Annotated in this window: 108 protein-coding genes and 2 tRNA genes (1 of these 110 cut by a window edge); 55 read left to right on the top strand and 55 right to left on the bottom strand. The window is 65.2% G+C overall.

Annotation, left to right across the window (positions count from 1 at the left end; genetic code table 11):
• The 7 genes from TSA1_RS40895 to TSA1_RS01980 all read left to right on the top strand — a co-directional run.
• Positions 1–238, top strand: a 238-nt coding sequence (locus TSA1_RS40895; RefSeq protein WP_210421879.1) for a hypothetical protein, incomplete at its 5' end; no start/stop codon positions are given.
• 43 nt (positions 239–281) lie between these two features.
• Positions 282–656 carry a preprotein translocase subunit YajC gene (gene yajC, locus TSA1_RS02005; RefSeq protein WP_100180922.1) on the top strand — a complete coding sequence of 125 codons (375 nt, stop codon included), beginning with the start codon at positions 282–284 and terminating at the stop codon, positions 654–656.
• 47 nt (positions 657–703) lie between these two features.
• The gene (secD, locus tag TSA1_RS02000) at positions 704–2,305 is read left to right on the top strand and encodes a protein translocase subunit SecD (protein ID WP_100174869.1); all 1,602 of its coding nucleotides are present in this window, start codon (positions 704–706) and stop codon (positions 2,303–2,305) included.
• Positions 2,306–2,315: 10 nt separating this feature from the next.
• Positions 2,316–3,335 (top strand): protein translocase subunit SecF, encoded by a 1,020-nt coding sequence (gene secF / locus TSA1_RS01995; protein WP_100174868.1) that lies wholly within the window; start codon positions 2,316–2,318, stop codon positions 3,333–3,335.
• A 60-nt stretch (positions 3,336–3,395) separates the two neighbouring features.
• The gene (locus TSA1_RS01990) at positions 3,396–3,779 is read left to right on the top strand and encodes an Mth938-like domain-containing protein (protein WP_100174867.1); all 384 of its coding nucleotides are present in this window, start codon (positions 3,396–3,398) and stop codon (positions 3,777–3,779) included.
• A 7-nt stretch (positions 3,780–3,786) separates the two neighbouring features.
• Entirely contained in the window at positions 3,787–4,650 is an 864-nt protein-coding gene (locus tag TSA1_RS01985; protein WP_100174866.1) for a phytoene/squalene synthase family protein, read from the top strand.
• Between the two features lie 45 nt (positions 4,651–4,695).
• Positions 4,696–5,940, top strand: coding sequence for a threonine ammonia-lyase (locus TSA1_RS01980; RefSeq protein WP_100174865.1), 1,245 nt, complete (start codon positions 4,696–4,698; stop codon positions 5,938–5,940).
• A gap of 12 nt (positions 5,941–5,952) precedes the next feature.
• Here the strand turns inward: TSA1_RS01980 and TSA1_RS01975 are convergent, their stop codons facing one another.
• The 5 genes from TSA1_RS01975 to TSA1_RS01955 all read right to left on the bottom strand — a co-directional run bounded on the left by TSA1_RS01975 (position 5,953) and on the right by TSA1_RS01955 (position 10,664).
• Positions 5,953–7,131 (bottom strand): aminotransferase class V-fold PLP-dependent enzyme, encoded by a 1,179-nt coding sequence (locus TSA1_RS01975; RefSeq protein ID WP_100174864.1) that lies wholly within the window; start codon positions 7,129–7,131, stop codon positions 5,953–5,955.
• A 76-nt stretch (positions 7,132–7,207) separates the two neighbouring features.
• Entirely contained in the window at positions 7,208–7,741 is a 534-nt protein-coding gene (locus TSA1_RS01970) for a CAP domain-containing protein (RefSeq protein ID WP_245448078.1), read from the bottom strand.
• A 113-nt stretch (positions 7,742–7,854) separates the two neighbouring features.
• Positions 7,855–8,949, bottom strand: a complete 1,095-nt coding sequence (locus TSA1_RS01965; protein WP_174718695.1) for a serine/threonine protein kinase — start codon at positions 8,947–8,949, stop codon at positions 7,855–7,857.
• A gap of 7 nt (positions 8,950–8,956) precedes the next feature.
• Entirely contained in the window at positions 8,957–10,384 is a 1,428-nt protein-coding gene (gene trmFO / locus TSA1_RS01960; RefSeq protein WP_100174861.1) for a methylenetetrahydrofolate--tRNA-(uracil(54)-C(5))-methyltransferase (FADH(2)-oxidizing) TrmFO, read from the bottom strand.
• A gap of 127 nt (positions 10,385–10,511) precedes the next feature.
• A complete protein-coding gene (locus TSA1_RS01955; RefSeq protein ID WP_007590701.1) occupies positions 10,512–10,664 on the bottom strand; it encodes a DUF1127 domain-containing protein in 153 nt (50 codons plus the stop codon).
• A gap of 688 nt (positions 10,665–11,352) precedes the next feature.
• Here TSA1_RS01955 and TSA1_RS01950 point away from each other — a divergent pair.
• Positions 11,353–11,616, top strand: coding sequence for a hypothetical protein (locus tag TSA1_RS01950; protein WP_100174860.1), 264 nt, complete (start codon positions 11,353–11,355; stop codon positions 11,614–11,616).
• 75 nt (positions 11,617–11,691) lie between these two features.
• Here TSA1_RS01950 and TSA1_RS01945 read toward each other — a convergent pair whose 3' ends face one another.
• The gene (locus TSA1_RS01945) at positions 11,692–12,516 is read right to left on the bottom strand and encodes a lytic murein transglycosylase (RefSeq protein WP_100174859.1); all 825 of its coding nucleotides are present in this window, start codon (positions 12,514–12,516) and stop codon (positions 11,692–11,694) included.
• A gap of 129 nt (positions 12,517–12,645) precedes the next feature.
• Entirely contained in the window at positions 12,646–13,554 is a 909-nt protein-coding gene (locus TSA1_RS01940) for a DUF2189 domain-containing protein (protein WP_100174858.1), read from the bottom strand.
• Between the two features lie 334 nt (positions 13,555–13,888).
• On the opposite strand from TSA1_RS01940, the gene TSA1_RS01935 reads away from it, so the two are divergent.
• Positions 13,889–14,287, top strand: coding sequence for a DUF3597 domain-containing protein (locus tag TSA1_RS01935; RefSeq protein ID WP_174718694.1), 399 nt, complete (start codon positions 13,889–13,891; stop codon positions 14,285–14,287).
• Positions 14,288–14,353: 66 nt separating this feature from the next.
• Here the strand turns inward: TSA1_RS01935 and TSA1_RS01930 are convergent, their stop codons facing one another.
• On the bottom strand, positions 14,354–14,623 hold the full coding sequence (locus tag TSA1_RS01930) for a GNAT family N-acetyltransferase (protein WP_100174856.1): 270 nt from the start codon (positions 14,621–14,623) through the stop codon (positions 14,354–14,356).
• Positions 14,624–14,727: 104 nt separating this feature from the next.
• Between TSA1_RS01930 and TSA1_RS01925 the strand changes: the two genes are divergently transcribed.
• Together TSA1_RS01925 and TSA1_RS01920 are read left to right on the top strand one after the other, a co-directional pair.
• Entirely contained in the window at positions 14,728–15,663 is a 936-nt protein-coding gene (locus TSA1_RS01925; protein ID WP_100174855.1) for a tetratricopeptide repeat protein, read from the top strand.
• A gap of 196 nt (positions 15,664–15,859) precedes the next feature.
• Positions 15,860–16,255: an SPW repeat protein gene (locus TSA1_RS01920; RefSeq protein ID WP_100174854.1), complete on the top strand. Its 396-nt coding sequence runs from the start codon at positions 15,860–15,862 to the stop codon at positions 16,253–16,255.
• 49 nt (positions 16,256–16,304) lie between these two features.
• Here the strand turns inward: TSA1_RS01920 and TSA1_RS01915 are convergent, their stop codons facing one another.
• The 3 genes from TSA1_RS01915 to TSA1_RS01905 all read right to left on the bottom strand — a co-directional run bounded on the left by TSA1_RS01915 (position 16,305) and on the right by TSA1_RS01905 (position 17,660).
• Entirely contained in the window at positions 16,305–16,580 is a 276-nt protein-coding gene (locus TSA1_RS01915) for a GNAT family N-acetyltransferase (RefSeq protein ID WP_100174853.1), read from the bottom strand.
• An 11-nt stretch (positions 16,581–16,591) separates the two neighbouring features.
• Entirely contained in the window at positions 16,592–17,107 is a 516-nt protein-coding gene (locus tag TSA1_RS01910) for a DUF3828 domain-containing protein (RefSeq protein ID WP_100174852.1), read from the bottom strand.
• A gap of 97 nt (positions 17,108–17,204) precedes the next feature.
• Positions 17,205–17,660 (bottom strand): hypothetical protein, encoded by a 456-nt coding sequence (locus tag TSA1_RS01905; protein ID WP_245448074.1) that lies wholly within the window; start codon positions 17,658–17,660, stop codon positions 17,205–17,207.
• Between TSA1_RS01905 and TSA1_RS01900 the strand changes: the two genes are divergently transcribed.
• The 3 genes from TSA1_RS01900 to TSA1_RS01890 all read left to right on the top strand — a co-directional run bounded on the left by TSA1_RS01900 (position 17,659) and on the right by TSA1_RS01890 (position 20,736).
• The gene (locus TSA1_RS01900) at positions 17,659–18,156 is read left to right on the top strand and encodes a hypothetical protein (RefSeq protein ID WP_100174850.1); all 498 of its coding nucleotides are present in this window, start codon (positions 17,659–17,661) and stop codon (positions 18,154–18,156) included. The two genes, TSA1_RS01905 and TSA1_RS01900, sit on opposite strands and share 2 nt — an antisense overlap.
• A 102-nt stretch (positions 18,157–18,258) precedes the next feature.
• The gene (locus TSA1_RS01895) at positions 18,259–19,866 is read left to right on the top strand and encodes an acyl-CoA synthetase (RefSeq protein WP_100174849.1); all 1,608 of its coding nucleotides are present in this window, start codon (positions 18,259–18,261) and stop codon (positions 19,864–19,866) included.
• Positions 19,867–19,875: 9 nt separating this feature from the next.
• Positions 19,876–20,736, top strand: a complete 861-nt coding sequence (locus TSA1_RS01890; RefSeq protein ID WP_100174848.1) for a PCC domain-containing protein — start codon at positions 19,876–19,878, stop codon at positions 20,734–20,736.
• Between the two features lie 47 nt (positions 20,737–20,783).
• Here TSA1_RS01890 and TSA1_RS01885 read toward each other — a convergent pair whose 3' ends face one another.
• On the bottom strand, positions 20,784–22,865 hold the full coding sequence (locus TSA1_RS01885) for a DUF1217 domain-containing protein (protein ID WP_100174847.1): 2,082 nt from the start codon (positions 22,863–22,865) through the stop codon (positions 20,784–20,786).
• Positions 22,866–23,142: 277 nt separating this feature from the next.
• Here TSA1_RS01885 and TSA1_RS01880 point away from each other — a divergent pair, with 277 nt between their 5' ends.
• From TSA1_RS01880 to TSA1_RS01860, 3 genes are all read left to right on the top strand, one after another.
• On the top strand, positions 23,143–23,910 hold the full coding sequence (locus tag TSA1_RS01880) for an AAA family ATPase (RefSeq protein WP_100174846.1): 768 nt from the start codon (positions 23,143–23,145) through the stop codon (positions 23,908–23,910).
• An 810-nt stretch (positions 23,911–24,720) separates the two neighbouring features.
• The gene (locus TSA1_RS01865) at positions 24,721–25,302 is read left to right on the top strand and encodes an SRPBCC family protein (RefSeq protein WP_100174844.1); all 582 of its coding nucleotides are present in this window, start codon (positions 24,721–24,723) and stop codon (positions 25,300–25,302) included.
• Between the two features lie 17 nt (positions 25,303–25,319).
• Entirely contained in the window at positions 25,320–26,273 is a 954-nt protein-coding gene (locus tag TSA1_RS01860) for a YVTN family beta-propeller repeat protein (protein WP_100180921.1), read from the top strand.
• A 49-nt stretch (positions 26,274–26,322) separates the two neighbouring features.
• On the opposite strand, the gene TSA1_RS01855 is transcribed toward TSA1_RS01860, so the two are convergent.
• Entirely contained in the window at positions 26,323–27,087 is a 765-nt protein-coding gene (locus TSA1_RS01855) for a hypothetical protein (RefSeq protein WP_100174843.1), read from the bottom strand.
• Positions 27,088–27,267: 180 nt separating this feature from the next.
• Positions 27,268–27,894 carry an HAD-IA family hydrolase gene (locus TSA1_RS01850; RefSeq protein WP_100174842.1) on the bottom strand — a complete coding sequence of 209 codons (627 nt, stop codon included), beginning with the start codon at positions 27,892–27,894 and terminating at the stop codon, positions 27,268–27,270.
• Positions 27,895–27,994: 100 nt separating this feature from the next.
• Between TSA1_RS01850 and TSA1_RS01845 the strand changes: the two genes are divergently transcribed.
• Both TSA1_RS01845 and TSA1_RS01840 read left to right on the top strand, forming a co-directional pair.
• The gene (locus TSA1_RS01845) at positions 27,995–28,222 is read left to right on the top strand and encodes a DUF433 domain-containing protein (RefSeq protein WP_100174841.1); all 228 of its coding nucleotides are present in this window, start codon (positions 27,995–27,997) and stop codon (positions 28,220–28,222) included.
• A gap of 11 nt (positions 28,223–28,233) precedes the next feature.
• A complete protein-coding gene (locus tag TSA1_RS01840) occupies positions 28,234–28,560 on the top strand; it encodes a DUF5615 family PIN-like protein (RefSeq protein ID WP_145984259.1) in 327 nt (108 codons plus the stop codon).
• Here TSA1_RS01840 and TSA1_RS01835 read toward each other — a convergent pair.
• From TSA1_RS01835 to TSA1_RS01825, 3 genes are all read right to left on the bottom strand, one after another.
• Complete coding sequence (locus TSA1_RS01835) at positions 28,557–28,886, bottom strand: hypothetical protein (protein WP_100174839.1); 330 nt, start codon at positions 28,884–28,886, stop codon at positions 28,557–28,559. The two genes, TSA1_RS01840 and TSA1_RS01835, sit on opposite strands and share 4 nt — an antisense overlap.
• A 48-nt stretch (positions 28,887–28,934) precedes the next feature.
• Entirely contained in the window at positions 28,935–31,910 is a 2,976-nt protein-coding gene (gene uvrA, locus TSA1_RS01830) for an excinuclease ABC subunit UvrA (protein WP_100174838.1), read from the bottom strand.
• A 274-nt stretch (positions 31,911–32,184) separates the two neighbouring features.
• Positions 32,185–32,877: an outer membrane protein gene (locus TSA1_RS01825; protein WP_100174837.1), complete on the bottom strand. Its 693-nt coding sequence runs from the start codon at positions 32,875–32,877 to the stop codon at positions 32,185–32,187.
• A 613-nt stretch (positions 32,878–33,490) separates the two neighbouring features.
• On the opposite strand from TSA1_RS01825, the gene TSA1_RS01820 reads away from it, so the two are divergent.
• Both TSA1_RS01820 and gyrA read left to right on the top strand, forming a co-directional pair.
• Entirely contained in the window at positions 33,491–33,988 is a 498-nt protein-coding gene (locus TSA1_RS01820; RefSeq protein ID WP_100174836.1) for a single-stranded DNA-binding protein, read from the top strand.
• Positions 33,989–34,345: 357 nt separating this feature from the next.
• On the top strand, positions 34,346–37,090 hold the full coding sequence (gene gyrA, locus TSA1_RS01815) for a DNA gyrase subunit A (protein WP_100174835.1): 2,745 nt from the start codon (positions 34,346–34,348) through the stop codon (positions 37,088–37,090).
• A 106-nt stretch (positions 37,091–37,196) separates the two neighbouring features.
• Here gyrA and TSA1_RS01810 read toward each other — a convergent pair whose 3' ends face one another.
• Together TSA1_RS01810 and TSA1_RS01805 are read right to left on the bottom strand one after the other, a co-directional pair.
• Positions 37,197–39,050 carry a potassium transporter Kup gene (locus tag TSA1_RS01810; RefSeq protein WP_100180920.1) on the bottom strand — a complete coding sequence of 618 codons (1,854 nt, stop codon included), beginning with the start codon at positions 39,048–39,050 and terminating at the stop codon, positions 37,197–37,199.
• Between the two features lie 203 nt (positions 39,051–39,253).
• Positions 39,254–39,511: a hypothetical protein gene (locus TSA1_RS01805; RefSeq protein ID WP_100174834.1), complete on the bottom strand. Its 258-nt coding sequence runs from the start codon at positions 39,509–39,511 to the stop codon at positions 39,254–39,256.
• Between the two features lie 257 nt (positions 39,512–39,768).
• Between TSA1_RS01805 and coaD the strand changes: the two genes are divergently transcribed.
• From coaD to queA, 5 genes are all read left to right on the top strand, one after another.
• Positions 39,769–40,266, top strand: a complete 498-nt coding sequence (gene coaD, locus TSA1_RS01800; protein ID WP_100174833.1) for a pantetheine-phosphate adenylyltransferase — start codon at positions 39,769–39,771, stop codon at positions 40,264–40,266.
• A gap of 36 nt (positions 40,267–40,302) precedes the next feature.
• Complete coding sequence (locus tag TSA1_RS01795; protein WP_100174832.1) at positions 40,303–40,866, top strand: peptidylprolyl isomerase; 564 nt, start codon at positions 40,303–40,305, stop codon at positions 40,864–40,866.
• 9 nt (positions 40,867–40,875) lie between these two features.
• Entirely contained in the window at positions 40,876–41,301 is a 426-nt protein-coding gene (locus TSA1_RS01790; protein WP_100174831.1) for a hypothetical protein, read from the top strand.
• Complete coding sequence (locus TSA1_RS01785) at positions 41,298–41,762, top strand: peptidylprolyl isomerase (RefSeq protein ID WP_100174830.1); 465 nt, start codon at positions 41,298–41,300, stop codon at positions 41,760–41,762. The genes TSA1_RS01790 and TSA1_RS01785 overlap by 4 nt, the downstream gene beginning before the upstream one ends.
• 120 nt (positions 41,763–41,882) lie before the next feature.
• The gene (queA, locus tag TSA1_RS01780) at positions 41,883–42,956 is read left to right on the top strand and encodes a tRNA preQ1(34) S-adenosylmethionine ribosyltransferase-isomerase QueA (RefSeq protein ID WP_100174829.1); all 1,074 of its coding nucleotides are present in this window, start codon (positions 41,883–41,885) and stop codon (positions 42,954–42,956) included.
• 97 nt (positions 42,957–43,053) lie between these two features.
• Here queA and TSA1_RS01775 read toward each other — a convergent pair whose 3' ends face one another.
• The 4 genes from TSA1_RS01775 to TSA1_RS01760 form a co-directional block, all read right to left on the bottom strand.
• A complete protein-coding gene (locus TSA1_RS01775; protein WP_100174828.1) occupies positions 43,054–44,091 on the bottom strand; it encodes an aspartate-semialdehyde dehydrogenase in 1,038 nt (345 codons plus the stop codon).
• A 238-nt stretch (positions 44,092–44,329) separates the two neighbouring features.
• Complete coding sequence (locus tag TSA1_RS01770) at positions 44,330–44,932, bottom strand: PepSY domain-containing protein (protein ID WP_174718693.1); 603 nt, start codon at positions 44,930–44,932, stop codon at positions 44,330–44,332.
• Positions 44,933–45,184: 252 nt separating this feature from the next.
• Positions 45,185–45,925, bottom strand: a complete 741-nt coding sequence (locus tag TSA1_RS01765; protein ID WP_100180917.1) for a TetR/AcrR family transcriptional regulator — start codon at positions 45,923–45,925, stop codon at positions 45,185–45,187.
• A 135-nt stretch (positions 45,926–46,060) separates the two neighbouring features.
• A complete protein-coding gene (locus tag TSA1_RS01760) occupies positions 46,061–47,194 on the bottom strand; it encodes a patatin-like phospholipase family protein (RefSeq protein WP_100180918.1) in 1,134 nt (377 codons plus the stop codon).
• Between the two features lie 261 nt (positions 47,195–47,455).
• Here TSA1_RS01760 and tgt point away from each other — a divergent pair, with 261 nt between their 5' ends.
• A complete protein-coding gene (gene tgt, locus TSA1_RS01755) occupies positions 47,456–48,601 on the top strand; it encodes a tRNA guanosine(34) transglycosylase Tgt (protein ID WP_100174827.1) in 1,146 nt (381 codons plus the stop codon).
• A 12-nt stretch (positions 48,602–48,613) separates the two neighbouring features.
• On the opposite strand, the gene TSA1_RS01750 is transcribed toward tgt, so the two are convergent.
• Positions 48,614–48,832 carry a hypothetical protein gene (locus TSA1_RS01750; RefSeq protein ID WP_100174826.1) on the bottom strand — a complete coding sequence of 73 codons (219 nt, stop codon included), beginning with the start codon at positions 48,830–48,832 and terminating at the stop codon, positions 48,614–48,616.
• 224 nt (positions 48,833–49,056) lie between these two features.
• On the opposite strand from TSA1_RS01750, the gene cysK reads away from it, so the two are divergent.
• A complete protein-coding gene (cysK, locus tag TSA1_RS01745; RefSeq protein WP_100174825.1) occupies positions 49,057–50,034 on the top strand; it encodes a cysteine synthase A in 978 nt (325 codons plus the stop codon).
• 3 nt (positions 50,035–50,037) lie between these two features.
• Positions 50,038–50,280 (top strand): BrnA antitoxin family protein, encoded by a 243-nt coding sequence (locus tag TSA1_RS01740; RefSeq protein ID WP_100174824.1) that lies wholly within the window; start codon positions 50,038–50,040, stop codon positions 50,278–50,280.
• A gap of 235 nt (positions 50,281–50,515) precedes the next feature.
• Here the strand turns inward: TSA1_RS01740 and TSA1_RS01735 are convergent, their stop codons facing one another.
• Together TSA1_RS01735 and TSA1_RS01730 are read right to left on the bottom strand one after the other, a co-directional pair.
• On the bottom strand, positions 50,516–51,946 hold the full coding sequence (locus tag TSA1_RS01735; protein WP_100174823.1) for a caspase family protein: 1,431 nt from the start codon (positions 51,944–51,946) through the stop codon (positions 50,516–50,518).
• A gap of 201 nt (positions 51,947–52,147) precedes the next feature.
• Positions 52,148–53,023: a DMT family transporter gene (locus tag TSA1_RS01730; RefSeq protein ID WP_100174822.1), complete on the bottom strand. Its 876-nt coding sequence runs from the start codon at positions 53,021–53,023 to the stop codon at positions 52,148–52,150.
• Positions 53,024–53,186: 163 nt separating this feature from the next.
• Here TSA1_RS01730 and TSA1_RS01725 point away from each other — a divergent pair, with 163 nt between their 5' ends.
• Complete coding sequence (locus TSA1_RS01725) at positions 53,187–53,585, top strand: RidA family protein (RefSeq protein WP_100174821.1); 399 nt, start codon at positions 53,187–53,189, stop codon at positions 53,583–53,585.
• 49 nt (positions 53,586–53,634) lie between these two features.
• Here the strand turns inward: TSA1_RS01725 and TSA1_RS01720 are convergent, their stop codons facing one another.
• The 3 genes from TSA1_RS01720 to TSA1_RS01710 all read right to left on the bottom strand — a co-directional run bounded on the left by TSA1_RS01720 (position 53,635) and on the right by TSA1_RS01710 (position 55,247).
• Complete coding sequence (locus tag TSA1_RS01720) at positions 53,635–54,180, bottom strand: hypothetical protein (protein WP_174718692.1); 546 nt, start codon at positions 54,178–54,180, stop codon at positions 53,635–53,637.
• Positions 54,125–54,475, bottom strand: coding sequence for a hypothetical protein (locus TSA1_RS01715; protein ID WP_100174819.1), 351 nt, complete (start codon positions 54,473–54,475; stop codon positions 54,125–54,127). The genes TSA1_RS01720 and TSA1_RS01715 overlap by 56 nt, the downstream gene beginning before the upstream one ends.
• A 184-nt stretch (positions 54,476–54,659) precedes the next feature.
• Complete coding sequence (locus TSA1_RS01710; RefSeq protein ID WP_100174818.1) at positions 54,660–55,247, bottom strand: formyltransferase family protein; 588 nt, start codon at positions 55,245–55,247, stop codon at positions 54,660–54,662.
• A 231-nt stretch (positions 55,248–55,478) separates the two neighbouring features.
• On the opposite strand from TSA1_RS01710, the gene TSA1_RS01705 reads away from it, so the two are divergent.
• From TSA1_RS01705 to TSA1_RS01695, 3 genes are all read left to right on the top strand, one after another.
• Complete coding sequence (locus tag TSA1_RS01705) at positions 55,479–55,724, top strand: hypothetical protein (protein WP_245448072.1); 246 nt, start codon at positions 55,479–55,481, stop codon at positions 55,722–55,724.
• A gap of 440 nt (positions 55,725–56,164) precedes the next feature.
• Complete coding sequence (locus TSA1_RS01700) at positions 56,165–56,383, top strand: hypothetical protein (RefSeq protein WP_100174817.1); 219 nt, start codon at positions 56,165–56,167, stop codon at positions 56,381–56,383.
• Positions 56,384–56,536: 153 nt separating this feature from the next.
• Entirely contained in the window at positions 56,537–56,962 is a 426-nt protein-coding gene (locus TSA1_RS01695; RefSeq protein ID WP_100174816.1) for a hypothetical protein, read from the top strand.
• A gap of 28 nt (positions 56,963–56,990) precedes the next feature.
• Here TSA1_RS01695 and TSA1_RS01690 read toward each other — a convergent pair whose 3' ends face one another.
• The 4 genes from TSA1_RS01690 to TSA1_RS39245 all read right to left on the bottom strand — a co-directional run bounded on the left by TSA1_RS01690 (position 56,991) and on the right by TSA1_RS39245 (position 60,004).
• Positions 56,991–57,293: a hypothetical protein gene (locus TSA1_RS01690; protein WP_100174815.1), complete on the bottom strand. Its 303-nt coding sequence runs from the start codon at positions 57,291–57,293 to the stop codon at positions 56,991–56,993.
• A gap of 94 nt (positions 57,294–57,387) precedes the next feature.
• Complete coding sequence (locus TSA1_RS01685) at positions 57,388–59,436, bottom strand: acetoacetate--CoA ligase (RefSeq protein ID WP_100174814.1); 2,049 nt, start codon at positions 59,434–59,436, stop codon at positions 57,388–57,390.
• A 108-nt stretch (positions 59,437–59,544) separates the two neighbouring features.
• Positions 59,545–59,772 carry a hypothetical protein gene (locus TSA1_RS01680; RefSeq protein WP_100174813.1) on the bottom strand — a complete coding sequence of 76 codons (228 nt, stop codon included), beginning with the start codon at positions 59,770–59,772 and terminating at the stop codon, positions 59,545–59,547.
• Positions 59,773–59,863: 91 nt separating this feature from the next.
• Complete coding sequence (locus TSA1_RS39245) at positions 59,864–60,004, bottom strand: hypothetical protein (protein ID WP_161497178.1); 141 nt, start codon at positions 60,002–60,004, stop codon at positions 59,864–59,866.
• A 145-nt stretch (positions 60,005–60,149) separates the two neighbouring features.
• On the opposite strand from TSA1_RS39245, the gene TSA1_RS01675 reads away from it, so the two are divergent.
• Both TSA1_RS01675 and TSA1_RS01670 read left to right on the top strand, forming a co-directional pair.
• Complete coding sequence (locus TSA1_RS01675; protein WP_100174812.1) at positions 60,150–61,235, top strand: AI-2E family transporter; 1,086 nt, start codon at positions 60,150–60,152, stop codon at positions 61,233–61,235.
• Between the two features lie 141 nt (positions 61,236–61,376).
• Positions 61,377–61,769, top strand: coding sequence for an NUDIX hydrolase (locus tag TSA1_RS01670; RefSeq protein WP_100174811.1), 393 nt, complete (start codon positions 61,377–61,379; stop codon positions 61,767–61,769).
• 1 nt (position 61,770) lies between these two features.
• Here TSA1_RS01670 and TSA1_RS41095 read toward each other — a convergent pair whose 3' ends face one another.
• The 3 genes from TSA1_RS41095 to TSA1_RS40890 form a co-directional block, all read right to left on the bottom strand.
• Complete coding sequence (locus tag TSA1_RS41095; RefSeq protein WP_430649756.1) at positions 61,771–61,953, bottom strand: hypothetical protein; 183 nt, start codon at positions 61,951–61,953, stop codon at positions 61,771–61,773.
• 225 nt (positions 61,954–62,178) lie between these two features.
• The gene (locus TSA1_RS01660) at positions 62,179–62,418 is read right to left on the bottom strand and encodes a hypothetical protein (RefSeq protein ID WP_100174809.1); all 240 of its coding nucleotides are present in this window, start codon (positions 62,416–62,418) and stop codon (positions 62,179–62,181) included.
• 552 nt (positions 62,419–62,970) lie between these two features.
• Positions 62,971–63,105 (bottom strand): hypothetical protein, encoded by a 135-nt coding sequence (locus TSA1_RS40890; RefSeq protein ID WP_283814333.1) that lies wholly within the window; start codon positions 63,103–63,105, stop codon positions 62,971–62,973.
• 25 nt (positions 63,106–63,130) lie between these two features.
• Between TSA1_RS40890 and TSA1_RS01655 the strand changes: the two genes are divergently transcribed.
• The 3 genes from TSA1_RS01655 (at position 63,131) to TSA1_RS01645 (ending at position 70,942) form a co-directional block, all read left to right on the top strand.
• Positions 63,131–66,235 (top strand): DEAD/DEAH box helicase, encoded by a 3,105-nt coding sequence (locus tag TSA1_RS01655; RefSeq protein WP_174719266.1) that lies wholly within the window; start codon positions 63,131–63,133, stop codon positions 66,233–66,235.
• A 388-nt stretch (positions 66,236–66,623) separates the two neighbouring features.
• Positions 66,624–67,289, top strand: coding sequence for a hypothetical protein (locus TSA1_RS01650; protein ID WP_100174807.1), 666 nt, complete (start codon positions 66,624–66,626; stop codon positions 67,287–67,289).
• 572 nt (positions 67,290–67,861) lie between these two features.
• Positions 67,862–70,942 (top strand): autotransporter serine protease, encoded by a 3,081-nt coding sequence (locus TSA1_RS01645; RefSeq protein ID WP_100174806.1) that lies wholly within the window; start codon positions 67,862–67,864, stop codon positions 70,940–70,942.
• Between the two features lie 124 nt (positions 70,943–71,066).
• Here TSA1_RS01645 and TSA1_RS01640 read toward each other — a convergent pair whose 3' ends face one another.
• Positions 71,067–71,309 carry a hypothetical protein gene (locus TSA1_RS01640; RefSeq protein ID WP_100174805.1) on the bottom strand — a complete coding sequence of 81 codons (243 nt, stop codon included), beginning with the start codon at positions 71,307–71,309 and terminating at the stop codon, positions 71,067–71,069.
• A gap of 449 nt (positions 71,310–71,758) precedes the next feature.
• Positions 71,759–71,929, bottom strand: coding sequence for a hypothetical protein (locus tag TSA1_RS39530; RefSeq protein ID WP_174718691.1), 171 nt, complete (start codon positions 71,927–71,929; stop codon positions 71,759–71,761).
• A 573-nt stretch (positions 71,930–72,502) separates the two neighbouring features.
• Between TSA1_RS39530 and TSA1_RS01630 the strand changes: the two genes are divergently transcribed.
• Positions 72,503–73,021, top strand: coding sequence for a protein phosphatase CheZ (locus TSA1_RS01630; RefSeq protein WP_100174803.1), 519 nt, complete (start codon positions 72,503–72,505; stop codon positions 73,019–73,021).
• A gap of 85 nt (positions 73,022–73,106) precedes the next feature.
• On the opposite strand, the gene TSA1_RS01625 is transcribed toward TSA1_RS01630, so the two are convergent.
• The 3 genes from TSA1_RS01625 to TSA1_RS01615 form a co-directional block, all read right to left on the bottom strand.
• Positions 73,107–73,182: transfer RNA gene (locus TSA1_RS01625), tRNA-Lys, on the bottom strand.
• A 324-nt stretch (positions 73,183–73,506) separates the two neighbouring features.
• The gene (locus TSA1_RS01620; protein WP_100174802.1) at positions 73,507–76,173 is read right to left on the bottom strand and encodes a glycosyltransferase; all 2,667 of its coding nucleotides are present in this window, start codon (positions 76,171–76,173) and stop codon (positions 73,507–73,509) included.
• 231 nt (positions 76,174–76,404) lie between these two features.
• Positions 76,405–76,998, bottom strand: coding sequence for a beta-1-3, beta-1-6-glucan biosynthesis protein (locus TSA1_RS01615; protein ID WP_100174801.1), 594 nt, complete (start codon positions 76,996–76,998; stop codon positions 76,405–76,407).
• A 358-nt stretch (positions 76,999–77,356) separates the two neighbouring features.
• Here TSA1_RS01615 and TSA1_RS01610 point away from each other — a divergent pair, with 358 nt between their 5' ends.
• The gene (locus tag TSA1_RS01610; protein ID WP_245448070.1) at positions 77,357–78,916 is read left to right on the top strand and encodes a glycoside hydrolase family 17 protein; all 1,560 of its coding nucleotides are present in this window, start codon (positions 77,357–77,359) and stop codon (positions 78,914–78,916) included.
• Here TSA1_RS01610 and TSA1_RS01605 read toward each other — a convergent pair.
• The 3 genes from TSA1_RS01605 to TSA1_RS01595 form a co-directional block, all read right to left on the bottom strand.
• Complete coding sequence (locus TSA1_RS01605) at positions 78,876–79,256, bottom strand: hypothetical protein (protein WP_100174799.1); 381 nt, start codon at positions 79,254–79,256, stop codon at positions 78,876–78,878. The two genes, TSA1_RS01610 and TSA1_RS01605, sit on opposite strands and share 41 nt — an antisense overlap.
• 201 nt (positions 79,257–79,457) lie before the next feature.
• Positions 79,458–79,898, bottom strand: coding sequence for an MgtC/SapB family protein (locus TSA1_RS01600; protein ID WP_100174798.1), 441 nt, complete (start codon positions 79,896–79,898; stop codon positions 79,458–79,460).
• 135 nt (positions 79,899–80,033) lie between these two features.
• On the bottom strand, positions 80,034–81,410 hold the full coding sequence (locus tag TSA1_RS01595) for a hypothetical protein (protein ID WP_100174797.1): 1,377 nt from the start codon (positions 81,408–81,410) through the stop codon (positions 80,034–80,036).
• A 172-nt stretch (positions 81,411–81,582) separates the two neighbouring features.
• Here TSA1_RS01595 and glmU point away from each other — a divergent pair, with 172 nt between their 5' ends.
• Positions 81,583–82,938, top strand: coding sequence for a bifunctional UDP-N-acetylglucosamine diphosphorylase/glucosamine-1-phosphate N-acetyltransferase GlmU (gene glmU, locus TSA1_RS01590; protein WP_100174796.1), 1,356 nt, complete (start codon positions 81,583–81,585; stop codon positions 82,936–82,938).
• A gap of 36 nt (positions 82,939–82,974) precedes the next feature.
• Positions 82,975–83,169: a hypothetical protein gene (locus tag TSA1_RS01585; protein WP_100174795.1), complete on the top strand. Its 195-nt coding sequence runs from the start codon at positions 82,975–82,977 to the stop codon at positions 83,167–83,169.
• 8 nt (positions 83,170–83,177) lie between these two features.
• On the opposite strand, the gene TSA1_RS01580 is transcribed toward TSA1_RS01585, so the two are convergent.
• Complete coding sequence (locus TSA1_RS01580; RefSeq protein ID WP_100174794.1) at positions 83,178–83,396, bottom strand: hypothetical protein; 219 nt, start codon at positions 83,394–83,396, stop codon at positions 83,178–83,180.
• Positions 83,397–83,616: 220 nt separating this feature from the next.
• Here TSA1_RS01580 and glmS point away from each other — a divergent pair, with 220 nt between their 5' ends.
• The 3 genes from glmS to TSA1_RS01565 all read left to right on the top strand — a co-directional run bounded on the left by glmS (position 83,617) and on the right by TSA1_RS01565 (position 87,264).
• The gene (gene glmS, locus TSA1_RS01575; protein WP_100174793.1) at positions 83,617–85,443 is read left to right on the top strand and encodes a glutamine--fructose-6-phosphate transaminase (isomerizing); all 1,827 of its coding nucleotides are present in this window, start codon (positions 83,617–83,619) and stop codon (positions 85,441–85,443) included.
• A gap of 89 nt (positions 85,444–85,532) precedes the next feature.
• Entirely contained in the window at positions 85,533–86,303 is a 771-nt protein-coding gene (locus TSA1_RS01570; RefSeq protein WP_100174792.1) for a DUF502 domain-containing protein, read from the top strand.
• A 103-nt stretch (positions 86,304–86,406) separates the two neighbouring features.
• Positions 86,407–87,264, top strand: a complete 858-nt coding sequence (locus tag TSA1_RS01565; protein WP_100174791.1) for an NAD(P)-dependent oxidoreductase — start codon at positions 86,407–86,409, stop codon at positions 87,262–87,264.
• Positions 87,265–87,274: 10 nt separating this feature from the next.
• Here TSA1_RS01565 and TSA1_RS01560 read toward each other — a convergent pair whose 3' ends face one another.
• Positions 87,275–87,796, bottom strand: coding sequence for a P-loop NTPase family protein (locus TSA1_RS01560; RefSeq protein WP_100174790.1), 522 nt, complete (start codon positions 87,794–87,796; stop codon positions 87,275–87,277).
• Between the two features lie 128 nt (positions 87,797–87,924).
• Between TSA1_RS01560 and panE the strand changes: the two genes are divergently transcribed.
• The gene (panE, locus tag TSA1_RS01555) at positions 87,925–88,854 is read left to right on the top strand and encodes a 2-dehydropantoate 2-reductase (RefSeq protein ID WP_100174789.1); all 930 of its coding nucleotides are present in this window, start codon (positions 87,925–87,927) and stop codon (positions 88,852–88,854) included.
• On the opposite strand, the gene recG is transcribed toward panE, so the two are convergent.
• On the bottom strand, positions 88,851–90,959 hold the full coding sequence (gene recG / locus TSA1_RS01550) for an ATP-dependent DNA helicase RecG (protein ID WP_100174788.1): 2,109 nt from the start codon (positions 90,957–90,959) through the stop codon (positions 88,851–88,853). The genes panE and recG overlap by 4 nt on opposite strands.
• Positions 90,960–91,114: 155 nt before the next feature.
• On the opposite strand from recG, the gene TSA1_RS01545 reads away from it, so the two are divergent.
• The 4 genes from TSA1_RS01545 (at position 91,115) to TSA1_RS01525 (ending at position 95,987) form a co-directional block, all read left to right on the top strand.
• Entirely contained in the window at positions 91,115–91,405 is a 291-nt protein-coding gene (locus TSA1_RS01545; protein ID WP_100174787.1) for an FAD assembly factor SdhE, read from the top strand.
• Complete coding sequence (gene mfd, locus TSA1_RS01540) at positions 91,402–94,920, top strand: transcription-repair coupling factor (RefSeq protein ID WP_100174786.1); 3,519 nt, start codon at positions 91,402–91,404, stop codon at positions 94,918–94,920. Before TSA1_RS01545 ends, mfd begins: the two co-directional genes overlap by 4 nt.
• A gap of 246 nt (positions 94,921–95,166) precedes the next feature.
• Positions 95,167–95,376, top strand: a complete 210-nt coding sequence (locus tag TSA1_RS01535) for a cold-shock protein (protein WP_028144554.1) — start codon at positions 95,167–95,169, stop codon at positions 95,374–95,376.
• 374 nt (positions 95,377–95,750) lie between these two features.
• Entirely contained in the window at positions 95,751–95,987 is a 237-nt protein-coding gene (locus TSA1_RS01525; RefSeq protein WP_097662272.1) for a hypothetical protein, read from the top strand.
• A 27-nt stretch (positions 95,988–96,014) separates the two neighbouring features.
• On the opposite strand, the gene TSA1_RS01520 is transcribed toward TSA1_RS01525, so the two are convergent.
• The 3 genes from TSA1_RS01520 to TSA1_RS01510 form a co-directional block, all read right to left on the bottom strand.
• Positions 96,015–97,238 carry a hypothetical protein gene (locus tag TSA1_RS01520; RefSeq protein ID WP_100174784.1) on the bottom strand — a complete coding sequence of 408 codons (1,224 nt, stop codon included), beginning with the start codon at positions 97,236–97,238 and terminating at the stop codon, positions 96,015–96,017.
• 86 nt (positions 97,239–97,324) lie between these two features.
• Positions 97,325–98,827, bottom strand: a complete 1,503-nt coding sequence (locus TSA1_RS01515; RefSeq protein ID WP_100174783.1) for a class I adenylate-forming enzyme family protein — start codon at positions 98,825–98,827, stop codon at positions 97,325–97,327.
• A 4-nt stretch (positions 98,828–98,831) separates the two neighbouring features.
• Positions 98,832–100,697: an extracellular solute-binding protein gene (locus TSA1_RS01510; RefSeq protein ID WP_174718690.1), complete on the bottom strand. Its 1,866-nt coding sequence runs from the start codon at positions 100,695–100,697 to the stop codon at positions 98,832–98,834.
• A 261-nt stretch (positions 100,698–100,958) separates the two neighbouring features.
• Between TSA1_RS01510 and TSA1_RS01505 the strand changes: the two genes are divergently transcribed.
• Complete coding sequence (locus tag TSA1_RS01505) at positions 100,959–101,777, top strand: invasion associated locus B family protein (RefSeq protein ID WP_097662269.1); 819 nt, start codon at positions 100,959–100,961, stop codon at positions 101,775–101,777.
• Between the two features lie 77 nt (positions 101,778–101,854).
• Here the strand turns inward: TSA1_RS01505 and hspQ are convergent, their stop codons facing one another.
• Positions 101,855–102,187, bottom strand: a complete 333-nt coding sequence (gene hspQ / locus TSA1_RS01500) for a heat shock protein HspQ (RefSeq protein ID WP_018317973.1) — start codon at positions 102,185–102,187, stop codon at positions 101,855–101,857.
• Between the two features lie 106 nt (positions 102,188–102,293).
• Between hspQ and TSA1_RS01495 the strand changes: the two genes are divergently transcribed.
• Positions 102,294–103,247, top strand: a complete 954-nt coding sequence (locus tag TSA1_RS01495) for an AEC family transporter (protein WP_100174782.1) — start codon at positions 102,294–102,296, stop codon at positions 103,245–103,247.
• A 6-nt stretch (positions 103,248–103,253) separates the two neighbouring features.
• On the opposite strand, the gene TSA1_RS01490 is transcribed toward TSA1_RS01495, so the two are convergent.
• Entirely contained in the window at positions 103,254–104,438 is a 1,185-nt protein-coding gene (locus tag TSA1_RS01490; RefSeq protein WP_100174781.1) for a UbiH/UbiF family hydroxylase, read from the bottom strand.
• 185 nt (positions 104,439–104,623) lie between these two features.
• On the opposite strand from TSA1_RS01490, the gene pcsA reads away from it, so the two are divergent.
• The 3 genes from pcsA (at position 104,624) to TSA1_RS01475 (ending at position 107,173) form a co-directional block, all read left to right on the top strand.
• Complete coding sequence (gene pcsA / locus TSA1_RS01485) at positions 104,624–105,391, top strand: phosphatidylcholine synthase (RefSeq protein ID WP_100174780.1); 768 nt, start codon at positions 104,624–104,626, stop codon at positions 105,389–105,391.
• Positions 105,388–106,122 (top strand): TerC family protein, encoded by a 735-nt coding sequence (locus TSA1_RS01480; RefSeq protein ID WP_100174779.1) that lies wholly within the window; start codon positions 105,388–105,390, stop codon positions 106,120–106,122. The genes pcsA and TSA1_RS01480 overlap by 4 nt, the downstream gene beginning before the upstream one ends.
• Positions 106,123–106,198: 76 nt before the next feature.
• Positions 106,199–107,173, top strand: a complete 975-nt coding sequence (locus TSA1_RS01475; protein WP_100174778.1) for a quinone oxidoreductase family protein — start codon at positions 106,199–106,201, stop codon at positions 107,171–107,173.
• Position 107,174: 1 nt separating this feature from the next.
• On the opposite strand, the gene TSA1_RS01470 is transcribed toward TSA1_RS01475, so the two are convergent.
• The 3 genes from TSA1_RS01470 to TSA1_RS01460 all read right to left on the bottom strand — a co-directional run.
• A tRNA-Arg gene (locus tag TSA1_RS01470) sits at positions 107,175–107,250 on the bottom strand.
• A 44-nt stretch (positions 107,251–107,294) separates the two neighbouring features.
• Positions 107,295–108,422 carry an RNA ligase gene (locus tag TSA1_RS01465; protein ID WP_100174777.1) on the bottom strand — a complete coding sequence of 376 codons (1,128 nt, stop codon included), beginning with the start codon at positions 108,420–108,422 and terminating at the stop codon, positions 107,295–107,297.
• A gap of 90 nt (positions 108,423–108,512) precedes the next feature.
• Positions 108,513–109,053, bottom strand: partial view of an acetylornithine transaminase gene (locus tag TSA1_RS01460; protein ID WP_100174776.1) — the 3' end only. The gene runs 650 nt beyond the window's last position; 541 of the gene's 1,191 nt are visible here — the last part of the coding sequence; the start codon falls outside the window, past its right edge — the gene reads right to left on this strand; its stop codon occupies positions 108,513–108,515.

Raw genomic sequence — 109,053 nt, 5'->3', positions numbered from 1 at the left:
GGAAGCCCCCTTGGGGCGTTTTGCCGCGACGGGGGCGGGCGGGCGGGCAGGGGTGCGGGGGCCTTTGCCGGCCGGGCTTTTGCTGAGGTTTTTGGGCATGTCCGAAGTTCCTGAGAATGCAGCCTTATCGGGCCTGACGGTGCGCCGCAAGGTGGCCAAATCGCCGGTCTGGCAGCGTTGCAATTGGGGCAATGGCCGCTATAGTCCGCGCGAATTTGACCGAGCCGGTCGCCTTTGAGGGCCTGACCGGCTTTTCCCCCGTTCTCACGAGGATCGTCCGAATGTTCATTACCCCTGCGTATGCCCAGGCCGCGGGCGCCGGTGACACCAACAGCATGTTGATGTCGCTGCTGCCGTTCGCCCTGATCTTCGTGATCATGTACTTCCTGATTCTGCGTCCGCAGCAGAAGAAGGTGAAGGATCACGCCGACCTCGTGAAGAACATCCGTCGCGGCGACACCGTCGTGACCTCGGGCGGCCTCGTCGGCAAGGTCACCAAGGTCGTCGACGACGACCAGATCGAGTTTGAGATTTCCGACGGTGTGCGGGTGCGGCAGATGCGCCAGATGATCTCGGGCGTGCGCGCCAAGGGCGAGCCGGCCAAGGAATCCAAGGATAGCAAGGAAGCCGCCAAGGACGACGCCGCCTCGAAGTGAGCGCGTCCGCGAGCATCTCAAGTCTCCCCATCTGACAGGTCCAGTCGATGTTGTATTTCACGCGGTGGAAGGCGCTCGGGATCATCCTGACGGCGCTGATCGTGTGCCTCTGCGCGGTCCCGAACTTCTTCCCCGAGGCGCAGGTCAAGACCTGGCCCGCCTGGGCGCAGCGGCGGCTCGTGCTCGGCCTCGACCTTCAGGGCGGCTCCTATCTGCTGCTCGAGGTCGATTCCAACTACGTGAAGAAGGAGCGGCTCGACCAGGTCCGCGACGACGTGCGCCGCGCCCTGCGCGATGCCAAGATCGGCTTCACCGGCGGCGTGGTCGTCCGCAATGACGCAGCCGAAGTTCGCATCACCAAGGAGACCGACGTTCAGGCTGCGCTCGCCAAGCTGCGCGAACTCTCCCAGCCGCTGGGCGGCCTGATGGGATCCAGCGGTCAGCGCGATCTCGAGGTGAGCGAGGCCGGCGGCGTGATCCGCCTGACCGTCCCGCAGGCCGCGATGCTCGACCGCATGCGCAAGACCATCGAGCAGTCGATCCAGATCGTCGAGCGCCGCGTCAACGAGCTCGGCACCGTCGAGCCCGTGATCCAGCGCCAGGGCAACGACCGCATCCTGGTGCAGGTCCCGGGTCTTCAGGATCCGACGCGCCTGAAGAAGCTGCTCGGCGAGACCGCGAAGATGGAATTCCGCATGGTCGACACGACCGTGTCGCCGGACCAGGCGCAAGCGGGCAGGTTGCCGCCGGACTCCGAGTTGCTGATGAGCGCGTCGCCGCCGCCGACGCCTTATGTGGTCAAGAAGCAGGTGCTGGTTGCCGGCGGCGATCTGATCGACGCCCAGGCGACCTTCGACCAGCGTACGAGTGAGCCGGTCGTCAGCTTCAAGTTCAATACGTCGGGCGCGCGCAAGTTCGCGCAGGCCACGCAAGAGAATGTCGGGCTGCCCTTCGCGATCGTGCTCGACAACAAGGTGATCTCCGCGCCCAGGATCAACGAGCCCATCACGGGCGGGCAGGGACAGATCTCCGGCAGCTTCACGGTCCAGTCCGCCAATGATCTCGCAATCCTGATGCGCGCCGGCGCACTGCCGGCGCCGCTGACCGTGGTCGAGGAGCGCACCGTCGGTCCGGGCCTCGGCCAGGACTCGATCGAGAAGGGCGAACTGGCCGCCTATGTCGGCTCGATCCTCGTCATCGTCTTCATGCTGCTGACCTACCGGCTGTTCGGCGTGTTCGCCAATATCGCTGTGGCCATCAACGTCGCCATGATCTTCGGCCTGTTGTCGCTGCTCAACGCCACGCTGACGCTGCCCGGCATCGCCGGCATCGTGCTCACCGTCGGCATCGCGGTGGACTCCAACGTGCTGATCTACGAGCGCATCCGCGAGGAGCTGCGCGGCGGCCGCAACGCGATCTCGGCGATCGACGCCGGATTCAAGCGGGCGCTGGCGACCATCCTCGATTCCAACATTACGACCTTCATTGCCGCCGCGGTGCTGTTCTACATCGGCACCGGCCCGGTGCGCGGCTTTGCCGTGACGCTCGGCATCGGCATCATCACCACGGTGTTCACCGCCTTCACCATGACCCGGCTGATCGTGGCCTGGTGGGTACGGTGGAAGCGGCCGCAGAGCGTGCCGATCTAGGAGCCTGATCGTGACTCACACCGTTCTCATCGGGCTCGGCGTCCTCATCGCCATTCTCACCGTGGTCGCGGCCCTTGGCCTGTTGCCGTCGTTGCGCATCGTTCCTGACGATACGCATTTCGACTTCACGCGCTTCCGCCGCATCAGCTTCCCGATCTCGGCAGCGCTGTCGATCGTCGCGATCACGCTGTTCTTCACCCACGGCCTGAACCTCGGTATCGACTTCAAGGGCGGCACGCTGCTGGAGGTGCGGGCCAAGTCCGGCGCCGCTGACATCGCGGCGATGCGCACGACGCTGGAGGGCTTGCGGCTCGGCGAAATCCAGCTACAGCAGTTCGGCGGTCCCGAGAACGTCCTGATCCGGGTTGCCGAGCAGCCCGGCGGCGACAAGGCGCAGCAGGACGCCGTACAGAAGGTCCGCACCGCGCTCGGTGATTCCATTGAGTACCGCCGCGTCGAGGTGCTCGGTCCGCGCGTCGCCGGCGAGCTCTTGGCCTACGGCATGCTCGGCCTGATGCTCGCGATCGTCTCGATCCTGATCTATCTCTGGTTCCGATTCGAATGGCAGTTCGCGCTGGGCGCCATGATCGCCAACGTGCACGACATCGTGCTGACGATCGGCTTCATGTCGATCAGCCAGGTCGATTTCGACCTGACCAGTATCGCGGCGCTTTTGACCATTCTGGGCTATTCGCTCAACGACACCGTCGTCATCTACGACCGTATCCGCGAAATGCTGCGTCGCTACAAGAAGATGCCGATGCCGCAGCTGCTCAACGAGTCCATCAACTCGACGCTGTCGCGCTCGATCATCACCCATTTCACGGTGACGCTGGCGCTGCTGGCGCTGCTCCTGTTCGGTGGTCACGCCATCCACAGCTTCACCGCGGTGATGATGTTCGGCGTGGTGCTGGTCGGCACCTATACCTCGATCTTCATCGCAGCGCCGATCCTGATCTATCTCGGCGTCGGCGAGCACCGCGAGGATGCGAAGGACGAGGCTGCGCCGGCGAAGAAAAGCAAGGCATGATCCGAACCGCATGCCCTCGCAGGCGTTTGCGAGGGCGGTAGGCTCATTCGGGCGAGGCATATGGCCGGCGATCCCAACGCACCGCATTTCCCGCGCTCGGCGCCGATCGAGGCCTATGGCAAGGGCGGCTTTGTCTTCGCCGGCATGTCGCACCGGGGCTCGCTGCTGTGCCTGCCCGAGGCGATCTGGGCCTGGGACGTGACGGATCCCGCGAAGATCGACCGCTATTCCCTGGACCGGGTGTTCGCAGCCGCGGGTGGCATCGACACGCTCCTGATCGGCACCGGGACCGGGCTCTGGCTGCCGCCGCCGGAGCTGCGCCAGGCGCTCAAAGCGGTGAGGGTGGTGCTGGACACGATGCAGACCGGCCCCGCGGTGCGCACCTACAACATCATGATCGGTGAACGGCGGCGGGTCGCGGCTGCGCTGATCGCGGTGCCCTGAACAGCACATGAGCAGTGCCGCGCCGCCGCCGGACAACGTTTCCTTCTGCGCCGATCTCGTGCGCAGCCACGACTTCCCGCGCTATGCCGCGACCCTGTTCGCGCCCGCCGCCGAGCGCCGTGCGCTGCTGGCGCTCTACGCCTTCAATGTCGAGATCGTCCGCGTCCGCGACCAGGTGAGCCAGCCCTTGCCCGGCGAGATCCGCTTTCAATGGTGGACCGATCTGTTCTCGGGCCTCGTCCACGGCAGTGCCGAGGGCAATCCGGTCGCGGCCGAGCTTTTGCGCGCGATCCGCGATTTCGACCTGCCCGTCGAGCCGCTCTCGCTGCTGGTCGACGAGCACCAGTTCGACCTTTACAACGACCCGATGCCGACCATGGCCGCGCTGGAGGGCTATCTGGCCGCGACCTCATCGGCGCTGTTCGGTCTCGCCGCGCAGGTTTTGGCGCCGTCATCGGAAGCGATCGAGCATCTCGCCCGCCATGCCGGGCTGGCGCAGGGCATCGTGCAGATCATCACGAACCTGCCGCGCGATGCATCGCACCGGCAGCTCTTCCTGCCGCAGCAGGTCCTGGCGAGCCATGGCTGTGAAATGGAGGATGTGTTTGCCGGCAGGGACACGGCAAACCTGCGTGCCGTGCTGGAGCAGCTCACGGGGGAGGCGCAGCAGCATTTGACCGCAGCCTTGTCGCTGCTGGCGGAGGTGCCGGCAGCGGTGCATCCGGCGTTCCTGCCGCTGAGCCAGGTCAGGGCCGATCTGAAGCGCCTGTCGCAGCCCGGCCGCAATCCGTTCGCGCCGCAGCCGACGTCGCGGCTGCGCACGCTCTGGACGCTGTGGCGGGCTTCACGTTCCCGAGAATTTACCAAATAGCGGCTGGCTTATCGCCTCGAACCGCCGGATGCTCTATGCTGTCCTATGACTGAGTTGTCCCAAACCACATCGCCGGACCTGAGCGGCTTTCCGGTCGCGCCAAGCGACATTCAGGCCGCGGCCGACACCATCCGCGGGGCCGTCGTCGAGACGCCCTGCAGCTACAGTCGCACGCTGAGCGGCATCTGCGGCTGCGAGATCTGGCTGAAATTCGAGAACCTCCAGTTCACCTCGTCCTTCAAGGAGCGCGGCGCACTCAACCGCCTGACCGCGCTGACGGCCGAGGAGCGCGCGCGCGGCGTCATCGCCATGTCCGCCGGCAACCACGCGCAGGGTGTTGCCTATCACGCCAAGCGGCTCGGCATTCCCGCCACCATCGTGATGCCGGTCGGCACGCCGATGGTGAAGGTCGAGAACACCAGGCATCACGGCGCGGAAGTGGTCGTCACCGGCGCGACGCTGGAGGAGGCGGCCGCGTTCGCGCGCAGCCACGGCGAAGCGAGGGGCATGATCTTCGTCCACCCCTACGACGATCCGCTCGTGATCGCAGGGCAGGGCACCGTCGGGCTGGAGATGATGAGAGCGGTGCCGGAACTCGATACGCTGGTCGTCCCGATCGGAGGCGGCGGCCTGATCAGCGGCATCGCCATCGCGGCGAAAGCGATCAAGCCGTCGCTGCGGATTTTGGGCGTCGAGGCCTGGCTCTATCCCTCGATGTACAACGCCATCCATGACGGCAATCTGCCGGCGCGCGGCGATACGCTCGCGGAAGGCATCGCGGTCAAATCGCCCGGCAAGATCACCACCGAGATCGTCCGCCGCCTCGTCGACGACATTGCGCTCGTCAACGAAGCCGAGCTCGAGCGCGCCGTCGCGACCCTGATCTCGATCGAGAAGACGGTGGTGGAGGGCGCCGGCGCCGCCGGCCTCGCTGCGCTGATGTCCGATCCGACCCGCTTCGCCGGGCATAAGGTCGGTCTCGTCCTGAGCGGCGGCAATATCGATACGCGGCTGATCGCATCCGTCCTCACGCGCGAGCTCGCGCGCGAAGGGCGCTTGACCCAGCTCTCGCTCGATATCCCCGACAGACCCGGACAACTGGCCGCGGTGGCCGCGCTGCTCGCCGAGGCCGGTGCCAACATCATCGAGGTCTCGCACCAGCGGACCTTTTCCGAGCTGCCGGCCAAGGCGACGCTGCTGCAGCTCGTCATCGAGACCCGCGATGCCGCTCATCTCGACGAGGTGATGGCCAGGCTCAGCGCATCCGGATTGAGCGCCCGCTGCACCTGAGCGGCGCGCAGTCTACCGCCGCGCCAAACCCGCCAGATGCGCGATCAGCCGGTCGATCTCGGCTTCCGTGTTGTAATAATGCGGTGATGCCCGCACGACATGCGGCAACGCGCGAAGCTCGGCATCGATGCGCGTGCTCGACGGATCGGATGCGCCGATCGTGATGCCGGCTGCAGCGGCGCTGGCGACAATGGTGTCCGCCTCGTGCCCGTCCATCGTGAAGCTGACGATGGCTCCGGGGGCGCGTCCGAGATCGCGCATGGTGACGCCGGAAACGGTCGCAAGGCCATTGCGAAGCCGGCCGGCAAGCATGCGGCAGCGCTGTTCGATCGGAGCGATGCCGATATCGAGCGCGTAGTCGACAGCCGCGCCGAGCCCGAGCCGGGCCGCGTAATTGTTCTCCCAGGTCTCGAAGCGGCGGGCATCGTCGCGTAGCCGATATTCATCGCGTGAGACCCATGGCGCGGCGAAGTGATCGATCATCGGCGGCTCGAGCCGTTGCAGCAGCGCCCGGCGGACGTAGAGAAAGCCGGTGCCGCGCGGGCCGCGCAGGAATTTGCGTCCCGTGGCCGACAGCATGTCGCAGCCGATGGCCTCGACGTCGACCGCCATCTGGCCGACCGCCTGGCAGGCGTCGAGCAGATAGGGAATACCGTGCGCCCGCGCGATCTTGCCGATCGCCGCGGCCGGATTGACCAGCCCGCCATTGGTCGGAACCCAGGTGATCGCGATCAGTTTCACCCGTTCGTCGATCATCCGCTCGAGCGCGTCGACGTCGAGCTCACCGCTGGCATCGCTCCGCACCACGTCGATGACGGCGCCCGTGCGCTTGGCGACCTGAAGAAAGGCGACATAGTTGGCGGCGTATTCGGCCTCGGCGGTCAGGATCCGGTCGCCCTTGCGAAACGCAAGCGAATAGAACGCCATCTGCCAGGCGACCGTCGCGTTCTCCACCAGCGCGATCTCGTCGGGTGCTGCATTGAGCAGGCGTGCCACCGAACCGTAGACCGCGTCGAGCCGATCGGACTCGCGGTCGGCGGCGGCATAGCCGCCGATTTCAGTCTCGAGGTCGATGTGTCCCTTCATCGCCGTGACGACAGGCGCAGGCATCAGGGCCGCGCCCGCGTTGTGGAGGTATACAAGCCGGGAGGCGGCTGGCGTGTCGGCGCGTATTCGGTCGAGGTCGATCACTCACGCCTCCGCTTGTTGCGATCTCGTGCATGGATTAGGCGCGTTGCCAAGCGCGAGCAAGATGGGCTGGCGCGGCTCAGATGCAGAGACCGAGCAGCTTGACGTGACAATTGCTGGGCTTCGGCTTGCTCGCGGGCGTCGCCTCGCGTTTCACGGCAACGAGGGGCTCCTTGTCCTTTTTCTTGCCTTTGCCCTTCGGCTCGTAATCGCCCGCGATCACCATGGCCCAATAGGTGCGCTTGCCGCTGGCGTTCTTGGCGCTGGCGATGCCGACGCGGGAGGCGTTGTGCAGTAACAGGTTCTTGCGGTGCCCGGACGAGTCGATCCACTGTCCCAGCGTCTTCTCGAAATTGTCGTAGCCGTAGGCGATGTTCTCGGCGGCGCGGCCGGCGCCGGCCGGCGCGACGCGGCGGTTGAAGGGGCCGAGCGCATCGTGACTGAGGTCGTCCTTCGCCGCCATCGCGCGGGCCTGGTCCATGGCGATGCGGTCGAGGGTTGAATCGCGCACGACGCGGACTTCGCCGTGCTTGAGGCGGAAGCTCGAGATCAGCTCGGCCGGTGAGTCCGCCATCGCGGCTGTGGCGTTGAGCAGCAGAAGGCCGGCGATCATTGCGCCAATCCCACCACGCGTCATTATCCACTGCCTGCGCATGACTCCACCGCCCCCAATTCTCCGACCGCTTCTCTATCGCCAATGTGGACGCTTCAAGGCGCGGCGGCCCGTCAGCTCGTCGGCAGGTCCGCCTCGAAATTGAAGCGGTCGCGCAGGTTCTTGCGCTGTTCCAGAATGTCCTTGAGGAACGCGCGGTCCTGGTCGTTCTTCATCATCGGCTCGATCAGGTCGAGCTGGTTCATGGCAACCAGCTGCAGGATCTCGGTGCGCGGCTTGCCGCTGGCGTCGCGTGGCAGCGCGTGCACCACCTGGATGTGTTCCGGCGGTTTCGGCCCCTTGGCGGCAGAAAGGTCGTTCCGCAACTGGCCTTCGAGCGTGGCCTGATCGGCTTCGACGAAGGCGTAGAGCCCGACGCCGGAGCGACGGTCGGCAAAAGCAACGATGGCGGTATCGCGTACGGCGGGATTCTTGCGGATCAACTCGGTCAGCACCGGCGCATCGTTGACCAGCCTGCGGCCGCCGCCCTCGCGGTCGGTGAAGTTGAACAGCCCGCGGGTGATGGCGCGGTAGACCTTCTTGCCGGTGGCGAGCCACAGGCTCGCGGCGAACGACTTCTTGGCGAGGATTTTTCGCTCGCGCGGGGTCAGTGCATCGGGCGCATAGGAGCGCTTGTGCTTGAGCAGATGCCGGAGGTCTTCGTAAGCGAGGATGCGATAAAGCCGGCCGCGTCTGTTGAAGCACGCGGCGAGCTGGAAGTCGGTGACATAGGCGCGGCCGTCGCGGCCGACCAGCCAGTTCTGTTCCTTGGCAAGATCGTTGTGGCAGATGCCGGCGCGGCGCAGCCGGCGCAAAGCCGCCTTGGCCGAGCGGAAATAGGCGAGGTCGCCGTGCGGCTTTGCCAGATGCAGCGCGACACCGTCGACGAAGCCGCGTACCAGCGCACGGCGTCCGGCCCATAGCAACTCGGGGCCGACGTTCAGGCCCTTGGCGAGCCGCAGTGCATGCTTCTCGCGGGCGAACAGATGGCGCGCCAGCAGGAATGACCACCACGGCACCTCGTCGAGCCGGCGCAGCACCGCATCGACCTCGCCGGTCTCGCCGCTGAAGCGGCCGCGCTCGACGGTCGAGAACACGTCGCGCTTGAGCAGCACGCCCTCGGTCCAGCGCGCCGACAGCGTCGCGGCGTCGTCTTTGGGGAGGCTCATCTTGAACTCACGCAGCGGCGGCGATGCGCAGGTGATCGGCGATCCAGCGATCGAGATCGGCGAGCGCCCGCGCGCTCATCGCCTGCTTCTTGGCCACCGTCTTTTCGTTGCCGCGCAGCCGCGTGCCGTCGGGCTTCTTGGTCGGCACGCTCGCGAGCGGCGGGAACAGGCCGAAATTGATGTTCATCGGCTGGAACGAGCGGGTGCCCGGCTCGATGGTCTCGATATGGCCGCCGGTGATGTGGCCAAGCAGAGATCCCAGCGCGGTCGTCGCCGGCGGGCTGACGAGCGTCTCGCCGCGCGCATCCGCTGCCGCATAGAGGCCGGTGATCAGCCCGACGCTGGCGGACTCGACATAGCCCTCGCAGCCCGTCATCTGGCCGGCAAAGCGCAGCCGCGGCTGCGCGCGCAGGCGCAACTGACTGTCGAGCAGCTTCGGCGAGTTGAGGAAGGTGTTGCGATGCAGGCCGCCGAGACGGGCGAACTCCGCTTTCTCGAGCCCGGGGATGGTGCGGAAGATGCGCTGCTGCTCGCCGTATTTCAATTTCGTCTGGAAGCCGACGATGTTGTAAAGCGTGCCAAGCTTGTTGTCCTGGCGCAGCTGGACGATCGCGTAGGCCTTGGTGGTGGGATCGTGCGGATTGGTGAGGCCGACCGGCTTCATCGGGCCGTGGCGCAGCGTCTCGGGGCCGCGCTCCGCCATCACCTCGATCGGCAGGCAGCCGTCGAAATAGGGCGTGTTGGTTTCCCACTCCTTGAATTCGGTCTTTTCTCCCGCGATCAGCGCGGCGACGAACCCGTCATACTGCTCCTTGGTCATCGGGCAGTTGATGTAGTCGGCGCCGTTGCCGCCGGGGCCGACCTTGTCGTAGCGCGACTGGAACCAGGCCACCGACATGTCGATGGATTCGCGATGAACGATCGGCGCGATCGCGTCGAAGAAGGCGAGCGCATTCTCGTCCGTGAGCTCGCGAATGGCATCGGCCAGTGGGGCGGAGGTGAGGGGGCCGGTGGCAACGATGACGTTGCTCCACTCGGCCGGCGGCAGACCTGAAACCTCGCCGCGGGCGATCTCGATCAGGGGATGTTCGTTGAGGGCCTTGGTCACCGCCGCCGAGAACCCGTCGCGGTCCACCGCCAGCGCGCCGCCGGCGGGCACCTGGTTGGCGTCGGCCGCCCGCATGATCAGCGAATCGAGCCGGCGCATCTCCGCATGCAAGAGGCCGACGGCGTTGTTGGCGGCGTCGTCCGAGCGGAACGAATTGGAACAGACGAGCTCGGCGAGCCCATCGGTGCGATGCGCCTCGGTCATGCGGGTCGGCCGCATCTCGTGCAGCACCACGGGCACGCCGGCCTTCGCGACCTGCCAGGCAGCTTCCGAGCCGGCAAGGCCGGCGCCGATCACGTGCACACTATTGGAATGGGGTCCTGTCATGGGGCGGACAGGTAGCGCTTTTCGGCGGGGAGTGGAATCGCCGAGATCGAGTTTTCTGCCTCCGGAAACGACAACGCCCGCACGAGGCGGGCGCTATCGGTCCGTTCCGGTGGAGGGCTGAACGATATCAGCCCTGGTACTGACCGGCGGCAACGCGCGGGATGTCCGAGCGATCGAGGCCGATATCGGCCAATTCGCGATCGCTGAGCTGGGACAGCTCGGCAACATTGCGCTGATAGTCCCGGAAGGCCTGGATCATGCGGATGAGCGAGAGCAGCATTGGTAGTCTCCTGTAGTTCGATTCAGCCCTTGCCCGAGCCTCATCGTTGAAATGAATATAGGGGAAGGTGGTGCAGTGCGAAAGTTCCGATGTTGCGATGCAGCTAAGCGAATGGCGCATAGCGGTGGTAACGAACGATTAACGCAAAGGCGCTCCTGCCCAAAGCTTGCCCAAGATCGCCGGAGAATTACGGTAAGTGTCCGTTAGTTCACGGGTTTATCGTGAGGCCTTTGATCTCGATCATCGCGGAAATAAGTTGCGGGCCGGTCGCCGGCAAGTCGCTCTTCCAGCTTCTAGACCCAAGTCCGACATGCGCGAATCGCATGCGCAGGGGTTCGTCAATATGAATCTATATTCACTATTTAGCCTGTAGTGTGAAAGCCGAGAAGGGCCTCTCAAGGCGGGAGCAAATTTCGCAGCAATGTGGGGGGAGGTCCATTCCAGGCCCTGCCCCGGCCGCTCCGCACCTCGGGACGGCGCAGCACCCACACGCTGGGCGTGTGGCTTGATGACAAGGATGTAATGAAAAACAGAATTTCCGCATGACGCTCTGCGCGGCGCGCAACATCACGCAATTCTCGCGAGGAATTTATTGCGGCAAGTTGCCGCGCCCGGAGGAAAGTCGTCTCGCAGAATCCGGCAATGTCGCTGGGGTCTGTCTCAAGAACAAGAGAAGGAAAGTAACGTCATGACGAAGTTACTCGGGGTTATCGCCATTGCCACCGTCGCGTTCGCCGTTGCGCCGGCCCAGGCCGCCAAGCACGCCATGGGCGGCTGCAGCTCGGCCAATCTGGAGAAGACGGAAACTGCGATCGAGGCCATGCCCGACGGCGACGGCAAGACGGTCGCCCAGAAGGAGATCGCCTCCGCGCAGGATTCGCTGCTCAACGGCAAGATGGGCGCCTGCGGCATGCACCTGAACAAGGCGATGCACGCCACCATGGGCAAATAGAACGTCGGGAAGCAAACGCGCGCAAGAGAGGGCCGGTCGCGCTGCGATCGGCCCTACGCGTCTTGTCGGGGGCAGTTACGGCGCGCGTGCCAGCTGGGTGGCGAAATAGGCGACGGTCTTGGAATAGACCTCGCTCTTGTTCCACTGCTGCAGCACCGCAAAATTGGGACTGCCCGGCTGCCAGTCCTTGCCCTTCTGCCAGCCGTAGCCGGCGAGGTAATTGGCGGTGGAGGCCAGCACGTCCGGCGCATTGTGCAGGAGATCGCGCTTGCCGTTGCCGTCGAAATCGACGGCGTATTTCAACCAGGACGACGGCATGAACTGGGTCTGGCCGAGTTCGCCGGCCCAGGCGCCCTTCATCTCGGCGGGCGCGAGATCGCCGCGCTGGACGATACGCAGCGCGTCCATCAGCTCGGCGCGGAACTGCTCGGCGCGCCGGCAGTCATAGGCCAGCGTTGCGAGTGAGCGGATCGTGGCGAACTTGCCGGTGTTGACGCCGAAATCGGTCTCCAGGCCCCAGATCGCGACCAGGACCTCACCGGGAACGCCATAGGCCTGCTCGATGCGCGATAGCACCGAGCCGTATTGCTTCATCATGTTGGAGCCGCGCTGCATGCGCGGCGGCACCATGCGGCCGGAAAACTCCTCGAAGGTCTGGGTGAAGACCTTTTGCGACTTGTCACGGTTCAGCACGCTCTGATCGAGCGTCACGCCGGCCAACCCGGCGGTGATGGCCTGCTGCGAGATTCCCTTCGCCGCGGCGTCGGTTTTGAAATCCGCAAGCCAGGCGTCGAAACTGCCCGAACCGCAGGCAACCGCGGCAAAGGCTGGCTGGGCGGACAGGATTGAGGCGGAGAGGGCGAAGGCTGCGAGAGCGAGACGAGAAATCGTCGAGGTCATTCGAGGTAATGAATTCCGTGAGCGATCTGGCCGGCGCACGCAATCTCGGTCGGAACCGCGGCCAAAGCAAGGCGTGCGCGCGGTCGCGATCCTGCCCGAGCCGGGGCAGGATCGCATGTCACGATATCGTCAGGCGTCCGTCTTGTTACGCCAGGGGAAGAGGTTGGCCGGGAAGTCTGCTGCGGGCTTGCGCGGACGCTGCGGCGGGGGCGGCACCGGACGTGCACCGGGCTCCGAGACGATCACCTTGCGGTAGAGATGCCAGGTGGCATGGCCGAGCAGGGGGATCACCACGGCAAGGCCGAGGAAGGCCGGAATCGTGCCGAGCGCGAGCAGCACCGCCACGATCAGGCCCCAGGCCGCCATCGGCACCGGGTTTCTGGCGACGACGCGCAGCGAGGTGCTCATGGCCTCGAACGCGCCGGCATGGCGGTCCAGCATCAGCGGGAACGACACGGCGCTGATACAGAGCGCGGCGAGCGCGAACAGGAAGCCAGTACCGCAGCCGACCACGATCAGCCACCAGCCTTGCTGCGTCGTCAGCACGCGCGTCATGAAGTCCGACATGCCGGTCACGCCCTCATACCCGAACGCCGCGACATAGATCGCCTGCGCGGTCGCAACCCAGGTCACGAACAGAGCGAGCAGCAATGTCCCGAGGCCGAGCATCGCCCCGAAGGAGGGCGAGCGCAGCACTTCCATGGCGTCCCAGGCGCTGGCTTCTTCATAGCGTTCGCGCCGGCTGGAGAGTTCATAGAGACCGAGTGCCGCGAAGGGACCGATCAGGGCGAAACCGGCGGCCAGCGGAAACAACAGCGGCAGCACCGAATAGCCCATGACCACGCGGGCGAGCACGAGGCCGAGCAGCGGGTAGATCACGCACAGGATGATGGCGTGGCTCGGCACCGCCTTGAAGTCTTCCCAGCCGCGCCTCAGCGCATCGTGCAGATCGGAGAGCTGGATGGTTCGGATCACCGGTCCAGCCGCGCCCGCGGGCTGGGCCATCGTTGGGACATTGCCCTGGTAGAGTGTGGCCATGGTCGCTAGCTCCCTTGCCGAGCGGCCGAATCCGGCGCCGGCAAACGGCGCGAGCGGCCGCCATTCTTGAGTTTAGCGAGTCCGACCAGACGCGAATTCCGGAAGGCATCGCGAGCTGAACGCGAAGCGTACGCCTATTTCCGAGTCCTGTCCCTCACGCTTGGGTGAGATTCGATGCCGCAGCGCAACCTCGACGACGTCATTCGGTCGTCATTTCGCCGCAGATAAGCTGATGCTGCGCAGTGGTTCGCGGAACTTCGCGGGCGCAACGCAGTAACTTGGTCTATAAGTGCCACTCAAGGCCCTTCCAACGGATCCTTTTCGGGGAGCAGACATGAGCATTTTCGGGAAAATCATGAGCGCGATCTTTGGCACCCAGCCGGCTTCCGCCGCGCCCGCCGGTGGCGCAGCGCCGGGTAGTGCGCCCGCAGGAGGTGCCGCGCCGGGAGCGCCGGCGTCCGCGCCGATGGCCGCCGTCGATGTGGCGGCGATCGTCGACAAGGCGGTGGCCGCGCACAAGGGCGAGAAGCTCGAATGGCGCACCTCGATCGTCGACCTGATGAAGGCGCTCGACATCGATTCCAGCCTCGCTGCGCGCAAGGATCTCGCCAAGGAGCTCGGCTACACCGGCGACATGAACGACTCCGCCAGCATGAACGTCTGGCTGCACAAGCAGGTGATGTCCAAGCTCGCCGCCAATGGCGGCAAGCTGCCGCCGGAGATCAAGCACTGAACGCAAGCACGGACCGAACGCCGGTCGTGCCGGAAGGGCCCGCGATTCTCGCGGGCCCTTTTGCCTTCAGGCGACCAGATCCGCATCCTCCGGATGCCTGTCGAGATAATCGACGACGAAGCCGCAGCCGGCGATCACCTTCCTGCCGTCGCGGCGGATCAGATCCAGCGCGCCCTTGACCAGCTCGGAGCCGATGCCGCGGCCGCGCAGCGCGCGCGGCGTCTCGGTGTGGGTGATGATGACCGCCGTCGGGCTCAGCCGGTAATTGGCGAAGGCGACCTCGCTGCCGACATCGAGCTCGAAGCGGCTCCTGTCCTTGTTGTCGCGTACCGCCATGCCGGGTCCCCTCGAAGCGCTGTGTCTTGAGTGATCTAGGCGCCTGAACCGGCCCTTGCCAAGGTGCGACCAAGGGAGGTTGCCGCAGAGGAGATATCTCGAAAATGCGTGTCCGGCTCAGCCTCGTCGCGCTGCTCGCTGTACTCGCTTCGAGCGCGCCGGTCCCTGCTGCGGCCGAAGGCGGTCCAGCCTGGGAGGCTTGCTTTGCGCTGGCCAGCACACCGGACGCGCGGGTCAAGGCCTGCTCCGCCGTGATCGACACCAAAAGCGAGACCGGCAAGCGGCTCGCCGGCGCCTATTGCAGCCGCGGCCACGGCCTCACCGAGAAGCGCGAGCTCGAGGCTGCGCTGTCCGATCTCGACGAGGCGGTCAGGCTCGATCCGGACTATGCCTGTGCCTACAACAATCGCGGCCGCGTCTACAGCTTCAAGCGCGACTATGATCGTGCCATTGCCGAGTACGACCAGGCCATCAAGCTCGATCCGTCGCTGGCGATGGCCTACAACAATCGCGGCGAGTCCCGCTTCAACAAGGGCGACCTCGACGGCGCCTTGGCCGATTTCGATACGGCGATCAAGCGCACCCCGAATTACGCCATGGCCCATAGCAACCGCGGTCTCGTCTATTACCGCAAGCGCGACATGGCCCGCGCGCTCGCCGATTATACGATGCGGATCAAGCTTGCGCCCGATCTGCTCGCTTATATCGATCGCGGCAACGTCTATCGTGACAGCGAACAGCTCGGTCGCGCTGCTGCAGACTATGGCGAGGCCATCCGCCTCGCGCCGACCGACGCGCGCGGCTGGCGCAATCGCGGGATGATCCGTCTCTTCCAGGGTGACTTCAAGGGTGGTCTGTCCGACTACGACAAGGCGCTGCAATACGATCCTTCCGACGTCTATTCCTGGAATAATCGAGGGCAGGCCCGCCTGCGGCTCGGTGACAAGCAGGGCGCGATCGCCGACCTCCGGAAGGCGCTGGAGCTGGAGCCCGGCCTTGCGTCCGCGCAGGACTCGTTGCGGAAGCTCGGCGCGCTGTAGCCGTGATGCGGTAGCTCATGACCGCCGAATACCGCTGGTCGTCGAAATAATCCTCAAGTCCGGTCTTGCGCCGCCGCCGGCGGTTCCCACGTCCTTTCCAGGACATACGTCCGAATGCGGCCGGCAGGGTCGCTGAGACATTCGGAGTGTCGTGATCGCCAGCCGCCGACGTGTGCCTCTGTCATAGGAGGGTACGATGTCGGACTTTGGTTTCTTGAATACTCATCGGACATGGGAAGACTGGTGCGGGATGCTGCTCGGCGCGATGATCGTGGCTTCGCCATGGTTTCCCGTCCAGGATGCGGCGATCACCGGCGACCAGACGGTGATCCTGAATGCGGTCGCAATCGGCCTGGTCGTCTTTGGCATCAGCCAGCTCGAATATGTCGCCTTGCAGCGCTGGCAGGAGGTGACGACGATCCTCGTCGGGCTGTGGCTGATCGGCTCGCCCTATGTGCTCGGCTATTCCGGCGAGGGCTTTCTGCGCATCTATCACACCGGCCTTGGCGCCGTGCTCGTGCTGCTCGGCATGCTGCAGCTGTGGCAGGACTGGGACATGACCGACCAGGACATGCTCAGGCATGGACAATAGGCCGTAGATATCGGCAGGCCCGTCGGCAGCAGGCGGCGGGCCTGTACGCTCAGCTCGTCACGAGATCCGCATAGTCCGGATGCTTCTCGATCCACGCCTTCACGAACGGGCATTGCGGGATCAGCTTCAATCCGGCGGCGCGGACCTGGTCGAGCGCGCCCTGCACCAGCTTCGAGCCGACGCCCTTGCCGCCGAGCTCCTTCGGCACGTCGGTGTGCTCGAACGTGATGATGTTGCCGTCGCGCTTGTAATGCTCGGTCGCGAGGTGACCGTCGACCTCGAGCTCGAAGCGGTGATGCTCCCGGTTGTCGATGATTTCGCTCATGTCGTCTCCGCTCAGCTCTTCAGCGAGTCCGTCAGCATCTTGCGGATCGACCAGGCCTCGCCGCCGGAGGAGCCCTTGATGTCGTCGATCTTCCAGCTGCTGGCCTCACGCACGAAGTCGTAACGCACGATCTGGTCGGCGGGTTTCCGGTCGCTGCGATGGCTGGTGATGGTGACCGCGATGGTTGCCTTGTCGGCTTCCATCTTCTCCGCGTCAATCTTGAAGGATTTCACGTCCGGTTCCTGCGAATTGGTGACCGGATCGAAATCGACCGGCCCGACATCGCCCTTCGGCGTATGGGCATCCGCCTTGGCCCACAGCGCGACGAGTCCCTTGGAGAGGTACTTGGCCTTCGCGGCCCTGTTCTCGATGACGAAGCCGCCGCCGCCATCGCCCTTGCCCTTGGCCGCACGGGTGTAGATCGCGGTCAGGACCGCGACGGGATCGCTCGCGGCCGGAGTCTCGGCGAAGGCGGGCGCGATGCCGGCGAACAGAGCGGCTGCGACAAGGGTGCGGCGGGTGAGCATGGGATGTCCTGGAAATGATGTCCTGGGAAGGTGCCGAGCACGACCGCCCGGAGCGGCCGGCGTCCATCCCTATGGACTGATGTGAACGCGGTTCGGTTCAATCGACGGCTTTGGCGAGCCTGGAGTCTTCGGGCGGCTGTTGCGGACGCAGGCATCCCTGGCAGATGACGAGGGAGCGGTTGAGCCGGGCATCCTGCTCGGCCTCGCTGGCGTCCTGCGCTTGCCACCATTCCTTCGATTGGGGCTGAAGACCGGCCTGCGATCGGGTGCCTTCGGATCGGGCCAGATTGCGCGTCGGCTGCGAAGCGACACGCGGCCGATTGGGATCCTCACCCGCGCCGTCCCAAGCCAAGCGGCCGGGCCTGAAGGCGGAATCGGACGCCAGATGCGCCTGAGGGCCAACGGCACATCCGGCGAGCGCCAGCGACAACAGGAGGAGGGCGGGCGCTTTGACCATGATGCGGGACTCTGTCGGCGAGAACTGAGCGAGGTTGCGCTGATCATGTTTAAAATTCCCTGAACGGTTGCAGCGGCAGCGGCGACCAACGCCCATGCGCCATCTCTTGCTTCTGCTCGCCCTGATCGCCTCCGCCGCGCGTGCCGAGGATGCAAAGCCCTTCAATCCGTCCGATTATCCGCCCGGCGTGCAGCAGGCGCTGCGCTACGCCAATGAGGAATGCGCCAGCCAGGACGGCGGCGAGGTGACCTTCGCGCCTGGTACGGTGCGCAGGATCGACCTCACCGGTGACGGACGCGACGACTACATCGTCGATTTCAGCGAGACCAAATGCGGAGATCGCGAGACCACCTATTGCGGAACCGGCGGCTGCGTCATGAACATCCTGGTCGCGCTGCCCGACGGCAGCGTGCGCAAGGTGTTCGATGGCTATGTCCGCAGCTACACGATCGTGGCCCCGCCGGTGAAGCGCGGAGCTGCGCGAACCGTTCGCTTTGATCTGCATGGCAGCTATTGCGGCGGCTTTGGTGCGCAGGCCTGCGTCAAGCAGAAGGCGATCTCGGCGACGCCGTTCGCGTTCAAGCAGCCGTAGAGCAGGTGTGCGGCCGGCGGCCTTGCAGGGGCGCGGGCGATGGCGATAAATGGGCAGCAATGAGTGGATGGTCGCGCCGTCCGCCCTTGAAGAGGAATCCCCATGCAGCCCCTGCGCATGTCCCGCCGCGTCATGAATCTCGCTTACATGCTGACCCAGAATGCGCGGCGGCATGGTGCGCGTCCCGGTTTCGTCTGGGGTGACAGATCCTGGAGCTGGCGGCAGATCGATGCGCAGGTCTCGGCGCTGGCGGCTGCGCTTGCCGCGCGCGGCATCGTCAAGGGCGATCGCATCCTGGTCCATTCCAAGAATGGCGACGAGATGTTCTTCTCGATGTTCGCCGCGTTCCGGCTCGGCGCGGTCTGGGTGCCCACCAATTTCCGCCTGATGCCGGATGAGGTGACCTATCTCGCACAGGCCTCGGGGGCGAAGGCGTTCCTGTGCCATGTCGATTTTCCCGAGCATGCCGCGGCCGTGAAGGGCGGCGCGCTGGAGTTCACCTGGAGCATCGACGGCAAGGGTGCGTTCGGCGAGACGTCGGTTGCTGAGGCCATCGCCTCGCGAGCCGGGGAGGTGGTCGAGAACGTCGCCGTCGAGCACGACGATCCCTGCTGGTTCTTCTTCACCTCGGGCACGACAGGCCGTTCCAAGGCCGCGGTGCTGACGCATGGCCAGATGGGCTTTGTCGTCACCAACCATCTCGCCGATCTCACGCCCGGCGTCACCGAGAACGACGCCTCGCTGGTGGTGGCGCCGCTGTCGCACGGCGCCGGCGTACATCAGCTGGTGCAGACCGCGCGCGGCGTCTGCACCGTTCTCTTGCCGACCGAGAAGTTCGACATCAACGAGGCGTTCCGCCTGATCGAGGCGCATCGGGTTGCCAATCTCTTCACCGTGCCGACCATCCTGAAGATGATGGTCGAGCACCCCGCCGTCGACAAATACGATCATTCCTCGCTGCGTCACGTCATCTATGCGGGCGCGCCGATGTACCGCGAGGATCAGAAGACCGCGTTGAGGAAGCTCGGCAAGGTCATCGTGCAGTATTTCGGCCTCGGCGAGGTCACGGGCAACATCACCGTGCTGCCGGCCGCGCTGCACGATCCCGAGGACGGCCCGCATGCGAAGATCGGCACTTGCGGCTTCGAGCGCACCGGCATGCAGGTCTCGATCCAGGACGACGAGGGGCGCGAGCTCGCGGCCAACCAGAGCGGCGAGATCTGCGTGATCGGGCCTGCGGTGCTCGCCGGTTACTACGACAATCCCGAAGCCAATGCGAAGGCGTTCCGCAACGGCTGGTTCCGCACCGGCGACCTCGGCCACATGGACGAGGAGGGCTTCGTCTACATCACGGGACGCGCCTCCGACATGTACATCTCCGGCGGCTCCAACATCTATCCGCGCGAGATCGAGGAGAAGATTCTGACGCATCCCGCGGTCGGCGAGGTCGCGGTGCTCGGCGTGCCCGATGCGACCTGGGGCGAGGTCGGCGTTGCCGTCTGCGTTGCGCGCGAGGGCGAGAAGGCGGTGAGCGAGGCCGAGATGGCGGCGTTCCTCTCGCCCAAAGTGCCGCGCTACAAGATGCCGAAGCGCTTCTTCTTCTGGGAGGCCTTGCCGAAATCCGGCTATGGCAAGGTGCCGAAGCGCATGGTGCGCGACGAGCTCGAGGCGCGCGGCCTGCTCGATCTCGACAAGACCAAGGCAGGCTGAGCATAGGTGATGCGGAGTATCAAGCAGCCGGGCACACCGCTCGCAGAACGCATCCAATGGGTGGAAGCGAGGGGGCGCGCCTTTTCCTTCACGCTTCAGCCGGGCCTGTCGCTGCTGGAGGCCGTGCGGCGCGGCTTTGCGGCCGAAGGATTTGCCGGCGGCGTGCTGAGCTTCGCCCGCGGCGCGCTCGGGCCGTTCGCCTATGTCATGCCGGCGCTGTCGAAGACGGGCGAGAACGCCGCGTTCTACAGCGACACCTATCGGCCGGCTGGCACGACGCGCACGAAGCCCGGCAGCATGACGCTCGGCATGCGTGACGGCGCGCCGTTCTTTCACTGTCACGGGCTGTGGACGGAGGCGGACGGCAAGGCCGGCGGCGGCCACATGATGCCGGATGAAACCATCGTCGCCGAGCCGTTCGAGGTCGAGGCCTTCGGCCTTGATGGCGCGATGTTCACCGCCGAGCCGGATCCCGAGACCAATTTCAAGCTGTTCGGGCCGGTGGCCGCCGCGCGCACCGGCGCGCGCACGACGAGCCGTGCTTTCGCGCTGCGGCTGCGGCCCAACCAGGATTTTGCCGGCTCGCTCGAAGAGTTCTGCCGCGCGCACGGCATTGCGCGCGCGAGGGTGCGCGGCGGCGTCGGCTCGACCATCGGTGCCCGCTTCGCCCATGGCGGCGTGACCGAACCGTTTGCCACCGAGCTCGCGATCACGGCCGGGGCGATCGCGCCCGGTCCTGCCGGCGCGCTGGAAGCAGCGCTCGACGTCGCGCTCATCGACTATACCGGCGGCATCGCGGAGGGCCGTCTGATCCGTGGCGACAATCCCGTGTTGATGACCATGGAGCTGGTGCTCGAGGTGCTGGACTAAAGCGCTGCGCACCTTTCGGATCATGCTTTGGTAACGGCGAGTGATCGTCAGTGAGCGCGCAGTTTGGCGATCGCCAGGTACGTGGATTCACTCATGCTCGATAGGCCCGAGCCCGACCCTTGAAACAGATTGAGCAAGGGAGATTGAGCCTGGCCGGTGCTCTGGTTGTTCTTGACGTCGTACATGGCCGAGAAGCGGCTCAGCAGCTTCGCGACTTTCGCGGGGTCGGACAGATCCTTGACCTTCATGAACTTGTCCACGTACTTGGCCTGCTGGTCGATCGGCATCGCCGCCATCTGATCAGGTAAGTTGAAGGTGGTCCTGAACACCTCCGAAAGAGCCTTGTCGGCGAGGATGTCGTATGCCGACGTGATGTCGCCCGCCTTGCGCTGGAAATAGAGCGCCAGGCGTACGCCGGGATTGGTTTCGCCTTGCTGCTGCTCGAGGCTTTGCTGGACATAATTTGCCTGTGTGTCCCGCAATTGATCCCGCTTCTGGGGACCCATCATCGGCAGGCGCACGACGTTGCCCTTGCTGTCGAAATTGAACGACGCCACGATGTCGGCAAAGCGAGGATCGCTCTGCGTGTTGGCGAAGCTCTTGGGATCGTTCAGATCGGAGGCGAAGATCTTCTCGAGGAAATCGGTGCTGACCTTGCTGGGGTTCAAGCCCTTGGCCAGGAGAACCAGATCGACCATCGGCCTGTTTGCCAGAAGATCGGAAACGCTGTCGATGCCGGCGATCGCCTCCTGATAGGCCGTCGCGTCCTTGGCCGCTTGCGCCCGAACCGCCGCCTGCTGCTTGGTGCTCAACGTGCTTGCGCTCTTCACCGCTTGAATGACGTAGTCCCTCGAGATCTGGAGGACCTCCGCCGCGTCCTGCGCCAACAGGGGGGTCGTCAGATTGCCTTTTGCATCGAAGTTGAACGCGCGTGCGAGCTGAACGTATCGATTGTCCTTGAGAGTATATACGTAGCTCTTGGGATCGCCGACGTCGCTTTCGAGGACGGCCTTGATGGTCGCCTGCGAGACCTTCTTCGGGTCGAGGCCGACGGCGCCGAGCGCAAAATCATACACGCTCGGCGTCGATACGAACGCGTCGACCGAATTCAGTTTGAGGATGGCCGTTCTGAATTGATTGATTGCAAAGGCCTCGCTCAGCGGGCTTGCCGCCGAATAGACCGCGGCCTTGCTGTCGTCGAACCGCTTCTTCGTGAGCGTGATATTCGCAGCTGTCTGCGCGGGCGTGCCTGCCGGGAGCGACCCGTCGGGCGAGAACTCGAACGCGCCGGCCATATCCACAAATCCGCCGATCGTTGCGATCTGGTCGTTGAGACTGGAGATGCTGTTCTTATACGTCTCCAGGTGATGCTTCTCGACCAGGATCTGGACTTGCAATTGGGGCACGTTTGCGCCCGGTTGCGAGAGCTGGGCCGTGTAGTTGGCGATGTTCGAGCTGGCCGTGCTGGCATCTGATTGCGCCTGGGCGCGCGCCGCGTTGAGGCCGCTCAGCTGGGACGCGAAGGTGGTGTTGACGTAGCTGCTTGGATCGGACGGGTCGCTGCGCAGGACCTGGCTGATCGTGGCCGGCGGCCACTTGCTTTCGTCGATCCCGAATGCCGAATAGACATAGTTGCGCAGGCGATCGTTGTTCAGGATGTCGTCTGCGCTGCTGACGTTGCCGATCTGGGCGCTGTAGTAATTCGAGTCGCTGGCGAGTGCATCGACCTGGCTCTTCTTGGTCGCCGTGTACAGACCGATCATCTCGTCGATCTGGTTGTCCGACTGGGCAACCGGCTTTGCAGCGTCGTTGAAGGAGAACGCCGCGGCAAACTCCCGGTAGCGTTTGTCGACCAGCTTGTTGACGAAGCTCTTGGAGTCGTTGAGGTCGCTCTCCAGCACCTTCTTCATGAAGGCGTTGGCGTATGCCATGTCTTCCAGCCCGTATGCCTTCAACGCATAATGATACAGGCGGTAGTCCTTCATCAAGTCGTCGACGGTCTTCACATTGCCGATGTGGGCTTTGTAATAGGCGGCCTCGCGCGAGACATCGGGTTGCTGTTCGACCCGGGTCAGGGACTGCTTGAGATTGCGCGTGATGTAGTTGTAACCGAAATACGTTGACACCATCGCGCATTCCTCGCGGCTTCTTGGCGTCCCGGACGTCCGTCAATCATTGCGGGGTCGCGAGCAGGGGAGCCGGCCTCATGCCGGCAGGCAGTCTCTCAGTTGCGTTTCCTTCGGGCCATCCCGGCTTACAATCTGACGTTTTAATTTATCTGCCGGTAACGTGAGACGAGTTTGTTTCGAGTTGTTTCCATATGTTTCCAAGATGCAGCTTACGCGGGGGTTGTGTTCCCTTTATGTTCTGATCGAGAGATCGGTCAGAATGAACTGGAGGCAGCGTATGAGCCGAAGAAGCGGTCGGACGATCAATTTGCCGGCGCCTTACCTGAAACGGGTCTGGCTCGACCCGTCGCGCGTCCACGATCGCGAGGTCTATCCGTTCTGCCTGCCCATCTTCCCGGATGAATTCGAGCTCAAATTCGACGCCGCCATCACCATCATCGTCGGTGAGAACGGCACCGGGAAGTCGACGATCCTGGAGGGGATCGCAGCGCTTGCCGGCTACGACGATGCCGGCGGCGGCAAGGGTTACATGGCGGTCGATCATTCCGAGGCGCGCGAGAAGATGGGCGGCCAGCTCGGCAAGGCCCTGCGCGCGAGCTGGCTGCCGAAGATCACCAATGGCTGGTTCTTTCGTGCCGAGAGCTTTTTCTCGGTCGCGCGGTATCTGGACAAGGCCGCGCGTGATGCCGGCCAGGTCGGTCCCGATTTCCTGTCGCATTCCCACGGCGAAGGCTTCCTGCGCTTCTTCGAGGAGCGCTGCCAACGCCAGGGTATCTTCATCTTCGACGAGCCGGAATCGGCGCTGTCGCCGGCACGCCAGATCGAATTCCTCAAGCTGCTGCGTCGCATGGAAGAATCCCGGATCTGTCAGGTGATCATGGCGACGCACGCGCCGATGTTGATGGCTTATCCGAATGCGCGGCTGCTGCGGCTGGCGAAATATGGGCTGGAGCCTGTGACGGTCGAGGAGACCGATCATTATCGGCTGATGCGGGAGTTTTGTGCTGACCCGCGCGGGTTCGTCGATGCGACGCTGGAGGAATAGGTGAAGGGGCGTAATCGACACGCGCTCTCTCCCCGTCATCGCGAGCGCAGCGAAGCATCCATCTCGCCTTCCGATCCGGATCGCACGCGCGGTTTCCCGTTCTCGCGGCACGTCGTGCCCGAGCTTTGCCTCAGTCTCCACCCTCGGAAGTGCCGAGGGCGCAGGGAAGGCCGGGTGCCGGCTGGCACCCGCGGTCCACTGTGCGAATCCTGCGTGACAAGAAGCTGCACAGCGGCATACAGGTGAAGCCGAACATCCGGCCTTCCCTGCGCAGTGGGTTGACGGCTTATGTCGTGCTCTCCCCGGGGAGCGTTGCGCTATTGCCCCCGTCGCCTTGCGGATGACTGATGCACGTGCCCGGTTGGGCTGCCTGCATCACCGCAAGACTTGGCGCACAGACCCCGGGCGCCAGGACCACACGATTTTGCCGTACGGAGGCTGCGCCGGTCGTGTGCGCGACACCCTCGCTCACGGTTGCCCGCCCTGCGAAGCCCTTCGCGCCGACGCCGCCTCACGTCCACCACGTCCCATCCCGCGTTCGTGACGATCGCGATGCGCCCCTCGGCCCGGGACGGGATGGGTCTCGTATACGATAATCCGAAGTTCTGATAAAGAGAAATCTTTTCGGGCGGCGGCGTTGACCCTCCCATGGGTGTTTTGCCCGCCGGGCCGCGCAATGGGTTGTGGGTGGGCGGACATCGCCGCCGCAACCACGCCACGAACCGGTCTCCCCTCGGCCCCAAAATACGCTAGGATGACCGCAGCGCGCTCCAAGTCGCGCACGATCAACGGGACGTATGAGGAAACGAGATGAGGGTGACGATTGGACGACGCACGGCCGTGGCTGCGGTGCTGACGACCGCGGGAGCGGCGGCTTTGACGCTGGCGTTTGCGCCGGTGTTTTCACCGGCCGCCTGGGCGCATGGGCCGACCCGGCAGAAGGTGCGTGAATCCATCGAGATCAACGCGCCGCAGGACAAGGTCTGGGCCGCGATCCGCAACTTCCAGGACATGAGCTGGCTTCCGCCCGTCACCAAGACCACGGGCGAGAAGGGCAACGAGGTCGGCGCGACGCGGACGCTGACCCTGCAGGGCGGCGCGACGGTCGAGGAGGAGCTCTACAAATACGAGCCCGACATGATGAGCTATTCGTACCGGATCACCAAGGTCGACGTGAAGGTGCTGCCGGTCACCAATTATTCCTCGACGCTGACGGTGTCGCCGGCGCCGGACGGCAAGGCCAAGCTGGAATGGGCCGGGGCGTTCTATCGCGGCTTTCCCAACAACGATCCGCCGCCGGAGCTGAACGACGAGGCCGCCAAGACCGCGGTGAGCGGGCTCTACAAGACCGGGCTCGAGGCGCTGAAGAAGAAGATCGAGAGCGGCAGCTGACCTTGCGGGCACTGGACTTGCGGGTGCTGGCTCTGGCGGCGCTCGCCGCCAGCCTTTGCCATGCCGGCCTCGGCAGCGCGGCTGCCGAGGAGGCGTTCGTCACCAACCAGCTCAGTGACGATCTGATGGTGGTGGACCTCGCAACCTCGCGCAGCGTCGCGACCATTCCCATCGGCGGCAAGCCGGCGGGGGTGGCCGTCAGCGCGGACGGGCGCTTTGCCTATGTCACGAGCCCCGACGCCAAGGCGGTGACGGTGGTGGATGCCGCGAGCCGCCAGGTCGCTGGCCGCATCGAGGTCGGCGGCGGGCCGCTCGGCATCGCCGTCGCGCCGGATGGCAAGACGGTCTACGTCGCCGACTGGTACGCCGCCGCGGTCCGGGTGATCGATACGGCCTCGCGCGGCGTCACCGCCAGCATCGCGGTCGGCGCCTCGCCGTCGGGCCTTGCGGTGACGCCCGACGGCAAGCTGCTGCTCTCGGCAGACCGCGACGACGACAGCGTCTCGGTCGTGGACACGACGACGCGTCAGCGCAAGGCGACCATCAAGGTCGGCACCCGTCCGTTCGGCGTCACCATCGATGCCGAGGGCAGGCGCGCCTACACCGCCAATGTCGGCTCCGACGACGTCTCCGTGATCGACATTGCAGAAGAGCGGGAGATCGGCCGCGTGCCGGTCGGCATGCGGCCCTATGCGGTGGCGCTGACTTTGGGGCGCGGCTTCGTCACCGACCAATATGGCGGCACCGTCAGCGTGTTCGATGTTGCGAGCTTGAAGCCGGTGAAGCGGATCAATGTCGGCGACTATCCCGAGGGCATCGCCGCGACAGCGGACGGCAAGCGTATCATCGTGGCGTGCTGGGAGAGCAACACGCTCAACATCATCGACGCGGCCGAGCTGAAGGTGATCGGCGAGATCAAAACCGGCGACGGCCCGAGGGCGTTCGGGGCGTTCTTGCGCAGGACAGAGTAGGGGCGCGGGAACGCCCCCGGATTTCGCTCACTTCATCCGAGCTATGGCGCTAGGCCGGTGTGGTGTTCAGAACCTCCCACAGGGCCATCGGCGCGCCAGCCCAATGCCAGAACGAATAGCTCTGATAATCCCGGTCCTTGCAGAGCTGAATGAAGATGGTCGCGCGTTCCGCGCAGGCCTGGGCCGACGCGCAGCCGCCGCCATCCCCGACATAGCCCGCGCCAACGGGGGCGAAAGGAATTGTCAGATGCGCATTGCCGTTGACCGCACGATCGATGCGCGATGCGACGCTGGGACTGGAGCCGTAGTAGGTTTGGGGAAAGTTGAAATCGGCGTGCTGAGCGATTTCGGTGAATCTCGGAAGCCAGCCAGTGATGTTCTGCGGGATGTCGTTGCTCGACATTCCCAGGGGTTTGCTCAGCGCGTTCGCCGCCTGCCGCATCGCAGTGCCGTAGGCTCTCGCCTCATTGATGCCGCCGTGAAAGAATTCCGCGCCGCCTTCGGCATCCATGATCATGCCGTCCAGATCGAATTGCTGCGCCAGATTCCTGAACGCCGTCGCTTCGGCCTGAGCGGCCTGCGTCGTCGGGCAATGCGGGACCTGCCAACCCCAGACCTGCAAATTGCTGTCATGAGCCTTGTTGACGAGATTGGTCATCGTGGCGGCCATCGCCCCGGTCACGTTGCGATACGGCGAAACGCCATCGGCGACCTTGACCCAGATCGCCGAGAGCTTGGCACGGCGCGCTTTCTCGACGAGCTTGTTGACGCCACCTTCGGCGGCGAGAACCGGTTCGAGCTTCCAAATATACATGCTTCGGCTTCGGGGCATGCCAAGGCTCCATGAATGACTGCGAGACAATGATTGCGAGGTGTAAAGCTTCAATCTGAGCATGTGTCAGACGAAAATCAATCTCTAATTTTTATCGTCGATCGGCGTCCGCACAGATTGTGCATCGTGTTTGCCCAAACGGCTCGAACCGAAACTGGCCGCCTATCGACTAATACTGTCCGTAATTTCATCCATCCGCTCGAACACGTGATCCGGCGCGTGCGCCCGCAGCGCTGCCGGCGCCGCGTAACCCCAGCACACCGCGCCGCAGGCGATGCCGACGGCGCGGGCCGCCTCGATGTCGCGCACCTCGTCGCCGATCGCGATGACCTGGCCCGGCGCGACACCGGCGCGGCGGATGACGCGGCGGAATTTCGCGGGCTTGCCGAACAGCGAAGCCGCGCAGTCGAAATGCGAAAACAGCGCGGCGGCATCCCCGAGTTTTTCGCGCGCATTGGCCTCGCTGTCGGACGTCACCAGCGCGAGCTGCACGCCGTTGTCGGTCAGCGCCTGCAGCGTGGTCTCGACGCCTGCGAACAGCGAGATCTCGCTTGCCGCTTCCGCCTTCAGTCGCCGCGCATGCCGCGCGATCGCCGGCAGCTTCCACAAGGGCACGTCGAGCCGGGAGAGGATCTCGCGCGTCGATGCATGCCGCAGGCTCTCGATGTCCTCATCAGCGACGCGGCGAAAACCGAAGCGGTCGGCGATGTCGTTGATGGTGCGCAGGAACCACGGGAAGCTGTCGGCGAGCGTGCCGTCGAGATCGAAGATGGCGAGGGCGTAGGGCATGGGGGCGGGTGCGTGCGGGCGGGCGGGCCGTGCATCGGGCTGGGAGCGCTGCGCTGACAGATGCCGTCGGAGATGCTATATTCACCGGCAGAGGTGACAGATGTCGGAGCTACTGGCAAGGATTACGGTCGATCCGCAGCGTATGCATGGACGTCCCTGCATTCGCGACCTTCGCATCACGGTTGCCGACGTCCTGGGACTGCTGTCCGCTGGACAGTCGCGTGAGAGCATTCTCGAAGATTATCCGTATCTGGAGGACGCTGACATCGACGCGGTGCTGGCTTATGCCGCCCGCCAGCTCGATCACCCGATCATAGCGGCCAAATAACCTTGCCATACTTGATCGATGCGCAGCTTCCTCCGGCGCTCGCGGAAGCCATGCGTCGCGCTGGATACGATGCGGCTCATGTGGCCGAGTTCGGGATGGCAAACGCGCTCGACCGAGTGATCTGGAACGAAGCCATTTCTCGAGCGGCGGTCCTCGTGACCAAGGATCGCGATTTCTCCCTTCTGCGCACTGCAAAGAGGCAGGGGCCGATCGTCCTGTGGGTGCGCGTGGGCAACATCGACAATCGCGCGCTGATCCGCCAGTTTCTGGCCGCCATGCCACAAATTGTCGAAGCCGTCGCGCGGGGGGAGGCTGTTATTGAATTCGTGGGTCGTTAGCGGGACGACAGTCTGCGAACGTCGACGTTGACGTCGAGATCAATGTTGCTGACGCAGGTCTGAGTGGTTCGGTGCGAGCCGCCTTCATGCCAGCGGCCATTCCGCGCCCGGGCGCCGCTGACATTTGCCAGCTTCAGGCAGCGCCACTGCGGCAGCGGTCTACTGCTCTCGCCTGCAAACTGCCAGGCCAGCACCGCCTCTTCGCCGGATTTGTTGATGCCGATGATATGCGGGCAGAGTTCGCGGTGGCGACCCTCGTAGACGCAGGTCACCTGTTGCTCGGCAAGGATGGCGTTCCGAAATAATCTATAGGTTCGGCTCGACATCGAGATTACCCCACCGCGGCTCGATTCCTGCTGCCCGGGCGACAGCTGCTACTCAGCCGCCTCGCTCGTGCTCCGCCGCTTCGGCTTACCCGCCTTCTTCAGCACCGGGGCCAGAAACTTCCCCGTATAGCTCCGCGGCGCTTTCGCGATGTCTTCCGGCGGGCCCCAGGCCACGATCTCGCCGCCGCCGTCGCCGCCTTCGGGGCCGAGGTCGATGACCCAGTCTGCGGTCTTGATGACTTCGAGATTGTGCTCGATCACGACGACCGTGTTGCCCTGCGCGACCAGCTCGTGAAGCACTTCCAGCAGCTTCTTGACGTCGTGAAAGTGCAGGCCGGTGGTGGGCTCGTCCAGGATGTAGAGCGTGCGGCCGGTGGCGCGCTTCGACAATTCCTTGGCGAGCTTGACGCGCTGGGCCTCACCGCCCGACAGCGTCGTCGCCTGCTGGCCGACATGGATGTAGTCGAGCCCGACGCGGTGCAGGGTCTGGAAGGTTTCGCGCACGCGCGGCACCGCCTTGAAGAACTCGGCGGCTTCCTCGACGGTCATGTCGAGCACGTCGGCGATGGACTTGCCCTTGAACAGGACCTCCAGCGTCTCGCGGTTGTAGCGCTTGCCCTTGCAGACGTCGCAGGTGACGTAGACGTCGGGCAGGAAGTGCATCTCGATCTTGATGACGCCGTCGCCCTGGCAGGCCTCGCAGCGGCCGCCCTTGACGTTGAAGGAGAAGCGGCCGGGCTCATAGCCGCGCGCCTTGGACTCCGGCAAGCCGGCGAACCATTCGCGGATCGGCGTGAAGGCGCCGGTGTAGGTCGCAGGGTTGGAGCGCGGGGTGCGGCCGATCGGCGACTGGTCGATGTCGATGATCTTGTCGATATGCTCGAGGCCCTCGATGCGGTCGTGCGGGGCGGCGCCTTCGCTCGCGTTGTTCAGCTTGCGGGCGATGGCCTTGTAGAGCGTGTCGATCAGCAGCGTCGACTTGCCGCCGCCGGAGACGCCGGTGACGGCGGTGAACAGGCCGAGCGGAATTTCGGCGGTGACGTTCTTAAGATTGTTGCCGCGCGCGTTGACCACCTTGATGGTGCGGCGATGGTTCGGCGGACGCCGCTCCGGCACCTCGACCTCGAGCTCGCCGGTCAGGTACTTGCCGGTCAGCGATTTCGGGTTGCGCATGATCTCGGCGGGCGTGCCTTCGGCAATGATGTTGCCGCCATGCATGCCGGCACCGGGGCCGATGTCGAGCACGTGGTCGGCGAGCAGGATGGCATCCTCGTCATGCTCGACCACGATCACGGTGTTGCCGAGGTCGCGAAGGCGCTTGAGGGTGTCGAGCAGGCGGGCGTTGTCGCGCTGGTGCAGGCCGATCGAGGGCTCGTCCAGCACGTAGAGCACGCCTGTCAGTCCCGAGCCGATCTGCGAGGCGAGGCGGATGCGCTGGCTCTCGCCGCCGGACAGCGTGCCGGAGGAGCGCGACAGCGTGAGGTAGTTGAGGCCGACGTCGAGCAGGAAGGTGAGGCGCTCGCGGATCTCTTTCAGGATGCGGCCGGCGATCTCGTTCTGCTGCGTGTTCAGCGCCGCCGGCACGGTCTCGAACCACTCGCCGGCCTTCCTGACCGACAGCTCCGAGATCTCTCCGATGTGCTTGCCGCCGATCTTGACGCAGAGCGCCTCGGGCTTGAGCCGGAAACCATGGCACGCCTCGCAGGGCACGTCGTGGAAATACTTCGCCAGCTCCTCGCGGGCCCACTCGCTCTCGGTCTCGCGATAGCGGCGGTTGATGTTGGTGATGACGCCCTCGAACGGCTTCTTGGTGTCGTAGGAGCGCACGCCGTCCTCGTAGGAGAACTTGATCTCGTCCTCGCCGGAGCCATGGAGGATCGCGTTTTGCGTCTTCTTCGGCAGGTCCTTCCACTTGGTGGTGAGCGTGAACTTGTAGTGCTTGCCGAGCGCGGTCAGCGTCTGCACGTAATAGGGCGAGGACGATTTGGCCCAGGGCGCGATCGCGCCCTTGCCGATGGCGGCCTCCTTGTCGGGGATGACGAGATCCTCGTCGACATGCTGCTCGACGCCGAGGCCGCCGCAAGCGGGACAGGCGCCATAGGGATTGTTGAAGGAGAACAGGCGCGGCTCGACCTCGGGAATGGTGAAGCCGGAGACCGGGCAGGCGAACTTTTCCGAGAACAGGATGCGCTCGGGACCGCTCTTGTCATGGATCTTGGCGGTCTTCTTTTTCTCTTCGGCAGCCGCCGCAGCCGGTGCGTCGGCATACTCGATGACGGCAAGGCCCTCGGCGAGCTTCAGCGCGGTCTCAAAGCTTTCGGCGAGGCGCTGGCCGATGTCGGCGCGCACCACGATGCGGTCGACGACCACGTCGATGTCGTGCGGGAATTTCTTGTCCAGCGTCGGCGCTTCCGCGAGCTCATGGAAGGTGCCGTCGATCTTGACGCGCTGAAAGCCCTTCTTGAGCCATTCGGCGAGCTCCTTGCGGTACTCGCCCTTGCGGCCGCGCACGACCGGCGCGAGCAGATAGAGGCGGGTGCCTTCGGGCAGCGCCAGCACGCGGTCGACCATCTGCGAGACGGTCTGGCTCTCGATCGGCAGGCCGGTGGCCGGCGAATAGGGCACGCCGACGCGCGCCCACAAGAGGCGCATGTAGTCGTAGATCTCGGTGACGGTGCCGACGGTGGAGCGCGGGTTCTTCGACGTCGTCTTCTGCTCGATCGAGATCGCCGGCGAGAGGCCGTCGATCTGGTCGACGTCGGGCTTCTGCATCATCTCCAGGAACTGGCGCGCATAGGCCGACAGCGATTCGACGTAGCGGCGCTGGCCCTCGGCATAGATGGTGTCGAAGGCGAGCGAGGATTTGCCGGAGCCGGAGAGGCCGGTGAACACCACCAGCTTGTCGCGGGGAATCTCGACGTCGATGTTCTTGAGGTTGTGCTCGCGCGCGCCACGGATCGTAATTGCGCGCAGGCTGGAGCCCGCGTTCTGCTGTTGGCGCTTCGCCTTGATCACTTCATCCATCCGAGTTGCCCTCAAGGAAGCCCAAAGGTGCGCGATCGCGCCAGCATAAAGGCGCGCTTCGCCCGGAACCGGGATCGGCGCCGATGGGTATGGTAGCGAACGTAGGAAGAACGGAGACGGATTTCCAGTGGGACTTGCGACTAGTCAACGGAATGTTGGCGCGCTGGCGGCATCTGGCAGCAGGAGGGCGTGGAACGAGGCCAAACACGCGGGCCAAACAAAAAGGCCGGCGCAAGGCCGGCCTTTCGTGACGATGTGACGTCGGTAGCAGAGATCAATACTTCGCGACGACCGGGGCGCCGAAGTGATAGTTCACGCCGACCTGCACGGTGTGGAGGTTGAGCGTGCCGGTGGGAATGGCGCCCGAGAAGTAGGTCTCGCCGCCGAGGCTGCGATAGAGGTACTCGCCCTTGACCGACCACTGCGGAGCGAAGAACGCCTCGATGCCGGCACCAACGGTCCAGCCGGAGTGCCACTTGCTGTCGGAGACCGACGCGGCGCCCAGGGTGGCGGTGAGCTTGTTGTCGATCCAAGCGTAGCCGCCGGTGCCGTAGAACAGCACGTTGTTGACGGCGTAGCCGATGCGGCCGCGCACGGTGCCCATCGCGTCGGTCTTGGAGGTCAGCGAGGCGGGGATGCCACCGACGCCGGGGACGAAAACCGTGCCAGCGGCCGAAGCGCTGACGTCAGCCCAGGCGCCATCGGCCTCGAGGCCGAACACGACGTTGCCGGTCTGCCAGTTGTAGCCGGCGGTGCCGCCGACGAAGCCACCCTTCATCTTCGGATCGCCCGAAGCGTTTTCCCAGGCGCCGCCACCGACGATACCGAGATAGAAGCCGGTCCAGTTGTAGACCGAAGCCATCGGAGCCACCGGCGCCTTGGTGTAGGGGCGAGCCGCGAGGTCAGCAGCCGAAGCGGGGGCAGCCAGAGCGAACAAACAGGCCGAAGCCAACAAAACCTTTTTCATTTTCAACTTAATCCCAGTCCCAGTTTCTGTTGTTGCCTTCCTTGACCGGAAGGGCAGCGGACTCGATGGCCCAACTGAGGCAGTGCTTACACCACTGAAGCCGCAAGTTGTGTCTCCTGAAAGCCACAGTGACTGAAAAGGTGATGGTTGCTGACTTATTGCTTCCGAGCGTCTGACGTCGCGCCGCTCCGGGTTCCGATTTCGGAACAAGATCAGGGCGATATGTGCTGTGATCGGCGGGCCGACCGCCGCGGGATTCGCGCGATCATGACGATATCGACGTCGTTGATGCGCCCGGAGCGTGTGCCGTGCGCGTCGCCAGCGGGGCTCGCTCGCCCGGTTGAAAATGAGAGGCCGGTGACGACATCATCGTTCCGCCGGCGTCACGAACGATTGCGCCACCAGCCTTTATTCGGTGGATTCCCGAAAAGAACAAATCTGGAACATGGCGCGGGTCGATGCTATATGTGGGGATAACCTTGGGGGTGACGGGCTGAGCGGCGCCCGCAAGCGTATAGGGTCGCCTCAACAGGGCGGCAGAGGAAGGCGGGCAGCGCGCCCGGCCTTTAAATTTCGGCCTTTAGATCAGTGGCATTCGGAGTGGAGAGCGGCGATGGCGGGAAGCGTCAACAAGGTCATTCTGGTTGGAAATCTCGGCAAGGATCCTGAAATCCGCCGCACCCAGGACGGGCGGCCGATTGCGAATTTGAGCATCGCCACCTCGGAGACCTGGCGTGACAAGAACACCGGCGAGCGCAAGGAGAAGACCGAGTGGCATCGCGTCGTGATCTTCAATGAGGGCCTCTGCAAGGTCGCCGAGCAGTACTTGAAGAAGGGCGCGAAGGTTTACATCGAGGGCGCGCTGCAGACCCGCAAATGGACCGACCAGAGCGGCGTCGAGAAGTACTCGACCGAGGTCGTGCTGCAGGGCTTCAACTCGACCCTGACCATGCTCGACGGCCGTGGCGGCGGCGGTGGAGGCGGCAGCTTCGGCGACGAGCCGGGCGGTGATTTCGGCTCCTCCGGCCCCGTCAGCAGCGCGCCGCGCCGTCCCGTTGCCGCCGGCGGCGGTGGCCGCAACAGCGACATGGACGACGATATCCCGTTCTGAGGACGGATCGGGCGATGAGGAGGGCGCGGCCGGGTTGAGCGGCCCCTTCCATGTCGTGTCAGCAAACCTTACTAATCGACGGGAAGGGCTCGGGATTCCGGGCCCTCTTCATGTTTGGGGTGAACTCGGATTGCGCCTTGCAAAGGTGACCGACGGGGGTCCTTGCGCGCGCGATTTGACGGGGCCGCAGAGGCGGTTTCGCAGGGCCGGTTCCAGGCTCATCCAGGATGCCCGCTGCAAGGCCTTAAGTTATTGGAAAAATAGACGGAAAAAGCGCTTCCAAGCTTCCGCCAAGGGTGGTTATCAGGGGCGCGATGCGTTATATGATTCCCAGACAAAAACTCACCGGATTCCCCCTTGGCTGACGACGACAACAAGCCCGGCGATCAGCCGGCGCAACCCTCGGACATTCGCCCCGTCTCCATCTACGAGGAGATGAAGAAGTCGTATCTCGATTACGCCATGAGCGTGATCGTGGCGCGTGCGCTGCCCGATGCCCGGGACGGTCTGAAGCCGGTGCATCGGCGCATCCTGTACTCGATGAACGAGCAGGGGCACACGCCCGACAAGAAGTACGTCAAGTCCGCCCGCGTGGTCGGCGACGTCATCGGTAAGTATCATCCGCACGGCGACCAGTCGATCTACGACGCCATGGTCCGCATGGCGCAGGACTTCTCGATGCGCGTGCCGCTGATCGACGGCCAGGGCAATTTCGGCTCGGTCGACGGCGATCCCGCGGCCGCCTATCGTTACACCGAAGCGCGCCTGACCAAGGCCGCGCTGGCGCTGCTGGCCGACATCGACAAGGACACCGTCGACTTCCAGCCCAACTACGACAACAACGAGACCGAGCCGTCGGTCCTGCCGGCCAAGTTCCCGAACCTTCTCGTCAACGGCGCCGGCGGCATCGCGGTCGGCATGGCCACCAACATCCCGCCGCACAATCTTGGCGAGGTCATCGACGCCTGCATCGCGCTGATCGACAACCCGGCGCTCACCATCGACGAGCTGATCAACATCGTGCCGGGACCGGATTTTCCGACCGGCGGCGTCATTCTCGGACGCGCGGGCATCCGCGCCGCCTATCATCTCGGCCGCGGCTCGGTCGTCATGCGCGGCAAGGTCGCGATCGAGACCATCCGCAAGGAGCGCGAGGCGATCATCATCACCGAGATTCCCTACCAGGTGAACAAGGCGACGATGGTCGAGCGCATCGCCGAGCTGGTGAAGGAAAAGAAGATCGAGGGCATCGGCGACCTCCGCGATGAATCCGACCGCGACGGCTACCGCGTCGTCATCGAGTTGAAGCGCGACGCCGTGCCGGATGTGGTGCTGAACCAGCTCTACAGGTTCACGCCGCTGCAGACCAGCTTCGGCGTCAACATGGTGGCGCTCGACAGCGGCCGTCCGCGGATCATGCATCTGAAGGACCTGCTGGCGATCTTCGTCGACTTCCGTGAACGGGTCGTCACGCGGCGCACCAAGTACCTGCTCGCCAAGGCGCGCGATCGCGCCCACATCCTGGTCGGTCTGGCGATCGCGGTCGCCAATATCGACGAGATGATCCGCGTCATTCGGACCTCGCCGGACCCAACCGCCGCCCGCGACACCCTGATGTCACGCGACTGGCCGGCCCGGGACGTCGAGGACATGCTGACGCTGATCGACGATCCCCGCCACCGCATCAGCGCGGACGGCACCATCCGGCTGTCGATGGAGCAGGCGAGGGCCATTCTCGATCTGCGCCTGCAGCGCCTCACGGCCCTCGGCCGCGAAGAAATCCGCGACGAGCTCGACAAGCTCGCCGGCGAGATCGCCGATTATCTCGACATCCTGCGCTCGCGCGAACGCGTGCTGACCATCATCAAGACCGAGCTCGCCGAGGTGAAGGCCGAGTTCGCCACGCCGCGCCGCACCGTCATCATCGAGCAGGAAGGCGAGGTCGAGGACGAGGACCTGATCCAGCGCGAGGACATGGTCGTCACCGTCTCCCACGCCGGCTACGTCAAGCGCGTGCCGCTGTCGGCCTATCGCGCCCAGCGCCGCGGCGGCAAGGGCCGCGCCGGCATGCAGACCCGCGACGAGGACTTCGTGTCACGTCTGTTCGTGGCGTCCACGCACACGCCGGTGCTGTTCTTCTCCTCGCGCGGCCAGGTCTACAAGGAGAAGGTCTGGCGGCTGCCGATGGCGGCTCCCAACGCGCGCGGCAAGGCGCTGATCAACATCCTGCCGCTGGAGCAGGGCGAGCGCATCACCACCATCATGCCGCTGCCCGAGGACGAATCGACCTGGGGCAATCTCGACGTGATGTTTGCCACGACCGGCGGCAACGTCCGACGCAACAAGCTGTCCGATTTCGTCGACGTCCGCCGCTCCGGCATCATCGCGATGAAGCTCGACGAGAATGAAGCCATCGTCGACGTGCAGATCTGCACCGAACGCGACGACGTGCTGCTGACCGCCGCCGGCGGTCAGTGCATCCGCTTCCCCGTCACCGACGTGCGCGTGTTCACCGGGCGCACCTCGATGGGCGTACGCGGCATTGCGCTCGGCGAAGGCGACAAGGTGATTTCGCTGGCGATCCTGCGCCACGTCGAGACCACCTCGGACGAGCGCTCGGCCTACCTGAAAATGCGCCGCGCGGTCGCCGGCGAAGCTGCGGCCGAAGAGCCGGCAGCGGATGCCGAGGCCGAAGAAACCTCGGGCAGCTTCCAGCTCCCGCAGGAGCGCTATGTCGAGATGTCGGCGGCCGAGCAGGTCGTGCTGACCGTCTCCGTCAACGGCTATGGCAAGCGGACCTCGTCCTACGAGTACCGCACCACGGGCCGCGGCGGCAAAGGCATCGTCGCCATGAGCGTCAACAACCGCAACGGCAACCTCGTTGCCTCGTTCCCGGTGGAGGATGCCGATCAGATCATGCTGGTCACCGACAAGGGCCAGCTGATCCGCTGCCCGGTCGAAGGCATCCGCATCGCCGGCCGCTCGACCCAAGGCGTGATCGTGTTCGACACCGCCGAGGACGAGCATGTGGTGTCGGTCGAGCACATCACGGAAGAGGCGGAGAGCGGGAACGGCGCGAATGGGGACTCGCACGGGGAGTGATCGGTCACTCCCCTCGTAGCCCGGATGGAGCGAAGCGAAATCCGGGGCTCTTACTTCAGGCGAGAATCCCGGATTGCGCTTCGCTCCATCCGGGCTACGAATCTCGCTAAATCTCCAGCTCCGTGCCGAACTCCACGACCTGCTTGGTCGGCACGCCGAAGAATGCGGCGGAGCGTTCGGCGTTGCGCTGGAGGAAGGCGAATACGCCTTCGCGCCAGACCCACATGCCCGGGACGTCCTCGCGCGGGATGATGGTCTCGCGTCCCACGTAATAGGTGATGTCTGAGAGGTCGATGCCGGGCAGCTTGCCTTGGCGGCAGACGAGGTTCAGTCCCTCGTAGATCGTCGGGTTCTGCATGAAGCCGTAATGCAGGATCACGCGGGTGATGCCGGGAATGATCTCGATCACTTCGGCGCGTTCCTCGTCGGGGACGTGCGGAAGCTCCTCGATCAGCACGGTGACCAGCAGCACGCGTTCGTGCAGCACGCGGTTGTGCTTGACGAACTGCGTCAGTGCGAGCGGCACGCCGCGCGGCGCGGAGGCCAGGAAGACGGCGGTCCCGGGCAACCTTGCGCTGCATTTGTTGACCGCGGTCTCGATCAGATCCTCCTCGGGCTGGCGCAGCCGGGCGCGCGCGGCCTCGACCAGCTTCACGCCGGCGCGCCAGGTCAGCATCAGGAAGGCGACGAGGCCGGCAAGCAGCAGCGGGAACCAGCCGCCCTCGAACAGCTTGACCGAGTTCGCCGAGAAGAAGATCAGATCGATCACGAAGAAGAAGCCGTTCACGGCAACGACAAGCCAGGGCGAGAAGCCCCACTGGATCGCGACCAGCGCGGCCAGCAGCGTCGTGATCGCCATCAGCAGCGAGACCGCGATGCCATAGGCGCCGGCAAGGGCGTCCGAGCTGCCGAAGCTCAGCACCGCCCCGAGCGTTGCGGCGGCGAGCAGCCAGTTCACCAGCGGCACGTAGATCTGGCCCATCGCGTCGCTCTGGGTGTGGCGGATCTGCATGCGCGGCAGGAAGCCGAGCTGGATCGATTGCTGGGTCAGCGAGAACACGCCGGAGATGATCGCTTGCGAAGCGATCACGGTCGCGACCGCAGAGAAGGCGACCAGCAGATAGTGCAGGGCGTCGGGGCAGAGCTGGAAGAACGGATTCTCGATCATCGTGGGATCGGTGATCAAGAGCGCGGCCTGGCCGAAATAGTTCAGCACCAGCGCAGGCAGGCAGATGGCGAACCAGGCGAGGCGGATCGGCAGGCGGCCGAAATGTCCCATGTCGGCATACATGGCCTCCCCCCCGGTCACCGCGAGGAAGGCCGCGCCGAGAATTCCGAAGGAGATATGGAAATCCTGATGGATCAGGAAATTGAACGCATAGAACGGGCTGAGCGCCGCCAGCACCGCCGGCGCCTTGACGATCCCGTGGATGCCGAGCGCGGCGAGCACGACGAACCAGGCCAGCATCACCGGTCCGAAGATGCGGCCGATGAAGCCGGTGCCCTGCTTCTGCATCATGAACAGGCCGATCAGGATGGCGACGGTCAGGGGCACCACGACGGGGGCCAGCGACGGCGCATCCACCTTGAGGCCCTCGATGGCTGAGAGCACGGAGATGGCCGGCGTGATCGCGCCGTCGCCATAAAGCAGGGCGGCGCCGATGAGGCCGACCACGAGGAGATGGGCGCGCCAGGTGCCGGGCTGGGCGTGGCGGGCGTGGAGCAGGGCGAGCAGCGCCACGATGCCGCCTTCGCCGCGGTTGTCGGCCCGCAGGATCAGCAGGGCATATTTCAGCGAGATGATCAGCAGCAGCGCCCAGAGGATCAGCGAGGCGACCCCGAGGACCGCGTCTTGAGTGAGCGTGCCGCCATGGGCAGCCGCCTTGGCGGCTTCCTTCAGGGCATAGAGCGGGCTGGTGCCGATATCGCCATAGACGACCCCGAGGGCGCCCATGGTCATGGTCAGCGGCAGCGGATCAGGATGGTGGCCGGAAGCGACTGCGGGCGTACTGGACAACGGCAACCCCCCGATGGGATCGCGCCCGACGGGCCATTCCGACGGGCGCGAACTTCTACGCAGTCTGCGACGGGACGTCGCAAATATCCATGGGGTCTTGGCTTGGGGTCAGCTTGGGGGAGCTGACGCGAACCTGACAGGTTCGGCTACGGGGTACGGTCGGCGGTCACGAGGCGCGCCTCGCGGACGTTCGCCTTGGTGCCGGCCTTGCGCAGGCACGAGGCCTCGAAATTCGGCCAGGCCTGCTGCGAGCAGTCCTTGCCGACGGCACGGATATCGAGCCGGTCGCTCTTGGCCAGCGGCTGCGGCACGCTGGCCTCGACGCTCGGGGCAAAGCCGGGCAGGAGGGTGAGGGCGGCGGCAACACACGCAGACAGAGCGATCGCTGAAAGAGCCTTGATCATTTGACAGTCCCCTGTGATGTGGCCGCCTACGCCCAGTGTGCGGCCCGTCATTCGTTGGCTGGATTAGTAACCATGGCCAGTTTCCGGACGTCTTCGCCGGCACGGGAAATGGTTTCGTATCCGCGCCCGTTTGTTTCGTGGCCGCCCTCAGGACGAAACAAACCGGCCATCGCCGACAGGGTCGGGGGTATTTGCCAGCGACGGCCGGGGAACCCGCCCGGCTTGCCGGGCCGGGCCGGGCGCGGTAGGAGGGGGCCATGCCGCGTATTGCCTTTTATCCCGGTTCCTTCGACCCCATCACCAACGGCCACCTCGACGTGGTCCGGCATAGCGCTTCGCTGTGCGACAGGCTCGTGGTCGCGATCGGGGTCCACCCCGGCAAGAAGCCGCTGTTCTCGACCGAGGAGCGGCTCAAGATGCTCCACGACGTCTGCGGGCCTGTGGCGGCCAAGGCCGGCTGCGTGCTCGAGGCCGTGACCTTTGACGATCTGTCGGTGGCGGCGGCGCGCAAGCATGGTGCGACGATCATGATTCGGGGCCTGCGTGACGGCACCGACCTCGACTACGAGATGCAGCTCGCCGGTATGAACGAGGCGATGGCGCCGGAGGTCCACACGGTCTTCCTGCCGGCCTCTCCGATGGTCCGCCCGATCACCGCCACTTTGGTGCGCCAGATCGCCGGCATGGGCGGGGACGTCTCGGCCTTCGTCCCGCCGCAGGTTGCGGCACAGCTCAAGGCAAAATTCGCCGGATAACGGCGCACGCTTTCTCTCATCTGATCCGGAGTTGTCATGATCCGAATTTTCGCAGTCCTTGCCGCGCTTGTGTTCGCGGTGCCGGCGGTGGCGCAGCAATTGCCGGCCAATCTCGACAAGGCCAACGCCATCGTCATCGACAGCACCAAGGGCCGCATCGTCATCAAGCTGCGCACCGACATCGCGCCCCAGCACGCCGAGCGCATCAAGCAGCTCGCGCGCGAGGGCTACTACAACAACGTGCCGTTCCACCGCGTCATGGACGGCTTCATGGCCCAGACCGGCGACGGCCAGAATTTCAACGGCACCGGCGGCTCGAAATATCCGAACCTGAAGCAGGAATTCTCCAAGGTGCATTTTGCCCGCGGCATCGTCGGCATGGCCCGGCGCGGCGACAGCGTCGACAGCGCCAACTCGCAATTCTTCATCATGTTCGCCGACGGTGGCAGCCTCGATGGCCAGTACACCGTGGTCGGCGAGGTCGTGCAGGGCATGGACGTCGTCGACAAGCTGAAGAAGGCACCTCCCGGCTCTCCCGGCGGCGCCGTGACCGACCCCGACAAGATGGTGAAGGTGCAGGTCGCCTCCGACATCAAATAGGTTGGGACCATGGCGCGCTGCGGTGACAAGCTCCTGCTGGTTGCCGCACTGCTGCTGTTCGGTGCCTCCGGCGCGGCCGCCGAGGATGGGCAGGTCAACACCATCCAGGACGTGTTCCGGCACCTGCGCACCTGCTGGAGACCGCCGCCGCCTTCCAAGGCGCGCCCCCTCGACATCACCGTCGTCGTGAGCTTTAACCGCTCCGGCGACATTCTGGGCCATCCGAGGATCTCCTATGAATCCCCGGAGGCCTCCGACAATGACCGGCTGCAATACCGGATCGCGGTGATGGAGGCGCTGCAACGCTGCACGCCGATGCCATTTACCGATGCAATGGCGGGCGCTGCCGCGGGACGTCCATTCGCGATCCAGTTCCGTAACCGCAAAACGTCACCCGACAAGACTTCACCTCCAACGCAAGAGAGACGAGCATGAGCGTCACCGAAAACACCCTGATCCTCGAGACCACCCAGGGCCCCGTCACCATCGAGATGCGCCCTGATCTCGCGCCCGGCCACGTCGCGCGCATCAAGGAGCTGGTTCGCGAAGGCTTCTACGACGGCATCGTGTTCCACCGCGTGATCGAGGGCTTCATGGCGCAGACCGGCTGCCCGCACGGCACCGGCACCGGCGGCTCCGGCAAGAAGCTGAAGGCCGAGTTCAACAAGGAGCCGCATGTGCGCGGCACCACCTCGATGGCGCGCGCCGCCAGCCCCGATTCCGGCGACAGCCAGTTCTTCATCTGCTTCGACGACGCGCGCTTCCTCGACAACCAGTACACGGTGTGGGGCAAGGTCACCGACGGCATGGAGAACGTCGACAAGATCAAGCGTGGCGAGCCGGTGCAGAATCCCGACAAGATCGTCAAGGCGCGGATGGCGGCTGACGCTGAGTAATCACCCGTCATTCCGGGGCGCGCCTTGGCGCGAACCCGGAATCTCGCGCCACAATTTCGGGATTCCGGATCGCCGCGCCTGTTGCGCGACGTCCGGAATGACTGTGGTGGTAAGTCGCGCATGCGCACTGACCTCTTCGATTTCGACCTGCCTGCCGAGCGCATCGCGTTGCGCCCGGCGAGCCCACGCGACTCCGCGAAGATGCTGGTCGTCGAGGGCGGCGTGCTGCGCGACCAGACCATCGCCGACCTGCCGCAATGGCTGCGGCCCGGTGACCAGCTCGTCGTCAACGACACCAAGGTGATCGCGGCGCAGCTGAAGGGCCGCCGCATCGGCCGCGAGACCGAGCCGAAGATCGAGGCGACGCTGATCAAGCGGCTCGACGGCTCGCGCTGGCAGGCGCTGGTGAAGCCCGCCAAGAAGCTCGTCGCCGGCGATCGCATCCGCTTCGGCAACGAAGGCAAGGTCTGCCTGCTCGGCCATCTCGACGCCGAGGTCGAGGCCAAGGGCCTTGAGGGCGAGGTGACGCTGTCGTTCTCGTTCCATGGCCCGGCGCTGGACCAGGCCATCGCCGATCTCGGCAGCCCGCCGCTGCCGCCCTACATCGCCTCCAAGCGCACGCCGGACGACCAGGATCTCGCCGACTACCAGACCATGTTCGCCGCGAACGAAGGCGCGGTCGCAGCGCCGACCGCGGGGTTGCATTTCACCCCGGCACTGGAGCAGGCGCTGCGCGACCGCGGCGTCGGCATCAACCGCGTGACGCTGCATGTCGGGGCAGGGACGTTCCTGCCGGTGAAGGTGGACGATACCGACGGGCACAAGATGCATGCCGAGTGGGGCACGATCTCGGCCGAGACCGCGGAGCGTCTCAACAATGCCAGAAGGAATGGCGGCCGCATCGTCGCGGTCGGCACCACGTCATTGCGCCTGCTCGAGAGCGCGGCGCGCGAGGACGGCACGATCGAGCCGTTCGCGGCCGAAACAGCGATCTTCATCACGCCCGGCTATCGCTTCCGCGCGGTCGATATTCTGATGACGAATTTTCATCTGCCGAAGTCGACGTTGTTCATGCTGGTGTCGGCATTCTCCGGCCTGGAGACGATGAAACGAGCCTATGCGCACGCGATCGCGAATGGCTATCGCTTCTATTCGTATGGCGATGCGTGCCTGTTGTTTCGGGCGGTGCCGTAGGGTGGGTTAGCCGCAAGGCGTAACCCACCACTTCTGCCTCTGCGGATGCGAAAGAGGTGGGTTACGCTGCGCTAACCCACCCTACGCATGTCACGCGTTACGCCATCACTCGCTGCGGCAGCAGCTCCGCGATCTGCACCGCGTTCAGCGCTGCACCCTTGAGCAGCTGATCGGCCGCCACGAACATCGAAATCGAATGCCCTGAGGGGTCGCTGAGGTCCTTGCGGATGCGGCCGACCAGGACGTCGTCCTGGCCCGAGGCGTCGATCGGCATCGGGAAGTAGTTCCTGGCGCGATCGTCAACGACCTTCACGCCGGGCGCCCGGGCCATGATGGCGCGGACCTGGTCCTCGGTGATCTCCCTCTCGCATTCGAAGGTGATGGCCTCGCAATGCGCGCGCAGCACCGGCACGCGGACGCAGGTGACACCGATGGCGATCCTGTCGTCCTCGAAGATCTTGCGGGTCTCCTTGATGACCTTGGTTTCTTCGTCGTTGTAGCCGGTCTCCGGGTGGACGGCGGTGTTGTGGTTGAAGAGATTGAAGGCGTAGGGGTGCGGCATCACCTTGGGCGCATAGACCTGCCCGTTGAGATTGGCGCGGGTGGATTCGACCAGTTCCTCCATCGCGGCGGCGCCGGCGCCGGAAGCTGCCTGGTAGGTCGAGATGATGACGCGCTTGATGCGGTTCTTCTGGTGGATCGGCCAGAGCGGCACCAGCGCGGTGATCGCTGCACAGTTCGGATTGGCGATGATGCCCTTGTGATCCCTGATGCGGTTCGCGTTGATCTCGGGGATCACCAGCGGCACGTTCGGGTCCATGCGGAAGGCGGAGGAGTTGTCGACAACGACCGCGCCCGACTTGACCGCGATCGGTGCATACTTCTTCGAGATGCTGCCGCCGGCGGAGAACAGGGCGATGTCGACGCCCTCGAAGGAACGCTCGGTCAGCTCCTCGATCACGACCGGCTGGCCCCGGAACGATACCGTCTTGCCGGCGGAGCGAGCGCTGGCGAGCGCCTTGAGCTTGCCGACGCGAAAGCCGCGCTTGTCCATGGTGGCGATGAATTCGGCGCCCACCGCACCGGTGACGCCGACAATCGCGACGACGGGATCGTTACTCACTTTGTCCTCCATTGCATTTGGAATTCAGACAACAAAAAAGCCCCGGACCATCATGGGCGGGGCTTCGGTAGAGTGGATTGCGTTCTAGTCGACGACTACGCGCGCACGCCTCCCCGGGCCCCTGAGGCCGTGGTGGTTTTGGTCGTGCGTTTGGTGGTCGTGAACATGGCGGCGACTTATGGGCGAGAGTCTTGCGCCCGTCAATGGCTTTTCGGCCCGGTCGGCCCCGGGAGGGCCGCTGGGGGGACCGCTATCGAGGCCGCGCGCCCGGCGGCTCCAGGGTGACCTCCTTGAGGTCGTCGCCGCTGACGACGACGATCGAAAAGTTCAGCCGGCCGCGTTCGCGCACCAGCCCGCCGCTGATCGCCTTGCCCGAGGCCGCGTGCTCGGCGACGCGGACGGCATCGGCGAGCCGATGCCTGATCGCGCTCAAGGCTGCGAGATTGCTGCGATCGTCGTGGTCGAGCTCGCTCAGGGGCAGGGCGGCTTCCCCGCCGACAAGCTCGCCGGTCGCGGCATTGATGGTGTGGCGCCAGATCCGGTCGTTGTGCACGGTCTTCACCCGATACACCGGCACACCGGAGCCGCCGTCAAAGCTCACGTCCGCCGTCGTGGCGCCGGCATGGCGGGCTTCCGCAATCGCCATGGCCTGGCTGATCGAGATCGACGAGCTGCGGAATCGTTCGATCTCGCGGCTGACGGCCTGGCGGTCGGCCTCGGCGTCACCATCTGTGTCGCTGTGCAGGGCGGTCGGCGTGCCCGTGGTTACAGTTGCCTCTGCCGGTGCGGCGATGAGCAGCAAGGGCAAGGCGATCGCAAGCAGTTGCGAGGTCCGTCGTTTGGCAGTCGTCATGCTCGAAACCCTCGGCCAGCGAGTGTGCCGGATGATCGTAAAGAATTCGCGGCCGACCTTGGGCAAAGGCCGGCCGCGGAACGCCGTGGCGGGCTGCACCCGCCGCGGCGATCTTGGTGATGCGGGCCTCCTTTGGGGCTGGTGAAAAAGCGGTCCGCATCGCCTTATAACTAAACCGTACCGTATCGTTTTATTTCGGTCAATGGCGTCGCGCCTTTCCCGATGGGGATAGATCGTGCGTTCACGGAATTGTCAGCGGGAGGGACGGCGGCGCTGCACGGCTTTGGTGTTCTGGACGCGGTCGGCAGGTCCCAGCGCGCCGGCCAGGAACAGCTTGATCGCCGCGCGTGTGCGCTTTTCGGCGGTCTTGATGTCGAGAGCCGTTCCGAACGTCGCCATGCGGTGGGTGTGACCGACGACCACGTCGAGAAACACCTCGGCTGCAATGGTGGTGTCCTCGACGTCGAGTGCGCCTTGCGCCACCAGATGGTCGAAGAAGCGCGCGGTGGTGGCGACGGCCTTGAGCCAGCCTTCCTCCTTGCCGAGCTTGGCGACGTCGGGGAAGTTGATGGCCTGCGCCGTCATCATGCGGCTGAAGGCGACGGCATCGGGCCCGCAAGTGAAGGTCAGCATCTCGCGCCCGATCTCGATCAGCCGCTGCTCGACCGGGATATCCGAGGCGCTGGAGAGTTGCGTCTCGGCGGCCGCCGAGAGCGGCGCGAGCCAGCGCGCGATCTCCCGCCTCAGCACCGCGGCAAACAGGCCGCGCTTGTCGCCGTAGCGTGCATAGACGGTGGGCTTGCTCACCCGGGCCGCTTCCGCGACCGCGTCGAGCGAGGTCGCGTCGAAGCCGCGATCAAGGAACAGGCGGGTGGCGACCTCGATCAGCCGCTGGTCGCGCTCGATGGCGGCTGACTTCGTTGGCCGGCCGCCGCGGGATTTCGGCACCTCGCGCCGCGGCGCTGCCGGTCTCCTGGTCGCAGTCAATCCCATGCCCAATGATTCCTGCGCGTTTCCGATCGTCGTCATTCGCTCTATATCGCGCAGGAGCCGAAGCGTCATCGCGAATCTGGCCGAATTGGCCGTATCGTCAACGGTTTCGGCAGGGGCTCGTTCCTCGATTTGAGGTCACGGCACCGTGGAAGTCCAGGCCTGACCGGACGCGGCCTTGTCATATCCGTATTGGTAGAGCGCACGCATATAGGCGGTGTCGAACCCCTCCGACGGCGGCGCCGGATACTCGCGCGCGATGTAGGAGAGATGAAAGCCGAGATGGTTTCGCTTGGCGAAATCATAGGTCGAGAAGATGATCGAGCGTGTCTGCGACTGGGTGATCGCCGACAGGCTGCGCGAGGCGACGTCGATGGTGCCGTTGGAGACGAGCTCGAAGTTGCGTTCGATCTTCTTGTTGACGAGGATGTAGATGTCCATCTTCGCACTGCCCGCCAGCCGGCTGCCCTGGAATAGCAGGGCTTCCGGCAGCGTCAGCACCGGTGCGGTCACGCCGCCGTCGACATGCATCTCCTGAAATTTGCGGCCCTGGCCCTCGGCATCGATCATGATCGGCGGGAACACCAGGGGAATGCTGGCGGAGGCCGCCATGACGTCGCGAAACAGCTTGAGCGCCTCGGGCGTGCCGACGGCGGCGATCTTGCCCATGTCCCAGATCGCGGTGCGCTGGGTGTCGAGGTCGGTCGTCACCACCAGCAGCTTTCGCCCCTTGGCATTCTCGCGCGCGACCTGCGCCATGATCTCCGGCCCGACATAGCGGGCGACCAGCTCGCGCAGCCTTGTGTTGCCGAACAGGCCGGATCCGAACAGCACGCGCATGATGCTGGGATCGTTGAGCAGGCTCTCCGCGATGCCGCTGGTGTAGACCTCCTTCAGCGTGTCGTCATATTGCGAGCCGAGAAACGCGAACGGCGCGATCAGGCCGCCGGTGCTGACGCCCGAGACGACGGAGAAGGTGGGACGGGTTCTGGCCGCGGTCCAGCCGTTGAGAACGCCGACGCCGTAGGCGCCATCGGCGCCGCCGCCGGAGAGCGCCAGATAGGACTTCGTCGCGGTGCCGCTGTCCTTCTCGAAGCTGAATTTCGTGATGGGATCGTCGGCGTAGCGCCTGAGGCCGTCGATATCGAGCACGCGCGATGTGCTGGCTTCTGCGGCCGTATAGGGCGTGCGGGGCAGGGAGGTGCAGGCGCCGAGCGCCAGGCCGCAGGTCAGGACCAGGATTCCAGCGAGGCGGCCGCCGGTCTGCCTGATCCAGTCACGGGAGCGGCCAAAGACGTCAATCGAACACGAAGGGAGGGGCACGGTGGCTGGCGATCACACTTTTGCAGCCGACGGCAACGTTCGCCGCGGCATTCGTCCAGCCCCGGATAAAACTATACTGTATCGTTTTGTTTAACAAGGGCGACGGTGCGGAGATCCGCCGCGATTGTGTCCCAGTCTGAGGCACAAGCCGGCTTGGCGCATGGCCGGGGCGGGTTGATCGACCTCGTCTGACACGCAATAAGCACCGCCATGACTCCCGACAACGATCTTCCCAATCACTTTGAGTTGCTCGCCACCGACGGTGCCGCCCGCACCGGACGCCTGACCACACCGCATGGCGTGGTAAGGACGCCGGCCTTCATGCCGGTCGGCACCGCCGGTGCCATGAAGGGCATGCACTGGCGCGAGGTGCGCGATGCCGGTGCCGACATCGTGCTCGGCAACACCTATCATCTGATGCTGCGCCCGAGCGCCGAGCGGATCGCAGCGCTCGGCGGCCTGCAGAAGTTCACCGGCTGGAACGGGCCGATGCTGACGGATTCCGGCGGCTTCCAGGTGATGTCGCTGTCGGATCTGCGCAAGGTCACCGAGAACGCCGTCACCTTTCGCTCGCATATCGACGGTGCCAAGGTCGAGCTGTCGCCGGAGCGCTCGATCGAGGTGCAGCGCCTGCTCGGCTCTGACATCGCCATGCAGATGGACGAGTGCGTGCGGCTGCCGGCCGAGCGCGCCGACATCGAGCGTGCGATGCAGTTGTCGCTGCGCTGGGCCGAGCGCTCAAAGCGCGCCTTCGAGAGCGCGCCCGACGGCTACATGCTGTTCGGGATCGTGCAGGGCGGCGACGTGCCGCAGCTTCGTCATGCGAGTGCGCAGGGCCTGGTCGCGACCGGCTTCCACGGCTACGCGATCGGCGGCCTCGCGGTCGGCGAGCCGCAGGCGGTGATGCTGGCCATGATCGACGAGACCGCGCCGCTGCTGCCGAAGGAGCGCCCCCGCTATCTGATGGGCGTCGGCACGCCCGACGATATCCTCGAAGCCGTGAAGCGCGGCATCGACATGTTCGATTGCGTGATGCCGACGCGCAATGGCCGGCACGGCGTCGCCTTCACGCGCTTCGGACAGGTGAATTTGCGCAATGCGCGCCACGCCGACGATCCGCGTCCGCTCGACGAGGAGAGCTCGTGGCCGTCGGCGCGCACCTACGCGCGCGCCTATCTGCACCATCTCGTCAAGGCCGGCGAGACGCTGGGAGCGATGCTGCTGTCCGAAATCAATATCGCCTACTACCAGTTCCTGATGCAGGGCATCAGGGACGCGATTGCGCACGGAAGGTTCGACGAGTTCTATCAGCGGACGCGCGAGGACTGGGCGAGGGGCGATATCGCCCCGCGCTAGGTCAATCAAGGATCAATTGCACACGATCCGCTGCTTGACGGCATGCTTGGTGACGAAGCCGTAGCCGCAATTGTCGCAAGTCCAGAGATAGCTGATCACGTGGTCCGAGACGTAGGCAGATGCTTCGGCTGCGACCATGGAGTCGGCGCAGACGGGACAGGTCGGCAACTCGCTGCAACGCGGATCACGCCTTAGCGTTACGGTCGACATCACTTCAGCAACTGCTGACATCGTGGTGACCTCCCTGCTTTGAGACCTAAGTCTAACATAAGCAGAATCAGTTGACGAGGTCGCAACACAAATGCGTTGGTTTTCTGCTAATTAAAGCTCACGCGATTTTGCGATGCAGCGTATTTAACATGTACCGCATTGTCGCTTGCGTGTCGTCGCAGGCTGTCCGTAATTGCGCATTGAGCTGCGTAAGAAGCGCAAATTGTCGCCACAGGGAGTTCATCATGGACGCATCGTCCACCACGGGTGCAGCGCACCAACCCGGCCGCGGCCGGATCTATGACTCGATCGTCGACGCCTTCGGCAATACGCCGATCGTGCGGTTGCGCCGGCTGCCCGGCATGCACGGCGTGAATGCGACGATTCTGGCAAAACTTGAATATTTCAATCCCGCCGCAAGCGTGAAGGACCGCATCGGTGCGGCCATGATCATCGCGATGGAGAAGGCGGGTATCCTCAAGCCGGACACCGTGCTGATCGAGCCGACCTCCGGCAATACCGGCATCGCGCTCGCCTTCGTGGCGGCCTCGCGCGGCTACCGGCTCAAGCTGGTGATGCCGGAATCGATGTCGATCGAGCGGCGCAAGATGCTGGCCTTTCTCGGCGCCGAGCTGGTGCTGACACCGGCGGCGCAGGGCATGAAGGGCGCGATCGCCGCCGCCGAGGAGCTGTTGAAGACGACGCCGAACTCGGTGATGCCGCAGCAGTTCAAGAACCTCGCCAATCCCGAGGTGCACCGTCGAACCACCGCGGAGGAGATCTGGAACGACACCGGCGGTAATATCGATGTCTTCGTCGCCGGCGTCGGCACCGGCGGCACGATCACGGGCGTCGGCCAGGTGCTCAAGCCGCGCAAACCGTCGTTGCGGGTGGTGGCGGTCGAGCCGGAAGAGAGCCCGGTGCTGTCGGGCGGCCAGCACACGCCGCACAAGATCCAGGGCATCGGCGCCGGCTTCGTGCCTGACATTCTCGACCGCTCGGTGATCGACGAGATCGTCAAGATCAATTCGACGACGGCGATCGAGACCTCGCGCGCGCTGGCGCGGCATGAGGGCATTCCCGGCGGCATTTCCTCGGGCGCGGCGATCGCGGCTGCGCTCGAGATCGGCAAGCGGCCGGAAGCGGCAGGAAAAACCATCCTGGCTATAGTGCCGTCCTTCTCCGAGCGGTATCTTTCGACGGCTTTGTTTGAGGGAATCTAGGACATGGCGGATCAACCACCGAGGCGGCCACGTACGCTCGGCGATGCCAGGACCGAAGCCGAGGCGGCATTCAAGAAGGTGACGGCGAAGGTCGCCGCCGCGCCGCCCAAGCAGAACGTGGCGCCGGGGATCAAGGAGCAGGTCACGCTGCGGATCGATCAGGACGTGCTGGAGTTCTTCCAGGAAGGCGGCCCCGGCTGGCAGGACCGTATCAACGAGGCGCTGCGCAAGGCGGCTGGGAAGTAGGCTCCAGGACTCGTCGCACCAGCGGCGCTCCCCGCGGGCTATGACATCCGCCTGGGGCGCAGCTCTATCCCTGTCATTGCGAGGAGCTCTTGCGACGAGGCAATCCAGGCTGCCGCTGCGCAGAGACTCTGGATTGCTTCGCTGCGTTCGCAATGACGGCGTACGCTGCAACCTCGTCGTACCAAAGAAAAAGCCCGGCGCGAGCCGGGCTTTTGTGTTTTCGGGCTCGCTCGGCTCAGCGGCGGAACATGCCGCCCATCATGCCGCCGACGACGCCGCCGACGAAGGCCGCACCGGCGGCATCGCCGGGATTGCTGCGGTGTTGCGGAGCCGGCGCAGGCGCGCTGCTCTGGGGAGCGGTGGCGGCACGGCGAGCCGGCTTCTGGCTGGTGTCGCTCGCCGTCGCCGGGGCAGCCACGACTTCCGAGAGCAAGGCCTTGTGCTGGTTCTTATTGAGGTAGCCCGATGAGGGATAGCCCCGTGCAGCCTGCCAGCGCTTGATCACGCCACGGGTCTCGTCGCTGAACACGCCGGTTTGCTTGGTGTCGAAGCCGAGCCCGCTGAGGCGGCGCTGCACGTCGCGGCGTCCCGTCTTGTCGAGGCCGATCTGGTCCTCGGTGAGCTGGGTAGCCTCATCGGTGAACGTCGCAGGATCGACCCCGGCGTTGAGCGTGCGGGTCGCGGTCGAGGGGCCGCTCTTGATCGCCGCGAGGCGGGCCAGCGCCAGCGCCTTGAACTGGCCGTTCGGATAGGCCGAGAGATAGGCGTTGAGCTCTTCCGGCTTGTTCGACTCCTTCACCGAGCGCCAGTATTCGAGCTCGACGCCGTCCGAGCCGCCGGTCGCCGCCGGCACGATGCCGGTCGCGGTCGGGGCTGCGTTGGCGACCTGCGTCGTCGGAGCCTGGTTGAGATAGACGGAGCCGGTCAGGTTGGTATGGCCCCAGGGCAGCTGACCCTTGCGGGTCTCTTCATTGACCTGGGCACGCACCGACGTCATCGCCTGCTGGATCTCGACGCCGGGCTTGGTGATGTTGTCGATCAGCGCGCGGGTGAATGGGCTGTTGTTGCCTTCCTGACCGTCGAGCGCGGTCTGGCCGGGGCCGGTGGCGAACGCGATCAGGGTGCCTTCGCCGGACTTCATCTCGGCGAGACCGCTCTGCACGTTGACGCTGCGGGTCGCCGAGTTCGACTTGATCTTGGCGGCGAACGGATTGTCGCGGCAGGCATCGAGGAAGACGAGCTTGACCTTGGCATCGCCCATGGTCTGCTCGAGCGTCAGGTCGATGTTGATGGCGGCGCCCAGCTTGACGTCCATCTCCGACTTGATGTCGGCATCGACAGGCAGCAGGTAATTGGTGCCGCTGACGGCGATGCCGTGGCCGGCATAATAGAACAGCGCGATGTCGGAGCCTTGCGCCTTGCGGCCGAAATCGAGCAGCTTCTCCGTCATCTGGTCGCGGCTGAGATTGGAGCCTTCGATCACCTCGAAGCCGACATTGCGCAGCGTCGACGCCATCGCCTTGGCGTCGATCGGCGGGTTCGGCAATTGCGCGACGTTCTTGTAGGAGCCGTTGCCGACGACGAAGGCGACGCGACGGTCAGCCTTCGCGGCACTGACCGACAGTGCGATGCACATCAGCGATGCGAGGAGGGTGAGATAGCGCATTCTGAAATCCCCAGAATCGAATTGCAGGCAGCATCAGATCGGCAACGAACGTACACGAAGTGCCCGACGTCGTGCCACCAAAACGGCAGACCGTTGCGTTCAACCCGCTGCTGTGTGGCCGAATGTGCACGGTGGATTGATTCCCCAACGTGATCCAAATCACACGGCCACTTTGTTTTGTCGCGCAAGGCGGCGGGAGGTTCACCGCGCGCGGGCGGGAACCGAGGGCGCCGGCTTCAAATTCAGGAGATTGCCGCACAGGATCAGCACCGCGCCCAGCACGGTCCAGGCGTCGAGCCGCTCGGAGTAGAGCAGCCAGCCCGCGGTCGCCGTCAGCGGAACCCGCAGGAAGTCCATGGGAACCACGATCGTCGCGTCGGCGTATCGAAGCGCGCTGGCAAGGCAATAGTGCGAGAAAGTGCCGCAGACCCCGATGACGAACAGCCAGCCCCAGAGATAGGCCGACGGCCAGGTCCAGACGAAGAGCGTCGGCAGCAGGCCCACGGCCATCTGCACCACGATCATCCAGAACAGGATCGACAACGCGCTCTCGGTCCGGGTCAAGGACTTCACTAAAATCATGGAAATGCTGAAGCCGATCGCGGCGCCGAGCGCGATCAACTGACCTGGATTGATCTCGCTGGTGGCGGGCCGCACGATCATGACGACGCCGATGATGCCGAGCACGACGGCGGCGATCTTCCAGATCGTCATGCGCTCGGACAGGAACGTCGCAGCCAGCACGGCGGTCCAGATCGGCATGGTGAATTCGATCGCGACCACCTGGCCGATTCCGATCAGCGTCAGTGCGTAGAACCAGCCGAGCTGTGCGAAATAATGCACGCCGTTGCGCGCCAGGTGCTGGTGCAGGCGTTGGGTTGCGACCGCCTTGAAGCCGCCGGCGCGGAAGATGATCGGCAACAGCAGCGTGAATCCGATCACTGAACGCACTTCCATGATCTGGAAAACGTTGAGCTCGCGCGTGGTCTCGCGGCCGGCAACCGCCATCACCAGCATCAAAGCCAGCCAGCCGGCCATCCAGAATGCAGCCATCGTTTTGGACGGTGTCGCGCTCATCGGGGCAGGATGCTGGGGCAGGTGCTGGAGGATGGAGAGTGCGAAAGGACGGCCGGTATCGGCGACATCGCCGCCGTTTGCAACGGCAAAATCTGCGGATGCAGCGATGCAAGCGGACGTGCTAAGGCTTCATTGAACAACAAGAAAAGGGAGAGCTTCGCTCATGCGCATCTTGCAGCCGGCCGAATGGACAAAACCTCGCGGCTTTTCTCATGGCGTCGTCGTCGAGGGACCGGGGCGCTGGGTGGTTCTGGCCGGCCAGACCGGCGGCGACGAGACGGGTAGCTACGCGCCCGACATGGCGGCGCAGGTCGGAGCCGCACTGAAGCGGATCATCAAGCTGCTGGGCGAGGCGGGCGCCGGCCCCGAGCACATCGTCCGCCTGACCTGGTACCTGACCAGCCGCAGCGAATATGAGGCCGCCGGTGCCGGCATAGGCGCGGCCTGGAAGGAAACGCTCGGACGCAATTTCCCGCCTTCGACGCTGCTCTATATCGGCGGTCTCGTGGACGAGCGGGCCAAGGTCGAGATTGAGGTCACCGCGTTCGTGCCGGGCGCATAAAAAAGATCCGGCGAGGTCGCCGGATCGATTGTCGTGTCGCCCCGGTGTCTTACTTCGACATCGAGATGTTGGCGCCGCGGAACTGGCTGTCCGCGCGCATGGTGACGGTCTGCCTGTTGCCGCTCGTCCTCAGCGCGATGTTGGCGTTGAAGCCGGCCGCGGAGGCCACCACCTCGAAGTTGCCGCCGCCGCCACGACCCTGGAGCGAGCCAGAGATGTTGCGGCTGGCCTCGCTCCAGCTTCCGGTGATGGTACTACCGGCCGACTGAACGTTGGCGGAAAGATTGAATTTGTAGGCGTCGCTGGCGCAGGTCAGCGACATCTCCATGGTAGGACCGATCGGGGCGTATTTGGCCCGGCAACGGATGCGTTCCGTCGATCCGTCCTCGAGGCTGACGGTGCCGCCGCCGCTCCAGCTGCCCGCCATTGGGGCGAACGGGCCGGACTGGGCCCGGCTCTCGGTGCCGGCGATTCCCGCCGCAAACAAAACGGCGGCCGCGATCAGCAGCCGCCGATTCCGGGCGCGAGCCTCGATTGGTTTATTGGCGCGATGCTTCCCACCGCCCGCTGCATGGTATGCCTGCAGATGCTCCATTCCACTTCCCCGATCCGGCGTTGCCGTTGAGTTGACCGTTGGCATATGCACCATTGATCGAAACTTTCACAAGTCCCCCGCTGCCAATGGTGCCGGAAACGTTAGCGCCGGGCGCGGTGATCTTGCCGTCGGCGACCGTCAGCATGGAACTCGCGGTCGGTTCGCAGGAGCCGCTCTTGGTCACGATCGTGACCTGCCAGTTGCCGTCATAAGGGGTCTGGGCAAAGGCGGACGCGGCGAGGGTGCCGGTAAAAACTGAAGCGGCACAGAACACCGCAATGCGAGCAAAACGCATAAATTCCGTCCTTGAATGTGTCTGATATGCTGTCGCTTATCTGGACCAAATGTGACGGAAATTTGTTGCAATGCCAAATCGAAAATTGTTCCTGTGGAAACAATGGTTTATTTGTGTTTTTAGCACCTATTTTCGAAGCAGAATCAATGCGGCTTCACGTTAAGGGTAAACGTGAGCACAGGCCTTACGAGAGACTCGGTGCGGAGGTCGCGAACTGCTCGTCCTGAGCCTTGGCCGGCAGCGCCTTGTGGACCTTGGCATAGTCGATCACGTCGGCGAGCAGCTTGAGCCCGAGGGGCGCCAGCGCGCGCTCCCAGAGTTCCCGGGCCGTCTCGCCCTTCTTGACGAAGCACCAGTCCTGGGCGGCGATGGCGCCGGCATCCATGCGGTCGGCGAGGTGGTAGATCGTGCCGCCGGCGATCGGATCGCCTTCCTTGATGGTCCATTCCACGGCGGCCTTGCCGCGATGTCGCGGCAGCAGCGAGGGGTGATAGCCGATGCCGCCGAGCTTGGCGGCGGCGAGCGCATCCTTGCCGATCCGGGCGTGGCTGTGCGCCGTGATGATCAGATCGGTATCGGGGGCGATCTCGGAGGCCACCACCAGCTTCGGATTGGCCTGAACCACAACCTCGATGCCGGCTGCCTTGGCGGTCGCAGCGAGGCGATCCTCGGCATCGGCGACCACGACCCTGACGATCGTGACGCTGTGCTCCCGGAGCATGTTCAGGGTGGTCACGCCGAAATGGCGGGAGCCGACGAGAGTAATGCGCATGGGTGTCCGATCCGGTCTCGCAACTGCGTCATCCCCCGATAACACGTCCGGACGCCCTGTCACCACCCGCGCCACGTTTGCGTGGGTTATCAACAATGCGCCGAGGCGCCGGGCGCGACGAACGCCGTGATTGCGCAGCCGGGCGTTCCGGTGCTTCCATGGCGGACATTGCGCCGGTTCGGGAGCGAGCTCATGCGAAGCGCCTGGTTATTCCTTCTCGCGGCATTGCTCATGAACGTTCCCGCCCATGCCGGCGGGCCGTACCCCGTCGTGCCGCCCGAGACCGGGATCGCGCCCTTCGTGGGGCCGAGCTGGGACGGCTATCGCTGTGCCCGCGGGCCGGTGTTCAATTTCTATCATCGCGCCTATTACGGCGAGGAGCCGCCGGCGCTCTATCGCGGCTACGCCTACCGGCCGCATTACCGCTACAGCGCCTATCGCAGATTGCCGCGCACGTATTTCTGCGTCACCGACTAGAGCATTTTCGGTTCTGATTGAATCGGAACCGAAGCTCTAGATTCTTGTTTTGACGCGTTTTCTTCACGCGAACCGGTGTTCACTTCGCTCGAAAACGCTCTAGCGTTGCCGCGCGGCCACGGTGGGGCGGCAAGCGGCGGATAGGTCGGTTCCTGTGTTTCGTTTTTAACAGAGGTCGGCTGGGCCGGCTGATAAGAGTGCGCCTACCGGGGCTGGCGACATTTCAATCCGTATCCGTTTTTGAACCCGGCTTGGGCCGCTGGCGCGATCGTCAGCGGCCTTTTCGTACCGCGTGTCGCGAAATCATCGCCTGGTAACGCGATCTCAACCCGCCCGGCGTATCGACGAATCCGTCGCGGATTTGTATTGCGTACCGCGACATCGAAAATGTCCCGCCGGCGTGGGTGCGCCGCGCGGATGTTTTCGCCGGGACACATTTCATGCCGCGCGCCATTGAGCAGATCGTCGACAGCTATGTGCGGCTGAAGAACCGCCGCGGGCTCGACGAGCTGATGATGCACAGGCAGCGGCTCGCGGTCGATCTGAAGAGCAGGTCCGGCTATGATTTCAGCCTGCCGATCGGTCAGATCGATGAAGAGATCGCGATCATCGAGGCGGGCCTCAGCCGGCTCAAGGCAGAGAATTCCGCGCCGATCTAAAGGGTTCTCGCGCCGCGCGCTGGGGACGACGCATCGTCGCAGCCCCGGACCGGTTCATGCATGGTTCAGGCCGGCCATGGCTCAATCCCCCGAGGTCGTTTCGTGGGACACGAATCCTGCTAGGCTTTGTCCCCGTGATTTGGAGGAGACGTCATGATCGCTCTTGCGCTGGCTGGCCTGCTTGGGTTCGCAACCGTGCCCGCGGCATCGCCGGCCCCCATGGTGGAGCAAGTTCAGTTCAGGGCTGCTCCAGGCGGACGCTGCCCGGACGGCTATGATTTCAACCACTCGAACGGCCGCTGCTATCCCAACGACTATCATGCGCCGGGTGTCTACACGCGCGATCCCGGGCCGCACGAGTACTACGGACGACGCGGCGGACTGTGCCCGCACGGTTACGACTACAACTACTCCACCGGCAGCTGCTATCCGAACGGGGCGCACGCGCCCGGTGCCTACGGGCAGCCTGAATATTACGGACGACGCGGCGGGCTCTGCCCGGATGGCTTCGCGTACAATTACGCGGACGGTCAATGCTATCGGAATGGCCGGCAACCGCCCGGACTGTACGGGCGATAATCGATCGCCCTGCCAGGGCGGGCGCGCTCTAGTCGCGCCGGCCGCCGTCGATCACCGTGAACAGCGGTCGCGCCGGTGTCGGCTCGACCAGCAGTTCCTCCACCAGCGCGGCGGCCGCATCGACATATTTGCGGGTCGGCTTGTCGAGTTCACGCCTGGCCTCGTCGTCGAGCGCGACCTTTGCGGCTTCGACCAGCTTGCGCATGCGCACCGCATGGTCGTCGCCCGCGGTCAGCGTGGCGCGCGCCAGCGAGCGCAGCACGAACAGCTCGCCTTCGAGGCGGAGCAGGCGGTCGTTGAGCCTTGTGAGGACGGCGTTGAGGTCGGCCATGTCTGCGGTTCGGCGCGCGAAGGATCCATCCTGATCTAGCGGCGATCGGTGAACGGAGTCCAAACGACACCGGCGCAATTGGGGCGATCATCCCTCACGCCGCGGTCCGCGCCAGATAGTCGCGCGCGAAGGCGAGATACCAGTCGAGGCAGGCGGGGTTGGCCATCGCCTCCTTGTTGATGACCTTTTCGACGGGCTGGCCAAGCAGGAGCTTCTTGATCGGCAGCTCCTGCTTCTTGCCGGAGAGCGTGCGGGGGATCTCGGCGACGGCAAAGATCTCGTTCGGCAAGAAGCGGCGCGACAGGTCGGACTCGATCGCCTTGTTGATCCTGGCCTGCATCGCGGCGTCGAGCGCCACGCCCTCGCGCAGCACCACGAACAGCGGCATGTAGCTGTCGCGACCGAGATATTCGAGGTCGACGACGAGGGAATCCAGCACGTCCGGCAGCGCCTCGATCGCGGAATAGAGCTCGCTGGTGCCCATGCGCAGGCCATGGCGGTTGATGGTGGCATCGCTGCGGCCGTAGATGATGCAGGATCCATCAAGATTGATCTTGAGCCAGTCGCCGTGCCGCCACACCGGCCCACGGCCGCTGCCGTCAAAGTTGTCCGGATAGGTCTCGAAATAGCTGGCGCGATAGCGCGCGCCGTCCTTGTCGTTCCAGAAATACAGCGGCATCGACGGCATCGGTTCGGTGCAGACGAGCTCGCCGACCTCGTCCGTGACGGCGCGGCCCTGCTCGCTGAAGGCCTCGACGGCCGCGCCCAGCAGGCGGCATTGCATCGCGCCCGGCGTCTGCGGCAGCTCGCGATTGCCGCCGATGAAGGCGCCGGCGAAATCGGTGCCGCCGGAGATGTTGGCCCACCAGATGTCCGCCTGCGCCTTGCTGCCGTTGCTGTTCGACAGCGCCGCAAAGCGGGCGTTGAACCAGCCTTGCGTGTCGGCGCTGAGCGGCGAGCCGGTCGAGCCGAGACAGCGCAGCCGCGACAGATCGCCGGATGCGGCAAGATCGATCTCGGCCTTGGCGCAGTTGGCGAAGAACGCAGCGCCAGCGCCAAAGAAGGTCGCCTTCGAGCGCGCGACGAAGCGCCACAGCGTGGTCCAGTCCGGCTTGTCCCTGGTGCCGCCGGGGCTGCCGTCGAAGATGCAGCAGGTGGTGCCGCCGAGCAGGCCGCCGACCTGGCTGTTCCACATGATCCAGCCGGTCGACGAGTACCAGTGATAGCGCTCGCCGAACGAGTTCGGGTGATACGAGCAGCCGATGTCGTTGTGCAGCCCGAGCAGCGCCAGCACCACGATGACGATGCCGCCATGGCCGTGCACGATCGGCTTCGGCAGCCCGGTGGTGCCGCTGGAATAGACGATCCAGAGCGGATGATCGAACGGCAGCCAGATCGGCTCGAACGCGTCGACCGCAGCGCCGGTTTTGGCCGTGATCTCGCCGAGCAAGGCATCTGGCGCAACTGACGCGCCGGCCTCGCTGTGCAGGATGACATGCGCGACTGATGGCAGCGATCGCCGCAGCTCGGCAACGACGTCCTTGCGATCGTGCCGCCGGCCGGCATAGGTGACTGCGTCGCAGGCGATCAGCACTTTCGGCTCGATCTGCTTGAAGCGGTCGATGACAGCGGGTGCCGCCATGTCCGGCGCACAGACGCTCCAGACTGCGCCGATGCTGACGCTCGCCAGAAAGGCGATAATGGTCTCGGGAATGTTGGGCAGATAGGCCGCGACGCGGTCGCCGGGCTTGATGCCCTTGTCCTTCAGATGCAGCGCAAGCGCAGCGGCCTTGCGCCGCAGCTCCGGCCAGCTCGTCTCCGTGATCCTGCCATCCTCGCCGCTGCTGACGATCGCGGGCAGGCCGGCGGCATCGGCCGCGTCGACGTGCCGGAACACCTGCCGGGCATAGTTGACCTGCGCGCCCGGAAACCAGACCGCGCCCGGCATCTTGCGCTCAGTGAGCACGGCTTGAAACGGCGTCGGCGATTGCAGATCGTAATAGTCCCAGATGCTGCGCCAGAAGCCGTCGAGATCGCGCACCGACCATTGCCGCATCGCCTCGTAATCAGCGAAGGAGAGGCCGCGCTGCTCGGCGAGCCAGTTGCGGTAGAGGGCGATCTGGGGAACGAAAGGAGCGGTCATTGGCCATCGGCATCTGTTGCGGGAAGGGGAATCTAACCGGTGCCGCAGTGGAGCAGAAGCCGCAGTTCACGCAGGCCGCAATGACCGGGAGGCGCCCTTGCCTTGGGCCTACCAGTCGGCGCCGGCCCAGCGCCGTCCGAACACAGGCGGCCGCGTCGTCACCGCTTTCCAGCCGAAGAAGTGATGCTTGCCGGACCAGGCGTGCACCACGCCGCTGCAGATGGTGCACTTGAAGTGGCCGGCATGCGCTTCGCTGTGCTCCTCCCTGGTCGCGGTGTAGTTCATGCTGCAACCGGTGCAGGTGAATTCTTCGATCGTCCAGATGCTGTTGGCCATTGCACGCAGTGTTTTTGGGGACCTCGATCCAGGCTAGTTGCGGGCGTTTGCAACGGCGTAAATGGGCCGGCGGAAATCCGGTTAACGGGCGTTAGCCAAGCCCGGAGCGGACCCTGTCGGCGACGGCATAGACATAGCGCCAATAGCGTGGCGCGGCATTGGGCTTGAGGGAATAGTGGATGCCGAGATGCATCCCAACGTGTTCGGCGAGCTGTCTCGGAGGCCGTGTCATCGTCTTTCGAATGCAGAATGGTCCGATGTGTCCCTCATCGCGGGCCCCGGGGCGGTTCCAGTCGTCTTGACGCCGGATGCGTTGCTGGCAATAACGGACAGGCCTCGCAAGCGCCCGAAGTTGCGTTCATGCCGCAAGGAAAGCAGTGCCCGTGAAAAGTCTCCGTCAGCTCCTGACGGGAGAGGACATCATCCAGCTCGTGATCCGGCTCGGCCTGCTCGCCCTGCTGATCATCTGGACCTTCCTGATCATCCGCCCGTTCGTGCCGATCCTGGCCTGGAGCGGCGTGCTGGCGGTTGCGTTCTATCCGGCTTTCAGCTGGGTCGCCAAGGTGCTCGGCGGCCGGCCCAAGACCGCGGCGGCGATCCTCACCCTGATCACGCTCGGCATCGTCATCGGTCCGGCGACCTGGCTCGGCATCAGCGCGGTGGACGGCGTGCGCGAATTGGCGCGCCAGCTCGGCACCGGCAACGTCGCGCTTCAGTCGGCGCCGGAGCAGCTCAAGTCGTGGCCGATCGTCGGCCCGTGGATCTATGACCTCTGGGACCAGGCCTTGAATAACATCCAGGCCGTGTTGCGAGAGGTGGCCCCTTATCTCCAGCCGCTGGCGGGCCCGCTGTTGTCGCTCGCAGGCGATGCTGGCGTCGGCACGCTCCAGTTTCTGGTCTCGGTGTTCGTGGCCGGTTTCCTGTTCCCGCATGGGCCGCGGCTCGTGGCCGCCGGCCGCGGCTTCCTGTTTCGCATCGTGCCCGAGCAGAGCGAGCATTTCCTGGGGCTCGCGGGCGCGACCATCCGCGCGGTGGCGCAGGGCGTGATCGGCGTCGCGATCGTGCAGGCGTTGCTCGCCGGCATCGGCTTCAAGCTCGCGGCCGTGCCGAGCGCCGGCCTTCTCGCCTTCATCGTGCTGCTGCTCTCGATCGTGCAGATCGGCGCCTTCCTCGTGCTGCTGCCGGTGATCATCTGGATCTGGACCGCCAAGGACGTCACCACGGCGCTGCTGCTCACCGTGTTCCTCGTCGTCGTCGGCTTCATCGACACCATGCTGAAGCCGCTCGTCATGGGGCGCGGCCTGACCACGCCGACCATCGTGATCTTCGTCGGCGTGATCGGCGGCACGCTCGCCCACGGCATCGTCGGCCTGTTCATCGGGCCGATCATCCTGTCGGTGGCCTGGGAGATGATGATGGACTGGATCAGGACCGAGGACCGGGCAGGGGCGGGCAAGAGCTGATCTCGCCCCGACCGGCGCGATTCGCCCGAGGCGCCGCGCCAGGACCCGACGGCGCGCAGCTGTGATCAAAGCACGCCGCGAACTTGTCTGTTCGACTAGACAAGTTACGATTGGGACGATTCTGTTTCAATGACGGCAGCAATGGCGAAGTCTTCCAAGCTGGTTGCCGCAAGGCGCGGCAAGGTATTGTTGGTCAGACGCCGGTCGGACGGCCTGTGGATGTTCCCGGGCGGCCGCAAGCGGGCGCGCGAGTCCGACAAGGACTGCCTGCGGCGGGAGATCAAGGAGGAACTGCCCAAGCTGAAGCTCGGCAGGATCAGCCTCTGGAAGGAAGTGACGGCGAGGAACAAGCGCTCCGGCCGCAAGATGAACGACGCGATCTTCATTGCCAAGACGGCCAAGGGCAGGCTGGCGATCGGCGACAAGAAGGAGATCGACCGCGCCGCCTGGCAGAAGCCGCGCGGCCTCCGCCTGACGCCGACCTCGCGCTACATCCGCGACCGGCTGTTTCCCAGGAAGCAGCGGCGGAGGTGAGCTAGTCGTCGCGTTCCGCCGATCGCGTCCGTCCGGCGAACCTCCTCGACTGCGTGCCCCGCGGTTCGGGCGCAGCGAGCCTCGCGGCCTCGAGCTCGCGCATCTCCTTGCGGGCCTTGCGCGCACTGCGCATCGCGCGCTTGATGAAGGGATGTTGGGAGTCCTCGGCGAAGAACAGCACCACTTCGCAGCTTGGACATTGCCTGGAATAGCCGTCCTGCAACCGCCCGGCGCGATCACGGAATACGCTCTTGCACCGCGTGCATTGAATTTGGACCGAACTCATGCGCGGACAACAATGACTTTGAAAAATGGACGTTCAGCTCATCCCAAATGTCTGAAGAAAGCCTGAAGGCTTTCGCGGCCGGATGTCGCAGAACGCGCGCGGCCAAGCGTCGTCCTCCGGCCGCTATTGCTTGGCCGCCATCGCGTCCAGGCAATGGTTCAGAAAGGCGGTGCGATCCCTGGGCAGCACCTTCTCGAGATCCGCCTTCAGTGCGCATTCGCGCTGGCGCAACTGCTCGGCCCGGCGCTTCTCGGCGGCCTCGCGATATTCGGGTGCAACCTTGCTGGGATCGACCAGCGCCTGTGAGCGGGCGGGAGCCGTGGCAAGCAGCGCTGCGGCGGCGATGAAAATCAATGGTTTCAAATGAGCCTCCGTAAAAAGAACATCGTAGCGCGCGGTGCGTGCGCACTCAAACGGGGAGTGCGGTATTCCGCTCCGGCGTGATGGGAGCGGGACGTGCCGGCCCGGCCAGCGCCCGGCCGGGAGTCCCGGAACGACTGTGCCCGGCAGGCGCCGAATCCCGGCTCGCGGCCGATCCGTTTGTTTGCCGGATGGTGTGTGAACCAGTTCACAAGCGAGCGGCGAAGTTGCTGCTATGAAGGCGTCATTGCTTGACCAATTCATTTGAACGAAACGCCCCAGCGTGGCTCCAAGCGCTGGGGTTTTTCGTTTCTCTGCGTGCGCAGAACGTCTACAATCACGCCAAGCGTCGCATCGACAGACGCAGATCCCGCGCCGCGCCAGTTCCGTCCACGTCGATCAAACAGCTCTTGTGTCGGGATCGTCGCGCCGCGCTGAACGTTGCCACCAGGCGTGCGTTCACGGGGCAAATCCCATATGCATGGCGCCACGTCGCCGAATCGGAATGAGGGCGGCTGGCGTTCAGTTGACGACGGTTTACGACCAGAAACGGATTCAAGTGAGGCTTACCAAGAAGGCGCGGGTGGCTAAGAGGTCGCTGAAGAAGACGTTGCCGAACAGGACGTCGAAAAGCAAAGCGTTGCCAAACAGGACGTCGCCACGGGCGAGCAAGGCGGTGCGGCGAGCCACGATCTCGTCCTCGTCGCCGCTCGGGGTGCTCGCTCTGCATCTGCTTGGCCAATGGAAAGAGTCCGGGCGTAGCGGCATCGTCTTTCTCGCCGAGAACGAGAACAGGGCGGAGCGGCTGGGCAGCGTCATTCACGCGCTCGATTCCTCCTGCGAGGTCCTGGTGTTTCCGCGCTTGAACACCTTGCCGTTCGATCAGCTGGAGCCGTCGCACGAACTCGCGGGGCGCAGAGCCTCCGTCCTGAGGCGCCTCGCGAAATCCAAGAAGCCGCTGTTTCTCGTCTCGACGGCGGAAGCCGTGATGGAGCGCCTGCCGCCGCCGGCGAGCCTGTCGCGCCTGAGCGTGAGCTTGAAGGTTGGCGGCACCTTCTCCGAGGGCGATCTCGAGGCGCGCCTGGAGTCCCTCGGATACGATCTCGACGACGAGCCGGATTATCCGGGCGGGGCGCTGTTCCATGGCCAGACCTTCGAGATCTTTCCCGCGGGCGCGCTGGGGCCGTTCCGGATCGAGCACTCGGATCGCGCGATCAGAAGGATCGTTGCGTTCGATCCGAACGAGCACAGGATCATCTTCGAGACCAAGGAGCTTCTCGTCGACCCGATGTCGGAGCGGCTCGGCCTTGCCGGCAAACGCGGCAAGCGCGCGAGCCTGTTCGACTATTGCGGGCGCGCCAAATGGATCGCCGATGCGGGCGTCCCGGCGCACGCCGACGGCTGGCTCGATACGATCGAGGAGGCTGCGCCGCGCGCGGAGCGTGAGCGCGAATATCTCGGACGGCGCGACTGGAAGCAGCTCTCCAGGGGCATGAAGGTGCTGCCCCGTGCGTCGTCGTTCCAGACCATCCCGGAGTTTTCGAAGCTGACATCCGCCCGGAAGGCGCTGCGTGCCTTCGTCGAGGAGACGCGGCGGGCCGGATCGCGCCTGATCCTCGTCGCTGCGCAGGAGGACGATCTGCGCGTGATGGAGCGGATGAGCGGCGTCAAGGCGCCGCGCTGCGAGGACTGGGACGAGGCGACGCGGAGCCGCAGCGGCGAGGCGGCGTTGCTGGCCGATTTCGATGCCGGCTTCGTCGTGCCGGGGAAGAAGCCGCTCGTCGTCGTGACGGCCTCCGACGTGCTCGGCAGCCGGGCGCATCATCCGCAGCCGTTGGCGCGCGCCTGGAGCGCGGCGTTCGACCATGCCGATGTGCCCGAGCAGGGCACGGTGGTCATCCATCTGCAGCGCGGCCTCGGCGTGCTCGATGGCTTGCAGACCGTCAACACCGGCGGCGGCGCCATGCGTGAAATGATCCGCCTCAAGTTCGCGGGCGACCATGCGGTGCTGGTGCCGCCGCCCGATCTCGCCTTGATGTGGCCCTACGCAGCCGAGCTCGGCAAGGTCTCGCTCGACAAGGCGGACGGCAGCACGTGGTGGGGCCGCCGCACCGAAGCCGAGCGCGAAATCCAGGTCGCCGGCAAGGTGTTGGCCAAGCATATCAGCCAGCGCCGCAAGCGGCGCGGCGAGAAGCTGGTGCCGCCGGGCTCGGCCTACGAGAAGTTCGTCGCGCGCTTTCCTTATTTCACGACGATCGACCAGGCCAAGGCGATCAACGACGTGCTGGACGATCTTGCGTCCGGCCACCCGATGGACCGGGTGGTCTGCGGCGACGTCGGGTTCGGCAAGACCGAGGTGGCGCTGCGCGCGGCGGCCGCCGTCGTGCTGTCGGGCAAGCAGGTGGCGATCGCGGTGCCGACGACGGTGCTGGCCCGCCAGCATGTGGCAACCTTCCAGAAGCGCTTTGCGCCGTTCGACATCGAGGTTGGCAACCTGTCGCGGGCGACTTCGGGTGCGGAGCTGCGCGAGACCAAAGAGGGCCTGCGCAGCGGCCGGATCAAGGTCGTGATCGGCACGCAGGCGCTGACGGCCAAGGACGTGAAGTTTAGCGATCTCGGCCTCGTCATCATCGACGAGGAGCAGCATTTTGGCGCGGCGGAGAAGGCCAAGCTGTCGGGCCTCGCCAAGAACGTCCATGTGCTGATGATGAGCGCGACGCCTATCCCGCGCACGCTCGCCGCGGGCCTTGCCGGCTTCCGCGATCTCAGCGTGATCGCCTCGCCCCCCGTGCACCGGCTGCCGGTCGCGACCCGGATCGCGCCGCTGTCGGATGCCGCGATTGCCTCAGCGCTGCTGCGCGAGCAGCGCCGCCATGGCCAGAGCTTCCTGATCTGTCCGCGCATCCAGGATCTCGATCCGATGCTGGCGCGGGTGCAGGCGGTGGCGCCTGACTTACGCATCGTCTGCCTGCACGGCAGATTGGCGGCCGACGAGATCGACGACCGCATGATGAGCTTCGTCGAGGGCAGGGCGGACGTGCTGCTCGCGACCAACATCGTCGAGAGCGGGCTCGATATTCCGCGCGCGAACACCATCGTGGTGTGCTGGCCGGAGAAGTTCGGCCTCGCCCAGCTGCATCAGCTGCGCGGGCGCGTCGGCCGCGGCGGCATCCGCGCCTTCGCCCACCTGTTGACCGAGACGGCATCAGGACAATCCGAGAAGCGGCTCGCCGTGCTCGAGGAGTTCAGCCGGCCCGGCGCAGGCTTTGCGATCAGCGAGCGCGACCTCGATCTCAGGGGCGCGGGCGATCTGTTCTCGGAGCAGCAATCCGGCCACGTCCAGGTGTTCGGACCCGTGCTCTACAGCCACCTCCTCAAGATGGCTTCGGAGAAGCTGGACGAGGGGCAGGCGGTGTGGGTGCCGGATCTGAACCTGCCGGTCGCGGACATGCTGCCCGAGACCTACGTGCAGTCCGAGCCGGTGCGTCTCGAGCTCTACGCGCGCGCCGCACGATGCACTGACGAGGACGACCTCGAAGACCTCGAGGAGGAAACCGCCCGCCGCTTCGGCCCGCTGCCGAGGGGCGCGCTCGACTTCTTCGCCGCAGCCCGGATCAGGCTCGAATGCAAACGCAGAGGCATCATCCGCCTCGACGTCGGCCCCGAGGCGGCCGCCGCGACGTTCCTGCCCGGGCGCTTGCGCAAATCGCGGGGCAAGTCGCTGCAGCGCGACGGGGATCGCGTCGTCTATCACGCCAAGATGCAGGACGCGCCGTTCGCGCGGGTCGAGGAATTGTTCGAACTGCTGGACGAAGGCTAGGGCGCCGGTCAAAAACGCGAAAACAACCCCATGCACAGTAGCTAAGTGGCGCTGGCGCAAGGCTTTTTGAATCCGGCGGAAGGGCTTGTTTGCTCCATCGGGCAAAGCAGTTGCACGATGCGATCCTCGGGAAGTCCGCTTTCGAGAATGTTGCCCCAGGAACGGCTGCCGTAGAGGGACAAAGGCGCGGAGCGCCGTGCCCACGATCTTGCCGATCCGACAAAGACACCCGTAATCGGCCGGGGTCGCCGGGCCCGGTCGCTAACGTGGAATTAATTCAAAATGCTCACAATTTTAGACAGTTGTGTAAGGGTGCTGCGTACAAGGGCTCGTCGTGAGGACGTTCCAGGGGCGGCTGCCTGTTGCTCGCTCATTGGGGTCAACGCAGATGACCGCGACTATCGAAACCGCAAGCTTCGCCGAAGAGCTCGACGCCGCAGCCCTGGCAGCTGCCGCATCCGGCGATGAACCCGAAACGCTCGAAGCGCCTGAGCCGGTCAAGCGGTCCAGCCGCAAATCGATCCTGGCCTTTGCGGTGTGTGCCCTGGCGATCAACGGCGCGGCGGCCGTCTATACGTCGTCAGCTGATTTGACCTCGTTGAATGTCAGCCGCCTGGCCGAACTGCTCCCGCGCTTCGAAGCATCCGAGCCAAAGCCGGATCCCGTTGTCGCGGCGTTGAAGGATATTCAGGCGGCCCAGCAGCAACACACCGCGTTGCTGCAACAGAACAATCAGGCAGCGGATCAAAACTCGGTCTTGCTGCAGCAGGATTCAATGGTGCTGCTGTCGCTGCGGCAGAGCATCACGGACGAGCGGGTCGATGTGAGGAAGATATCCTCGCAGCTGTCCACGCTGATGGCGAAGATCGATGCGCTGCAAAGCACGATGACGATGTCGGACGTGACGTCCTCCATTCGCAAAGCGCATGCGCGCTATGGATTGTCCCCCGCGATGCGCAAGCGGATGGTGCGGGACGCCAAGCCTTTGGGGCCGGTCTCCGTTGGAGGCGCTCCGCTGAGCCTGCCGATTGCGACGTCGGCTCCGGAAAGCTGAGGCGCCGGGCCCGCCTGCCTCTCGATCGATGAGGCAGGGTTATCGTATTTGTGCTTTTATCGGATGTCGTCATGCCAAGGCTTGTCCCGGGCATTCACGTTCGTTCTGCTTCATGCATGCGCAAACGGCATCTTCGTCGGTGACGAAATGCTCGATCGCACCCTGCGATCGCAATTGATCATTCCGCCTGATCGCCGATCGACCTCGTGTGCTCCCTGCGGGTCCAGCGCACGGCGCACGACGTCTCCTTGAACATCAATCCGCATTGATCGTTGCCGACGATGTCGCTGTGTTGCGCGAAATGAGAATGGCGTATGGGAACTGACGGAGGGCTTGCTCGGTCTCCGGAGCCGTAGCCGCGATCGGACACGATCCACAGCATGGTTCTGCCTGTACGGGCCCTTCGCGTTTAGCACGTTGCACGCGCATCCATGCGCTGCGACGGGCGCCATCTATTGCCAGTTGCCAGGCAGGAGAGGTCCCCCCACTCCTGCCTGGTAACACCGGGACGTTTTCGATCACGCAGTGATGGAACGCTGAACAACGCTCTGCAAAACCAGGAATGACTTTCGATGGTGAAGAAGATTGGCCGGCACGATGCTTCGCGCTGGCGCACCACATTGCCGGCCGCCGCACTGACACTTTTCCCTGCCGTGGCGGCGTCGCCTGCCGCGGCGCAATCGGCGGCGTCGTTTCAGACGCCGGAATATTTCGCCTCCGGTGCTCTCAACCAGATCAACGCATCTGCGGCCTATGCGGCCGGCTTCACCGGCAAGGGCGTGACGGTCGGTGTTGTCGATTCCGGCATCGATCTCAGGAATTTCGAGTTCTCGACGGCGGGCAAGTTCGCCGGCGGCGTGCGCTTCACCACCGCATTCGATGCAAGCGCGACCGACCCGAGCGCGTATACGGTGATGCCTGCCGGCCAGAACAGTGATTCCGACACGACCGGCAGCCACGGCAGCATCGTCTCCAGCCTGATCGCCGGCGCGCGCAACGGTTCCGGCATGCATGGCTCGGCCTTTGACGCGAGCCTCTACGTCGCGGCCATCAACACGAATGGCAGCCCTCCCGGCGCTTTCGACGAGCAGCTCAGCGTGGCCGTGACCGGCCTCGTCGATGAGGGCGTCAAGATCATCAATCTCAGTCTCGGCAACAACAATTGCGCGACGGGCACGAACTCGGCGCAAAACGGCGGCGCGAAGTGCAACGTCGACGACTATACGCCCGCGGCCGCCGTGGCCGAGCTTCCGAAATTCGCCGCCGCCGCGCAAACCGCAGTGGCCAACGGTGCGCTTCTCATCTTCGCCACCGGCAACGAAAAGCAGCCGTCGCCGGATATTCTCGCCGGCATGCCCAAGGTCGTCAGCGGCATCCAGAACGGCTGGCTCGCCGTCGGCGCCGTCGATGCGAACAATGTGACGACGTGGTACAGCAACGCCTGCGGATCGGCGGCGGCCTGGTGTCTGGTCGCTCCGGGCGATCTCACCGGCGCAACGACTGTCGGCACCGGCAATCTCGCGGGGAGCACGCTCGCCGGCGCCAATGGCGCGAACTACTCCTCGGGCTCCGGCACGTCCTACGCCGCGCCGACGGTTGCCGGTGTTGCCGCGCTCGTCAAGCAGGCCTTCTCCTGGTTCACCAATTACGACCTGCAGCAGACGCTTCTGACGACGGCGACGGCGCTCGGCACTCGCACCGCAGGCAGCATCACGCCGGACGCGACCTATGGCTGGGGCCTCGTCAACGCGGGCGCGGCCGTCAAGGGCTACGGCGCCTTCGTCACCACCGCGACGCTCGATACGCGAGGCTACAGCTCGACCTTCGGCAACGACATCTTCGGTCCGGGCGGTCTCACCAAGACCGGCGCCGGCACGCTGACCCTTTCGGGCAACAGCACCTACACCGGTGCGACGACGGTCCAGGGCGGTGCGCTTGCCGTCACGGGCTCGATCGTCTCGCAGGTCACGGTGGAGCAGGGCGGCATCTTCGGTGGTTCCGGCCAGGTCGGCACGACGATCGTCAACGGCAGGCTGGGTCTCGGCACGCCGCAGACGCTGACCGTCAATGGCGATCTCACCTTCGGCGCGACCGGGACCTATTTCGCCAGCGTTCACGGAGCGACGTCCGATCTCGTCAGGGTCACCGGCACGGCTGCGCTCGATGGTACGCTGAAGGCTCAGACGCTCGGCGGCACCTATACGTTCAGCACGCCCTATACGCTGCTTTCGGCGACCGGCGGCGTCAACGGCACCTTCGGCAGCTTCGATCGCTCGCTGGTCGGCGCCGGGCTCGTGACCTCCGTGACCTATACGGGCTCGCAAGTGCAGATGACGCTGACGCCGGGCCGGCTCGCCACGCTCTCGGAAAATCCGACCAAGGCGGTGACGCCGACCTCGACCACGACGACATCGGGGGGCACGACGACGGTGACGACGGAAGTCACCACGCCGACGCCAACCAACTCGGTGGCAAGGACCGACAGGGACAAGGTGGCCGTGGCGATCGACAACGCAGCCGCCGCCGGTGCCAACATGAATCCGCTGTTCGCGCTCTACAATTCGACCGACGACATGCTGGACTCCGAGCTCAACCAGCTCACGGGCGAAGTCCATTCCTCCGTTCAGCGGATGGGTGTTCAGGTCGGGGGCCAGTTCCTCGGCGCAATGACGGACATTCACGGTGAGGGGCGCGATCCCTCCGCCAGTCCGGCGCTCGCCTATGCTTCGATGTCGCGTCCGGCTGGCGTCGGGGCCATCGACAAGGCGACCGGTGCAACGCCGGGCGTGCGTGGCTATGGGCCGACCTACAGCGTTTGGGGCGGTCCGGTCACCTCGTACCGGACGACGAGCGGCGATGCCGATGTCGGCTCGGCCCGCTCTTCGACGCGCGCCATGCAATTCGTCAGCGGTGTCGACATCCGCTTCAGTCCCGCGACGATGATCGGCATTGCTGCGGCCGGCGGCTCGGCGTCGAGCTCGCTCGCCGGCGGTCTCGGCTCGGCCTCCGCGAACGTGGCGCAGTTCGGCACCTATGGCACGACGCGGACCGGCGCGCTGACGCTGACGGCCGCGGCCGCCTTCTCCTGGATGGACGTGACGACGCATCGCGCGATCCCCGTTCTCGGGCTCACCGATGTGACCGGCCGCTATCAGCCGACGGTATGGAGCGGACGCATCGAGGCGGCCTTCGAGGTGGCGCGGCTCGCCCGCGTCGCCTTCTCGCCCTATGCCGCCTTCGACGCGCACAGCATGCGCACGCCGGGCTTCAGTGAGCAGGATGCCTTGGCCGGCGGCGCCGCGGTCGGCGGCCTCACGGTACAGGGCCAGACCGGGACGACCACGCGCTCGACCCTCGGCCTCGACACCCGCGGCACCACGGAATTCGGCGGGCTGGCCATGCAGGGTTTTGCCCGGGCCGGCTGGGCGCATTATTACGCGCAAGCGGCCCAGACCACGGCCTTCCTGACCGGCATTCCCGGCTCGGACTTCACCACCACGGGCGCCAAGTCCAAGCCTGACGCTGCGGCCGTCTCGCTCGGCCTCACCACATGGTTCACGCCGAGCCTGACGCTGACGACGACCTTCGACGGCGAGTTCGCCGCCAACAGCCAGGCCTATACCGGCGCGGCACGGGTGCGGCTGACGTTCTGACCTCGGCCGTCATTGCGGCGCAGGAAGGCGCCCGGACCGCTCCGCGAGCGGGCTGGTTCGGGCGTTGTCGCGTTCAGCGCGTGCTGCGCACGCTGCTGGGGCGCGCCGGATTTCGCGCAGAACATCACTTCAAGGCGTGATCGATCTTGTGCCCCAAGTGCCCGGTGTCATGATCGCGACGCAACTGGCTCAGCGACGTCTCGTTCAACTGGGCCAGCACTTCGCTGAGCTGCGTCGCATCGGGATACCCGGCCGCAAAGCTCTTTCCATAGATCTTACGCAAGGTGCCGACGAGCGTGTTGCCGTGCTTCCTGCTGATCTCGCCGTCCCTGTCGCGGTGACGGCCGTCCAGGCCCGGTTCCTTCATGTCTCTCTCCCGTGCGGCGTCTGAAGCGCCTACAGAGAGCCTGCGCCCAAATCAGCGGACTGGCAATGGAACGGCGGGACGGCTTTGGCAGGCTGGGGTCACCGCAAGAGCGCACTTGTCTCGCCTGCTTGTGAAGCGGGGATCAATTGCGGTGGGCCGATCGGGGCATCAGATAATGGCGAGGATTGCTCGATAGGAGCTGACGCGATGCGTGCCCTTCTTTGCGCAGGTCTCGTGGGCCTGTCGCTCGTCCCCTGCAGTGCGGGAGAGGCAGCAACAGCGCATCGCCCCCGTACGCGCCATGACGCGGTCGACCGGCCGCACGCGACCGCAAGCCCAACCGTGCGCTTTGCAGTTCCCGGCTGGAGCGACGAAGCAACGCAGCGCTGGCTGAACAATGCCTCGTCGAATGTCGGCCGAGGCGGATAACGGCGGGAGATCGCTCGGGGCTAGGCCGCCTGCTCCTCGAACGAGGTGTAGACCCGGCCGTTGGGATCGACGACCTGAACGTCCCAACACCCGTCTTCAACCAGCTCCCTGGCCTTCTTGAGGGCGGCGGCGAGTGAAGGCCGCTTGAGACTGACGATACCCGCCGTGTCGAAACCGTTGATTTCAAACATCCCGTTCCTCCGGTTTGGGGGAATCCTACACGTTTCGGGCTGGATGTCAGCGGGTTTTTGGGCGCACCGGGAACCGCTGCAGATGCCAAGCAGAGGCAATGTCGGCGGTTGAGTGGACTGTCACCGCGACCGTCGCGCGCGCGATCGCAGTCGGTCCAGCCTCAATCCAGCGGGATGGTGTCCACGCGCAGACAGGGACGGCACTGGTAGGCATGCGCTCCGGGCAGGGTGAAAATTGCCGGCAGCGTGGCCAGGAAAGTCATCGGCCGTCTGCACTTGGAGCAGATCAGAACGGGTGGGCCGTCTTTCGCTACGCAAACCATCGCCGATATGCCCAGAGAGGTAAGGCACAATAGGCGCACGCTGCGGGGAGTTCATCTCGGGGCGACTACTGGACTCTATCGGAATCTGGCGCGGGGGGCGGCCTTACCGCTTATTTAACGATCGCTTGCTTTGGTGGTCCACGAAAGTTGAACGCGCGAAAATGCGTCCACTCATTCGAAGCTTCCTTTCGAAGCCGCCGCAGATTGCTGTGGCACACGAAGGGCAGGTCGCCACCATCGGGGATTTCTGATGATTACGTCGCAAGAAGAGAGGGTGCTGAAAACGCATTTGGTCGAGATGTTCGGCCACATTAGCAGCATGCGGCGGGAATTCGCCGCTCTTCAAGGCAACAGCAAAGGCAGTTTCGCGACGATGACAGACACCCTCGACGCGATCGTCGAGAATACGGAGGCAGCCGGGAACGCGATCCTCGAAAGCATGGAGGCGATCGGCGCCAGCGTCGCGAAGTTGCAGGGCGTCGACGAGCCGACTGTCGCAGCGGTATGCGGCGAAATCGTCGATAGCACGAACAACGTGTTCGAGGCCTGCGCGTTTCAGGACCTCACAGGTCAGCGGATCACGCGAGTCGTCAAGTCGCTGCAGTTCATTGAAGACCACATCAACAGGCTGGTCCGGATGTGGGGAAAAGAGGAGCTGGCGCGGCTGGCCGCCGAGCTTGCTGTTCCAAGCGCACCGAACTTGATGGAGGGTCCGAAGCGGCCGGGCGTGGCGATTTCCCAGGACGACATCGACAAGCTGTTCGCGTGAGCTGCAGCATCATTCGAGCTGCGGCACTGTAACCCGGGCTACGCGAGCTAGATAGAAGCTAAACCCCGAAAATACTGTCAGTGCTTGGTGAGCGCGCTGGGGCTCGAACCCAGGACCCCGTGATTAAAAGTCACGTGCTCTACCGGCTGAGCTACGCGCTCCCATGGCCGCAGATGGCTTCGTCAGAGATCGCCATCGTGTTCGGACATTCGAGAAGCATGTCTTGCCGCTGCGCGAGACTCGCGTCGCGGGGAAAACCGGCTGTTTCCGGATCATGCTTTCGGCCCCGCTGTGTAGGGGGATGGGGCGCTGAGGTCAATAGCGGGCATAGCTGCCGAAAGTCGTGGCAGGGGCGGGGATTTTCTTGCGCTGTCCGCGGCTTAGGTCCGGATTTTCAACCCGATTGGCGGGCCGTCATCCACGCCCAACTGGAAGGATAGTTTGCCGGCGCGGAGCTATCGCCCGCGCCGCGAGCATCCGCCCCCTCAGTTCGTCTCCCGCCGCACCTCGGTCGGCACGGCCTGCTGGGCGCCCACCGGGGGCAGCGCGACCGGGCGCAGGCCGATCAGCTCGGCGGTGCGGATCGCGCTGTCGCGCCAGAACTGGAACGAGTTGATCCGGCTGAGCTCGAGGATGGCGATCGCAACCGCCGCCAGGAACGGCAGGCTCTGCAGCACCAGGACGCCGGCGAAGATGTAGATCTCGGTGATCTGGCGGAAGCTGTTGGTCACGATCAGCACGCCGGCGCCGACGATCAGCAGGGTGCCGATCACGGCCTCCCAGAACGCCTGGAACTCGATCGACATGCGGCTGAGGCCGCCCTTGGAGGTGCGGGCGAAGGCGATGTGCTCGGTGATCAGGCCCTGCGCCACCGCGCGCGACACCGTCCATTGCACGCTCATCGCCGCGATCATGGCGCCCAGCATCTGGCCGGGCTTGATGGCGACGCGGGCGCGGTACATCGACAGGAAGTGCGCCAGCGAGACGACGAAGGCGCCGATGATCGGCAGCGTCAGGATCTTGTCGGGGATGGCGATGTCGGCAAACGCCACGATCGGCACCCAGACGAGGTTGAGCAGCGCCACGACGACGCCGAGGCTTTCGGCGCCCAGCCAGTTCAGCCAGCCGAGGCCGTATTCGCGCTTCTGGTCGGAGGTCAGCCGGCTCGCGCCGGGCAGGAAGCGGCGCCAGTGCTTCTTGACGATCTGCAGGCCGCCATAGGCCCAGCGATGCCGCTGTTTCTTGAAGGCCTCGTAGGTGTCGGGCAACAGGCCCGCGCCGTAGCGGGTGTTGGTGTAGTGGGTGGTCCAGCCGAGCTCCTGGATCGCAAGGCCGAGATCCGAGTCCTCGCAGATCGTGTCGGACGACCAGCCGCCGGCCATGTCCATCGCAGCGCGGCGGATCAGGCACATCGTGCCGTGCACGATGACGGCGTTGTACTCGTTGCGCTGGACCATGCCGATGTCGAAGAAACCGGCATATTCGCCGTTCATGATGTAGTGCATGATCGACAGATCGCCGTCGCGATGCTCCTGCGGCGCCTGCACGAGGCCAACGCGCGGATCGGCGAAGGCGGGCACGAGGTCCTTCAGCCAGTCGGGCTCGACGACGTAGTCGGCATCGAGGATGCCGATGATCTCGGCATCGGCCGCGGTGCGGTCCATCGCGATGCGCAGCGCTCCGGCCTTGAAGCCCTGCACCTTCTCGGCGTTGATGAACTTGAAGCGTTCACCGAGCGCGCGGCAATGGTCCTGGATCGGCTGCCAGAACGCGGGATCCGGCGTGTTGTTGATGATGACGACGCATTCGTAGTTCGGGTAGTTCAGCCGCGACAGCGCATCGAGCGTCTGCTTGAGCATGTCGACCGGCTCGAAATAGGCGGGGATGTGGATCGAGACCTTCGGGCAGTAACCTTCGGGAACGTTCTCGACCGGCTTGTCCTTGGTGAGCAGCCGCTGCGGCGGCCGGCCGAAGGCGACGGCCGCGATCTCGTCGATGCGGGCCATCGCGATGAGGACGAGCGGAACAAGCAGGATCATGCCCAGCGTCAGCGCGAAGGCGGAGCCGAAGATGAAGTAGTGGCTGTTCCAGAACGCGAACACGGTCGCAGCCCAGGCGCCGACGCCGTTTGCGGTCGCCGAGAGCAGGAAGGCCTGCTTGGCGGTCGCCTTCTCGATCCGCAGGATCGGCAGCGACAGCAGCACGCCAACCAGCAGCGCGATGCCCATCAGCTTCCAATAGTCGGGGTTCTCGACCGGACCGGTCCAGGCGAATTTCGGCTCGCGGCTGGCGTTGAGGATGCCCCAATACGGACCGACGCCGCCTTCGAAGTACTTCCAGGGCTGATCGATGGCTTCGACGATGTTGTATTCCATGCCGATGGCTTCGGCGCGGCTGACGAAGTTGCGCAGGATCAGGGCCTGCTGGAACGGACCCGGATCGGCGTTGCGTAGATTGTAGCCTTGGCTCGGCCAGCCGAACTCGGCGATCACGATGCGCTTGCCGGGGAACAGGTTGCGCAAGAGGTTGTAGCGGTCGACCGCCTGGTCGACGGCCTGGTCGGAGCGGAAGTTTTCCCAATAAGGCAGCACGTGGGCGGCGATGAAATCGACGCTGGAGCCGAGGTCGGGATTGTCGCGCCAGATGTTCCAGATCTCGCCGGTGGTGACCGGCACGCGGACCGAGCCCTTCACCTTCTTGATCATGTCGATGAGGTCTTCGACCTTCTGCTCGCCGCGGTAGATCACCTCGTTGCCGACCACGACGCCGACGACGTTGCTGTTCTTGCGGGCGAGCTCGATGGCGGCCTTGATTTCGCGCTCGTTGCGATCCTTGTCCTTGTCGATCCAGGCGCCGACCGTGACCTTGATGCCGAATTCGGCGGCGATCGGCGGCACCAGTTCCACGCCGCCCGTCGACGAATAGAGGCGGATCGCCCGCGTCATCGTCGACAGCGTCTTCAGGTCGGCGCGGATTTTCTCGACGGACGGAATGTTGTCGATGTCGGGGTGGGCCGAGCCTTCGAACGGCGCGTAGGAGACGCTGGGCAGCAGACCCTTGAAGTCGGGCGCGGGCTCCTTGTCGCGCAAGACTCCCCATAGTCCTGCGTGGAGCGCGGACACGAGCAACAGAACGGCGGCGACAACGCGCATCGCGGCTAAACCAAAAGGGGCTGAGGAGGCAGGGAAGCGGATCCGACCCCGAGATCCGACCAAGTCCGCGGCAAAGGGAGCATACCTCTGCCGCACGGTTTCTCAACTGTCATGGCCTCATGTCCTTATGAGGGCATGGTCTTTTCGAGACGACGCGCGGCAGTGCCAACCGCGTCTATGGCCGATCGTTCCTGAACGACAGCTGAAACGAGCAGGGACTAAGGCCTTGGGCTATTTCGGGGGCGCCGGGGACGGGCTGGCCGCAGGCGAGGGGCTCGCAGCCGGCTGCGGGACCGGCGGATTGCCTGAGGCCGGTGCGGCCGGCTGTGACGCCGCGGCGGCTGCCTGCTGCGGCTGGGCCGCCGGGTTGATCCAGCAGGCGTGCACACGGCTGTCCAGGGTCTCGGCGACCTTGGGATCGATCTGGCCGCCGAACCGGGTCAGGCAGCGGAACGCGGCCTGGATGTGGCCGCCGGGGCAGCCGAAGCGGTCATAGAGGTCGAGATGGCGGAACGCGGTATTGAGGTCATCCCGCCACATCAGCCGCACCACGCGCCGGCCGAGCCAGACGCATTCGGGGTTGCCGGCCGGGCCGTTGATGACCTGGGCGGCTTCAGCGAACTCGTCGGTGCGGCGCTGGTTCTGGGCGGCGTCCTTGGCGGCGTCGGCGGGCTGGGCGGCGGCCTTGCCCTGGTCGGGGGCCGGCGTGCCGCTCTGGGCGAACGCGCCACCGAGACCGGCGAGAAGGAGAAGGGAGGAGACGGCCAAGGTGGCGGCGAACTGCCGCAGGACCGCATTTCGTGACTCGAACACCCGTTGCCGCATGAATTCCCCAATGTATCCGCTGCCCGTCCGCGTCAGGAGGCTCCCACGGACGCGCCGGTGATGGCGTCCAAATGGGTCTCCAATGCGGCGGAAAAGTCTTTCGGAGTCCATGACCTGTATTTGGAATTTTGTCCAGCAAAGTCACGATGCTAGGTCTCGGTCGAACGGCCGCAGCCCTATTCCTTTGGGGGAGCAGCGGATCCGCGGGAGTGGATCGGCATTCGGGCACCCGCTTGGACACCCCCTTGGCAGACGGCGTGCAAGCAGGTAATCGACGGACCCTTCGCGGAGGACGGAACCGATTTCACTTCGTACGCCACTGGCGCTGCTGCTCGTTTCACTGGGTGCGATTGCTGCCGTGTGGTGGTGGCTGGCCACGCCAATCACGCTCGCGCGCGCCCCGATCGACCCCGCCGACAAGGTCCAGTGCGTCTCCTACGCGCCGTTCCGCGGCGAGCAGTCGCCGCTGGATGAATGGACCCATATCGAGGCCGAGCAGATCGAGCAGGATCTACGCCAGCTCAAGCAGATCACCGACTGCGTCCGCACCTACTCGATGGAGAACGGCCTCGATCAGGTGCCGGCGATCGCCGCCAGGGTTGGCGGGCTGAAAGTGCTGCAGGGCGTCTGGCTCTCCAGCAACCGCAGCAAGAACTTCGCGCAGGCCGCGCTCGCCGTCCGTCTCACCAAGGAATTCCCCGACGTCATCACCGCCGTCATCGTCGGCAACGAGGTGCTGCTGCGCGGTGAGATGACGACCGCGGATCTCGTCTCCCTCATTCGCCTGGTGAAGACGCAGGTCAGCGTGCCCGTCACCTATGCCGACGTCTGGGAATATTGGCTGAAGAATCGCGAGGTCTATGACGCCGTCGACTTCGTCACGATCCACATCCTGCCCTATTGGGAGGATTTCCCGGTCAAGGCGAAATTCGCCTCCGCCCATGTCGAAGCGATCCGCGAGCGCATGGTCGTGGCGTTTCCGGGCAAGGAAATCCTGATCGGCGAAACCGGCTGGCCGAGCGAGGGGCGGATGCGCGATGGTGCGCTGCCGTCACGCACCAACCAGGCGCGGGTCGTCTCGGAAATCCTGGGCCTCGCGAAGTCGCGGAAGTTCCGGGTCAATCTGATCGAGTCCTACGACCAGCCGTGGAAGCGCAAGCTGGAGGGCACCGTCGGGGGCTATTGGGGCCTGTACGACTCGGTGCGCCGGAGCCTGAAATATCCGCCGGGCGAGCCGATCAGCAATTTCCCGTACTGGAAATGGTACATGGGCGCGGGCATGGGCCTTTCCGTGCTGGTATTCGCAGTCGCGCTGATCACGCTGCGCCGACGGCCGTGGACGCCGCGCTTCTCGGCCTGGCTCGGTGTCGGCATCTCGGCGACGACGGCGGGGATCCTGCTCGGGATCGGCGCCGACAAGATGTACTACGAGAGCTACGGCATCGGCGGCTGGCTATTCTGGGGCGCGCTGCTGCTCGCCGGCATCCTGTCGCCGATCTTCTGCGCGCAGGCGATGGTGATCGGCCGCAGCCTTCCGACCTTCCTCGATCTGCTCGGCCCGCGCGAGGGCCGCAAATGGTCGAAGCTCACCGCCGTGCTCGGCCTGACGCTGGCGGTGACGGCGGTGATCGCGGCGGCCACCGCGCTCGGCTTCGTGTTCGATCCGCGCTACAAGGATTTCCCCTACGCCGCGCTGACGATGGCGGTGGTGCCGTTCGCGCTGTTGATGCTGAACCGACCGCAGATCGGCCAGCGCCCGATCGCGGAAGCGGTGTTCGCGGGCGTGCTGGCGCTGTCGGCCGTCTTCGTGCTCTTCAACGAAGGCCGCGACAATTGGCAGTCGCTGTGGACCTGCGCGGTCTATCTGTTGTTCGCGCTCACGCTGTGGCGGGCGCGGGCCGAGCAAATCCAAGAATGAACAGGCCGATCGCCAGGCCCGACAGCACGACGTTGTAGAGCACGATGCCGAGGCCGGCCGCGACGAGGCCGACCGTGAGCAGCACGATCGAGGGCCGCATCAGGTTCAGCGTCGCAACCACCAGCGCGACGATCCCGAACACCGAGTTCTTGAACAGCACGGTCGAGACCGACCGCGACTTGCAGATCAGCGTCTGAAGCCCGGCGTCGCAGGCGAGGGCGACCTGCGAAAACTCGATCGCGAGATAACGCACATAGAGCGCGCAGCCGACGGTGACGAAACCGACGACGAGCAGGAACTGCACCTGGTAGGGCGTGAGGCGGAAGGGCTTCTTTGTCATGGGGGCAATATGGTCGGGATGGCGCGGGCAGGCAACAGGGCAGGCGAGGTTTCTTGATCCGGCTCGCCCAGGCATCCGCCATCAAGGTCGACCTCTCACGCGCGACCTGGCATCTTCCGGTTCTGCTCGGCCAGCCGGCGCTCGTATCGTTCGGCCAAGGCGAGCAGTTGTTTCCTGATGTAGGGATCGGCCTGGGTGCCGCTATTTCAAGCCCAAGCGACGTTCGACCCAGCCGAGAACGAACAGCACGAGCAGGGTGACCGCGATCGCCGCACCGACGAGCAGCCAGGCGCCGAGCGCACAGGCTATTCCGAGGCCCGCCGCAATCCAGACGGTTGCTGCCGTCGTGAGGCCATGAACCGTCATCGCCTTGCTGTCGTGAAGGATGACGCCTGCGCCGATGAACCCGACGCCCGTCAGCACGCCGGCAACGACGCCCTGGATGACCCTGGAGATCGCATCGGGGTGGTCGCGCAGGTTCTGGAACTCGATCACGGAGATCGACACCAGCGCGGAGCCGAGAGCGACCAGCGCGAGGGTTCGCATTCCCACCGGTTTATCGTTCATGTCGCGGTCGATGCCGATCAGCAGACCTGTTCCCGCCGCGACGAGCAGCCTCAAGACATCATCGAGTTCGTTCATCGGATTCCGCAAGTTCGGACAGGGGCGCCGCCTCAAGCGCGTCGTCAAAGAACGCAAACCTGCTGCAAAAGGGCAGCGCGGGTCGCAGCGTCCGATCGCCGCATGCAAGCGGCTTCCGTTGAGGATGGGGACGTCCTACCGCCTGAAGAAGGACGTCAGGGTCGATGCCGCCGAGGCCGTCTCCGGCTTGGCCGGCGCCGGCTGCGCCGCGGGTGCCGGCGCGGGCTCCTCGCGCCTCGACGAGCGCTTTGAGGAATAGCTGCGGCGGCGCTTGTCCGGCTTCTCGGGCTTTGCGGCGGGCGCCGTCTCGGCTTGCGGGGCCGCGTCCTGGTTCTTCTCGGAGCTCTTCTCCTGAACCCGGTCCTGCGACTTCTCCTGTCCCTTGTCCTTTTCCGAGCCGCGCATCGACAGCCGCTGGCCGTCGAACACGGTGGTCTCGCAGTGACGATCGTTCTCGGCGAGGGTGGCGCAGAACTTTGCGGCGGCAGCAGCGTTGACCAGGGGGCCGGCGCCCAGGCGGAGCTGCATGCCGAGTCCGGTGGTGCCTTCCTTGATCATGATGATCGGCCGCAGCGCTGCGATTTCCGGATTGGACTTGGTCACGCCGCGCCAGAGCGCGCGCAGGCCGTCGATCGAATTGGCGCCGCCGAGATCAATCGCGAAACGCGTCTGCTGAACTGCGATCGCGGGAGATTCGCTCTCGGCTGCTTCCGGCGGCTTGGCGGCGGCCATGACGGCTTCGGCCGAAGCCGGCGCCGGCTCTGCCTTCTTCTCCGCGGCCTTCTCGTTCGTCTCGGGCTGAATCAATCTCGACGCAGCCGGATCGGGCGGTGCCATGATCGATTTGGACGGCACCAGCGGCATGGTCGGCAACGCCGAGTTCATGGCCGGCGATTGCTGCACGAGCGAGGCCGCTGCCGCGGTCTGTGGCGGCGGGCTCGTCGGCTCCTTCGCGGCTTCCTTGACCGTTTCCCTGATGGTTTCCTTGGACGCGTCCTTGGGCGTTTCCTTCGCAGCCTCGGTGCGCGGCTTGTCAGCGGAGGAGGTGGGCGTCGAGGCGACCGGCGCGACGTTCGGCGCCGGCGTTGCATCCTGCGGCTTGCCGGCCTGCGCCGGCGGAGTGCTCTGCTTGGCGATGGCGCCGGTGACGGAATCGAGCCCTTGCTCCAGCACGGTGACGCGCGAATAGAGCCGGTCGCGATCGGTGTTGAGCGTCTCGATGGCGGCCGCGAGCCGGCGCGCTTCGTTCTGGCTTTCCTTGGTCAGCACCTGCAGCCGGTCGGCCTGGCGCGCAAGATCGGCGGAGGCGATCTGGTCCCGCCGCCAGCCGAGCTGGGCCTGGTTGGCCATCACTGCGATGGTGACGGCGCCGACGGCTGCCACGCCCCACGAGCCCAGCCGCCACATCAAGCGGCGGTCGAACGCGCTTTCCTCGGCCAAAAGTCCGGAGAACAGTCCGCCGGTCTCCTTGGCGCCGAAGGCATCCGCCAGTGGGTCGGAATCCTTTGCCATGAACGTTAAGTGCCCAGCCCTGCAGCTTCCCCGAATCAATCAAGGAACATTAACAGGAAAAGCGTGTCGCACTTGAATTCCGGGCGTTTGCGGGGGTAGCAAGGCGAGAGCATTTCAGGGGGGCCTGCCGCCCGTCACGCCAATTGATTCGGCCGAATCTGACAGGATTTCGATGACCGCCCGTTCCAGCCTCACGATCGTGCTCGCCGCCGGCGAAGGCACGCGCATGCGCTCGAGCCTGCCGAAAGTGCTGCATCCCGTCGCCCAGCAGACGTTGCTTGGCCACGTGCTCGCCGCGGCACCCAAGGGAACCGGCACCTCGCTGGCAGTCGTGATCGGTCCCGACCACCAGGCGGTGGCGGACGAGGCGAAGCGGATCAGGCCCGACGTGCTTACTTTCGTGCAAGCGGAGCGGCTCGGCACCGCGCATGCGGTGCTGGCGGCACGCGAGGCCATCGCGCGCGGCGTCGACGATCTCCTGATCGCCTTCGGCGACACGCCGCTGATCTCGGCCGAGACCTTTGCGCGGCTGCGCGCGCCGCTTGCCAGCGGCGCCGCGATCGCTGCGCTCGGCTTCCGCGCCGCCGATCCCACCGGCTACGGCCGCTTCATCGTCGAGGGCGAACGCCTCGTCGCGATCCGCGAGCAGGCCGATGCGAGCGCTGATGAGCGCAAGATCGATCTGTGCAATGCCGGCGTGATGGCGATCGACGGCCGCCGCGCGCTCGAAATCCTCGGGCAGATCGGCAATGCCAATTCCAAGGGCGAATATTATCTGACGGACGCGGTCGAGATCGTCCGCAAGCAGGGATGGGAGTCCGTGGTGATCGAGACCAGCGAGGACGAGGTGCGCGGCATCAACACCAAGGCGCAGCTCGCCGAGGCCGAAGCCGTGATGCAGGCGCGCCTGCGGAAAGCGGCGATGGAGGCCGGCGTCACGCTGATCGCGCCGGATACGGTCTATCTCGCCGCCGACACCGTGTTCGGCAAGGATGTGACCATCGAGCCGTTCGTCGTGATCGGCCCCGGCGTGTCGATCGCCGACGGCACGGTGATCCATTCCTTCTCGCATATCGTCGAGACCAAGCTCGGCAGGAACGTCTCGATCGGCCCCTATGCGCGGCTGCGGCCCGGCACCTCGCTCGGCGACGGCGCGCGCATCGGCAATTTCGTGGAAACCAAGGCGGCGACGCTGGAGGCCGGCGTCAAGGTCAATCATCTCTCCTATATCGGCGATGCCACCGTGGGCGCCAATTCCAACATCGGCGCCGGCACCATCACCTGCAACTACGACGGCTTCAAGAAACACAAGACGGTGATCGGGCAGGGCGCCTTCGTCGGCACCAACTCCTCGCTGGTTGCGCCGGTGAAGATCGGCAATGGCGCCTATATCGGCTCGGGCTCTGTGATCACGAAGGACGTGCCAGACGATGCCATGGCTCTGGAGCGCAGCCAGCAGACCATCCGCGAGGGCGGCGCGGCGCGCTATCGCGAGATGAAGACGGGCGGCAAGAAACCGGAGAAATAAGCTGCCAGGTGGTGCTTCTCGTGCGAGGGGGCGCGCATGGACGACGACAAAGAGGCGTCCGTCTTATTTGATTTCCTCGTCGAGAACGTCATCAAGCCGCCGGGGCGGTGGTTGCTGGACCAATTTGGAGTGCGTCATCCGCATGAGCGGGAGATGGCGGCGCTTGTCACCGGACTGGCGTTCTGGGCGTTCGTCGTCTTCCTCGCGTGCGCCCTGGTTCTGGGCTGGTGAGGTGTCCGCTATTCGTCGTCGGCGAATTCGGAGAAGATCGCGCGGGTCAGGCGCCAGCCGCGCGGCTTGGCGCGCTTCACCGGCTCGCCTTCCGGATGTTTCACGAAGACCGGTTTGCTTTCCTTGCCGCGCTGGGGCGGTGGCCAATGCGCAAGGTGCGTGCCCGAGGTCTCGTTGGCGCGCACATACATCGATGACAGACCTTTGCGGTCGGACGAGCCCTTCATGGCTTTGGTCTCCTGAAGGGAAATCGTTGGCCAAACATGTTGACAACACGTTAACGCGAGCGGTTTAAGGCCGGCCAATTCGACGCAGCCGCGGGCCAATGCGACGAGATGCTGTCTCAATCAGCAATAATTATTGAGTATCTGGTTCCTTAGTAACTTCGCTAAAAACCGGGCGCGTCGTTTAGGCGATTTTTCGACGATTTGGGGGATAGTGATCCGCATGTGCGGGATTGTCGGCATTCTCGGGCGCGAACCGGTTGCGGAGCAGCTGGTGGATTCGCTCAAACGTCTCGAATATCGCGGTTACGACTCCGCGGGCGTCGCCACGCTCGAAGGCAAGCACCTCGAGCGCCGCCGCGCCGAGGGCAAGCTGAAGAATCTGGAGAAGCGGCTGGAAGCCGAGCCGCTCAAGGGCACGACCGGCATCGGCCACACCCGCTGGGCCACTCACGGCAAGCCGACCGTCAACAACGCCCATCCGCACGCGACCGAGCGCGTCGCCGTGGTCCACAACGGCATCATCGAGAATTTCCGCGAGCTGCGCGAGGAGCTCGAGAAGAACGGCACGGTGTTCCACACCGAGACCGACACCGAGATCGTGCTGCATCTCGTCGACGATCTCTTGACGCGCGGCAACAAGCCGGTCGAGGCTGTCAAGCTGACGCTGGCGCGCTTACGCGGCGCATTCGCCCTCGGCTTCATCTTCGCCGGCGAGGACGATCTCATGATTGGCGCCCGCAACGGGCCGCCGCTCGCGATCGGCTACGGTGACGGTGAGATGTATCTCGGCTCCGACGCCATCGCGCTCGGTCCGTTCACCGACACGATCAGCTATCTCGAGGACGGCGACTGGGTGGTGCTGACCCGCAAGAGTGCGACGATTTTCGACAAGGACGGCAACGCCGTCCAGCGCGACAAGATCAAGCACGCGGCCTCGACCTCGCTGGTCGACAAGGCCAACTATCGCCACTTCATGGCCAAGGAGATCCACGAGCAGCCGGAAGTGGTCGGCCACACCCTGGCGCGCTATGTCGACATGGCGACCGAACGCGTCGCGCTGCCGGTCGAGCTGCCGTTCGATTTCAAGAACATCCAGCGCATCAACATCACGGCCTGCGGCACCGCGAGCTATGCCGGCTTCGTGGCGAAATACTGGTTCGAGCGCTTCGCGCGCGTGCCCGTCGAGGTCGATGTCGCCTCCGAATTCCGTTACCGCGAGGCCCCCTTGCGCAAGGGCGATCTCGCCATCTTCATCTCGCAGTCGGGCGAGACCGCCGACACGCTGGCGGCGTTGCGCTATGCCAAGGCGGAGGGCGTCCACACCATCGCCGTCGTCAACGTGCCGACCTCGACCATCGCCCGCGAGAGCGAGACCGTCTTGCAGACGCTCGCCGGCCCCGAGATCGGCGTCGCCTCGACCAAGGCCTTCACCTGCCAGCTCATGGTGCTGGCGAACCTTGCGATCGCGGCCGGCAAGGCGCGCGGCGAATTGTCCGACGAGGACGAGACCAGGCTGGTCCACGGCCTCGTCGAGGTCCCGCGCCTGATGGCCGATGCGCTCACCACCGAGCCGCAGATCGAAAAGCTCGCGCACCGGATCGCCAAGTCCCGCGACGTACTCTATCTCGGCCGCGGCACCAGCTTCCCGCTTGCGCTCGAAGGCGCGCTCAAGCTGAAGGAGATCTCCTACATCCACGCCGAGGGCTATGCCGCCGGCGAGCTCAAGCACGGGCCGATCGCGCTGATCGACGAGACCATGCCTGTCGTCGTCATCGCGCCTTACGACCGTGTGTTCGAGAAGACGGTCTCGAACATGCAGGAAGTCGCGGCCCGCGGCGGCAACATCATCCTGATGACCGACGCCAAGGGCGCGGCGGAGGCGACCGTGGATTCGCTCGTCACCATCGTCCTGCCCGACATGGCCGCGGCTTTTACGCCGATGGTCTATGCCGTTCCGGTGCAGCTGCTCGCCTATCACACGGCTGTCGTGATGGGCACCGATGTCGACCAGCCGCGCAATCTCGCGAAATCGGTGACCGTGGAATAGGCAGGAGGGATCCAGTCGGGGCGCTTCGTGGTCTTCCAAAACCTGCTAGAAGACCATAGCTTGTGTGCTGCGACCGACTTGGAACCCGAATGACCCCCCGCGACGACGCGCCTGCGCCTCTCGATCCCCTCCCGGAACCGCATACCGGCCTGATGGGCCGTTTCCGCAATTATTTCCTGACGGGCCTCGTCGTCACGGGGCCGATCGCAATCACACTGTATCTGGTCTGGTGGTTCGTCACCTGGGTCGACGGCGTGGTGCGGCCGTTCGTGCCGCTGGCCTATCGTCCCGAGACCTATCTGCCCTACGTCATTCCGGGCTGGGGACTGGTTGTCGCATTCTTCACGCTGACGCTGGTCGGATTCCTCGCGGCCAACCTGATCGGCCGCACGCTGGTGGATGTTGGCGAGACCTTCCTCGGCCGGATCCCGGCGGTGCGCGCCATCTATCGCGGCCTCAAGCAGGTGTTCGAGACGCTGTTCTCGGGCAAGGGCTCGAGCTTTCGCAAAGTCGGGCTGGTCGAGTTTCCCTCGCCGGGCATGTGGTCGATCGTGCTGATCTCGCAATCGCCGAATGAAGAAGTTGCGCGCAGCCTGCCGGGGCAGGAGGAGCATGTCTCCGTGTTCCTGCCGTGCTCGCCGAACCCGACCACCGGGTTCTTCTTCTACGTGCCCAAGAGCAAGATCGTCGAGGTCGACATGAGCACCGAGGATGCCGCGACCTTGATCATGTCGGCCGGCGTGGTGCAGCCGGGCTCGGCGCCCGATCCGAAAAAGGCCGCGGCGCTCGCTGGCATGGCGAATGCCGCGCGCATCGCCAATGCCTCGACGCTTCGGCCCGAGCCTGCGAAGGTGGAGTAGGGCCATTCCCTTGCGGGATGGCCCCGGCCGCGCGCGTGTCGGTATCCTCTGCTAGTCTCCGGTGATCCGGGCACCTTGCCCGGATTTCGACCTGGAGTGCACGATGTCCAAAACCATTGCGATCCTCGCGCCCGGCGCCATGGGCAGCGCCGTCGCCCGCCGCCTCAGCGAACATGGCGCGCGCGTGCTGACGTCCTTGGCGGGGCGGAGCGAGGCGACGCGAAAACGCGCCGCGGACGCCGGCATGATCGGCGCCGACGACGATGCGATCGCAGCTGCCGACATCATCCTTTCGATCGTGCCGCCCGGCGAAGCCGTCGCGCTGGCTGAACGGCTGGCCGCGCTGATCGTCAGGCGCGAGAAGAAGCCGATCGTGGTCGATTGCAACGCCGTCAATGTCGACACCGTGCAGAGAATTGAAGAGATCATCGGCTCGGCGCAGGCGCCGTTCGTCGATGGCGGCATCATCGGTTTCCCGCCGCAGCAAGGCGGCAAGAGCCCGGCGTTCTACATGTCCGGCGAGCACGCCAGGGACCTCGTTGTGCTGAGGGAGTTCGGCCTCGACGTGCGCATCGTCGAAGGCCCTGTGGGTGCGGCATCCGCTCTGAAAATGTCCTATGCCGGCATCGTCAAGGGCCTCGCCGGCATCGGCTCCGCCATGGTGATCGCGGCGACGAAGGCGGGCGCGGCGGACGCGCTGCGCGACGAGCTCGCGCTGAGCCAGCCCGCGATCCTGGCCCGGCTCGAGGTCGCGCTGCCGGACATGATTCCGAAGGCCTATCGCTGGGTCGCCGAGATGCGGGAGATTTCCGGCTTCCTCGGCCCCGATCATCCCGCCAGCCAGATCTACGAGGGTTTCGCGAGGTGGTTCGAGCATCTCGCCGAGGACACGAAGGGCGAGGCGGTGGATGCGGCGCTGATGAAGGCGTTCGCTGCGGGGATCGCGCGGACGAAATCCTGATCGTCCGTGCTCACTCGCCGTTCACAGAAACCGAGTCCAGAAAGCCCTGAAGGTCCCGGTCGCGTCTCAGGCGCACGACCGGAACATCGGGGCCATATTGAAGACGCTCGGCCTCGATGACGGGCACGCGCTCGGTGTCGTAGCGCCAGGCTTCCTTCATCAGCTCCCAGTCGAACTGTTCCGGACATCCCTCGGGCAGATCGGGCCGGCTCGTGTCGCGGTCGAAGGCCGAGCGCCAGAGGATACGCCACTGGCAAAGCCAGCGAGGACGGTCGATGACGACGAGAATGTCAGCGCGCGCGATCGTGAGATCGAACGCCAGCCCCGAAAAACTGCCGTCGACGACCCATGCCTCGCCCGCGATCGCCTCGGTGACGCGCGCGCGAAAGCTGGCCTTGTCGGATGGTGTCCAGCCCGGCCGCCAATAGAGCACGTCAAGGTGCACCACAGGCAGATCGAGCTTTCGCCCGAGATTGAGGGCGAGGCTCGTCTTTCCGCTTCCCTGTGAGCCAACGACGATGATCCGGCGCATGGGCGTAGGGTCTCACAATGGCAGTCGCGGGGAAAGTGTAGGGCGACGCTCGCGATGACGGGGAGGAGACGCTGCGAGGCTCATCTGATAGCTTCTCTGCGGAAGCTGCGTTCTGAATGGGAGTTCGAATGAGAGTTCTGGTGATCGGGGCGGGAGCACTGGGCGGCTATTACGGCGCTCGCCTGGTCCGGGCGGGCCGCGACGTGACCTTTCTGGTGCGCGAGAAGCGGGCCGAGCAATTGCGTCAGAATGGACTGCACGTCGTGAGCCCGCACGGCGACTTTGCCGTGCAGCCGAAGATCATCCTGGCCAACGATCTCAAGGAGCCGTTCGACGTCGTGCTCGTCGGGGTGAAATCCTATTCGCTCGATGACGCGATGGCCCAGTTCGCCCCGGCCATGGGCGCCGACACGATGATCTTGCCCATCCTCAACGGGCTGAAACATATCGACGCCCTGATTGCTCGTTTTGGCGCGAGGTGCGTCCTCGGCGGCCTCGCGAACGTCAGTGCCGGGCTTGATGCGGATGGTCGCGTCGTTCAGTTCATGGCCAATCAGACCATCGTCTTCGGCGAGATCGAGGGCGCACTGAGCGAGCGCGTGCTCGCGCTGGAGACGCTGCTCCATGTCCCCGGGATCGACGTCCGCGCCAGCGAGGCGATCATGCAGGACATGTGGGAAAAGTTCGTGCAGCTCTCGACGCTCGCCGGCATCACCTGCCTGATGCGCGCGAGCATCGGCGACATCCTGGCCGTGCCCAACGGCGAGCAATCGATCTTCCGCCTGTTCGCGGAATGCTGCAGCGTTGCGACGGCCTCGGGTTTCGAGCCGCGCGCGCCGTTCATCGAGTTCGACCGGAAACTGTTCACGACGCTGGACTCGCCGCTCAAGGCCTCGATGCTGCGCGACATCGAGCGCGGATCGGTCACCGAGTCGGAGCACATCCTCGGCGATATGGCCAGCCGGGCCCGCAAGCTCGGCATCGACACGCCGCTGCTGGATCTCGCCTGCGCGCATGTGGCGGCCTACGAGGTCGGGCGGCAAAGGGCTGCGACCTAACCCGCGCCGATCAGCGGGATCGCTTCGTCGCGCTCGTAGAGATACAGCAAGCACCGGAGCGCTTCGCCACGCTCGCCCTTGAGCTTGGGATCGTCCTTGAGGATGCGAAGCGCTTCGTCACGGGCCTGGGTGATGAGCTGGCCGTGGACCTCCGAGCGCGCGATGCGGTAGCCGGGCAGGCCGCTCTGGCGCACGCCGAGCACGTCGCCTTCGCCGCGCAGCTTCAGATCTTCCTCGGCGATACGAAAGCCGTCGGTGGTCTCGCGGATCACCTTCAGCCGCGCCTTCGACATCTCGCCGAGCGGCTCCGAATAGAGCAGGATGCAGGTCGACGCTTCCGAGCCGCGTCCGATGCGGCCGCGCAGCTGGTGCAGCTGGGCAAGGCCAAAGCGCTCGGCGTTCTCGATCACCATGATGGTCGCCGCCGGCACGTCGACGCCGACCTCGACGACGGTGGTCGCAACCAGGAGCCCGATCTCGTGCGCGGCGAACTGGCCCATCACGCGGTCCTTCTCGGTGCCCTTCATCTGGCCATGGACGAGGCCGACACGGTCGCCGAAGCGCTTCTGCAGGCTCTCGAAACGCTTGGTCGCGTTGGTGAGATGCTCGGTGCCCTCGGCCTCGGACTCTTCCACCAGCGGGCAGATCCAGTAGACCAGCTTGCCGGACTCGAGTGCACGGCCGACGCCGTCCATGACCTCGCCGAGCCGGCTCATGGCGACGGCGCGGGTGTCGATCGGCTGACGGCCGGCCGGCTTCTCTCGCAGCTCGGAGATGTCCATGTCGCCGAAATAGGTCAGCACCAGCGTGCGCGGGATCGGAGTGGCGCTGAGCACCAGCACGTCCACGGCTTCGCCCTTGGAGGTCAGCGCGAGGCGCTCGCGCACGCCAAAACGGTGCTGCTCGTCGACGATGGCGAGCGCGAGGTCTTGGAAAATGACGTCGTCCTGGATCAGCGCATGGGTGCCGACGAGCAGGTCGATCTCGCCTGCCGCGAGCTGGGTGATGATCTCGCGACGCTCCTTGCCCTTCTCGCGGCCGGTGAGGATGGCGACGCGCATGCCCGCGCGCTCGGCGAGCGGGGCGATGGTCTTGATGTGCTGGCGCGCCAGGATTTCGGTCGGCGCCATCAGCGCGGCCTGCTTGCCAACCTCGGCCACGGCTGCGGCCGCAAGCAGGGCGACCACGGTCTTGCCGGAGCCGACGTCGCCCTGGAGCAGGCGCAGCATCCGCACGGGTTGTTGCAGATCGCTGGCGATCGCCGCAGCGGCGTCGCGCTGGGAGGACGTCAATGCATAGGGCAGGGCGTCGATGATCTTGCTGCGCAGGTGGCCGTCGCCGGCATTGCGGACGCCGGCGGGGCGGCGCAATTGCGCGCGGATCAGGGCGAGCGCGAGCTGGCCGGCGAGCAGCTCGTCGAAGGCGAGGCGCGACCAGAACGGCCGGTCCGGCAAAATATCGGTCAGCTCGACCGGCTGGTGCACGCGATTGAGCGCCTCACCGACCGGCGGAAAATTGCAGCGGCGCATCACCTCCGGGCTGATCCATTCCGGCAGGGCCGGTAGCTTCAGCAGCGCCTGCGCAATTGCACGGCGGAGCGAGCCGAGCGCGAGGCCCTCCGTGAGCGGATAGACGGGGTCGATGCCCGACAGCTTCGAGATTGCTTCCTCGTCCAGCACGCGGTCGGGATGCACGATTTGCGGGATGCCGTCATACATCTGCAGCGTGCCGGAGACGTAGCGCTTCTCGCCGACCGGCAGCAGCTTCTCGACATAGCCGGGCTTGGCCCGGAAGAAGGTCAGCACGACGTCGCCGGTGTCGTCGCTGGCATAGACGAGGTACGGCGCGCGCGCGTTGCGGGGCGGGGGCGGGCGGTGACGGTCGACGGTGACCTCCAGCGTCACCATGGTTCCCTGCTCGGCGTCGCGGATCTTCGGCCGCGCCCGGCGGTCGATCACATGGCTCGGCAGATGCAATAACAGATCGACCAGCCGCGGCGTCTCGCTGCGGCTGAGCAGATATTGCAGCAGCTTGTCCTGCTTCGGACCGACGCCGGGCAGGCTGGTCACGGGAGCAAACAGCGGATTGAGCAGGGTGGGGCGCATCCCGTCTTTTCGATGACGATGGATTGCCGGGTCAAGCCCGGCAATGATGCTCCCCGGACAATTGCAATAACAAAGGGCTGACACGGCCTGCCTGAGTGGCTATATCAACCCCGCCCGGCACGTCCGGGCTTTCTGCGTTTGACTGGATCAGAGACATGACGGGAACGACACGATCGAGCAGCGGCCTGGACGACCGCCGCAAGCGGCTTCTGTTCCGCTGCTGGCACCGCGGCACGCGGGAGATGGACCTGATCCTCGGCCGTTTTGCCGACGCTGAGATCGGCAATCTGTCCGATGCCGAGCTCGATCAGCTCGAGATCCTGCTGGAGGTCAATGATCCCGATCTCTACGCCGCCATCAGCGGCGACAAGGAGCTGCCGGCCGATGTGACGGGTCCCCTGTTTGCCCGCATTAAGGCCTATCCGATCGCGGACGGCCATCTATGAAGCCTGGGTCGAAATCTCCGGCCGAGCTGCTCACGCCCGGCCGGGCGCTGACGCTTGCCAATGTTGCCGAGGGCGCCGAGGGTCTCGTCATCTCCGATCTCGCCCGCGCCATCGCGGCGCGGCCCAAGAAGCCGGCCGTCAGCCTTGCGGTGGTCTGCCGCGACGGGCCGCGGATGCAGCAGCTCGAACGCGCGCTGCAGTTCTTCGCGCCCGATCTTCCGGTGCTGACTTTCCCGGCCTGGGACTGCCAGCCCTATGACCGCGTCTCGCCGCATGGCGGCATCCTGGCCCAGCGCCTCACCACGCTGGCGCGGCTCGCCCCGCTCACCGGCAGCGACAAGCCGCTGATCGTGCTGACCACGGTGAATGCGGTGGTGCAGCGCGTGCCCGCGCGCGAGCTCGTCGCGGCACAGGCGCTGTCGGTCGCCCCCGGCAACGTCGTGCCGATGGACACCATCGTCGCCTGGCTCGAGCACAACGGCTACAACCGCTCCTCGACCGTGCGCGAGCCCGGCGAATACGCCGTGCGCGGCGGCATCCTCGACCTGTTTCCGGCCGGCCTCGAGCAGCCCGTGCGGTTCGATTTCTTCGGCGACAGCCTGGAATCGATCCGCACGTTTGATGCCGAGACACAGCGCACGCTGCTCGACATGCGCTCGCTCGACCTCGTGCCGGTCTCGGAATTTCAGCTCGTCACCGACACCATCCGCCGCTTCCGCATGGGCTATGTCGCCGAGTTCGGCGCGCCCGAGCGCGACGACGCGCTGTACGAGGCCGTCAGCGAAGGCCGCCGCCATCCCGGCATGGAGCACTGGCTGCCGCTGTTCCAGGACCGGATGGACACGCTGTTCGACTATCTGCAAGGAGCCGCCGTCGCGATCGAGCCGCAGGCCGAGGACGCCGTGCGCGAGCGCTTCAAGCAGATCCAGGACTATTACGAGGCCCGCCGCGATGCGATGGAGCATCCCGGCGGCGGTGCCATCTACAAGCCACTGCCGCCGGACCGGCTTTATCTCACCGACGAGGAGTGGACCAAACGCCTCGGCGACATTCCGCTGGCACGCCTGACGCAGTTCTCGGTGCCGGCCGACGGGACGAGCGTGGTCGACGCTGGCGCACGCAAGGGCCGCGATTTCGCGCCGGAGCGCAACGACAGCACCGTCAACGTGTTCGAGTCTGTCGTCGCCCACGTCATGGCCTTGCAGGCCCAGCGCAAGAAGGTCGTGATCGCGCTCTGGAGCGAAGGCTCGCGCGACCGCATGACCTCGATGCTGCGCGACCACAAGCTCGCCCACACCACCAGCGTCAACGCCTGGCGGACGGTGCAGGCCACGCCGCGCAACGAGACCATGCTCGCCGTGCTCGGCCTGGAGGCCGGTTTCGAGACCGACGAGATCGCGCTGATCAGCGAGCAGGACATCCTCGGCGACCGCCTGGTGCGGACGCGCAAGGCCAGCCGCAAGCTCGACAATTTCATCTCGGAGATCACGAGCCTCACCGCGGGCGACATCGTCGTCCACGCCGATCACGGCATCGGGCGCTTTGTCGGCCTGCAGACGCTCGACGTCGCCGGCGCGCCGCATGACTGCCTCGAGCTGCATTATGCCGCCGACGCAAAACTGTTCCTGCCGGTCGAGAATATCGAACTGCTGTCGCGCTATGGCTCCGACCAGACCACGGTCGAGCTGGATCGTCTGGGCGGCTCCGGCTGGCAGACCCGCAAGGCGAAACTCAAGAACCGCATCCGCGAGATCGCGGGCGAGTTGATCAAGATCGCCGCTGCGCGCCATCTGCACGAGGCGCCCAAGCTCCTGGTGCAGCCCGGCCTCTACGACGAGTTCTGTGCACGCTTCCCCTATGACGAGACCGAGGACCAGCTCGGGGCCATCGAATCCACGCTGAAAGACCTCGAACTCGGCCGCCCCATGGACCGGCTGATCTGCGGCGACGTCGGTTTTGGCAAGACCGAGGTGGCTTTGCGCGCCGCGTTTGCCGTGGCGCTCGAAGGCAAGCAGGTTGCGGTTGTGGTGCCGACCACCCTGCTGGCGCGCCAGCACGCAAGAACCTTCACCGAACGATTCAAGGGCTTTCCGGTGAACGTGGCGCAGGCCTCGCGCCTGATCGCGGCCAAGGAGCTCAACCTGGTCAAGAAGGGCATCGCCGACGGTTCGGTCGACATCGTCGTCGGCACCCATGCACTGCTGGGCAAGGCGATCAAATTCCGCGATCTCGGCCTCGTCATCGTCGACGAGGAGCAGCACTTCGGCGTCACCCACAAGGAGCGGCTGAAGGCGCTTCGTTCCGAGGTGCATGTGCTGACGCTGTCGGCGACCCCGATCCCGCGTACGCTGCAGCTGGCGCTGACCGGCGTCCGCGAGCTCTCGATCATCGCATCGCCGCCGGTCGACCGCCTCGCGGTCCGCACCTTCGTCGCCCCGCACGATCCCTTGATGATCCGCGAGGCGCTCTTGCGCGAGCGCTATCGCGGCGGGCAGGCGTTCTACGTGGTGCCGCGCATCGACGACCTCGCCGAGGTCAAGGACTTCCTCGACAAGAACGTGCCGGAGATGAAGGTCGCCGTCGCGCACGGGCAGATGCCGCCGGCCGTGATCGAGGACATCATGACCGCGTTCTACGACGGCAAGTTCGACATCCTCTTGTCGACCACGATCGTCGAATCCGGCCTCGACATTCCCAACGCCAACACGCTGATCGTGCACCGCGCCGACATGTTCGGCCTCGCCCAGCTCTACCAGCTCCGTGGCCGCGTCGGCCGCTCCAAGCTGCGCGCCTATGCGCTGTTCACGCTGCCGGCGCAGCAGAAGATCACCGCGCAGGCCGAGCGCCGGCTCACCGTGCTGCAATCGCTGGAGACGCTGGGGGCAGGCTTCCAGCTCGCCTCGCACGACCTCGACATCCGCGGCGCCGGCAATCTGCTCGGCGAGGAGCAGTCGGGCCACATCAAGGAGGTCGGCTTCGAGCTGTACCAATCGATGCTGGAGGAGGCGATCGTCAACCTCAAGGCCGGCGTCTCCGAGCCCGCCGCCGACCGCTGGTCGCCGTCGATCACGATCGGCATGCCTGTGCTCATTCCGGAGGATTACGTCGGCGACCTCTCGGTCCGGCTGTCGCTGTACCGGCGCCTCGCCGATCTCGACACCGAGGAGGAGATCGAAAACTTCGGCGCCGAGATGCGCGACCGCTTCGGCGTGCTGCCGGACGAGGTGCGCTACCTGTTCAAGGTCGCCGCCATCAAGGCGTTCTGCCGCCGGGCCAATGTCGAGAAGATCGACGCAGGCCCCAAGGGCGCCGTCATCGTCTTCCGCGACAATTCCTTCGCCTATCCCGATCGCCTGGTCACCTTCATCCGCAGCTACGGCCAGGCCGCCAAGGTACGCCCCGACATGAAGGTGGTGTTTCTGCAGGATTGGGAGACGCCGGAAGAGCGGCTCGCCGGCACGACGGAGATCATGCGCCAGCTGGCGCAGCTCGCGGAGAGCAAGAGGGCGGCGTGAGCGCCATCTTGCAGAGGCGATGCAGCTTGAATCGTTGCGTCGCCTCTGGATTCGAAAATAATGACATATGGCCACTTGCGAAATGATTGAGCAGGAGCCATATTCATTTTATCGAGTTTCGGCCGAACGACTTGGCCTCGCCGCTCACAAGCGCGCCTGACTGACGACCCTCCCTCCAGATCTCGACGACACCGAACGCGCTTTTCAGCGCGGTCAAACGCTTATCTATCTTAAAGGACGACCCCCATGACGACGGGAACTGTGAAGTGGTTTAACAGCCAAAAAGGTTTCGGATTCATTCAGCCCGACCAGGGCAGCCAGGATGTGTTCGTTCACATCAGCGCCGTTGAACGCGCCGGCATGAATACTCTGAACGAAGGGCAGAAGGTTTCATTCGAAATCGTTGCAGACCGCCGGACCGGCAAGTCTGCTGCTGAAGATCTGCGCGCCGCATAGGCTGTCGCAATCGACATGACGTTGCTTTGACCACGGATGTACTGGCAGAGCTTCGGATCTCTTGGCCCGCGACCGTTCACCGGCCGCGGGTTTTTTGCACCTGTGACCGCCTGATCGCGAATGCCAACAGTGGCATTTCGCGCGAAGATACCCATATAGATTTCATGACCAATTGGCAGAAGTCGACCACGCGGCAAGCACCCAAGACCAAGGCAGAGCTCCGCCTGATGCTGACAGAAGCGGTCTGCAATACGCAACCGAGGTCCGAGTCAGAGCGAAGATCGAAAGCCAGGAAGATCGCGGCCGGGACGGCTCGCGCCGATCCAGCGTCCGGGGTCGCCTTACCGGTTCGCTGAGCCGCGAGAAAGAGCAGCATGCGCAAACTTCCCCAGCCCACCGAGCAAGAGCTTCGGGAGGGCCCTCAGGCGGTGTCCTTCCAGATCGCGAACGGGAACACGCGGCAGCGCTGTATTCTTCAAACAAATTTCCCGACCAAGGTGCAGGCGCAGAGATACCTTCTGACGAACTGGCCGGCCGTCGAGAAGATGGCGCGCGACGCTCTCGCGATGGGGATTGTCGAGGATGGCCAGATCAAGCTCATGATGGTCTGAGCGGTTGAGGCGCGACGGCTGCGGTTGCTACGACGCCGCCCGCGTCCCGTCCGCCGACAGCCGGGCCAGCAGCGACCTTGCCGTATCCGACGGCGACAGCGAGTCCACGCTGACAACGGGTTCGCTGCGCATCTCGTGCTTGCCGTTCGAGGTGTGGCGCATCACGGCCGATAAGCGCCGCGCGATCATGTGCGCGGTGCGGAAGTCGGTTTCCGCGAACACGACGATGACCGAACCGTCCTTCTGCGCCGCGCCGAAATCCATCTGCCGCATCAGGCGGCTGAGGATGCGCGCGGCATCGAGCTGGGCGCGGGAATTGCCGGGGTCGAAGGCGAAGCGCGCGACCGACAGACCGCCGCCGCGGGCGAGGGCCTGCTCGACCGCCTTGGCAAAATCGCGGGCGAAAGCTTCGACCGTCAGAAGGCCGCTGCGCGGATCGAGCCAGCCGCCGGCATCGATCGAGCGCAGCGTGCGGCTCAACTGGGCTTCCATGGCGTGCTGGCGGATCAGGGGCAGCGCATTGGCCGCGACCTTGGCCGGCTCTCCCGGGATCAGCTCGAGATTGGGCAGGTCGTAACTCTGCGTCAGCTGGTGCGCGGTAACGACGACCGGCAGGCTGCGGAAGCGGGTGTCCTCGGCGAGCACCGTGAGGAAGGCGTCGGTGACGCGCGCGGTAAAACCTTCGGCGAGCACGACGCCGTCGAGGTCACGGGTGTTGAGATGTTTTGCGGCGGCCTCGATCGAAAGTGCGCCGACCACGCCGACACGTTCACCCAGTGCGACGGAGAGTGCGGGATAGGCCGCGCCGCGGCCGATCAGCAGCACGGTGGCATCGCGTGTGGGATCGCCTTGGGGCAACGCGACCTTCACTTCAGGCAGCCGGCGCAGCACCGTGGCATGGAGGGTACGCACGCGCAGGGCGGCGCGAAGCCGTGCGATCAGCCGGTCGGGATTGCCACCGCGCGAGGAGAACGGCAGGGCGTTGTGGGGCAGCGTGCTCGCCGGATCCACGGTCACGAAGGGCAGGTAAGGCGACTGGTCGGCGATCTTCCTTGCGAGCGGCGCGATATGCGGCTCGTGTCCGCCGGACATCTGGGCGAGAACCACGGCCGGCTGGACCTGCTCGACCGCGCGCGCTGCGCTGGCCCATTCGGTGTCGACGACGGGAAACAGCCGAGCCTCGTCCAGCGCCGCAATGAAGGGCGGCCGTTCGGCATTGGACACAAACAGGATCGGGCCCGCCTGGGACATTCGACAAACTCTGATCACGCGACAGATGCCGCGCAATCTAGTTTGGCCGCCTTAATGCAGCGTCAACGGAGGTGGCGAAACTGCGTCTAGGTGGGGCCGGAGCGGTCGCGAAAAGCCTCGACCATCAGGGGGTTAAGCCCGAGTTCGCTGAGCGCCTCGCGGGCCCGGGCATTGTCCTGGGCCCGCCCGGCCAGCCTGTGGCCGGACAGCCGATCGGGCAGCGCGGTGAGGAGGGCGCCCTGACCGAGCCGGCGGGCCCATTCCTGGAGATCGTTGGAGAGGAAGCGATAGCCGCCGACGGCCATGATGCCGGAGGGCGGTGCGGTGATGCAGATCGCCCCGCTCGGACGGTCGAGCCGTGCGGCGTAGCCGGTGTCGACATAGTCGCGTGGCGGCTGTGCGATCAGCGTGTCGCCGACCGGCTGCGGCGGGGCGTAGGCCGCGATCGGCACCATCGCGCCGCGCAGACCGAGCGTGCCTTTCGGCGTCAGCAGGATCTCACCGGCGATGGAGGAGCCGGATTGCTCGCGCGGGGCGCCGTGCGGCCCCGGCATCACCGGCACCGGCATGCCGTCCTCGCCGCGGCGGGCGCCGAACAGGCCGGCCTCGCCGAACAGATAGACGTCGGTCAATGGCGCGTGCGGGGCGATCCAGGCATCGCTTGCCGCCACCTGCTCCGGCGCGCGCCAAAGGCCGATGACGTTGCGCAAGGACGGCATCCGCGCCGCGAGGTCCGAATCGCCGAGGCGCAGGGCGAGCTGCGCGGGCGCGATCAGCACCTCGCATTCGTGCTCGTTGATCTGCTGCTCCAGCACGTCGTTCTCGAAGGGATGATGCAGCGCCAGCGCGCCGCCCGAAAGCAGCCACACCGCGAGCGAGGAGGCGAGGCCGGCGAACGACATCGGCGCGAGCGCCGCCATCAAGGTCGCGCCCTGCCTGATGTCGGCTTCCAGCGACATCGCAAGACCACCGGCGATCAGGCTGAAGTGCGGCCGCGGCACCGGGCGAAAACCTTCCGCCGTGACATCGAAGGAGATCATCGCCGCCTTGCGGCCGTCCTGGATCACCGCACGCGTCAGGCCGGGCGGGCGGGCCAGCACCTCGTCGAGCGAAGCCATGCCTTCGGGCAGATCGGTGCCGAAGCCGCAGACATGACGGATCGAGAACGCTTCGGCGGCCGCGTGCATCGCGAGGTCGGCATAGCTGACGCCATCGACCGTGCTCATGGTGACGATGGCGCGCGCCGCGGTGCGGTTGAGCGCGGCGGTCAGTTCCGCATGCCGCCACAGCAGCGGCAGCACCGCGACGACGAGGCCTGCGCGATGGGCGGCGAGCACGGTGAGCACGAACTCGACCGTAGCAGGCAACTGGATCGCGATGACGGAATTGGCCGGCAGGCCCGCTTCGACGAAATAGGCCGACAGGGCCTCGATGGCCGTGTCAGCCTCGGCATAGCTCATCCGTCGCGGCTGATGCCCGGTCACGCGGGCCTTGTTGAGGGGATCGAGCAGGGCAGGCGCGTGCGGCTGCCGCATCAGCGTGCGCTGAAACAGCGTGTCGAGCGTCGGCGATACGGCTGGCTGGTTCACGGCGTCACTTCGCTGGAATCGCTGGAGGCTGCCCCTTCGACCACCATGTCTCCGGCAAATAGCCCGAGAGCGAGGTGGTCCTGGGCCGTTCTATCCGATTCCAGCGCGCGATCCATTGCTCCGATACGTTAAACAGGGGGATTGTGTAGAAGCCCGCGATCAAGGCGCGGTCGAGCGCCCGCACCGACGAGACGAATTCCGTATGTTCACGGGCCTCAAGCAGGGCGGCGATCATGGCATCGACCGCCGGATCCCTGGCGCCCATGTAGTTGCGGGTTCCCGGATTGTCCGCGGCAGCGCTGCCCCAATAGAAATATTGCTCGTTGCCCGGCGACAGCGACTGGTCCCAGCGGTTCTGGATCATGTCGAATTCGAATGCGAGCCGGCGCTGGTCGAACTGCACGGGATCGACCGATCGCACGCTCGGCTCGATGCCGGCGCGTTTGAGGTCGCGCTGGAACGCGAGCGCAATGCGCTCCTGGTCGCGGGTCGTGACCATGATCTCGAACGTGAAGGGCGCCTTGGTCGCGCGGTTGCGCAGCACGGTGCCGTCGAGATCGTAGCCGGCCTCGGACAGCAGTTTCAGCGCCGCGCGAAGCGTGGTGCGATCGCGTCCCGATCCATCGGTCACGGGAAGGCGGTAACTGCCGTCCATGACGTCTGCCGGAATTCGATCGGCGAACGGCTTCAGGAGTTCACGCTCGCGCGCGTCCGCTGGCTGGCCATAGGCCGACAGGTCGGAGCCGGCGAAATAACCGGCGACGCGCGAATAGAGCCCGAAAAAGTAGCTGCGGTTGACCAGCTCGAAATCGAACAGCAGCGTCAGCGCCTGGCGCACGCGGATGTCGGAGAAGATCGGACGGCGCGTGTTGAACACCAGGAATTCGGATGGCTGCGGCATGCCCGGCTTGACGGTGTCGCGGATCACCTCGCCGCTTCTGGCGGCTGGAAAATCGTAGCCGTCATGCCAGCGCAGCGGCTCGTGCTCGACGCGGAAATCGTAGAGGCCACGCTTGAAGGCCTCGAACTGGCCGTTGGCCTCGCGAAAATAGTCGAGCCTGACCTCGTCGAAATTGTAGAGCCCGCGGTTGATGGGCAGATCGCGGCCCCAATAGTCGGGATTGCGGGTCAGCGTCACGCTGGCCCCGGGCTTCACGGCCGTGACGCGGTAGGGACCGGAGCCGACCGGGCTCGTCAGCGTCGTCTCCTCGAAAGTCGCGACGTCGACGGCATGCTCTGGCAGGATCGGCATCAGGCCGAGGATCAGCGGCAGTTCGCGATCATTGGCGCCGGCGAGATCGAACCGGACGGTGAGGGGATCGGGAGCCTCGGCCTTGGCGACCTTGGCGTAGTACTGCCGGTGGTTCGGCCGGCCGTGATCGCGCAGCAGCTGCCAGGAGAACAGCACGTCTTCGGCCGTGACCGGCTTGCCGTCGGAAAAACGGGCGCGCGGATCGAGGCGGAACGTGACGAAGCTCCGCTCGTCGTCGGTTTCGACGCTCCTGGCGAGCAGGCCATAGAGCGTGAACGGCTCGTCGTTGCCGCGCGCGAGCAGGCTCTCGACCACGTAGCCCCGCATCTGCTGCACGGCCAGTCCCTTGACGATGAAGGGATTGAGGCTGTCGAAGGTGCCGAGAACACCCCAGGTCAGGCGGCCGCCCTTGGGGGCATCGGGGTTGGCGTAGGACATATGGGTGAAATCGGCCGGCATCGCCGGCTTGCCGTGCATGGCGATGGCATGGGCTTCCCCGGCCCGCGCGGTCTCCATCGACACTCCGCCGCCGAAAGCCAGGACAAGGGCCGAGGCCAGCAGGGCCGAGACGCGAACGCGGACACCGGGGCCCTCGAAGCGGCGTTGGAACATGAACATCAGCACACGTTGATTCGAGGACCGGCTCGCCTCGAATCCTATCACAGGGAATTTCACCGGGCTCAGCTGCGGACGGGGCCAAAGGCGCTTGTCGGCATTGATCTTTTCGTCGGCCACGTTAAGAAGGCACCCAATCGCGCAAGAGCGTCGAGCCCGTCACTTATCCGCCTCAATTGACGGGGAGAGAGCCGCGCCCAAGGCGGCCAGGTTCGGCGCTTCGGAGCGGTTCGGGCACTTCCCGTTCAGAAAGGGTTTTCCGCAATGAATTTCCGTTACTTGGCCGCGTCCGTCCGGCCGCGCGGGCGACTTCTCGCCTTGTTGACGGCGACGGCGTTGGCCGTCCCGTTTGCCGCCGAGGCCCAAACTCCGGCACCGGCCCCCGGCGCGCCCAAGGCGGCTCCGGCCCCGAAAGCGGCTCCCAAGGCCGCCCCCAAGGCTCCGGCGCCGGCCGCTCAGGCTCCTGCTCAGCAAGCTCCCGCCGCAGGCGCTCCGGCGCAGCAGGGCGCGGCCCAGCCGGCCGATCAGCAGATCCAGCTGATCTACGCCCCCTGGACCAAGTTCTGCCTCAAGGGCCAGGACGCCAACGCCAAGCAGGTCTGCTTCACCGGCAAGGACGGCCGCATCGAATCGGGCCAGCCGGTCATCGCCGCCGTCATCATCGAGCCGGAAGGCGAACCGAAGAAGATCCTGCGCGTGACGCTGCCGCTCGGCATGCAGCTCGTGCACGGCACCCGCATCATCGTGGACAGCAACGCGCCGCTCCAGCAGCCCTATGTGATCTGCTTCCAGAACGGCTGCATGTCGGACTACGAGGCGACGCCCGAGCTCATCAACAGCATGAAGAAGGGCCAGAATCTCGTTGTCCAGGCGATCAACGCCAACGGTGCGCCGCTGACCCTGCCGCTGCCGCTCGCCGGCGAATTCCAGAAGGCCTATGACGGTCCGCCGACCGATCCGAAGGTGTTCGAGGAAAACCAGAAGAAGCTCCAGGAGGAGCTCCAGAAGAAGGCCGACGAGCAGCGCAAGAAGCTCGAGCAGGGCGGTGGTGCCCCGGGCGCCGCTCCAGCAGGTCAGAAGTAATCGGAGCCAGGCTCCGGACATGAAAAAGGCGCTCGATTTGAGCGCCTTTTTTGCTGGCCGTTTGCCGGCGACGAATGTCAGTTCAGCGAGGGATTGCGCGGGCGATAGCCGCCATCCTTGTTCTTGATGAAGATCTCGGCCACCTGGGAATGCCGGATCGGCTCGCCGGACTCGTCGGGCAGCAGATTCTGCTCGGAAACATAGGCGACGTACTCGGACTCCGCGTTCTCCGCGAGCAGGTGGTAGAACGGCTGGTCCTTGTGGGGCCGTACCTCCTCGGGGATCGACAGCCACCACTCCTCGGTGTTGTTGAATTCCGGATCGATGTCGAAGATCACGCCCCGGAACGAGAAGATCCGGTGGCGCACGACCTGTCCGATCTGGAATTTGGCGGTCCGCGCTTTAATCATTCCCCGTCGATAGACCAGGATTGTGGCCGATGCTAGTGGCCTCATTTGGAATTGACGTTCACTTCAGGGGCAGATAGCCCCCAAATCTTCAGAAAACACTTCATCAATGGTCGATATCCTCAATCTAGCGCTACCTTATTTTGGCTTGATCTTCGTCGGGTTTGCTTGTGGCAAGGTCAAATCGCTGCCGGAATCAGGCCTCGCCTGGATGAACTTCTTCCTGCTCTATGTGTCGCTGCCGGCGCTGCTGTTCGCGATCATGTCCAAGACGCCGTTCTCGGAATTGAACAACCCGCCATTCCTGGTGGCGACCACGCTGTCCACCGTCGCCGCGTTCACCCTGGCGCTGGTCGTGGGCAAGGTCCTTGGCCGGCTGACATTACGCGAGGCGACGCTCGCGGGCCTGTCCGGCGGCTACGGCAATATCGGCTATATGGGGCCAGGGCTGGCGCTTGCGGTGCTGGGATCGAAGGCGTCCGCGCCGACCGCGCTGATCTTCTGCTGCGACAGCATCTTCCTGTTCACGATCGTGCCGCTCTTGATCGAGCTGTCCGACCGCGACCATCCCTCGATCGTGCATGCCTTCGGCGTCGTGCTGAAGCAGATCGTGCTCAACCCGCTGATCATGTCGGCGTGTTTCGGCGCGGCCTTCGCTTCGCTGCATATCGAGATGCCCGTCGCGCTCGATCGCACCATCACCTTTCTGCAGAATGCGGCGGCCCCGACGGCCCTGTTCGTGCTCGGCGTGACCGTGGCGCTGCGGCCGTTCGACCGCGTGCCCTGGGAGGTCCCCGGCGTGATCGCGGTGAAGCTGCTGTTCCATCCGCTTGCGGCGTTCGGCCTCATGCTGGCGTTCGGGCCGTTCGCACAGCCCTGGGCCGCGACCGCCGTGCTGATGGCTTCGCTGCCGCCGGCGCTCAACGTGTTCGTGATCGCCCGGCAGAACGATGCCTGGATCGAGTCCGCCTCCGTCGCGGTGCTGCTCGGGACGTTTGCGTCGGTGGTCACGCTGACCAGCGTGATGTGGGCGATCCAGACGGGACGGCTGGCGTTTCCGTGAGCGGCTCTACCTTCGCCAGGTCGGCGTCAGGCCCTCGCGCATCGCAAGGCGCCGGAGCGGGCCGATGGCGCCGAGCAGGTGCATGCCGACGGCGCGGACCGGCTGCAGCGGCAGGAAGTCGTTGAGCAGGGAACGGTTGGCGATGTCGATCGCAAACGTCCGGCTCAGAATGTCCGGGCGCCGCGCGCGGTCGTAGCGCTTGAGCACCTCGGGCGCGCCGGGATCCTGGCCGGCGGCGAGGGCTTCGCCCGCAAGCCGCGCGATGTCGGCGGCATCGCGCAGGCCGAGATTGAGGCCCTGGGCGCCGATCGGGGGAACCACATGGGCGGCTTCGCCGACCAGCGCGATGCGGTCGCGGCCGAAGGATTTCGGACGTTCGATCGCCAGCGGGAACAGGTTGCGGCCGGGCTCCACACTCATGCGGCCAAGGATCGAATGCGACTGCTTCTCGATCGCTGCAGACAGCTCCGCGTCATCGAGGCTCCGCAGCCGCTCGGCCTCGGCAGGCGCCGAGACCCAGACGACGCTGGAGCGGTCGCCGGGCAGAGGCACGAACACGCAAGGCCCGTGCGGCGTGTGGAACTCGGTCGAGACGTTGCGATGCGGCCTGGTGTGGCCGACGTTGAAGGTCAGCGCCGTCTGCGTCAGCTCGCGCCGCGTCACCTCGATCCCGGCAGCTTCCCGGCACAGCGAATGCCGACCGTCGGCGCCGACCACGAGGCGGGCCGTGAGAAACTGTCCGGAGGCCGTGCGGATCGCGACGTCGTCGGCCTCGATCACGACGCTTTCGGCCTCGTCGTCGAGACGAACGAGATTGGGCAGCTCCGCCGCGCGCTCTTCCAGCGCCAGCATCAGCGAGCGATTGGCGATGTTGTAGCCGAAGGCGTCGAGCCCGATTTCGTGACAGGAGAAGCGAACCTCGGGGCTGCGGAACAGCCGGCCGGTGTCGTCGACGAGGCGCATGACCTCCAGCGCGGCCGCCTTGTCCCTGCAGCGGGACCAGACCTCGAGCGTCTCCAGGAGGTCGACGGAAGCACCCAGCAATGCAGTGGTGCGATTGTCGGCATAGGGAACGCGCCGCGCCACCAGTGCGGTCCGCGCGCCCGCCTGCGCCAGCGCGATCGCCGCGGCAAGTCCCGCCGGTCCGCCGCCGATCACGGCGGTGTCATAAAGTGTCGATGCGTCTGTCATGGAGGAACAAATGACACGCCCGGCGGCAAATTCAAGCGCAGTCTCTCCGGCGTCGTTCCGGGGCGCGCCTCCTGGCGCGAACCCGGAATCCATCGGCCCTCAGAGACGGTCGAACAATGGATTTTGGGCTCGACGCTTCGTGTCGCCCCGGAATGACGGGGCGAGGGCAACGACCGCGCGCTGCAATGGCAGATGTGCAAACCGGCCCCGTTCTGGTAGCAGGAGCCATGGACAGCCAAGAGGATTCCCTGAAGCCCACGCCCGCGATCCGCGCCGCGGCGTTCTCGGTGCACATCTTCACCGCATTCGGTGCGGCGATCGCGCTATTGGCGATGCTGGAGGCCGTGCGCGAGCACTGGGCGGCGATGTTTCAGTGGCTGGGCGTCGCCCTGATCATCGACGCGATCGACGGTCCGATCGCGCGCCGGCTCGACGTCAAGAACGTGCAGCCGAACTGGTCGGGCGACGTGCTCGATCTCGTGGTCGACTTCGTCACCTATGTGTTCGTGCCGGCTTATGCGATCGTGGCCAGCGGCTTGCTGCTGCCGGTCGCGGCTCCCTTGCTCGGCATCGCCATCATCGTCACCAGTGCGTTATATTTCGCCGATCTGCGCATGAAGGCTGACGACAATCATTTCCGCGGCTTCCCGGCGCTGTGGAATGCGGCGGCGTTCTACCTGTTCCTGCTGCACTGGCCGCCGCTGTGGTCGACGTTGCTGGTGGCCGCGCTCGTCGTGCTGACCTTCGTGCCGTTCCACGTGCTGCATCCGGTTCGCGTGGTGCGGCTGCGCTGGCTGACGATGTCGCTGATCGCGGTCTGGGCGGTGCTCGGCCTCTATGTGCTGGAGATGGATTTTCGCGTCGGCACCGCCGTCACGATCGTGCTCTGCGCCATCGCGCTCTGGATCAGCTTCAGCGATGCCCTGATCCGTCTCGTCAGATCCTTCGCATGATGCACCTCGTCACCAGCCCCGAAGCCTGGGCGGCGCTGCTGACGTTGACGGCGCTCGAGATCGTGCTTGGCATCGACAACGTCATCTTCATATCGGTCATCGTCTCGCGCATCCCCGAGCAGCAGGCGCATCGCGCCCGTCAGATCGGACTGGCGCTGGCGCTGATATTCCGCCTCATCCTGCTCAGCCTGCTGGTCTGGCTGATCGGCCTGACCGCGCCGGTGTTCTCGGTTGCGGGGCAGGACTTCTCCTGGCGCGACCTGATCCTGATCGGTGGCGGCCTTTTCCTGATCGCGAAGGCGACGCACGAGATCCACGCCGAGGTCGAAGCCGACGACGGCGATAAGAATCAGAGGTCGGGCCGCAGCGCCTTCTTCTGGGTGATCGCCCAGATCATCGTCATCGACATCGTTTTCTCGCTGGATTCGATCATCACCGCGATCGGCATGGCTGAGGATATCGAGATCATGATCGCGGCGGTCGTGATCGCCTGCCTCATCATGTACATCTCGTCGGGGCCGGTGGCGCGCTTTGTCGCGGAGCATCCGACCACGAAGATGCTGGCGCTGGCCTTCCTGGTGCTGATCGGCGTCGCGCTGGTCGCGGACGGATTCAAATTCCACATTCCGCGCGGCTACATCTATTTCGCAATTGCGTTCTCGGCAGCGGTGGAATTCTTCAACGTGCTGGCGAAGCGCAACCGCAGGAAAACCGGCAAGCCGTCCGCCTAGCCGTTCCAGCACCCATCGAGTTGACAAGGCGGGCGTGATGTCTTTCGCTCAGTCTTGGAGAAGAGGAGGTCAGGTGATGACCAAAGCGGTCCGTGTGCACAAGGTCGGGGGCCCCGAGGCCCTGGTCTATGAGAGCGTCGACGTTCCGGCGCCCGGTCCCGGCGAGGTGCGCATTCGCCAGCATGCGGTCGGCCTGAACTTCATCGACGTCTATTATCGCACCGGGCTCTACAAGGCGCCGGGGCTGCCCTTCATTGCCGGCAACGAGGCGTCGGGCGAGGTGGTCGCGGTCGGGCCCGGCGTGACCAATTTCCATCCTGGCGACCGCGTCGCCTACTACCACAATCTCGGCGCGTACGCTGGCGAGCGCAACATACCCTGGGAGAAGCTGGTCAAGCTGCCCGACCACATCACGCACGAGCAGGGCGCCGTGCTGATGCTGAAGGGGCTCACCGTCTGGTACCTCCTGCACAAGACTTTCAGGGTCGAACCGCATCACCGCGTGCTGATCCATGCCGCGGCCGGCGGCATCGGCCTGCTGGCCTGCCAATGGGCGAGGGCGCTCGGGGCGCACGTCATCGGCACGGTCGGCTCGCGCGAGAAGGCCGAGCTTGCGGAAGCCAATGGCTGCGACCACGTCATCCTGTACAATGAAGAGGATTTTGTCGCGCGCGTAAAACAGATCAGCCGCAACGAAGGCTGCGACGTCGTCTATGACGGCGTCGGCAAATCGACCTTCCCGGGCTCGCTGTCCTGCCTGAAGCCGCGCGGCATGTTCGTCTCGTTCGGCAACGCCTCGGGTCCCGTGCCGCCGTTCTCGATCGCCGAGCTCAACAACCACGGCTCGCTGTTCGCGACGAGGCCGAAGCTCAACGACTATATCGGCACGCGCAAGGAGCTGCTGGAAGGCGCCGACACGCTGTTCGCCGCCGTCATCAACGGCAAGCTGCACGTGCCGATCAACCACGCTTATGCGCTGAAGGACGCCGCGAAAGCCCATATCGATCTGGAAAGCCGCAAGACCACGGGCGCGTCGATCCTGAAGCCGTAAATGGTGGTTCCGCGAGGACTCGAACCTCGAGCCTCCGCGTCCGCAACGCGGTGCTCTATCCCTTGAGCTACGGAACCATAGGTCCCCAATGCGCGTGAGGCGCATTGGGGACTTTTTTGCATCAGCCGTCCATCGCATCGGCCAGCGTTTCGTTGGCGAGCACGCGCAAGCTGAAATCGTTCTTCAGCCGTGTGCGCCCGTACCAGTCGAGCAGGGTAACTTCCTTGCCGAGGTAGCGCTGCATGGCGAGGCCAAACAGCGGATGCGCCCGGGTCGCGATCGCAAAATCCTTGCGGTCAAGATCTCGGCCCTTCTGGTAGAGCGCTTCGACCTCATCCATCATGCCGCCAAGCATCGTCTTGAGCCGCGTCTCGACTTCGTTGACGGCGGCAAGGTCGATGCCGGCCTCGGCCAGCGCACCCTTGACGTCGTCGAGCTCCTCCTTGATGGCGAGCCAGGCGATGTCCCGCTCGCGCAGGAAGGTGATGCTCCGGTGCAGCCGTTGGTACCAGGGGCACTTGGCCTTGAGCATGTCACCATTGGCGAACTGCACGACGAAGCCCTCCCGACCGTTCATCTCGGCCAGCGACTCAAGCGCGCCGGCCAGCGACAGGCCGTCAAACCGCTCGACCAATGGGACCCTGTGCCGCACGATCAGGTCATGAATGGCATGGCCTGGATCCAGCATCACATAGGCACCCGTGACGTTGTCCCGCACGTGGAGCAGGCGCAGCGCCGCGGCCTCCGGGGCGACGACGATACGCGCCTGCGGATGCGTCAGCTCGAAGATCGCGGTCAGCCCGCTGCTGGCGACCTCCTCGGCGAAGGTCTGGATGCCGGCGTTCTGGCTTGAATCAAGCAGGTTGGCTGTGAGCTTCACGACCGCGGAGTCGAACGACTTCCGCGACCGCCACGCGAGCTTGCCGTCGATCCGGGCGGTCGCGATCATGCTGCCGTCGATCTTGTCGAAGATTGCGACGATGTCGTCGCGCGCAAGCACCCGGTCCGGAAACAGCGATTCCTTCTCGCCGAGATTGAAGAACTTGTGCAGCGGCCGCGAGACGATCTGCCCCTTGCCGTCGAACGCGATGCCCCGGCACTCCAGCGCCTCGATCGAGTCGAAGGTCTTGGAATCCGAGAACAGATAGCAGCCGAGCGTGATGCCGTTGGGCTGGGTGAGAAACCGGATCTCCTTCTTGCCGGCCACCGCCGGCTGGATGTCGGAGATATGATGGACGATCTTGAACATGACGTACTCCGCAAACTGCAATGAAAGCCATGCGCTTGCGGAGTTCGCCCGAGATGGCCGGGTGCGTCCGGCCGTCTCCATCGTCTCCGCTTACGCGACGCGTCTTGCCGCACCCGCCTTCGTCAAAATTCCGTCGAGACAATCGATCATCTCGGCGATCTCTGCCTTCGCGACATTCAGCGCCGGCATGAAGCGCAGGGTGTCGACCTGCGGGGCATTGAGCAGCACGCCGGCTTCGAATGCCTGCGCGACGATGCCGGGCGCGATCGGCAGCTTGAGGTCGAGCGCGAGCAACAGGCCGCGCCCCCGCACGCCGCCGAGCCCGTGCCGGGCCGAGACCTTCTGCAGCTCGCTTTCGAGCAGGAGGCCGGTCTCGGCGACCTGTTTCAGGAAGTCCGGCTTGGAGACCTCCTCGAGCACCGCGAGGCCCGCCGCACACATGATCGGGTTGCCGTTGAACGTGCCGCCCTGGTCGCCGTGCTCGAAGCAGGAGGCGCGTTCGGTCGCGAGCAGGGCTGCGAGTGGCACGCCGCCGCCGATGCCCTTGCCGAGCGTCATGATGTCAGGCGCGATGCCTGCGTGCTCATAGTGGAAGAGCTTTCCGGTCCGGCCCATGCCGGTCTGGATCTCG

This window comes from Bradyrhizobium nitroreducens, from assembly GCF_002776695.1.
Classification (GTDB): Bacteria; Pseudomonadota; Alphaproteobacteria; order Rhizobiales; family Xanthobacteraceae; genus Bradyrhizobium; species Bradyrhizobium nitroreducens.
This window is presented reverse-complemented; position numbering and strand designations above follow the sequence as displayed.

Bases quoted from the DNA above. Each gene is read 5' to 3' on its own strand.
- TSA1_RS01670 (WP_100174811.1), top strand. From the start codon at position 61,377: ATGGCGAAGTCTTCCAAGCTGGTTGCCGCAAGGCGCGGCAAGGTATTG.
- TSA1_RS01510 (WP_174718690.1), bottom strand. From the start codon at position 100,697: ATGTTCATGTTCCAACGCCGCTTCGAGGGCCCCGGTGTCCGCGTTCGC.
- TSA1_RS01520 (WP_100174784.1), bottom strand. From the start codon at position 97,238: ATGTCCCAGGCGGGCCCGATCCTGTTTGTGTCCAATGCCGAACGGCCG.
- TSA1_RS01620 (WP_100174802.1), bottom strand. From the start codon at position 76,173: ATGCGCGTTGTCGCCGCCGTTCTGTTGCTCGTGTCCGCGCTCCACGCA.
- TSA1_RS01770 (WP_174718693.1), bottom strand. From the start codon at position 44,932: ATGACGACTGCCAAACGACGGACCTCGCAACTGCTTGCGATCGCCTTG.
- TSA1_RS01525 (WP_097662272.1), top strand. From the start codon at position 95,751: ATGCGCAAACTTCCCCAGCCCACCGAGCAAGAGCTTCGGGAGGGCCCT.
- TSA1_RS01645 (WP_100174806.1), top strand. From the start codon at position 67,862: ATGGTGAAGAAGATTGGCCGGCACGATGCTTCGCGCTGGCGCACCACA.
- TSA1_RS01905 (WP_245448074.1), bottom strand. From the start codon at position 17,660: ATGGGCGTTGGTCGCCGCTGCCGCTGCAACCGTTCAGGGAATTTTAAA.
- yajC (WP_100180922.1), top strand. From the start codon at position 282: ATGTTCATTACCCCTGCGTATGCCCAGGCCGCGGGCGCCGGTGACACC.
- recG (WP_100174788.1), bottom strand. From the start codon at position 90,959: ATGCGCCCCACCCTGCTCAATCCGCTGTTTGCTCCCGTGACCAGCCTG.
- TSA1_RS01985 (WP_100174866.1), top strand. From the start codon at position 3,787: ATGAGCAGTGCCGCGCCGCCGCCGGACAACGTTTCCTTCTGCGCCGAT.
- TSA1_RS01935 (WP_174718694.1), top strand. From the start codon at position 13,889: ATGAGCATTTTCGGGAAAATCATGAGCGCGATCTTTGGCACCCAGCCG.
- tgt (WP_100174827.1), top strand. From the start codon at position 47,456: ATGACTCCCGACAACGATCTTCCCAATCACTTTGAGTTGCTCGCCACC.
- TSA1_RS01570 (WP_100174792.1), top strand. From the start codon at position 85,533: ATGACCCCCCGCGACGACGCGCCTGCGCCTCTCGATCCCCTCCCGGAA.
- TSA1_RS01725 (WP_100174821.1), top strand. From the start codon at position 53,187: ATGCGCATCTTGCAGCCGGCCGAATGGACAAAACCTCGCGGCTTTTCT.
- TSA1_RS01855 (WP_100174843.1), bottom strand. From the start codon at position 27,087: ATGTATATTTGGAAGCTCGAACCGGTTCTCGCCGCCGAAGGTGGCGTC.
- TSA1_RS01650 (WP_100174807.1), top strand. From the start codon at position 66,624: ATGACCGCGACTATCGAAACCGCAAGCTTCGCCGAAGAGCTCGACGCC.
- mfd (WP_100174786.1), top strand. From the start codon at position 91,402: ATGAAGCCTGGGTCGAAATCTCCGGCCGAGCTGCTCACGCCCGGCCGG.
- TSA1_RS01910 (WP_100174852.1), bottom strand. From the start codon at position 17,107: ATGCTCACCCGCCGCACCCTTGTCGCAGCCGCTCTGTTCGCCGGCATC.
- TSA1_RS01825 (WP_100174837.1), bottom strand. From the start codon at position 32,877: ATGAAAAAGGTTTTGTTGGCTTCGGCCTGTTTGTTCGCTCTGGCTGCC.
- TSA1_RS01930 (WP_100174856.1), bottom strand. From the start codon at position 14,623: ATGGCGGTACGCGACAACAAGGACAGGAGCCGCTTCGAGCTCGATGTC.
- TSA1_RS01900 (WP_100174850.1), top strand. From the start codon at position 17,659: ATGCGCCATCTCTTGCTTCTGCTCGCCCTGATCGCCTCCGCCGCGCGT.
- secD (WP_100174869.1), top strand. From the start codon at position 704: ATGTTGTATTTCACGCGGTGGAAGGCGCTCGGGATCATCCTGACGGCG.
- TSA1_RS01750 (WP_100174826.1), bottom strand. From the start codon at position 48,832: ATGTCAGCAGTTGCTGAAGTGATGTCGACCGTAACGCTAAGGCGTGAT.
- TSA1_RS01545 (WP_100174787.1), top strand. From the start codon at position 91,115: ATGACGGGAACGACACGATCGAGCAGCGGCCTGGACGACCGCCGCAAG.
- TSA1_RS01505 (WP_097662269.1), top strand. From the start codon at position 100,959: ATGAATTTCCGTTACTTGGCCGCGTCCGTCCGGCCGCGCGGGCGACTT.
- TSA1_RS01685 (WP_100174814.1), bottom strand. From the start codon at position 59,436: ATGACCGCTCCTTTCGTTCCCCAGATCGCCCTCTACCGCAACTGGCTC.
- coaD (WP_100174833.1), top strand. From the start codon at position 39,769: ATGCCGCGTATTGCCTTTTATCCCGGTTCCTTCGACCCCATCACCAAC.
- TSA1_RS01945 (WP_100174859.1), bottom strand. From the start codon at position 12,516: ATGACCTCGACGATTTCTCGTCTCGCTCTCGCAGCCTTCGCCCTCTCC.
- TSA1_RS01775 (WP_100174828.1), bottom strand. From the start codon at position 44,091: ATGGAGGACAAAGTGAGTAACGATCCCGTCGTCGCGATTGTCGGCGTC.
- TSA1_RS01890 (WP_100174848.1), top strand. From the start codon at position 19,876: ATGCGGAGTATCAAGCAGCCGGGCACACCGCTCGCAGAACGCATCCAA.
- TSA1_RS01915 (WP_100174853.1), bottom strand. From the start codon at position 16,580: ATGAGCGAAATCATCGACAACCGGGAGCATCACCGCTTCGAGCTCGAG.
- TSA1_RS01885 (WP_100174847.1), bottom strand. From the start codon at position 22,865: ATGGTGTCAACGTATTTCGGTTACAACTACATCACGCGCAATCTCAAG.
- TSA1_RS01795 (WP_100174832.1), top strand. From the start codon at position 40,303: ATGATCCGAATTTTCGCAGTCCTTGCCGCGCTTGTGTTCGCGGTGCCG.
- TSA1_RS01735 (WP_100174823.1), bottom strand. From the start codon at position 51,946: ATGCGCTATCTCACCCTCCTCGCATCGCTGATGTGCATCGCACTGTCG.
- trmFO (WP_100174861.1), bottom strand. From the start codon at position 10,384: ATGACAGGACCCCATTCCAATAGTGTGCACGTGATCGGCGCCGGCCTT.
- TSA1_RS01580 (WP_100174794.1), bottom strand. From the start codon at position 83,396: ATGAAGGGCTCGTCCGACCGCAAAGGTCTGTCATCGATGTATGTGCGC.
- TSA1_RS01785 (WP_100174830.1), top strand. From the start codon at position 41,298: ATGAGCGTCACCGAAAACACCCTGATCCTCGAGACCACCCAGGGCCCC.
- TSA1_RS01560 (WP_100174790.1), bottom strand. From the start codon at position 87,796: ATGCGCCGGATCATCGTCGTTGGCTCACAGGGAAGCGGAAAGACGAGC.
- TSA1_RS01690 (WP_100174815.1), bottom strand. From the start codon at position 57,293: ATGGCCGACCTCAACGCCGTCCTCACAAGGCTCAACGACCGCCTGCTC.
- TSA1_RS01535 (WP_028144554.1), top strand. From the start codon at position 95,167: ATGACGACGGGAACTGTGAAGTGGTTTAACAGCCAAAAAGGTTTCGGA.
- TSA1_RS01715 (WP_100174819.1), bottom strand. From the start codon at position 54,475: ATGCGTTTTGCTCGCATTGCGGTGTTCTGTGCCGCTTCAGTTTTTACC.
- TSA1_RS01810 (WP_100180920.1), bottom strand. From the start codon at position 39,050: ATGACCATGGGCGCCCTCGGGGTCGTCTATGGCGATATCGGCACCAGC.
- TSA1_RS39245 (WP_161497178.1), bottom strand. From the start codon at position 60,004: ATGACACGGCCTCCGAGACAGCTCGCCGAACACGTTGGGATGCATCTC.
- uvrA (WP_100174838.1), bottom strand. From the start codon at position 31,910: ATGGATGAAGTGATCAAGGCGAAGCGCCAACAGCAGAACGCGGGCTCC.
- TSA1_RS39530 (WP_174718691.1), bottom strand. From the start codon at position 71,929: ATGTTTGAAATCAACGGTTTCGACACGGCGGGTATCGTCAGTCTCAAG.
- TSA1_RS01615 (WP_100174801.1), bottom strand. From the start codon at position 76,998: ATGCGGCAACGGGTGTTCGAGTCACGAAATGCGGTCCTGCGGCAGTTC.
- TSA1_RS01940 (WP_100174858.1), bottom strand. From the start codon at position 13,554: ATGGCCACACTCTACCAGGGCAATGTCCCAACGATGGCCCAGCCCGCG.
- TSA1_RS01480 (WP_100174779.1), top strand. From the start codon at position 105,388: ATGATGCACCTCGTCACCAGCCCCGAAGCCTGGGCGGCGCTGCTGACG.
- cysK (WP_100174825.1), top strand. From the start codon at position 49,057: ATGGACGCATCGTCCACCACGGGTGCAGCGCACCAACCCGGCCGCGGC.
- TSA1_RS01730 (WP_100174822.1), bottom strand. From the start codon at position 53,023: ATGAGCGCGACACCGTCCAAAACGATGGCTGCATTCTGGATGGCCGGC.
- TSA1_RS01790 (WP_100174831.1), top strand. From the start codon at position 40,876: ATGGCGCGCTGCGGTGACAAGCTCCTGCTGGTTGCCGCACTGCTGCTG.
- TSA1_RS01850 (WP_100174842.1), bottom strand. From the start codon at position 27,894: ATGCCCTACGCCCTCGCCATCTTCGATCTCGACGGCACGCTCGCCGAC.
- TSA1_RS01705 (WP_245448072.1), top strand. From the start codon at position 55,479: ATGAACGTTCCCGCCCATGCCGGCGGGCCGTACCCCGTCGTGCCGCCC.
- TSA1_RS01955 (WP_007590701.1), bottom strand. From the start codon at position 10,664: ATGCTGCTCTCGCTCATCCGCATGATCCAGGCCTTCCGGGACTATCAG.
- glmS (WP_100174793.1), top strand. From the start codon at position 83,617: ATGTGCGGGATTGTCGGCATTCTCGGGCGCGAACCGGTTGCGGAGCAG.
- TSA1_RS01990 (WP_100174867.1), top strand. From the start codon at position 3,396: ATGGCCGGCGATCCCAACGCACCGCATTTCCCGCGCTCGGCGCCGATC.
- TSA1_RS01740 (WP_100174824.1), top strand. From the start codon at position 50,038: ATGGCGGATCAACCACCGAGGCGGCCACGTACGCTCGGCGATGCCAGG.
- pcsA (WP_100174780.1), top strand. From the start codon at position 104,624: ATGGCAGATGTGCAAACCGGCCCCGTTCTGGTAGCAGGAGCCATGGAC.
- glmU (WP_100174796.1), top strand. From the start codon at position 81,583: ATGACCGCCCGTTCCAGCCTCACGATCGTGCTCGCCGCCGGCGAAGGC.
- TSA1_RS01925 (WP_100174855.1), top strand. From the start codon at position 14,728: ATGCGTGTCCGGCTCAGCCTCGTCGCGCTGCTCGCTGTACTCGCTTCG.
- TSA1_RS01700 (WP_100174817.1), top strand. From the start codon at position 56,165: ATGCCGCGCGCCATTGAGCAGATCGTCGACAGCTATGTGCGGCTGAAG.
- TSA1_RS01565 (WP_100174791.1), top strand. From the start codon at position 86,407: ATGTCCAAAACCATTGCGATCCTCGCGCCCGGCGCCATGGGCAGCGCC.
- TSA1_RS01980 (WP_100174865.1), top strand. From the start codon at position 4,696: ATGACTGAGTTGTCCCAAACCACATCGCCGGACCTGAGCGGCTTTCCG.
- TSA1_RS01820 (WP_100174836.1), top strand. From the start codon at position 33,491: ATGGCGGGAAGCGTCAACAAGGTCATTCTGGTTGGAAATCTCGGCAAG.
- TSA1_RS01630 (WP_100174803.1), top strand. From the start codon at position 72,503: ATGATTACGTCGCAAGAAGAGAGGGTGCTGAAAACGCATTTGGTCGAG.
- TSA1_RS01720 (WP_174718692.1), bottom strand. From the start codon at position 54,180: ATGGAGCATCTGCAGGCATACCATGCAGCGGGCGGTGGGAAGCATCGC.
- TSA1_RS01895 (WP_100174849.1), top strand. From the start codon at position 18,259: ATGCAGCCCCTGCGCATGTCCCGCCGCGTCATGAATCTCGCTTACATG.
- TSA1_RS01765 (WP_100180917.1), bottom strand. From the start codon at position 45,925: ATGGGATTGACTGCGACCAGGAGACCGGCAGCGCCGCGGCGCGAGGTG.
- TSA1_RS01495 (WP_100174782.1), top strand. From the start codon at position 102,294: ATGGTCGATATCCTCAATCTAGCGCTACCTTATTTTGGCTTGATCTTC.
- TSA1_RS01585 (WP_100174795.1), top strand. From the start codon at position 82,975: ATGGACGACGACAAAGAGGCGTCCGTCTTATTTGATTTCCTCGTCGAG.
- TSA1_RS01490 (WP_100174781.1), bottom strand. From the start codon at position 104,438: ATGACAGACGCATCGACACTTTATGACACCGCCGTGATCGGCGGCGGA.
- TSA1_RS01680 (WP_100174813.1), bottom strand. From the start codon at position 59,772: ATGGCCAACAGCATCTGGACGATCGAAGAATTCACCTGCACCGGTTGC.
- TSA1_RS01465 (WP_100174777.1), bottom strand. From the start codon at position 108,422: ATGTTCAAGATCGTCCATCATATCTCCGACATCCAGCCGGCGGTGGCC.
- panE (WP_100174789.1), top strand. From the start codon at position 87,925: ATGAGAGTTCTGGTGATCGGGGCGGGAGCACTGGGCGGCTATTACGGC.
- TSA1_RS01595 (WP_100174797.1), bottom strand. From the start codon at position 81,410: ATGGCAAAGGATTCCGACCCACTGGCGGATGCCTTCGGCGCCAAGGAG.
- TSA1_RS01695 (WP_100174816.1), top strand. From the start codon at position 56,537: ATGATCGCTCTTGCGCTGGCTGGCCTGCTTGGGTTCGCAACCGTGCCC.
- TSA1_RS01475 (WP_100174778.1), top strand. From the start codon at position 106,199: ATGACCAAAGCGGTCCGTGTGCACAAGGTCGGGGGCCCCGAGGCCCTG.
- TSA1_RS01880 (WP_100174846.1), top strand. From the start codon at position 23,143: ATGAGCCGAAGAAGCGGTCGGACGATCAATTTGCCGGCGCCTTACCTG.
- TSA1_RS01920 (WP_100174854.1), top strand. From the start codon at position 15,860: ATGTCGGACTTTGGTTTCTTGAATACTCATCGGACATGGGAAGACTGG.
- TSA1_RS01640 (WP_100174805.1), bottom strand. From the start codon at position 71,309: ATGAAGGAACCGGGCCTGGACGGCCGTCACCGCGACAGGGACGGCGAG.
- TSA1_RS01965 (WP_174718695.1), bottom strand. From the start codon at position 8,949: ATGAGCCTCCCCAAAGACGACGCCGCGACGCTGTCGGCGCGCTGGACC.
- TSA1_RS01845 (WP_100174841.1), top strand. From the start codon at position 27,995: ATGTCGGAGCTACTGGCAAGGATTACGGTCGATCCGCAGCGTATGCAT.
- TSA1_RS01835 (WP_100174839.1), bottom strand. From the start codon at position 28,886: ATGTCGAGCCGAACCTATAGATTATTTCGGAACGCCATCCTTGCCGAG.
- TSA1_RS01970 (WP_245448078.1), bottom strand. From the start codon at position 7,741: ATGATCGCCGGCCTTCTGCTGCTCAACGCCACAGCCGCGATGGCGGAC.
- TSA1_RS01605 (WP_100174799.1), bottom strand. From the start codon at position 79,256: ATGACAAAGAAGCCCTTCCGCCTCACGCCCTACCAGGTGCAGTTCCTG.
- TSA1_RS01600 (WP_100174798.1), bottom strand. From the start codon at position 79,898: ATGAACGAACTCGATGATGTCTTGAGGCTGCTCGTCGCGGCGGGAACA.
- TSA1_RS01710 (WP_100174818.1), bottom strand. From the start codon at position 55,247: ATGCGCATTACTCTCGTCGGCTCCCGCCATTTCGGCGTGACCACCCTG.
- hspQ (WP_018317973.1), bottom strand. From the start codon at position 102,187: ATGATTAAAGCGCGGACCGCCAAATTCCAGATCGGACAGGTCGTGCGC.
- TSA1_RS01805 (WP_100174834.1), bottom strand. From the start codon at position 39,511: ATGATCAAGGCTCTTTCAGCGATCGCTCTGTCTGCGTGTGTTGCCGCC.
- TSA1_RS01865 (WP_100174844.1), top strand. From the start codon at position 24,721: ATGAGGGTGACGATTGGACGACGCACGGCCGTGGCTGCGGTGCTGACG.
- queA (WP_100174829.1), top strand. From the start codon at position 41,883: ATGCGCACTGACCTCTTCGATTTCGACCTGCCTGCCGAGCGCATCGCG.
- TSA1_RS01950 (WP_100174860.1), top strand. From the start codon at position 11,353: ATGACGAAGTTACTCGGGGTTATCGCCATTGCCACCGTCGCGTTCGCC.